This is a genomic window from Leifsonia tongyongensis (assembly GCF_010686705.1).
Classification (GTDB): Bacteria; Actinomycetota; Actinomycetes; order Actinomycetales; family Microbacteriaceae; genus Diaminobutyricibacter; species Diaminobutyricibacter tongyongensis.
Map to the genome: position 1 here is coordinate 108831 of NZ_JAAGWY010000001.1, position 112808 is coordinate 221638.

Sequence of the window (112808 nt, forward strand, 5' to 3'; positions counted from 1 at the left end):
CCTCCTGCGCGATATCGATGCCCTCTTCGCCCATCGCCTCCACGGCCACGGGGTTGAGTCCGGTCGCGGGTTCCGAGCCGCCGGAGAGGACGCGCACGCGGTCGCCCGCAATGCTGCGAAGGTAGCCCGCGGCCATCTGGGATCGGCCGGCGTTGTGCACGCAGACGAACAGCACGGTCGGGATGGCGGTGGTCACGATGTCCTCCATGGTCAGGATGGTCGGGTGGGCCGCCGCCACACGGGACGGCGGCCCGGGAAGGTCAGCAGCATCCGGGCTGGCAGGAGCCGTCCGGCAAGGGCTGACAGACCGTCGGGTCACAGCACTCGTTCACATTCAACCTCCTCCATCGATGTTTGTCGATGTAACGAGCATCCGACTAAACATTGACGGTTGTCAATATAAGAGTAAGACTTTCTGCGTGACCTCGATCGAACTGCTCCCCCTGCGCGACCTGCAGTCGTGCTGCGCGCCGATCACTCGGGATGTGGTGAGCGAAGAGAATGCGGCTTCACTCGCCCGCGCTCTCAAGGCGCTCGCCGACCCGGCCCGGTTGCGGATCGTGTCGATGATCGCCGCGCACGAGGACGGTGAGGCCTGCGTGTGCGATCTGACCGATCCGCTCGGTCTGTCGCAGCCGACAGTGTCACATCACCTGAAGGTGCTCACCGCAGCCGGCTTCCTCACAAGGTCGAAGCGCGGCACCTGGGCCTATTACCGGATCGCACCGGGGTCACTCGACGCCGTGTCGTCGTTCATCTCCGCGGTCTGAGGCCCGCTCCTCACCGGTAAGCGCTGTCAGGGCAGGGATGCCTCGTCCACAAGCGACGTCGTCGCGGCGACCGACTCGACGCGGCGCGCGCGCACCAGCCACACCACGTCGCGACCGAAGGATTCGGTGAGCAGCGCAAGTGCGATCGCCACGACCGCGATATCGATCCGCGGGAGCAGACCGGACATCGCGATCGTCAGCGCGACACCCTGCACGGCGGTCACCACCTTGCGCCAGTAGCGCGGCGGGAGCGGACGCCGAAGCCAGGGAAGGAACCAGCCGGCGACCACGAACGCGTAACGCATGAGACCGATCGAGAGCACCCAGGGGCCCATGATCTGTGCGACGTACATGCTCAGAACCAGCAGGAGGAACGCATCCACCTCCATGTCGTACCGGGCGCCGAGCTCGGTCGACGATCCCGTGCGTCGTGCGACCCACCCGTCGACCGCGTCCAGCAGAAGGGCCGGCACGGCCAGACTGACGAGCAGCGCGGCCGGGACCTCGGTCGTGAACGACGCGACGACCAACCCGGTGATCACACCGACGAGCGACGAGCGAACGGTCGTGACGATGTTCGCGGCTCCAAACCGGGTCGCGTGCCGTCGTTGCAGTCCGCGGAGGAGCAGTCCGTTGGAGACGAGCAGGTATGCGATCGCCGCCATCCATCCGGTAATCGGGAGCGGCGGCATCCCCCATTCCACCGGAAGCTCCCAGAGCACCGCGACGGCCGCCACGCCTGTGGCGGCCGAACCGATGGGTGCCAGTTGAACTCGTTTCACGTCTGCCTCGTGTCTTGATCAGGGGTCTCATCGTTAACACGCCGACCGCATCCCAATGGTTCACAAGGAGGAGGAGACGTGCTCGAAGCAACCGCATTCTGGGTCGACGAGCCCGGCGTCGGCGTTCTGCGCCGTGAACCGCTGCCGCGCATCGGAGAACAGGATGTGCTGGTGCGCACCCTGCACACCGGCGTGAGCCGCGGCACCGAGACCTCGGTGTTCACGGGCCGCGTGCCGGTCGGCGAGCGCGCGCGCATGCGTGCTCCCTTCCAGGAAGGCGAGTTCCCCGGTCCGGTGAAGTACGGCTATCTCAACGTCGGCGTGGTCGAGGAGGGCCCGGCGGAGCTGCTCGGGCAGCGGGTCTTCACTCTGTTTCCCCACCAGTCGGCTTTCGTCGTTCCAGCAGACGCCGTCGTTCCGATACCCGACGGCGTGCCGGAGCGACGCGCCGTGCTCGCGGGCGCGGTCGAGACGGCGGTCAACGTGCTGTGGGACGCCGCACCCCTCCTCGGAGATCGCGTCACCGTCGTCGGCGGCGGAATGATCGGATGCTCGATCGCCCGCCTGCTCCGCGGCATCGCCGGCGTCGAGGTGGTGCTGGTCGACATCGACCCGACGCGGCGTGACGTGGCCGACCGCCTGGGCGTCACGTTCGCTGAACCATCGAAGGCACCGCACGACCGTGACCTCGTGATCAACACGAGCGGGTCGGATGCGGGACTCCAGCTCGCACTCGAATCCGTCGTCACCGAGGGTGAGGTGATCGAGGCGAGCTGGTACGGGGACCGCCCGGCCACCCTGCAGCTCGGCGGCGACTTCCATTCGCGGCGGCTCACGATCCGCGCGAGCCAGGTGAGTGCAGTGGCCGCGCGACGCCGCGGAAGCCGGACGACCCGGGATCGGCTCGAACTGGCCCTGCGCTTCCTGCGCGACCCCGCCTTCGATGTCCTGCTGACCGCGGAATCGTCGTGGCGGGAGCTTCCCGAGGTGATGGCTCGTCTCGCCGACCGGTCGAACGCAGACCTCTGCCACACACTGACCTGGGAGGACTCGGAATGACATTCTCTGTGACGGTCCGCGACCACATGATGGTCGCCCACAGCTTCACGGGTAATGCCTTCGGCCCCGCGCAACGACTTCACGGAGCCACCTTCATCGTCGACGCGACGTTCGGTGCGGACGAACTGGATCAGGATGGCGTCGTCGTCGACATCGGGCGCGCCGCCGCCGCACTCGCGGAGATCACCGGGTCGCTCACCTACCGCAACCTCGATGACGACCCCGACTTCGCCGGGATGAACACGACGACCGAACGCCTCTGCCAGGTGATCGCCGATCGGCTGGCCGAACAGGCCGGCGCGGGGCGGCTCGGAAATGGGCAGCGGTTGACGTCGATCACGGTCACCCTCCACGAATCGCACATTGCATGGGCGAGCTATTCGAGGGCGCTGTGAGCGGACAGCAGAGAGCCCCCATCTGGTTCGTCGTGCCCGACACCATCGACGACCCTGCTCGAGTGAGCGGCGGCAACGTCTACGACCAGCACGTTCGCGACGGTCTGGCCCGGCAGGGCCGGAGGGTGGAGCTGATCCGCATCGCTGACGGCCAGGATCGGCAGGCGGCGGCGGCGCTGGCGCAGCTCCCGGACGGCGTTCTGGTGCTCATCGACGGCCTCATCGCCGAACGCGAGCCGACGGGACTGGCTGAGAATTCGACCCGGCTTCGCGTGGTCGTGCTCGCACACATGCCACCAGAGGATGGGAGCGCGTTCCGGCACGCCGAGCGGGTCATCGCGACCAGCCACTGGACGCGCTCGGAACTCATCGAACAGGATTTCGCAGACCCGCACCGGATCGTCGTCGCCACACCCGGGACAGACCCCGCGCCCGCGACGACCGCCTCCGAGACCGGTGCCCGGCTGCTCTGCGTCGCGGCGGTCGCGCCCCACAAAGGCCAGGATCTGCTCATCAGCGCTCTCGCCGGGCTTCCGGACGACGATCAGTGGACCTGCACGTTCGTCGGGTCGCTCGACGTCGCACCCGCGTTCGTCGCGGAACTCACAGCCGCGGTCGAGTCCGCCGGGCTCGCGAAACGAGTCACGTTCACCGGCGTGCTGACGGGCAGGCGCCTCGCGGACGAGTACGCGCAGGCCGACCTCCTGGTCGCGCCGTCGCGTGCCGAGAGCTACGGCATGGTCGTCACCGAGGCCTACGCACGGGGAATCCCGGTCGTCGCGTCCGGGGCGGGCGGCCTTCCCGAGGCGGTGGGGAGCGGCGGGGCAGGCATCATCGTCCTTGCAGAGGACGCGTGGGCGCTGGGCGTCGTCCTGCGCCAATGGCTGGCGAGCCCGGTCAGGCGTCACGAACTGAAGACGGCTGCTCTGGCCGCACGCGACGGACTCCAGCCGTGGAGCACGACGACCGCGATCATCGCGGCGACGCTCGATGACGTCGCCCTCACCGGAAGACGAGAGGTCATCGTATGAGCCAGGTTCTCGACGTCAGCAGCGACTGGCTCGAACTCCGCGAGACGGAGGATGCGCGGGCGCGCTCGCGGACGCTCGCCCTGGCTGCGGCCGCCATGCTGCCCACGCGCCCGATCGTCGTGCACGATCTGGGAAGCGGCACGGGCGCCATGATGCGCTGGCTCGCGCCTCTCCTTCCCGGCCCCCAGGAATGGGTGCTCCACGACTGGAACGCGAGCCTGGTCGAGCGCGCCGTTGATGGGGTGCGCCCCTGCGATCGCGGCAACCAGCCGATCGCCGTCAGGTCTCGTGTCGGAGAGCTCGCCGCGCTTACCGCCGCCGACCTGGAAGGTGCCTCGCTCGTCACAGCTTCGGCCCTGCTCGACGTCGTGACCGCCCGCGAGTTGCAGGCGATCGTCGAAGCGTGCGCCGAGGTGGGCTCCCCTGTCCTTCTCTCTCTCAGCGTGACAGGCCGGGTGGAACTGAACCCCGGCGATCCGCGCGACGAGGCCTACGAGCGGTCGTTCGATGCCCATCAGCAACGTGTGGCGGACGGTCGCAGGATGCTCGGACCGGACGGGCCGACGATGGCTCGCGCGCTTTTCCAGGTGGCCGGCTGGAATGTACGGGAGGTGCCGACGACCTGGCGTCTCGACGACTACGAACCCCGCCTGCTCCGTGAGTGGTTCGATGGATGGGTGGATGCGGCCGTCGAGCAGTCCCCCGACCTGAGTGCAGAATCCGCGGGGTATCGCGAGCTGCGTCGGTCGCAGATGGCCCACGCTGCGCTCTCCGCGGTCATCCATCACGTGGATCTGCTGGCGTGGCCGCGATGACCACAGGGTTCGCCGAGACCGGGACGCGCGAGCGTACCCGGACGCGCAGGCTCGCCTTCGCGCGGACGCGGTGGTTCCGCCTGACGACCCAGCTCGTGCTGGGCGGCGGCGTGCTCGTCGCGGTCGTCGCCCGAGTCGGCACTAAGCCGTTCGTCCATGGACTGCTCAGCCTCGACGCTCGGTCGATCGGCGGGGCCGTCCTGCTCTGTGCGGTCGCCACCGGGGCATCCGCGTGGCGCTGGCAGTTCATCGCAGGGCGTCTCGGCGTCGGGCTGCCGTGGACGACGGCGGTGGCACTGTACTACCGTTCCCAGTTCCTGAACAGTGTGCTGCCCGGCGGCGTGCTCGGCGACGCTGACCGTGCGGTGACGCACGGCCGGAGCGTCGACAGCATCGGTCGTGCATCCCGTGCCATCGTGATCGAGCGCAGCGTCGGGCAGGCGGTTCAAGTCGCACTCGCGCTCGTCGTGCTCGCGTTCTTCGGCAGGGAATTCGAAGGGATCGTGCTCGCCGTGGTCGGTGCGGGCCTGGCCGTGCTCGTCGTCCCCGGGATCACGGCGGCGGCGGCGAGCGCGCGCGTCCGAAGAGCGCTGCGGCACGAACGGGACGAGCTCCGCGCCGGCCTCGGAACAGCCGCAGGCTTCATCGGCGTCGCATTCGCCTCGGCCGTCGTCGTCGCGTGCCACGTCGCGATCCTCGCGATCGCGACGAACGCCGTGGGGGCGCACGTGCCGCCCGACCAGCTCGTGCCGGTCGCCCTGGTCGTCCTGCTCGCCGCATCCATCCCCTTCAACGTCGGCGGATGGGGTCCCCGCGAGGGCGCGGCGGGCTGGGCTTTCGCTGTCGCCGGCCTCGGCGCATCCGCCGGCGTCGCCGCGTCGACCTTGTACGGCGTACTCACTCTCATCTCGCTCGCCCCGGGCGCGATCGTATTCATGACCCATCGCAAGGAGGAATCATCGTGATCGATGGCCCATACGTCACCCTCAGCTGCGCGGTATCGCTCGATGGTTACCTCGACACGCCCAATCCGCCCCGGCTGGTGCTGTCGAATGCTGCGGACTTCGATCGCGTCGACGAGGTGCGCGCCCTGAACGACGCCATCCTCGTCGGGGCACGCACCGTGCGCCGTGACAACCCCCGGCTGCTCGTCCGGAGCGCCGACCGGCAGAGTCGACGGGAGGACGCCGGACGGCCGCGAACGCCGTGGAAGGTCACGGTGACCGCATCCGGCGATCTGGATCCGGGGGCGGCGTTCTTCACCGAAGGCGACGCAACGAAAGTCGTCTACTGTCCATCGTCCAAGGCCCGGCGCATCCGGCGGCGGCTCGGCGGCGCCGCGATCGTCGTCGGACTCAGCGAGGATGTGACGATGGGCGATCTCGTCGCCGACCTGGGAGACCGGGGGATCCGCCGGCTCATGGTGGAAGGCGGCGGTACGATCGCCACGCAATTCCTGTCCGCTGCCCTCGTCGACGAGCTCCAGCTGGTGGTGGCTCCGATCTTCGTGGGCGACCGGCGGGCGCCGCGTTTCGTCGGGGACGCCGGGTTCCCGTGGGCGAAGGACCGGCGAGCGACCCTCGCCGAGGTCCGGCAGCTCGGCGACGTCGTGCTGCTGCGCTACGCACTCTCCGACCGGTTCGTCCGGGATGCTCCTGAGAGCTCCGACCCTGCGGCGGTCCGTTCGATGGTGGTGGGGAGGCCATGACGAACATCCGCACTGTACGAGCGCGCATCGCGACCGGCCTCTCCATCGTCGTCCTCTTCCTCGCAGCACTCGCCCCCGGCCTGATCGATTCCGGATCGGCGCTGGCCCTCATCCGCGTTCCGCTGGAGGCGGTGCTCGCCCTCGCCGTGCTGGCGTTGCTGCCCTGGCGCACGGCGCGCGTGATCGTCGCCGGGCTCTGCGCACTGCTCTTCGTGTCCGCAACGCTCAATGCGGCACTGGACCGCGGATTCACGGTCACGGTCGGGCAGCCGTTCAACGTGGTCACCGGATGGCCCGAGCTGGTGGATGCGTACGGCGTGCTGAGCGATTCGACAGGCCCTGTCGCGGCGCCCGCCATCGTGGTCCTGGTCATTGCCGCGGCAGCAGGGTGCGTGGTCGCGGTCGCGGCCTCCCTCCTGCACCTGGCCGGTCTCATCCGGCGGCACCGTCGCCGTGCGCTGATCGGGTCGACCGCTGTCATCGCAGGATGGGTCGTCCTCGCACTCACGGGCGCCCAGCTGGTCCGGGGAGAGCCGATCGCCGCATCCGATACCGTCACGGCCGCGGTCGCGACGGCCGATCAGGTGAGTGCGGCGGAGCGGGACCAGGCGGCCATCCGGCGCGCGGGATCGAGCGACCAGTACGCCCAGCTGCCCGCATCCGATCTGCTCACCAAGCTGAAAGGCAAAGACGTCATCGTCGCGTTCATCGAAAGCTACGGCCAGGTGGCGGTGCAGAACACCTCGTACTCCGCCGGCGTGGATGCGGTGCTTCGCCAGGGCAACACCGACCTCGCCGCCCACGGCTACAGCGAGCGCAGCGCCTTCCTCACCTCGTCGACATTCGGCGGCATCAGCTGGCTCGCTCACTCGACGCTGCAGACAGGCCTGTGGATCGACTCGCAGCTGAAATACGACACCGTCACCAAAGGGAGCCGTTTCACCCTCAGCGACGCCTTCCGGAAAGCCGGCTGGCAGACGCTGAGCGATGTTCCGTCGGATACGAAACCGTGGCCTGTCGGTCGCTCGTTCTACCATTTCGGCACCGAACTCAACGCGCTGAACGTGGGCTACAAGGGCCCGGCGTTCAGTTATGCGCGCATCCCCGACCAGTACACATGGGCGTACCTCCAGCAGCACGAACTGGCGCAGCCGCACAAACCGCTGATGGCCGAGATCGACTTCGTCTCGTCGCACACACCGTGGACGCCGCTGCCCCATCTCGTGCCGTGGTCGTCTGTCGGCGACGGTTCGGTCTTCGATCCGCAGCCGGCGCAGGGTCTCTCGCCGAGCGTCGTCTGGCAGGACCCCCGCCACGTGCAACAGCTCTACGGCCAGTCGATCGAGTACACGATGAGCTCGCTCTTCTCGTTCCTGACCACGTTCGACGATCCCAACCTCGTCCTCGTGGTGCTCGGCGACCACCAGCCCGCCGCAGTGGTCAGCGGGACGGGTGCGAACCATAACGTGCCGATCAGCATCATCTCCAAGGATTCCCGGGTCATCGACCGGATCTCGTCGTGGAACTGGGAGCCGGGCATGCTCCCCTCGCCGAGCGCGCCGGTGTGGCGGATGGATGCGTTCCGCGACCACTTCCTGTCGGCCTACGGCCGCTGATACGTGGATGCGCGGCTCAGCCGGCGTGATACCAGTCGAGCACGCGCAGGGCACGGAGGGTGTTCCAGCGGCTGGGCCGACCGTCCCCTTGTTCGAGCTCGAAGTGCACGGCGCCCTGATGCGTGTTCTCGAGCAGCCACCGGCCGTCCGCGCCACGCTTCGACTCGACGAGCTGGATCGGCTCGGCCAGCCGTTCATCCGGCTTCACACCGGCTGCTCGCAGGTACTCCAGGCCGCGCAGCACGTCGTAGTGCCAGCGGACCGGGAACGAGAACTCGAGCCAGTGGTCGTTGACGATCTCGCCCGTCGTGAGCCGGCGCATCAGATGCCGGTCGAGCAGGTATTCGTGTGCTCGCTCGCGTGACGCCGTGATCTCGGCGGATGCGCCCACGCTGGTCTCGTATTGGAGGAGCCCTTCGAGCACCGAGATCGTGCTGTTGAACGAACTGCGGGCGGACCCGAACTCGGCTTCGCAATTCCAGCCGCCGTCGTCGAGGGATTCGGTGAGCAGACGATCGACGAGGGCGCTCACGTCCTCGCCGAAGTAGGCGCCGATCGCCACCGTCATGCCGTTGATGCACGGTTCCACCTCGCCGTCGAAGAATCGCGAGCCGTCGTACTCCCACCGGCTGTTCTCGCGGACGAGACCAACCGCCGCGCCAACCCGCTCGTCGTCAGGGTCGATGCCGAACTGGCGGAGCAGCTGCAGCGTGAACGCTGTCGCCGTCCACGGCTGGTTCTCCGGTTCGCGCGTCACGGGCGGAAAGTAGGTTCCGCCGGCCCACTGGCCGTCGGCATCCTGGAGCGCGAGCAGCCGCGCACCCCACCCTTCGTCGGCGATCCTCGCCCGCTCGGCGGCGACGCTCGCCTCGTCGGCATCGGTGAGATCCCTCATCGCCTGCCAGCGAATGGCGGGATCGGAGTCGAGGAGCCAGTCGACGGCCGTCATTCTCCGTAGTGTAGAACGCGCCTTCCACGGCCGCCAGAGAATGAGGAATACTCGGCTCCGCTCGGCTCCACCCGGCTCCTCGCCGCTGCGTACAGTGGTGACCATGCCGACCCCCGCCATCTGTCTCATCGTCGCAAGCACGCGCACCCGGCGATTCGCCGACATCCCGCTCACCTGGCTGCGCGAGGAGCTCGGCGCACGAAGTGACCTCTCACTCGACGTACTCGACCTGCGCGAGCATCCGCTGCCGTTCTTCGACGGGCCGGTTCCACCGTCCCGGAATCAACGAGCGTACGCGAGCGAGGCGGAGGCCACGGTCGGCCAGGCACTCGACGCCGCCGACGGGTACATCGTGCTGACGAACGAGTACAACCACGGCTATTCCGCCGCACTGAAGAACTTGTTCGACACGTTCTTCATCGAGTTCCGCCACAAGCCGATCGGTTTCATCGGCTACGGCAACGTCGGCGGAAGCCGCGCAATCGAACAACTGCGCCTGGTCGCCGCTGAACTCGACATGGCATCGGTGCGGACGTCTGCGCACATCTTCGGCCACCAGATGCGACGGCTGCGGGAGGATCCCACCGCGCACGCGGAGGTGTTCGCGGAGGTGAAGCCGCGGCTCGACGCCACGATGACCGACCTGCTGTGGTGGGCGAACGCCCTCGCATCGGCGCGGGACGCGGATGCGACCCCCACCGACTGAACGAGGCGCGCCGTTCCCGTTCTCCCCTCCGGGCTGCATGATTGAACTCAGGCCCGACCGAAGGAGGATGCCGTGAGCGGCGAACTGGTGCTGGTGACAGGTGGATCGGGATTCGTCGGCGCCCACTGCATCCTGAAGCTCCTCGACGCCGGCTATCGCGTTCGGACGACGGTGCGATCCCTGGAACGCGAACCGGATGTGCGGGCGATGCTGAAGGTCGGCGGCGCCGAACCGGGCGACGCCCTGTCCTTCGCCAGGGCCGACCTGCTCTCGGACGACGGCTGGCCCGAGGCGGTCGCCGGTTGCGACTTCGTTCTGCACGTGGCGTCTCCGTTCCCGGTGATGATGCCGCGGGACGAGAACGAGCTCATCCGGCCGGCTCGCGAGGGCGCCCTCCGGGCTCTTCGGGCGGCCCGGGATGGGGATGTCAAGCGGGTCGTGCTCACGTCGTCCTTCGCGGCGATCGGCTACGGCCCCGCGCATCCGGACGGCAGCCCGTTCACCGAAGCCGACTGGACGGACCCGGATGCCGACGTCACCGCGTATGTGAAGTCGAAGACCCTCGCCGAGCGTGCTGCGTGGGACTTCGTCGACCATGAGGGAGGCGGCCTCGAACTGGCCGTGGTGAACCCGGTCGGCATTTTCGGGCCCGTGCTCGGCAAGGATGTGTCGAGCTCCATCGAGCTGGTGCGGCGGATGATGAGCGGCAGCCTTCCCGCGGTTCCGCGGATGTTCTTCGGCGTGGTGGACGTGCGCGATGTCGCCGACCTGCACGTGCGAGCGATGACCGACCCCGCAGCGGCCGGTAACAGGTTCCTCGCCATCGCGGGTGAGCCGATGACGCTGCCCGAGATGGCGCACGTCCTCCGCGACCGCCTGGGGCCCGCCGCGCGCCGCGTGCCGAAACGCGTGATGCCGGACGGAGTGCTGAAGTCGATCGCGGTGGTCGTTCCGTCACTGCGACAGATCATCCCTGAGCTCGGGCGCGCCAAGCCGGCGACCCACGAGAAGGCCACGCGGATGCTCGGCTGGGACCCTCGCTCGAACGAGGACGCCCTCGCGGCCACCGGCGAAAGCCTGGTCAGGCTCGGGATCGTGCACTAGGAGCGCCAACTAATCCACGGCGAAGGCGCGCGCCAGCACCGCCACGAACCGGTCGAGCACCGACGGGTCGCCGGCCGACCGGGTCGGGTTCAGTTCGGCCACGGTGAGCACGCGGACGCTCTCGTCATGGCAGGCGGTCTCGAGTGACTCGGCCACCGCATCCAGTGACGGACCGGTGTTCCGCCCTCCGGTGTCCTCCGCGAGCGGGGCGTCGGTGAAGTCCAGGACGTCGACATCGAGGTGAACGACGAGGGGCCCGGGTGCGAGTCTCGCCAGCGCTCGCTGCGTTTCGCTGACCGGATGCAGGGCCAGCTCGTCGCCCGTGCGCCACACCAGGCGCAGCTCGGCCCGCGCCCGCTGCTCGCCCTCGGTCGTCGCATCCGGGTCGACGCCGAGGAGGTGGACGCGTTCGGGTGTGAGGAGGGGGATGTGAGCGAGCGCCGACTGCAGTCCGGGGAGGGATCCCGGAAGCCCCAGTGCATGGGCGAGCCCCATCCAGTCGAGAGCCCCATCGGAGGTCGTCGACGGCGTGTTCAGGTCGAAATGACGGTCGAGATAAAGGAGTCCGGGCTCGGCGAAACGCTCGGCAAGCGCGCTGACGGCTCCGAGCGCGATGGTGCAGTTGCCGCCGATCACGAGGGCGTCGGACCCGGCATCGAGAGCCGCACCCACCTGACGCGCGACGGCGTCGACGGACGCGATCACCTCACCGAGATTCTGGGCGCGTGGCCGGTCGCGGTCGGGCCGCCACACGTGGAGCGGGCCGTCCCCGTCGTCGGTCACGTCGCGGCCTGAGGCCCGGAGTGCCTCGATCAGCCCCCGCTCGCGCAGCACCCGCGGCGCCGACTCCTGCCCCGCCGCGTAACTACCGGCACTCGACGGAGCCCCGATCACTACCAGTCGCCTGGCCACGAGGCCATTCTGGCCTGATCGGTCACGCGGCGCTACGGCGGGCTCTGCTGGACATTGCCCGCCGGAAGCGATCGGACGAGACTGGGACGATCGGTACGGCACGCGACGAGACGAGGGAGCAGCCATGGGCGAGCACAAGCCGGGAGAGTTCGAATACCCCGACGAGGCCGGCTATCCGGACGGCACGGGGACACTCGACGAGGGCACGGCCGGAGCGCCCGACCTCACGGAGCTCGAAGAATTCGGCGCCGGAGACGAGGAGGACGTCGAGGACGTCTGAGACCGCGGGTCGGAAACCGGCTCAGAATCCGGAGGGGCGGATTCCCCACCGTGGCGACCATGACGCGCCCGGCTCCAGCCAGCGCACGCCGCGACCCGTGTTCAAAGCATTCGCCGGCGCAGTCATCGGCTCGACGGCGAGCGCCACATCGGAAGCCGTCTGTGTCGTGAAGCTTCGCTGGGTGAACACCTGCACGTAGGCGAAGTCCTCGTCGGTCCAGAGCGTTACAGCGCGACCGTCGGGGGCGGTCACGACGTGGTGAGCTCCGCCATCCGCCATCGCCACGTCGGCGAAGCCGTCGTCGAGTTCGAGGTCGGCGACCCGGCGTCCGGCACGCAGGTCGAAGCGCGTTCCTTCCACAGCCGACTCGCCGACCACGTTCAGCCGATCGTCGACGTCGAGGTGCGTGGCCGCATCCACGGTGACGACCAGGTCGCCGGTCGGCACTCCGCCGATCTTCAGGTAGGGATGCGCACCGATCGCGACCGGCGCAGGTGACGCACCCGCGTTGGTCACCGTGTGCGTGACGGTGAGCCCTTCGGGCGTGAGATCGTACCGCACCGAGGTGGCGAGCTGGAACGGGTACCCGAGCTCGGGAAACACGTCGGCATGCAGGGTCACTGTCGCCGCATCCTGCTCGACCACAACGTAGGGGCGATAGCGCAGCAGCCCGTGGATGGCGTTGCTGCGGTCGGGTTCGGTGAGAGCGAGCCGCCTGGTCTGGCCGTCGTGCTCCCAGGTGCCGTCCTTGACGCGGTTGGGCCACGGCACGAGCACGATGCCGCAGCCGGAGGGCGGGGTCGCGTCGAGCGGGAACGGCTCGGTGAGGTCCACGCCGTCGACGCGGAACTCGCGGATCCCCGCCGCGACCTGGGTGATCGTCGCCGTGAGGTCATGGCCCCCCGCGCGGAGTGAGAGTTCGTACTGGTCGCCGGTGGGTGCGCGCATACTCACACCCTAGCGACGACGACCTCCAGCCCGGCCTCGCGGAGTGCATCGAGGGTGCGCGCATCCGCCGACTCGCCCGTGATCAGCTCGTCGACCTCGTCGATCGATGCGACGCGGCCCAGATGGGTGCGACCGATCTTGGCGCCGTCCGCGACCACGATCGCGCGCTCGGCGGCTTCGACCATCACTCGCTTGAGGTCGGCTTCGGGAAGATTGATGTTGGTGATTCCGTTCGCCGGATGCACGCCGTTGCAGCCGACGAAAGCGAGGTCGGCGTGCAGTTCCCTCAGCACCGTCAGCGCCATCGGTTCGACCAGCGAATGCTGAAGCGGCCGGAGCGTTCCACCCGTCACGATCACCTGGAACCGCGGGATGGCCTTCTCGAGTTCGAGCGCGATCGTCAGCCCGTTCGTGATCACGGTGACGTCGACGAGTTCCTCGCGGGCCACGAGCGCGGAGGCGATCGCCGCAGTCGTGCTGCCGACGTCGAGGATGAGGCTGCTGCCAGGTCGCACGATCGATGCAGCGCGTTGTGCGATCGCCATCTTCTCCGCAGCGGACGTGCCCACGGATTCCTCGAACGACGGCTCGCGGGGCTCTGCTGCACCACGAAGCACGGCACCACCGTGCACGCGGCGGATGGCCCGCTGCTCGTCGAGCAGGTCGAGGTCGTTGCGGACGGTCACCTCGGAGACCCGGAACGCCTCACCCAGGTCGGCGACGCGAGCGAAGCCGTCGCGCCCGATGAGTTCGAGCATCCGCTGACGCCGTGTCGAGGCGGGGAGGGATTCTCCGGATGCGGTGGCCATGCTGGTCATCGTGCTGCAGAAGCCTCGGCTTGTCAATGCGAAACACGGATGGCGTCGTACCTATGATTTCGATAGTCTGACTTTCGAAACCGAAACTTGAAAGGTCACCGCATGCCTTCGATCACCAAACGCGTGCATTCCCTTGCCGATGGCCGCGAGCTGATCTACTTCGACGACGCCGACACGATCCTCGCGCCGGACCGCGCACCCGACCTGCGGGCTCCCGAGCCGCGTCCCGCGACCGCCACCATGCGCCAGGACCCGCTGACCGGCGAATGGGTGTCCATCGCCGCGGCGCGACAGAACCGCGTCTTCCTTCCGCCGGCCGAACTCGACCCACTGGCGCCCGCGACGCCGACCAATCCGTCCGAGGTGCCGAGCAACTACGACGTCGCCGTGTTCGAGAACAAGTCGCCGTCGTTCGGGCCGGCGATCACCGACGCGGATGGGCCGCGGGGGCTCGACGACCTCGCGACCATCGGGATCGGACGCTCGCGCAGGTCGGTCGGCCGCTGCGAGGTCGTCTGCTTCAGCCCTGAGCACGAAGGGTCGTTCGGCAGCCTCACGCCGTCGAGGGCACGCACGGTCATCAAGGCGTGGGCGGATCGCACCGCCGCGCTCTCGGCGATGCCGAACGTGCAGCAGGTCTTCCCGTTCGAGAACCGCGGCGAGGCGATCGGCGTCACACTCCACCATCCGCACGGCCAGATCTACGCCTACCCGTACATCACCCCGCGCACCACGCGCCTCATCGCAGCGCTCGAACAATACGGCTCGACGCTCTTCGCCGACATCCTCGAGAGCGAGCGCGCATCGGAGCGCGTCGTGCTCGCCGGGCGGCACTGGACCGCTTTCGTCCCGTTCGCCGCGCGCTGGCCGATCGAGGTGCACCTGCTCCCGCACCGGCACGTGGCCGACTTCGCCGAGACCGTCGACGAGGAACGGGACGAACTCGCGACGCTCTACCTCCGGCTCCTCCGTGGAGTGGATGCGCTCTACGACACCCCGACGCCGTACATCGCGGCCTGGCACCAGGCGCCCGTCAACACGCATCGCGACGACATCCGGTTGATGCTGCAGCTCACCTCCCCGCGGCGGTCGGCGGATAAGCTGAAATTCCTCGCCGGCTCCGAGTCCGCGATGGGCGCGTGGATCGGCGACATCCCGCCGGAGCGCGCAGCCGACCTCGTGCGTGACGGAATCGCGCGTGCAGACCGCGACCACCCCGTACATCCCACCCCTGGAGAGGCAGCACGATGACCGACCTGCGAGATGACGTCCTCGACACCTTCGCCGAGGTGTTCGGCAGGCAGGCGGACGGCCTCTGGTCCGCTCCCGGCCGGGTCAACCTCATCGGAGAGCACACCGATTACAACGAAGGCTTCGTCCTGCCGCTCGCAATCAACCGGCGCACGATCGCTGCGGTCGCCGTTCGTGACGACACCCGTGCGCGCATCGGCAGCTCGTTCGCCGACGAACTCGTCGAGATCGATCTCGCGGAGGTGCACCCGGAGTCGCTCGGAGGCTGGGCCGCCTATCCGCTCGGCGTCGCCTGGGCCCTCGGCCGGCACGGCGCAGACCTCGCCGCGGTGCCGGGGTTCGACATCCTCATCGACTCGACCGTGCCGGTCGGGGCAGGGCTGTCGTCGTCGGCCGCGCTCGAGAGCTCGGTCGCCGTAGCACTGAACGACATCTGGCAGCTCGGCCTCACCCCGGCAGAGCTTGCCAGCGTGGGTCAGCTGGCCGAGAATGTCGCCGTCGGCGCGCCCACCGGCATCATGGACCAGTCCGCCTCGCTGCTCGGCCGCCGCGACTCCGCTGTGTTCTTGGACTGCCGCTCCCTCGACGCCGAAATCGTCCCACTCGGCTTCGAAGCCGCTGGTCTCGAACTCCTCGTCATCGACACCGGGGTGAGCCACGCCCACGCGACCGGCGGCTATGCGGCGCGCCGCGCATCCTGCGAGGCCGGAGCGCGGGCCCTCGGTGTCTCCTCCCTGCGCGATGTCGGTGTCGACGACCTGCCGCGTGCCCGCGAGGTGCTCGACGACGAGACGTTCCGTCGTGTGCGTCATGTCGTCACCGAGAACCAGCGGGTGCTCGACACGGTGCGTGCGCTCAGGGAGCTGGGACCGGCCTCGATCGGCGACCTGCTGGATGCCTCGCACCGTTCGATGCGCGACGACTTCGAGATCTCCGTGCCCGAACTCGACCTCGCTGTCGAGACGGCCCAGAACTCCGGTGCTGTCGGAGCACGGATGACCGGCGGCGGCTTCGGCGGCTCGGCGATCGCCCTCGTCCCGTCCGCGCACGTGTCGCGTGTCCTGGTCTCCATCGACGGCGCGTTCGCCGAGCACGGTTTCGCCCAGCCCGACATGTTCACGGTCACCGCTGCCGACGGCGCCGCGCGCGAGAAATGAGAGCGCGTTGAGCATCCCGCTCGAGATCACCCGGCTCAGTCCATCCACCATCCAGCTTCGGCAGCCGAAGGCGTCGCACTGGGAGGCCCCGTTCCTGTTCCTCCTCTTCGGCACCGACCGCGCCCTCCTGCTGGACACAGGAGCCACCGCTGACCCGGAGCGACTCCCACTCCGCGAGACGGTCGACGGTCTCATCGCCGACTGGCTCCGAACACACCCGAACAGCGAGTACGAGCTCGTCGTAGCCCACACCCATGCGCACGGCGACCACATCGCCGGCGACGGCCAATTCGCCGGGCGGCCGCACACCAGCGTGGTCGGCACGCGGGTCGAGGAGGTGATCGCCTTCTTCGGCCTGAGCGACTGGCCGGAGCATCCGGCCGTCCTTCCGCTCGGAGACCGCAACATCGATGTGATCCCCGGGCCGGGCCACGAACCGTCGGCCGTGGTCTTCTTCGATCGGGAATCGGGCACCCTCTTCACCGGCGACACCGTGTATCCCGGCCGGCTGTACATCCGGGATCGCGTCGCGTTCCGGGCGACGATCGACCGGCTGATCGCGTTCCGCGATGCGGCAGGCCCCGACCTGACGGTGCTGCGCGGGTGTCACGTCGAAATGACCTCGACCCCCGGCGTCGACTACCCGGTCGGAACGGTGGATCAGCCAGACGAGGTGCCGCTCGACCTGCCCCCGGAGATCCTCGACGACGTGCGGTTGGCGCTCGACGCCGCCATCGACCCCAGCGGAAAGGTCGTGCGCGACCGCTTCATCCTCAGCTACGAGGATTGAATCCCGTCTACCCTGATGGCATGACGGTTCACCCCGAGGCACGGCTCATCTCCCTCTCCGACGGACGCTCCCCCGAGGTCGCGGACACCGCCTGGGTCGCCCCCGGCGCTGTGCTCGCGGGCCAGGTCACCCTGCTCGACGGAGCGAGCGTCTGGTACAACGCCGTCCTGCGTGCGGAACACGAGGCGATCGTCATCGGTGCGGGTTCCAACCTCCAGGACACGGTCGCGTGCCATGTGGATCGCGGCTTTCCGCTCACGGTCGGCTCTGGGGTCTCGGTCGGCCACGGGGCGGTGCTCCACGGCTGCACGATCGGCGACGACGTGCTGGTCGGGATGAGCGCCACCGTCCTGAACGGCGCGGTGGTCGGTTCGGGGTCGCTCCTCGCCGCCGGAACGGTCGTGCTCGAGGGGGCCGAGATCCCGCCCGGGTCGCTCGTGGCCGGGGTGCCGGGGAAGGTCAGGCGCGAGCTCACCGAGGAGGAGCGGGCGGGCATCCGCGCGAACGCCGACGCCTACCGTCACCACGTCTCCGAGCACCGCAGCGCCTGACCCCACACCCACTCCGCTCGAGAGTAACTGTTCCCGCCGAGAGCGTCCGGCAGAGCAGTCCCTTTCGGCCGCAGCTGTGACACTCGGCGACCGCTCGCGTCAGGCGGGCGTCAACGCCAGCTCATAGCGCCAGGTGTCTCCGGCTGAACCCGTCCGCGGCATCCCGACGTCCCGCAGGGTGCGCTGGGAGGCGATGTTCTTCGACGACGTCTCGGCGATGACTCGGAGCGCCCCATTCGCGCGCGCAAGTGCGATCATCCCCCGGAGCGCCTCGGCCGCGTATCCTTTGCCCCGAGCATCCGGGATGAGGCCGTAGCCGACTTCGACGGTTCCGGATGCGTCGGGCGGCCCCGCGAACCGGATCCCGCCGATCGCGAGCCCGTCTTCGCGCCTGCGCAGCTGGTAGTACCCCCACGGCCGCTGGTCGCCGCCCGCGACGGTCGCGGCCAGGAACCCGCCGACGGCTTCGAGGTCTCCCTCGAACGGATACCCGGGAGCCCAGTCGTCGACCGGCGTGGGCACGCCTCCGAGGATGCGCTCCGCCTCGATCTCGTCGATCGGGTGCAGCACCAGTCGATTCGTCATCGTGTCGGCCACGTACGGCATGGTACGCCAGAGCGTGTCCGACACGCGTGCGTCCAGGTGAAGCGCGTGCGTCCAGGCGAAGCGCGTGCGTCAGTCGGGCGTTCGTCAGTCGGGTGTTGGTCAGTCGGGTGCGACGGGGCCCGGCTCGCCGCGGGTGATGCGGACCAGTTCGTCGAACGTCGTCGCGAAGACGGTGTGCGCGTGGCCCGCGGCCGCCCAGATCTCGGGATACCCCGCCAGGGCGGTGTCGACGATCGTCCGGATGGGCGCCGGGTGACCGACCGGAGCGACGCCGCCGATCGTCTGCCCGGTGGCCGCCTTGACCGTCTCCGCCTCGGCACGGCGGATCGTCCCGCCCAGACGGGCGCCGAGCCAAGCCGTGTCGACGCGGTGCGCGCCCGACGTCATGACGAGCAGGGGATCGCCGTCGATCGTGAAGACGAGTGAATTGGCGATCGCACCCACCTCGACACCCAGTTCTGCAGCCGCAGAGGCGGCCGTCGGCGTGGCCGATGCGAACCATCTCGTGCGCGGTTCGACACCGCTCGCCTTCAGGGCCTCCTCGACGCGGTCGACGGCGGGATGGGTCCGGTCGCTCACGGCGCGACCTCGAGGGCCCGCTCCGCGCTCTCGACCACATTCTGCAGGAGCAGAGCGCGCGTCATCGGGCCGACGCCACCCGGGTTAGGGGAGATCCACGATGCGACCTCCGCCACATCCGCCGCGACGTCGCCTGCGACCCGGCTCTTGCCGGTGTCGGGGTCGATCACGCGGCTCACACCCACGTCGAGCACGACGGCGCCGGGCTTCACGTTGTCGGCGGTGACCAGGTCGGGAACGCCTGCGGCGGAGACGATGACGTCGGCCAGCCGGAGGTGCGCGTCGAGGTCGACCGTACCGGTGTGGGTGAGGGTGACAGTGGCGTTGACGTCACGCCGGGTGAGCAGCGATCCGATCGCACGACCGACCGTCACGCCGCGGCCGATCACCACGACATGTTTGCCTTCGAGATCGATCCCGTGCCGCCGGATGAGCTCGATGACCCCACGCGGAGTGCACGGGAGCGGCGTCGTGATCGGCCGGCTGAGGTTGAGCACGAGCCGGCCGAGGTTCGTCGGGTGCAGCCCGTCAGCGTCTTTGGCGGGATCGACCAGTTCGAGGATCGCGTCCGTGTCGATGTGCGGCGGCAGCGGCAGCTGCACGATGAACCCGGTGCAGGACGGGTCGTCGTTGAGCTCTTCGACGACAGCCTCGAGTTCGGCCTGCGAGATCGTCGCGGGCAGATCGCGGCGGATGGACGCGATGCCGACCTCGGCGCAGTCGCGGTGCTTGCCTGCGACGTACCACTGGGAGCCGGGGTCGTCGCCGACAAGGATGGTTCCGAGCCCCGGCACCACGCCGTGCTCGCGCAGCCGATCCACCCGCAGGGTCAGCTCCGCTTTGATCTCGGAGGCAGTCGCCTTGCCGTCAAGAATCTGTGCAGTCATGCCGTTCCTTTCGCCTTTCGCGTCTCAGCCGCCGAGCACAGGGTTCTTCTCGAAAAGTCGGTCCCATATCCGGAACAACCCTGTGCTCGACGCACGATGAGGGATCAGGTGGGGGTCAGATGGACGACGGGAGCTCGACGGCGATCGACTCCTGGCCCGAGGGGCCGAGCCCGGGGTACAGCGGGAACTCGTCGGTCAGCTTCCGCACGCGGGCGCGCAGCGACTGCACGTCGGCCTCCGGCTTGAGCGCTGCGGCGATGATGTCGGCGACCTCGGTGAACTCGGCATCGCCGAACCCTCGCGTGGCGAGCGCCGGAGTACCGATGCGGAGCCCGGATGTGACCATCGGCGGGCGCGGGTCGAACGGCACGGCGTTGCGGTTGACGGTGATTCCCACCTCGTGCAGCACGTCCTCGGCCTGCTGGCCGTCGAGCGGCGAGTTGCGGAGGTCGGCGAGCACCAGGTGCACGTCCGTGCCACCGGTGAGCACATCGACGCCGCCCGACTTCGAGTCCTCGGCGATGAGACGATCGGCAAGGATCTGGGCGCCGCGGATGGTGCGCTCCTGACGGTCGCGGAACTCCGGCGTGGCCGCCAGCTTGAACGCGGTCGCCTTCGCTGCGATCACGTGCATGAGCGGGCCGCCCTGCTGGCCGGGGAAGACGTTCGAGTTGAGCTTCTTGGCGAGCTCCATGTCACGGCTGACGATGAACCCGGAGCGCGGGCCGCCGATGGTCTTGTGCACGGTCGAGCTGACTACATCCGCGAAGGGGACGGGCGAGGGGTGCACGCCTGCGGCGACGAGACCGGCGAAGTGCGCCATGTCGACCCAGAGCTTCGCGCCCACCTCGTCGGCGATCTCGCGGAACGCGGCGAAGTCGAGGTGCCGGGGGTACGCCGACCAGCCGGCGATGATGACCTGCGGCTTGTGCTCGATCGCCTTGTCGCGCACGACGTTCATGTCGACGAGGAACGACTCGGGGTCGACGCCGTAGGAGACCGCGTTGTAGAGCTTGCCCGAGAAGTTGAGCTTCATGCCGTGGGTGAGATGGCCGCCGTGGGCCAGTTCGAGCCCGAGGATGGTGTCGCCGGGAGTCGCGATGGCCGACAGGACGGCCGCGTTCGCGGTCGCACCGGAGTGCGGCTGCACGTTGGCGTACTCGGCGCCGAAAAGGCTCTTCGCCCGGTCGATCGCCAGCTGTTCGGCGATGTCGACGAACTCGCAGCCGCCGTAGTAGCGGCGGCCGGGGTATCCCTCGGCGTACTTGTTGGTGAGCACGCTGCCGGCCGATTCGAGGACGGCGCGCGGAACGAAGTTCTCGCTCGCGATCATCTCGAGGTAGTCGCGCTGGCGTCCGAGCTCCTGCTCGAGAACGGCGGCGATCTCGGGGTCGACCTCGGAGAGGGGCGCGGTGAACGTGGAAGATACTGCGTCGGACAAAGCTGGCTCCTTCATGACAGGGTTTGGACAGGTGTCATCCGTATCGACCCAGGCGCGCGGCCGAATCCGCCCATGAAATCAAGGCACACGTCGCTTCCCAATGGTGACCATTTGAACGCCAGTTGCGACCTCAGAAGCATAGCAGGACCCCCACGCGCTCTTGCCCTTATGTAAGGGGCCCTGCGATACTCGCGGAGATGTCGGCTTTCCGGGGTGGGGCGAGGCGACCGTCGAGGAAGGTAAATCCTGTGCCCCAGACCCCCGTCGTCTCCGTGATCCCGCGCCCGGTGTCCGTCGAGCAGTTCGGCGACGCACCGTTCACCCTCGCGCCGGATGCACGGATCAGCGTCGCCGGTCAGGGTGCGGATGCGGTGGCCGGCGTCCTCGCGGCCGCACTGGCAGGCGACTGCGGCCGGCATCCCGCGATCGTGCATGAGCCGCCCGGCTACGGCGACTTCGCGATCGTGATCGCCGAAGGCGAAGCACCGGAGGGGCACGCCGCGGAGGGTTACACCGTCACGGTCACCCCTGAAGGCGTCCGGATCGGCGCCGACACGGAGGCCGGCGCGTTCCTCGGGGTGCAGACCGTCCGCCAGCTGATCCCGCTGGAGTGCGGCACCGACCCGCTGTCGATCCCGCCGGTGAGCATCCGCGATCATCCCCGCTACGCCTACCGCGGCGCCATGCTCGACGTCGCCCGCCACTTCTTCACCGTCGACGAGGTCGAACGCTTCATCGACGCGATCGTGCCCCTCAAGCTGAACCACCTCCATCTCCATCTCACCGACGACCAGGGCTGGCGCATCGACATAGAGAGCTGGCCGGAGCTCGCCCGCCATGGCGGATCGACCGGCAGCGACGGGTCGCGGGGCGGCTTCTACACCCACGACGACTACCGCCGCCTCGTCGCGTACGCACAGGAACGCCACGTCACGCTCGTGCCCGAGATCGACATGCCGGGCCACACGAATGCCGCGCTCGCGTCGTACCCGCAACTGAACCCATCCGGTGTCGTGCCCGCGTTGTACACCGGCTCGAAGGTGGGGTTCAGCACCCTCGACGCCGACAGCATGGTCACGTACGAGTTCATCGACGACGTCATCCGCGAGGTGAGTGCACTCACGCCCGGGCCGTACCTGCACATCGGGGGCGACGAGTCGCTGGTCACGCCTCCCGAGGAGTTCCTGCGTTTCATCGCCCGCGCATCCGCCGTCGCCGCCTCGCACGGCAAGACGCTGATCGGCTGGCACGAGATGGGTGCGAGCGACCAGCTCCCGCCGGGAACGGTCGGCCAGTACTGGGACTTCCTGACGCCTCGCGGCGACGCAGCCGACGACGCGCTCTCGTTCGTACGCCAGGGCGGTTCGGTCATCATGTCACCGGCCGACGTCGCCTACCTCGACATCGTCTACGAGGAGGGCGACAGGCTCGGTCAGGAGTGGGCCGGAGGCCCGACGACCGTGCGCGACGCATACGTGTGGGATCCTGCCCGCATCGTGCCCGGGCTGGGCGACGCGCACATCCTCGGCGTCGAGGCTCCGGTGTGGACGGAGACACTCGCGACCATCGACGAAGTCGAATCGATGGTCTTCCCCCGCATCGCGGCCGTCGCCGAAGTCGCCTGGTCGGCGCCGCCCGCCGACACGGCAGAGGTCGCGTCGGTGCGCGACTTCGACGAGTTCGCGCAGCGGCTCGCCGACCTCGGCAAGCGCTGGGAGCTCGCCGGCACGGTCTTCCGGCGTGTGCCAGGCGTCCAGTGGCGGACCGCCGCCGGCGATTGGGCTGAAATGACCAGTGCGGCGATCGACGACTAGCGTTTTCTGCACAATCGCGCCAGCGGTGGCAAATCTCAGGGGTAGCCGAGGAACCAGAGCAAGACGATCGCTACGGGCTGCAGTGCGATCCCGACGCCGAACACGATGCTCCGCGCCCGGCGCGAATGGGTGAGCGCCGGGGCGCCGAGCAACGGCGAGAGCGGCAGCAGCAGGCGGAAGAGACTCTGCTGCGGGAGGAACACCGCGAACAGATAGAGACCGAGGCTGGCGGCGTAGGCGACGACCTCGGTGCCGAGCGCGCGAACGGATGGGCGGGTCAGCATCCATACGAACGCCACGATCACCGAGAACACCAGCAAAGCTCCGAAGACGCTCGCGTACTTCACGGTGAGCAGGAACCACGGAGTGAGGGGGATGAACGCCACGCGCCCCACGAATCCTGTCCACCAGGACAGCTCGGTCTGCAGATAGGCGCCGGGGAAGCCGGTGACGGCGGATGCGATGAGCGGCCACGCCAGGCCGGCCACGGCCGTGGACACGCCGGCCACCACCAGCGCCGCACGCTCCCGGCGAGGGAACGGTTCGGCGTCACCCGAGCGCCGCCGGCGAACGATCCTCACGAGAAAGACGATCGCCAGCATCAGGGGTATCGCGAGCGCCCCCGGCTTCGTGAACGCCGCCGCGACACCGAACGGGATGACCAGCCAGTATCGTCGTGCCATAGCCGCCCAGAGGCTGGCGAACATCAGGGCGAAGAACAGGCTCTCGGCGTACGCGATCTGGAGCACGAACGAGAGCGGGCCGAAGCAGAACAGGATGGTCGCCCACAGCCCCGAGGTCGCCCCGACCCGCGATGCGACCAACCGGTAGAGCACGAGGGCGGCCACGGCGCCGAATGCGACGGCGACGATCACGCCGGCCGGGTAGAACCCGAGCCCGGTGACCGCCATCACGCCGCGGGCGATCAGGGGGTAGAGCGGGAGGAACGCCCACGCGTTCTGTTCGACGTTGCCGTCGGTGTCGGTCGGGATCGAGGTCGGATACCCCTGCGTGGCGATCTGCTTGTAGTAGGAGGCGTCCCACGATCCGGAGAAGGTGAAGAAGTCGGGGTTGCTGCGCGGGCTTGCGAACGTCCAGTGCTCGGCGGTCGCCACCACGAAGAGAGTGGCCATGAAGAGTGTCGTGACGGCACGCGACGCGACGTAGACGCCGAGCACGACCACCCACCACGGATAGGAGCGACCGGCGATGCCGATCCGCCTCGTCGCAGCGGTGTCCGTGCGCTCCGGTACGAACACGTCCCGAAGTCCCATGCCTCAAGTATTCCCTCCGCGCCCTCGGCGCGCGCGCCGAGCACAAAAGGGATGAGACCAAACGAGTTATTATGATTACTAGACAGACCTAACGATCATTTGCAATCATTGAAACACCAGCACCATCGGAAAGGGGCCGACGCATGACGGAAGCAACCCATCACGTCGATCCGCATCCGCCAGGCGCACACATGGAGGCGGAGCTGAGCTCCCAGCCCGACACCTGGGCCCGCGCCGCCGACCTCCGCACCGAGCAGTCCCTCCTGCCCGCGCGCGGCGAACGGGTCGCCGTCATCGGCTGCGGAACCTCCTGGTTCATGGCGCAGTCGTACGCCGCCCTGCGCGAATCGGCTGGGCACGGCGTCACGGATGCGTTCGCCGCCTCCGAGGCTTTCGTCGATCGCGGCTACGACGCCGTCGTAGCCATCACCCGCTCCGGCGCCACCACCGAGGTCCTCGAACTCGTCGACGGCGTCCGTGGCACCACCCGGGCCATCGGGCTGGTGGGCGACCCGCGAACTCCCCTCGTCGACCTCGTCGACGACGTGATCACCCTCCCCTTCGCCGACGAAGTCTCGGTGGTCCAGACCCGCTTCGCCACGACCGCCCTCGCCCTGCTGCGCGCATCCCTCGGCGAGAACCTCGACGCCGCGATCGTCGACGCCGCCTATGCGGTCTCGGCCGAGCTCGACGAACTCCTCCTCATCGCCGACCAGTATTCGTTCCTCGGAACGGGCTGGACCGTGGGCATCGCACACGAGGCGGCCCTCAAGCTGCGGGAGGCCAGCCAGTCGTGGACGGAGTCGTACCCGGCGAAGGAGTACCGCCACGGCCCGATCGCGATCGCTGCTCCCGGCCGTGTCGCCTGGGTGTTCGGGACACCACCCGTTGGCCTGTACGACGAGATCGCGGCGACGGGCGCCCACTTCGAGCACCGCGCCATCGACGGCATGGCCGACCTGATCCGCGCCCAGCGCGTCGCCCTCGAACGGGGTCGCGCCTTCGGCCTCGATCCCGACACCCCTCGCAACCTGACGCGCTCCGTCATACTCGACTCGTGAACGATCCGTCATCCCCCGCCCCGCTCCGGATCAGCGGCCCCCTCGCGCCCGGCAGCGCAGTGCTCGGGCCGGGCAGCGCTGTTCTCGCGTTCGACGTCGGCGGCACCGACATGAAGGCCGCGCTCGTCGACGGCTCCGGCACGATCTCCGCGCTGGAGCGCATCCGGACGCCCCACGACGGCGAACGGACCGCCGATGCCGTCCTCGCGGCCGTCGCCGGGACGGCCGAACGCTTCGCCCTGGAGCACCCCGAGGTCGTTCCAGTGGCAGCGGGTCTCCTCGTCCCCGGCCATGTCGACGACGAGAGCGGCGTCGGAATCCTGTCCGAGAATCTCCATTGGCGGAATGTGCCTTTCCGCGACCGCCTCGAATCGCTGATCGACCTTCCCGTGGTCTTCAGCCACGACGTCCGCGGTGCGGGTGAGGCGGAGTACCGCCTGGGCGCCGCAGCAGGATTCTCCGATGTCGTCGTCATGGCGATCGGCACCGGCGTCGCGGGGGCGATCTTCATCGGCGGCACGCTCTACACCGGCGGCGGAATGGCCGGCGAGATGGGGCATTCCCGGGTCGCCGACGGTCCGGCGTGCGCCTGCGGTGGGATCGGGTGCCTCGAAGCCGTCGCCTCCGCCTCGGCGATCGCGCGCCGGTACAACGCCCGCACCGGGGCTTCCGTCGCCGGCGCGAAGGAGGTGCTGTCGCGTGCCCAGGCGGGCGATCCGGATGCAGTATGGGTGTGGGAGACCGCGCTCGACGCCCTCGCGCTCGACCTCTCGCACACCGTCGCACTGCTCGCTCCGGAGGCGATCGTGATCGCCGGGGGCCTGTCGCAGGCGGGGCCGGCACTGTTCGAGCCGCTCGCGCGCCGGCTGGACGACATCCTGACCTTTCACCGGCGCCCGCAGCTTCTCCGGGCCACCATCGGCGAGGACGCAGGTGTCATCGGCGCCGCGCTACGTGCCCGCGACCTCATCGCCTCCAGGGAGCTGACCACATGATCCTCACCGTCACCCCGAACCCGGCACTCGACGTCACCTACCGGGTCTCCGAGCTCGAGGTCGGAGAGAGCCACCGCGTCGACGCCCCCGTGACGCGCGCCGGCGGCAAAGGCGTCAACGTCGCGCGGGTCGTGACCCAGACCGGCGGCCACGCCCTGGTCCTCGCCACCGCGGGAGGCGCGACGGGTTCCCGCTTCGCGGCCGACCTCCTCGCGAGCGGACTCCCCCACGAACTCGTCCCTGTGGCGGCCGAGACGCGCACGAGCATCGCGATCGTCGACGAGGCGGATGCGAGCACGACGATGCTGAACGAGGCGGGCCGCCCCCTCACCGTGGAGGAGTGGGAGCATCTCGGCGAAGCGGCTGACCGGCTGAGCATCCCGGCCCAGTGCCTGGTCGCCTCCGGCAGTCTGCCGACTGACGCGCCGGAGGGCTTCTACGCTTCGCTGGTTGCGGTCGCCCGCGATCGCGGCATCCCGAGCATCATCGACACGAGCGGTCCCGGTCTCGTCCTCGCTGCCAGGGCCGGCGCGCACGTCCTGAAGCCGAACCGGCGCGAGCTCGCCGAGACCACCGGCGAGAGCGACCCACTCGACGGCGCAGCCCAGCTCATCGGTCTGGGCGCAGGTCTGGTCTTCGTCTCCCTCGGCGAGAAGGGGATGCTCGCCCTCAGCGCCTCCGACCCGTCGCGCCCGCTCCGCGCCCGGCTCGACTCCCCTCTCCGTGGCAACGCGACAGGAGCGGGTGACGCTGCCGTCGCCGCCATCGCGAGTTGCCTGGTCGAGGGCGAACGCGATCCTGCCGCCATGCTGTCCCGCGCTGTCGCCTGGTCGGCTGCGGCCGTCCTCGCTCCACTTGCCGGCGAACTCGCCCCCGGTTTCGCCGAACTCGAGCGCAGGCTCGTCCTCTCGCCCGCTTGACCCGTCACCTTCCAGGAGTCCCATGCCTCTCGTCCCCACCAAAGAGCTCGTCCTCGCCGCAGCGGCCAGGCGCACGGGCATCGGCGCGTTCAACGTCATCCACCTCGAGACGGCCGAAGCGCTGGTGAGCGCTGCAGAACAGGCGAACGCCCCGGTTATTCTCCAGATCTCTCAGAACTGCGTGACGTATCACGGCGGCCTCGAACCGATCGCACGGGCTGCGCTGGCCGCGGCGCACGGGTCGTCCGCCCACGTCGCCGTCCACCTCGACCACGCTGAGGATGAGAACCTGGCCCGCCTGGCTGTCGACCTCGGTTTCGGGTCCGTCATGTTCGACGGCTCGGCGCTCGACTACGAGTCGAACGTCGCCGCCACGGTGCGCGTGGTCGAGTACGCGCACGTGAACGACGCTTTCGTCGAAGCCGAGCTGGGCGCCATCGGCGGCAAGGACGGCGCGCACGCTCCCGGGGTGCGCACCGACCCGTTCGAGGCCCGCCGCTTCGTCGACGAGACCGGCGTCGACGCTCTCGCCGTCGCCGTCGGATCGTCGCACGCGATGACCGCGCGGACCGCCTCGATCGATCTCGATCTCGTCTCACGCATCCATGCGAGCGTGCAGGTCCCTCTCGTCTTGCACGGGTCCTCCGGCGTCGCGGATGAGACGATCCTCCAGGCGATCCGCGCCGGCATGACCAAGATCAACGTCTCCACGCACCTCAACGGCTTCTTCACCAGCGCGGTGCGCGCGTACCTGGCCGCGCATCCCGACGTCGTCGACTCGCGCAGGTACATCGGTGCGGGGCGCGACGCGCTCGCCGCCGAGGCGGCGCGCCTCATCACCGTCTTCTCGTCCGGCCCGCACGCCGGAACGCTCCAGGGAGCCACAGCGTGAACCGGGCCGACCGTCTGAATGCCGTGCTCGACCTTCTCGCCGAGACCGGGCAGGTCGAAGTGGACGACATCATCACGAAACTCGATGTCTCTGCCGCGACCGCGCGACGCGACCTGGACACCCTCGCCAGCCAGCAGCTCCTCACCCGCACGCGCGGCGGTGCGATCGGCCAGTCGGTGGCCTACGACCTCCCCCTCCGGTACAAGCGCGAGCAGCACGCCCCGGAGAAGCTGCGGATCGCGCAGGCTGCGAGCGCTCTCGTGGCCCGCGGCGCGGTGGTCGGCCTCTGCGGCGGAACGACGAGCACGGCTGTCGCGAGCGTGCTCGGGTCTCGCGCCGACCTCATGGAGCCGTCCCCGCACCCGAACCTGACCGTCGTCACCAACGCGATCAACATCGCGGCCCAGCTGGTGATGCGGCCCCAGATCAAGACGGTCGTCACCGGGGGTGTCATCCATTCGCGGTCGTATGAGCTCGTCGGGCCGTACAGCGACGTCGTGCTCGAGAAGATCACGATGGACATCGCGTTCATCGGCGTGAACGGTATCGACCCCGTCGTGGGGCCGACCGTGCACGACGAGGGAGAGGCCAGTGTGAATTCGCTGATGGCGCGACGGGCGACGCGCGCCGTGATCGTCGCGGACTCCAGCAAGATCGGGCGCACGGCGTTCGCGACCTTGGGCGGGCGCCGGCTGCTGAACACGCTCATCACCGACAGCGGGATCACCGACGAACAGTTGGACGCGTTCGCCGAGCACGGCTTCGACGTGATCGTCGCATGATGGACGACCGTTCGACGCTGATCCATTCGGCGCGCCTTGTCACCGACGGAGCCGTGGTCGAGGAGGGCTGGGTGCTTTTCGGCGGTTCGTCGATCGCGGCAACGGGCTTCGGTGACTCCTGGCGTGCGGTCGTGGCGGATGCGCATCCGGGGTCGATCGCCGTGGTCGATGCCGCCGGCGGGTGGCTCACCCCGGGATTCGTCGACATCCACGGCCACGGCGGCGGCGGCGCATCCTTCGATGACGGACCCGACGCGATCCGCACAGCGCTGGCGCTGCACAGCGCCCACGGGACAACGCGCTTCGTACTCTCGCTGGTCACCGCATCCATCGCGACGCTCGAGAGCGAACTCGCCGCTGTCGCCGCGCTCGCCCGAACCGACCCGCGGGTCATCGGCAGCCACCTGGAGGGCCCCTTCCTCGACCCGGGCCACAAGGGCGCACACGATCCGGCGCTGCTGGTGAATGCCGGGCGCGATGCTGTCGATCGGCTCCTGGCCGCTGCGGGCGGGTCACTCAAACAGATCACGCTCGCGCCGGAGCGCGAAGGCGGCATGGATGCGGTGCGCCGGTTCACCGAGGCCGGCGTCGCGGTCGCCGTCGGCCACACCGGGGCGGACTACGCGCAGACGCTGGCCGCATTCGACGCAGGGGCGAGCATCCTGACGCATGCCTTCAACGGCATGGACGGCATCCATCATCGCGCGCCCGGCCCTGTCGCCGCGGCAACGCGCACGCCGGGCGTCACCATCGAGCTCATCAATGACGGCATCCACGTGCATCCAGAGGTCGTGCGGCTCACTTTCGCCGGCGCCCCGGGCCGGGTCGCCCTGATCTCCGACGCCATGGCGGCAGCCGGCTCGACCGACGGCGACTACCTGCTCGGGGGGCTGGCCGTGACGGTGCGTGACGGCGTCGCACGGCTCACCGTCGGGGATTCGATCGCCGGCTCGACCCTGACCCTCGACGACGCATTGCGACGCGCGGTCGTCGAGGTGGGCATCGATGTGGGTACGGCGGTCCGTGCGCTGACGGAGACGCCGGCACGTGCCATCGGCCGCGGGAACGACCTCGGCCGGCTCGCTCCGGGTTACGCGGCAGATGCCGTGCTGCTGGACGACACCTTCGCCGTGCTCGCGGTGTGGTCCGACGGGCGCGTCATCCGCCCGACCGCCAGCACGAGCGCGAACGACACGACCAGGATGCCCACGTAGACCAGCGGAAGCTCCGTCACACCGCCAAGGTCGAAGATCCACGCCCCGACGAGGGCGCCACCGCCGATACCGATGTTGAACGCCGTCGTGTAGAGAGCGCTTGCGGTGTCGCGGAAGCTGGGCGACGAGGTGTGGAGCAGCCGGGTCTGCAGAAGCGGCGGCAGCGTGCCGAAGGCCAGGCCCCAGAGCACGAACGCGCCGATCGCGACGATCGGCTGGCCCGCGAAGATCGAGAGCACCGTGACCGACAGTGCGGTGACGATGATCGCCATGACGAGGCCCGCCTGCGGTCGTGGCCCGAGGACCGACCCGGCGAGCACAAGCCCGACGGCGCCGGCGATTCCGTAGGCGAACAGCAGAGCACTGACGTTGCCGGCCGGGACCCCCATCACATCGGTCATGAACGGCACGACGAAGGTATAGAAGCTGTAGTGCCCGATCATGGTCACGGCAGCGATGGCGCACACCATGACGACGGCCGGGATGGTCCGGTCGCGGGGCTTTCGCTCCGAGCCGCGCACGCGCTTGTGTGCGACGACCTCGTCGCGTTCCACCGCGGGCAGGAACTTCCACACCAGCAGGGCGCCGACGACCATGAGCCCGGCGAGGATGCCGAATGACAGCCGCCAGCCGAACGCGTGCCCGGCGAAGGTGCCGAGCGGCACGCCGAAGACGAACGCCAGGGTGCCGCCCCCGAGCGTGATCGAGACGGCCCGGCCGATCTGGTCTTTGGGAACGAGGTGGCCGGCATAGGCGCCGACGACGGCCCAGAACATCCCGTGCGCGATACCGCCGAGGATCCGGGATCCCACGACGAACCCGTAGTTCGGCGCGATCGCGGTCAGTGCGTTGCTGATCGCGAGCACCAGGAGGATGCCCACGATCATGCCGTGCCGAGGCAGCTTGCGGGTGAGGGCGCTGAGCGGGGTGCTCGTCGCGACGACCGTGAACGCGAAGACGGTGACGAGAAGCCCGATCTGCGCCTCTGACACCCCGAGGGATGCGCTCATGTCGGGAAGCAGGCCGGTCGGCATCATCTCGCTTGTGACCGAGAGGAAGACGGCCCCGGCGAGCACGATGAGACCCACCCAGGGGAAGGCTGCGGAGGTTCTGGACGGTGTTTTTTCGGTGACAGACATGACGTTACTGGCTCACGAATGGCGTTCCCCGCTCGATGCGGCGCTGCGTGTGCAGTTCGCCGGTGCGGGTCGACTGCGCGCCGATGTGCGCGCCCAGGGCCGGACGAGAATCGCCGACCGTCGTCTAGTTTAGCGGATGCGCCGACAGGAACGCATCGACGTCGCTCGCGGTCGGCGACGTGGCCGGGCCTCGCCGGCTCACCGCGAGGGCCGCGGAGGCGTTCGCACGGCGTGCGGCGGATGCGGGTGCCGAACCCTGCGCAAGGGCCGCGAGAAAGGCGCCGATGTGCGCATCCCCTGCCCCGTTCGTGTCGACAGCGGTCACCTCGAACCCCCCGATGCGCTCGACGGATCCGTCGCCCACGGCGAGGAGACAGCCGGATTCCCCCAGCCGCACCACGGCGCCGCCCCGTCGAGAGGGGGCCGCCGCTGCGAGCATCCGGGCAGCGTCCGCCGGGTCGGCACTCTCGTGTGCCCTGCTAAGGCCGGCTGCCGCCAGCGCCTCGGCTTCGTTGCCGCTCCACCAGTCGGCCCGTGCCCGCACCGCTGCGAGCGCATCCGGTTCGATCCGGTCGCCGAGTGGCCCCGGGTCGAACAGGACGACGCACGCCGGCGGAAGGGCGGCCAGCCACCCGGTGATGGCCGACCGGTTCGGCTCACGCAACAGACCGTAGCCGGAGACGTGGACGGCATCCGAAGCGGCGACGTCGATCGCGTCGAGCATCGCGGGGGCGAGAAGCGCCTCGGCGCCGACGGCGGTGATGAAGGTGCGCTCCCCGTCCGCGGCCGTCAGCGCGACATCCCACCCGGTGTCCACAGCGTCGACGGGCGGAAGCAGGACGTCGATTCCCTCGCGGGCGAGGGATGCCCGCACCAGCTCGCCGAACGGTCCCGAGCCGTGAGCGCCGCCGTACGCGCTCGCGAGGCCTTGACGCTGCGCCGCCGCCAGAACGTTGAAACTCCCGCCTGCCGCGAGGCCCGAGCTGGTCGCCACGACATCCCCTCCCGGCCCGGGAAGGGCGGGAATCGCAGCGAGAATGTCGACCACGACGTTCCCGACGCTGATGAGCCGCGAGAACATGCGGGTCATCTCAGTGCGAGTAGCGCCGCGGCCAGGTCGCGGAACTCGGTGGGACCGAAACCGTTGACCTCGAGCACGGTCTGGCGGGTATGGCGGGGAAACCCCTCGACACCGCGCACCGCTCCCCCGATCGCTCCGGCCATCGCGCCGATCGTGTCCGAGTCTCCTCCCAGCGACGCCGCCGTCAGACAGGCGAGCCACGGGTCGCCGTCGTGCAGGCCGAGCAGTCCGAACGCCGCCGGCACGGACTCCTGCGTAGCGAGCGACGTGCCGATCACCTCGTACAGGTCCCGCTCACCCCGGGCGATGTCGTCTGTGCCGGCGAGCTCGAGCGCTACGCCGATGCGCCTGGCGACGTCGCCTGCGGCAACCCAATGCCCGCGCAAGGCGCCCTCCCGGGCGGCATCGACGGCGACGTCGGCTGCCTGGGCGAACGTCGCTCCGTCGATCCCCGCACTGATCGCTGCGGCCACCGCCGACGCGCCAGCAATCGCAACGCCAGTGTTGTGAGTCACAGCACTGGCGGCCACCACCGCGTCGACCAGTCTCGGGATGCTGTCGAAGTCGTTCGCGATGCCCACCGCCGCGATCCGCATTGCGGCGCCGTTCGTCGACCCGAACCGCCCCGACTCGGTCACGGGCGTGCCTGCCAGCACGGCCTCGACGGCCGCCTTCGTCGACGGACCGAGCAGGTCGTGCGAGCCGCGCTCTCGCATTCCGCGCTCCCACTCGACCAGTTCGCCGGCGAACCGCCGGGGGTCGACGATGCCGTGCCGCGCGATCAGGTGCCGCGCGAGCAGGAGCGCCAGCTCGGTGTCGTCCGTGACCGAGCCTGCCCGCAGGCCGTGAGCGAGCGGATGCGCGGAGTCAGGCGCCTCGAACGTCGTGACCGCGCCCCATCGCTGGGCGACCGCCTGTCTGGAGAGCTGCTGGGTCGGCATCCCGAGGGCGTCGCCGATGGCCAGCCCGAAGAGCGCTCCTTCGGCTCGATCCTGGGCGCTGGTCACCCGGGCGCCCCCGAGAGCGAGGCCACGACGGTTGCGACGTCCGTGATCTCGACCAGCGGCGCGTAGAGTGCCATCGCATCCAGTGCGCGCTGGTGGTCGGCGTCGGAGAGCCCCGCGCACGCGTCGGCGGCGACACGGACATGGACCCCTGCATCCGCCGCCGCAAGGGCCGTGGAAAGGACGCAGCAATCGGTCGACACCCCGGCGAGCACCAGCTCGCGGCTGCCCCCGATCGCTCGGTCGAGCTCGGGGCCCCACTTGCCGAACGTCGTCGCCGAGACGACCGGGTGGTCCGCCACGCTGGGGCTCGGCACGAGGTCGTAGAGAGGGTCGTCCGGCGGCACCAGGGCGAAGGGCCACAGGTCGTAGTACGGGATCCAGGCGTCCTCCGGTGTCGCCGGAGCAACGAAGCGCGTATGCACGACCCGCCGTCCGAACGCAGGCGCGAGCTGTTCGATCCCGGCGGCGGCGTCGGCGAAGCGCGGCGTGAACCAGCCGCTCTCCGGCTCGCCGAAGATGCGCTGCATATCGATGACGGCCAGCCAGGGCTCCCGCGGGCCGCGCGCCGCGCTCATGCGCCGTCGACCGCCGACGCCCGTGCGGCATCCGGCGCTGCCGCGACTCCGGACGTGCCGGGATCCGTCGCCGTCGGGAGCTCCTCCTGGTGTCGTATCGTTCGGCGGCCGAAGATCACGATGCCCAGATAGCCCACCAGCAGTGCGACCAGCACACCGAGGTTAGCGAACGCCCAGTCGCCCTCCTTGCCGCCCAGCCCGAGAGGCCCGAGGAGGTAGCCCTGCCAGCCCAGCCAGTTCGCGTAGGTGTTCGTCACCAGCCCCCAGCCGAGGACCGTACCGATCACGACGAGCGAGATCGGCAGCCAGCGGACACTCCCGTACCGCCCGCGGCTGTCGTACAACTCCTTCTCGGCGTAGTCGCGCCTGCGCAGGCTGATGTCGGCGATGAACGCACCGCACCAGGCCGCGATCGGCACGCCGAGCGTGATGAGGAATCCCTGGAAGGGGCCGATGAAGTCCGTCGCGACGAACACGACATAGATCGCGCCGAGGGTCATAAGCACACCGTCGATACCCGCCGCGACGAAGCGCGGCACGCGCACACCCGCGCTGAGGAGCGCGAGCCCCGACGAGTAGATGTCGAGCACCGCGCCGCCCACGAGACCGAGGACCGCGACGATCACGAACGGAACGAGGAACCAGATGGGGAGGATGGACGCGAGCGCGCCGATCGGATCCTGCCCGATCGCGGTGCTGAGCTCTTTGGACGATCCGGCGAGCAGGATTCCGAAGATCAGCAGGATGACCGGAGCGAGCGACGAACCGAATGTCGTCCAGCCGACCACGCCGGAACTCCTCGCATTGCGCGGGAGGTAGCGCGAATAGTCGGCTGCGGCGTTCACCCAGCCGAGGCCGAAGCCGGTGAGGATGAACACGAATCCGCCGATGACGTGCGGCGCGTCCCCTGCCGGAATCGCGGCCACCTTATCGAGGTGCATGTCGCCGAGCACCAGGACGATGTAGACGACGGTCAGCACGCCGGTCACGATGGTGATCACCATCTGCATCCGCATGATCAGGTTGAACCCGATCACGCCTCCGGCGATGATGAGGGCCGCGACGACGATGAGCGCCACCACTTTCGTCGCGACGCCACCCGCCCAGCCGAGCTGGGTGAACACGGTCGCCGTCGCGAGTACGGCGAGCGCCGTCAGCACCGTCTCCCACCCGACCGTGAGCAGCCACGAGAGTATCGACGGCAGCCGGTTGCCGTTCACGCCGAAGACCGCACGGCTGAGCACCATCGTCGGCGCAGAGCCGCGCTTCCCGGCGAGCGCGATGAACCCGCAGAGCAGGAACGAGATGACGATCCCGACCACGCCGACGATCGTCGCCTGCCAGAAGGAGATGCCGAAGCCGAGCAGGAACGAACCGTAGCTCAGCCCGAACACCGACACATTCGCTGCGAACCACGGCCAGAAGAGATCGCGGGGACGCCCCTTGCGTTCGCTCTCGTGGATCGTATTGAGCCCGTTGAGTTCGATGGCGAAACCCGGGGTCGCTCCCGCCGAGTCAGGCCGGCCCTCATCCAGTGCGGTCATGATCGTCTCACCTCTCCCGCTGTGCCGGAACACGCGCGTGTCCCGATGAACGTGATCATATTGCCGTACGCGCCCCGGATCGAGAGCGGAGGCGGGCAAAGCCGGTACCCTGAGCGGGTGAGTTCTCCGTCTGCGACCACCGCTCCGGTGCCCAACCACTGGGTGCTGACCCTCATCTGCGCCGACCGCCCCGGCATCGTGCACGCGATCAGCGGGGCCATCGTCACCGCCAGGGGCAACATCACCGAGAGCCAGCAGTTCGCGAGTCTCGACACGGGACGGTTCTTCATGCGGCTGCAGGTCGAGTCGGATGCGACCCGTGAGGAGTTCGAGCAGGCTCTCGCTCCCGTCGTCGAGAGCTACGGGATGACCGCCCACCTCGACAACGTGGGTCGCCCGCTGCGCACCCTGGTCCTCGTCTCGACCGCCGCGCATTGCCTCAACGACCTGCTCTTCCGCCAGCGCGCCGGCCAGCTGCCGGTCGACATCCCCCTCGTCCTCTCGAACCACGGCACCTTGCGCGACCTCGCGGGCTTCTACGGCGTTCCCTTCGAATCGCTCCCGGTGACGGACCCTGCCGGCAAGGACGACTTCGAGGTGCGCATCCTCGAGGCCGTCGAGGAGCACGACATCGAACTCGTCGTGCTCGCCCGCTACATGCAGATCATCTCGCCGCAGCTGTGCGAGAAGCTCGCGGGCCGCGCCATCAACATCCACCACTCGTTCCTGCCCGGCTTCAAGGGGGCCAACCCGTACCGCCAGGCGCACGCCCGCGGCGTCAAGCTCATCGGCGCGACGGCGCATTTCGTGACGAGCGACCTCGACGAGGGGCCCATCATCGAACAGAACGTGGTGCGCGTCGACCATTCGCGCAGCGTCGCGGAGCTCGTGGCCATCGGCCAGGACGAAGAGAGTCGAACACTCACCCAGGCCGTCAAATGGTTCGCCGAATCGCGGGTGCTCCTCGACGGGGCCCGCACCATCATCTTCCGCTGAACTGCCCGTACATGCCCCGTCGGGAATCGGCACGCTCGCCGTACAATGGGGCGCGTGAGTGACGTGCGCCCAGACGTGAAGATCAGCCCCAACGACGTCCTGCGGTTCCTCCTGGAACTGTTCGCCGTCTTCTCCCTCGCATTCTGGGGCTTCGCCGCGTGGCCGCTCCCGTGGAACATCGTGGTCGGCATCCTGGCTCCCGCGCTCGCAATCGTGCTGTGGGCGCTGTTCCGGTCGCCGAAAGCCGTGTTCTCGATCGACCCGTTCGGCCGTGCCGTCGTCGAGATCGTCGTGATGGCGAGCGCCGCCCTCGCCTGGTGGAGCCTCGGCCAGCCCATCGTCGCAGGCGTGTTCGCCGTCGTCGCTACAGTGAGCGGCATCGTCAACGGTCGCAAGGAGTTCGCATGAGCCTGCTCGATGGCCTGCCGCAGCTGATCCACAGCGCACGCAAGCTCGACACCGACGGACTCGTCGACGACTTCTGGATGCTCACCGACGGCGACCGCATCGCCGTGACCGGCAAGGGGGCCGGCTGGCGCACCCACGCCGAGGGCGCCGACGTCGTCGACGCGGGCGGTCACTGGCTCACGCCGGGATTCATCGACCTCCATTGCCACGGTGGCGGAGGACATCCGTTCGACGACGGGCCGGAGGAGATCCTCGAAGGCCTCGCCACGCATCGCGCCCACGGCACGACCCGGTCGCTGGTCAGCCATGTCGCCAATCCACTGGCACAGCTGCGCGAAAGCCTTTCCGTCGTCGCCGACCTCACCGAGATCGATCCCCTCGTGCTCGGCTCGCATCTCGAAGGTCCGTTCCTGGCCGTCGAGCGCCGCGGCGCCCACGATGCGGCCTTCCTGCGCGACCCCGGTCCCGAGATGCTCGAAGAGCTCGTCGGCGCCGCGCGCGGCACGCTTCGCCAGTTCACGATCGCGCCCGAGCTGCCCAACGCGCTCGAATCGATCGGCGTTCTCCTCGAAGCCGGCGTGGTGGTGTCCATCGGCCACACGGCCGCCGACTACGAGCAGGCGAAGCGCGCGTTCGATGTCGGGGCGCGCATCCTGACCCACACGTTCAATGCCATGAACGGCATCCACCATCGCAACCCGGGGCCCATCATCGCGGCCTTCGAAGACGAGAACATCACACTCGAGCTGATCCTGGACGGGCTGCACGTGCATCCGCGTGTCGCCGAGCTGGTGTTCACAGCGGCGCCGGGCCGCGTCGCGCTCATCACCGATGCCATGGCGGCGGCGGGCGCGGCCGACGGCAACTACCGGCTCGGCTCGCTCAACGTGACCGTCGCCAACGGGCTCGCCGTGCTCTCGGGCACCTCGACGATCGCCGGCTCCACGCTCACCCTCGATGTCGCGCTGCGCAACGCCGTCACGCTCGTCGGGCTCGATCCGCGTGTCGCGGTCGAAGCCCTCACGCACACACCGGCACGCGCCCTGGGTCTCGACCACCGCTTCGGGCGCCTGCACACGGGCTATGCCGCCGACGCGGTGCTGCTCGACCACGAGTGGGCCGTGCGACGCGTCTGGGCGGCCGGCGCCGCCCTCTAGCCCACGGGCTTCGACGCCGAGCACAGAAACACGGATCACAGCGACGCCGAGCACAGGAAAGGGCACCCCAGCCGCGCCAGGTGGGATGCCCTTTCCTGTGGCCGACAGGGCTCAGAGGCGCTGCCAGGCGGGCTTGTTCTGCCAGGCGTAGCGGTAGTAGTCGAGATTGCGCAGGCCCGAGGCGGCAGCCGCATCGACCAGGACCGTCGTGTGCGGGTGCAGCTGGATCGCCGAACCCGGGTTGCTCGTCGACACCGGGCCCTCGACGGCACCGGCCACCGCCTCCGCCTTGCCTTCGCCGAAGGCGAGCAGGATCAGGTGACGCGCCCGGAGGATCGTCCCGAGGCCCTGCGTGATGCAGTGCACCGGCACGTCGTCTGCCGAGTCGAAGAAGCGCGCGTTGTCATTCCGCGTCTGCTCGGTGAGGGTCTTCACCCTGGTGAGCGACGCGAACGACGAGCCGGGCTCGTTGAAGCCGAGGTGCCCGTCCGTGCCGATCCCGAGGATCTGCACGTCGACGCCCCCGGCCGCCGCGATCGCCTTCTCGTAGTCGGCGCCGGCGTGCTCGATCCCCTCGAGTGAGCCGTTCGGCACGTGGATGCGCTCCGGGTCGAGACCGAGCGGCTCGACGACCTCGCGGGTGATGACGGAACGGTAGCTCTCGGGATGCCCGGCCGGGAGCCCCACGTATTCGTCGAGCGCGAACCCGCGCACGCGGGACACGTCGAGCCCCGTCGAGGCGATCTTGGTCGCAAGGGCACGGTAGAGAGCGAGCGGGGTCGACCCGGTCGCCAGCCCCAGAACCGCATCGGGAACCGACCGGATGAGCGCCACGATGCTGTCCGCGGCGAGCTCACCCGCCGCATCCTGGTCTTCGACGACGACGACTTCAGCCACTCACACCACTCCAACCAGGGCCGCGCCGACGGCGGCGGCGGGGAAACCTTCCGGGACCAGCCGAACCCTGCCGGGAAGCTCGAGCGACGCCAGGAACGGCGACGCCTCGCCCCACGACTCGAGGACGTCGTGCACGTCGGAGAGCAGCCGATCGCCGAGGTGGCTGAGGCCGCCCCCGATGACGACCGACTCGACGTCGGCCGTGAGCACCAGGACCCGCACCGCAGATGCGATGCCAGCAGCCAGCCTAGCCTTGATCGCTTTCGCCTCGGGGTCGCCGTCTGCCGCTGCTGCGAACAGCGATCGGACGGGGAGCGGATCGTCGGTGCGCCACTGGCGGGCCACTCCCGAACCCGAGGCGACCGTCTCCAGGCACCCGCGCTGACCGCAGGCGCAGAGCACGCCGTTCGGATCGACGGGTATGTGCCCGATCTCGCCAGCGATCCCCCGGGCACCGCGCCACAGTAGACCGTCGACGACGATGCCGGCGGCAAGACCGGTTCCCAGGTTCAGGTACGCCATCGAGCCTGTGAGGCCCATCAGGTGGTAGGCGCCGAGCGAGGCCGCTTTCACGTCGTTCTCGACGCGAACACCCACTCCGAGTCGTCCTGCGAGCTCCCCGCCGAGTTCGAGCCCGTCGAACCCGAGGTTCACCGCGTGGCGCACGCGACCGGACGAGCTGTCGACGAGACCCGGGATGCCGATGCCGATCGAGTCGAATCCCCCGGCGCTCACGCCGGTCAGCTCCGCGATCCGCGCGACGGCGCTCACTGCGGTCTCCACCACGGCGGACGACCCGAACCCGGTGGCGAGGCGGATGCGCTGGGTCAGCAGGCCGCCGTCGTCGATGGCGACCGCATCCGTCTTCGTCCCACCGATGTCGATCCCGAGTCTCACGACCCTGATCCGGTCAGATAGCGCAGGAGGGCCCGGCCGATCAGTCGGGAGGCACCGAAGGTGGCGATGTCGGCATAGCGCCGGTCGTCGGAGGGCCACCCCATGTCGACGACGAGCACGGAGTCGCGTTCCGCCCGCAGCCGGTCGATGGCCTCCCGCGCGAACGCGTGGCGATGGTTGTCCCTGCCGATCACGAGCACCGGCGACTGGGCCGCGAGGACCAGCTCGGGATCGTCGCCTTCCGTGAACACCACGAGCGGGTTGGCCGCGAACATCACGGCCGCGGGCGACTCGAGGTCCGTGTCGACTTCGGCGAACGGTCCCCACGGCGCGACTCCGATCGCAATGTTTGCCTCCGTGTCGATGCGGACGACCGAGCATCGCCCCGAATTGGTGCGCACCCACTTCTTCGCCGTGTCGGACACGTCGAACGCTGCGATGGCGCGCGCGAGCTCGAGCCGTGGTTCGTCTTCTGCGGTCACATAGTCCGGGATAGCGATCTCCGCCCGCTCCGCCGCCAGCTGGGCGGCGAGCCCGAGCACCCGGCCGGATGCTTGGGTGACGCGTGCAGCGTCGAGTCGCTGCGAACCGATCGCGTCGAGGATGCGCGCCTCGATGTCCGCAAGCTGCGCATCCGTGTTCTCCGTCCCGATGCACAGGAGGTCGCAGCCCGCGGCGAGAGCGAGCACAGCGGCCTCCGGGATGCCGACCTCGCCGCTCGCTCCCTTCATGTCGAGGGCATCGCTGACGATGACTCCCTCGAACCCGAGTTCCTCGCGCAGGAGACCCTGGAGCACGCGAGCGCTCATCGTGGCAGGGCTCTCCGGATCGATCTGCGGGAGCAGGATGTGCGACGTCATGATCGCGCGTGCGCCGGCCGCGATGACGGCTTCGAACGGCTTCAGTTCGCGCTGCCGCAGTTCGTCGAGGGTCAGGTCGACCACGGGCATCGCGAGGTGCGAATCCTGCGCCGTGTCCCCGTGACCGGGAAAATGTTTCGCGCAGACGGCAACGCCCGTCGACTGCAGGCCGCGCGTCCAGGCGGCACCGTGCTCGGCGACGACCTCGGGGGTCGACCCGAAGCTGCGCACCCCGATGACAGGGTTGTCCGCGTTCGAGTTGATGTCGACATCCGGCGCGAAGTTCAGGTTGCAGCCGGCGAGCCGCAGCTCCCAGCCGACCAGACGCCCCACGAATTCCGTGTACGACAGGTCGTCGAGGCGACCGAGCACAGCGTTGCCCGGGTACGGCGAGCCCGAGCTGTAGTAGAGCCGGGTGACGTCGCCGCCCTCTTCGTCGATCGCGATGATCGCGTTCGGGTTGGCTTCGTAGATCGCGTCGGCGAGGGTGCGCAGCTGCGCCCGCGACGCGATGTTCTGGCCGAAGATGCAGACCCCGGCGAGCCCGCCACGGAGGCGATCAGCCAGCCATTCGGGCAGCGTCGTCCCCACGAATCCGGGCAGCAGCGTCGCAGCGACCTGCCGTCGGAGTCGGTCGGTTCGTTCGGGAGAGACTGGGGTCGAGGTCGATTCGGCAACGGACGACCCGTTCACCCCTTCACCGCCCCGCTGACGAGCCCGCTGGTCATCCGGCCCTGAACGATCAGGAAGAAGATGATGACCGGCACGGCGACGAGGGTGGATGCGGCCATGACCTGGCCCCAGTCGATCGCGTGGCTGCTGCTCTGCTGGATGAACCCGCGGAGCCAGAGCGGGAGCGTCTGGCTGGCGTTGTCCGGCAGGATGACGAGCGCGACCGTGAATTCGTTCCACGCCTGGAGGAATGCGTAGACACCGGAGGCGACGAGCCCGGGGGCGAGGAGCGGGAACGTGATGCGCAGGAACGCCTGGGTTCGGCTCAGTCCATCCACCATCGCGGCCTCTTCGAGGTCGGCCGGGATGCCGGCGACGAATCCGCGCAGCATCCAGATCGTGAACGGCACGACCGCCGCGATGTACAGGATGCTCACGCCGACGACCGTGTTCAAGAGGTTCAGGCTGCTCATCATCTTGTACTGGGCGATGAAGAGACCTTCGGCCGGAAGCATCTGGATGAGGAGCACCGCGAGCACGAACGACGTGCGGCCGCGGAACTTGAACCGGCTGATCGCGAGTGCTGCCAGGAAGGCGAAGAACAGGCAGAAGACGACGGTGATCAGGGCGACCGCGAGGCTCATGCCGAGCGCCGGGAAGAACGTGCCACCGGAGAAGACCGCACCGAAGTTGTCGAGGTTGCCGCCGAACGGGAGGAACTGCGGCGTGGTGTTCTGCAGCACGACGTTCGACAGCAGGGACGAGTTCACCATCCAGTAGACCGGGAAGAGCCAGACCAGGGAGACGAGGACGCCCACGATGGCCAGAATGATTCGCGACGGCTTGAACCGGCGAGATCCTGAGCGGCGGCTGTGTTTGCTACCGACTTCCAGGATCGGGGCGCTGGGCGCCTCGATCGTCGATGCTGACGAGGTCATGACTTGTCCTCCTTGAGCAGGTTCCGCACGTAGAACCAGCTGAGGGCGATGGTGAGCGCGAGAACGAAGATCGACACGGCGCTCGCCATCGCGAAGTCGCTCGAACCGACGCCGAGTTGGTAGATGTAGGTGCCGAGCAGGTTGGTCTCGCTGGCGATGGAGCCCTTGTCCTGCAGCAGCTTGATCTGGGTGAACACCCTCAGGTCCCAGATGATCTGCAGGAGAAGCACGATCCCGAGCACCGGCCGGATCATCGGCAGGATGATGAAACGGAACCGCTGGAATCCGCGTGCGCCATCCATCTGGGCCGCCTCGAGCACCTCGCTCGACACCTGCGTCAGCCCGGCGTAGACGGAGAAGGCGACGAATGGCACGCTCGCCCACACGATGATGACCATCGCGACGAAGAAGAACGACAGAGGGTCCTGAAGCCAGTTGTGGTTGGTGAAGTCGAAGCCGGCAGCGGTCAGAAGCCAGTTGATGACTCCGCGGCGCCAGTCGAACAGCCAGTTCCAGACGGTCATCGCCGCGACGACGGGCATGGCCCACGCGAGCAGCAGGCTGATCTGGATGATGATCCGCACAACGGTGTTGACGGCGCTCATCAGCAGGGCCAGGAGCACGCCGATCACGACGGTGACGGATGCGGTCACCAGGCAGAACGCGATCGAGCGGGCCACGACGACCCAGGTGTAGGGATCCGAGAACAGCGTGATGTAGTTCTTGAACCAGACGAATGGGGCGGGCTGACCGAACTGCTGGGCCAGGCCGAAGCTTTGGGTCGAGGTGACGAGCTGCCAGACGAGCGGATACCCGAGGGCGAGCACGAGGATCGCGACGGAGGGGATCAGCAGCCAGTATGCGGTGAGGCTTCGCTTGCGGCGGCGCGGCGTCGACTGGGGCCGGACGGCCTTGCCGGTCACGGCGTTCTGTGTTGTCACGTCTGTCCTCCTTCCAGGTGTTTCGTGTTGTTTCAGGGTTTGGGAGCGCGGTCGGGCCCGCGCTCCCAAACTTACTGAGGGGGTTACTACTTGTTCAGCATCGGGGTGATCTTGGCGTCGTACTCCTGCGCCAGGGCCTTCAGGTCGGACGCGTCGCGGATCTTGGAGAAGAATTCCTCCATCACGTTGCCCGCCTCGACTGCTGCCCAGCCGGGTGCGGCGGGGGTCAGCTTGGAGTTGGACGCCGACGCGATGAGCGCCTTCGCGAATTGGTCGGTACCGAGCGAGTCGACGTACTGGTCGTTCGCCGGTCCGAGACCGTTCTTGCCGAGCATCTCCTGGTAGGTCTTGGAGAAGATGATCTTCAGGAGGGTCTTGGCGAGGCCGGGGTTCTTGCTCTTGGCCGAGATACCGATGTTGGAGCCACCGGCGAAGACCGGAGCCGGCTTGCCGTCGTTGCCCGGGAGCACGAAGGTTCCGAAGGTGTTGTCGTTCCACGTGCGAACGGTCTTGCCGTCCTTGGTGGAGGCGTCACCGATGGACCAGTGAGCCCAGCCCGGAGCCATGATGGTGGCAGCCGAGAGCGACGTCTTCGTGGTGCTGTTGTCAGCGTTGGTGCTCACGTCGTTGTCGTTCAGGTAGATGTACTGGTTGCTGTCCTTGGCGTCGTTCGGCGCCTTGGATGCGTTCTTGTACAGGTCCTGCAGCTGCTGGAGCCCCTTGAGCGACTTGTCCGATTCGAGGGTGGCAGTCCACTTGCCGCCCTTCTCGGTCGCGATGTCTCCGCCGTTGGCGAAGATCCACGAGATGCCGTCGCGCCAGTCCTGGCCACCCAGGTAGAAGCCCGAGAAGTCCTTGATGGCCTTCGGGTTCTTCTGCGCGATGGTGGCGACGTCCTGGTTGAACTCGTCGAGCGTGGTCGGCACCGTGACGCCGGCAGCGGACCAGACGTCCTTGCGGTAGAACGCGTAGCGCGAACCGAAGTAGTACGGCAACGTGTAGTTCTTGCCGCCGGCTTTGCCCGCGTCGACGAACGACTTCAGCAGGTGGGATCCACCCAGCTCCTTGTACATGTCGGAGATGTCGAGGAACGCACCGACGTTGGTGAACGTCGGGGACTGCGTGTTGCCCATCTCGGTCACGTCAGGGGTGTTGTTCGCGTCCGGAAGCGACGTGGTCAGCTTGGTGACGATGTCGCTCCAGTCCTGCTGCTGGATGTTGAGGGTCGCGCCGGTCTCCTTCTTGAATTCGTCCTTGAGGTAGGTGCGAAGGGTGTCCGGGGTGTCACCTCCGACGAGCCACAGCGTGACGGTCTTGCCCTTGCCGTCCGTGCTCGGTGCGCCTCCGGGAGCGGCGGAGCATCCTGCGAGCACGAGAGCGGAAGCTGTTGCCACAGCGGCGAGGCCAACAAGCTTTCTCTTCATTGCTTTTCCTTTCTTGGGTGGTCGATGTGTGCGTTTGCCACACCGTTGGTGCGAGGGGTCGGTTCTGGCTGGTTCTGTTTTCGTTGGGCGTTGCTGTGTTACGAGACCCCGAGTTGTCCTGAGAGGACGAGAACGGCCGCGCCGCGCAGGACGATGTCCTGCCCCTGCGTGGTCATCCGCAACGTGAGATTGCCGTGGAACTCGGCCATCGTCCTGTTGCGGAGCGTTTCGATGGTCGCCTGGGCGAGCGGGCCATCAAGCAGTTCGGTCGGGCCGCTCAACACGATCTCGGAGAGATTGAGAGCGCCGACGACGGGGGCGAGAGCGATGCCGAGGCGCTGCCCTGCCTCACGGAGAATCGGTCCGGCCGAGCCTCCCGCGGCTTCGGCTTCACGGATGCGCTGCTCGAGCAGCGGCACAGCCAGCCAGTGCTCGAGCACTTGGTCGCGGTTGTAGGTGGCTTCGAGGCCGAGGTCGGTGCCGACCATCACCTGGCCGATCTCGCCGGCCGCGAAGCGACTTCCGTAGACGAGCGCGCCAGCGACGAGGAGCCCGGCGCCGACACCGTGACCGATCGTCACGAGCATCATGTCGCCCGCGGCATCGCCGTAGCCGTGCTCGGCGAGGACCGCGACGTTCGCGTCGTTGGCCACGACGACCGGCAGTCCGGTACGTGTCTGCAGGATGTCCTGCAGGTGTTCGTCGACCCAGCCGAGGTTCGCTGCCGTGAGCACCGTGCCCGTGAGGTCGACGACACCGGGTGAGCCGACCCCGATGCCCAGGATGGGGGCGGTCGCGAGCGCGACCAGCTGGTCGGTTAGCGCCACCACTTTGGCGGTCGCCTCGTCGCCGGTGCTCGACGCCAGGGGAATCTCCGCGCGCTCGAGGATGCGTCCGTCGAGGTCGAGTACGGCGCCGCGGAAGGTCGTGTGCTCGCTCAGGTCGATGCCGATGATCTGGTACGCCGTGCGGTTGATGTCGAGAAGGACGGCGGGCTTGCCCGGCCGCGCGGACTCGCGCTGGCCCAGTTCGACGACGAGACCCTCTGTCAGGAGTTCTGCAACCAGGTCGGATATCGTGACCCGGGTGAGGCCGGTTTCGCGGGCGATGTCCGCCCGGCTGCGCTCTCCCGCACGGTAGAGAGTCTGAAGCACCAGCGAACGGTTGTGGCTGCGCGCGTGCTCGGGAAGGACCTTGGCTCTCGGACGAAGCGCCCGGCCCGGCGCCATGCCCGTGGCCAGTTGTGCCTGGGAGGTCTCCAGCGTGGCCATCCCTCGCTCCGATGCGGTCATGTTTGTTAGTAAAGCTTACGAACAAACTATTCGCAAGTCGTCGCCAGCGATTCGCGCAGTTTTTATCAATCCGTGATATTCGCCTTGAAGTGACCGGCGCAGTGTCCGCACCACCTCTCCCGCAGGTCATGGCGGTGCCCTGTCGGGCAGGCGGATGCGTCCGCCTTTGCGGGGTGTGCGGCTCGGGTCGAGGTGCGCCGGTGGGGTGAACCAGGGGATGTGTTCGCGGACCTGGATGTCCCAGCCGTCGTCATGCACCCGATGATGGTGGTGCGAGCAGAGCAGGATCCCGTTCTTCAGATCGGTCGGTCCGGTGTCTCTGTCCCACCAGCGGATGTGGTGCGCCTGCGTGTAAGAGGGTGGGTGTGGGCAGCCGGTCCAGGCGCAACCGCCGTCCCGTTCGGCCAGGGCGTGTTTCTGCGCCGGGCTAAACAGTCGCTGCTTCCGGCCCAGGTCGAGAACTTCACTGTCACGACCTAAGACCATCGGGATCAGGTTCGCGTCGGCGGCGAGCCGCCGGGCCGTAGCCGCGGAGACCGGTCTGGGCACTTCGTCGATCTCCGCGACACCCTTCCCGGAGCGCAGCTGGTCCAGGCCCACCCGGACGATCATCGTCACCGGCGGACTGTTGACACCGGACGTGCAGCCGGCTCGGTGCCGGAACACCTCGACCGCCCCATCCGACCGCAGTTGGGCCATACTCCGGGTCTCCGGCATCGCCGGCATCGCCGGTGTGTCAAGTTCGGGGTCTTCGAAGCGCACTCCATTCTTCACATCGTGAGGAGCAACGGGTTGGCTTCGGGTGGTGCGGAGGTCGCGGGAGACGTAGGCGGTGATCTGCGGCACCACATGCCCGGCGGATTCCGCGTCGAGGCGCCAGTCGATCCGGGTCATCCCATCCCGGGTGGTGGTGATCGTCAACGACCGCCGCCTGCGCTGGATCTGCTCACGTGGTTCGGTGCCGTCCTCATCCAGCCGGTCGCGGAGCTGGATCGCCAGCCGGCGCATCTTCTCCACGGTCAGGGCCAGCGCATGCTCGACCAGCAGCCGCTCGCCCGCGCTGCGTTGCTCGCGGGTGCAACCGTTTCCTGTCTTAGCCAGCTCCCGGATGATCACCGCCGCCTGCTCCACCGACACGTCAGCGTCAGAGGCAGCGCCGGCTTCCGGGTGGTCAGGGTCGGCGGGGTCACCGAGCAGTGCGGCAGCCAGTTCGGGGAACTCCGGGGGCAGTTCTTCGCCGGCGAGCGTGTGTTTCGGTGCGGTCGCCCGGGCCACCGCACACAACTGCCGGGCGTGCGGCAGGCTGGTCCGCCACAGTTCCGCCAGAAACGACCCGATATCGCGGTGCCCGCCGGCCCGCACCGGATCCGTGGCTGGGTCCAGGCTGACGGCCCGGTCCAGGGCGGCGATCCGCCGCAACGCCACCCGCTCCACCGCCGCGTGTACGGCGCCGATCGCCGCCAGGGAGCGGGCGTGCAGTTGCGCCTCACTCAGAGCGACATCACCTGCACCCACATCGCTGCCGGCCCCGTCGTCGCCTCGACCCACCGCATCCACCGCATCCGGATCCGTTTCGAGCGCGCGCAACGCGTCGAGCGCAGCAGCGACCGCGTCGAGATCGTCGGCGGCTGGGAAGGTCATGGTTCAACCCAATCAGCAGCCACCGACATTCGGGGCCGCGAATAAACAACCTTTGATCAGCAATTTCCCTGTGGATAGATTCCTAAAACTCCGAATTGTGGAGGACTCGACGAAACCCCCGGTCACGACCACAAGCCGCCGCCGAGCAGCGAGAGGAACACTCGCCCCCCCACATTCCCACTCCACAAAAAAGAACGAGCGCACGGGATCACCCGTGCGCTCGTTCCGTAACCCGGGACCCGGGACCGCGATCAGCCGAGGCGCGTCTGGAGGTTCTCGGCCAGCGACGCGAGGAACTCCTCGGTCGTCTGGTACGGCTGCTCCGGTCCGACGAGCAGAGCGAGATCCTTCGTCATCTTGCCCGACTCGACCGTCTTGATCACGACATCCTCGAGGGTGTGCGTGAAGTCGATCAGTTCCTGGTTGCCGTCGAGGTGACCACGGTGGGCGAGCCCGCGGGTCCACGCGTAGATCGAAGCGATCGGGTTCGTCGAGGTCGGCTTGCCGGCCTGGTGCTGGCGGTAGTGCCGCGTGACCGTGCCGTGGGCAGCCTCCGCTTCGACGACCTTGCCATCGGGCGTGGTGAGCACGCTGGTCATCAGGCCGAGCGAGCCGAAGCCCTGGGCGACGGTGTCGGACTGCACATCGCCGTCGTAGTTCTTGCACGCCCAGACGTAGCCGCCCTCCCACTTGAGGCTGGAGGCGACCATGTCGTCGATCAGGCGGTGCTCGTAGGTGAGTCCCGCATCCGCGAACTTCGCAGCGTACTCCGCATCGAAGACCTCCTGGAACAGGTCTTTGAAGCGGCCGTCGTACGCCTTCAGGATCGTGTTCTTGGTCGACAGGTACACCGGGTAGTGGCGATCGAGGCCGTAGTTGAACGACGCCCGGGCGAAGTCGCGGATCGACGCGTCCTGGTTGTACATGGCGAGCGCGACACCGGCACCCGGAGCCTGGTAGACCTCGAACGACTTGGCTTCGCCACCGTCGGACGGCTGGAAGCTGATCGAGAGGGTACCGGGGCCGTCGAACGTGAAGTCGGTGGCGCGGTACTGGTCGCCGAACGCGTGACGGCCGATGACGATCGGCTTGTTCCATCCGGGCACCAGGCGCGGGATGTTCGAGATGATGATCGGCTCGCGGAACACGACGCCGCCGAGGATGTTTCGGATGGTCCCGTTCGGGCTCTTCCACATCTTCTTGAGGCCGAACTCCTCGACGCGCGCCTCGTCCGGAGTGATGGTGGCGCACTTGACGCCGACACCGTGGCGCTGGATGGCGTGTGCGGCGTCGATCGTGATCTGGTCGTCGGTCTCGTCGCGCTTCTGGATCGACAGGTCGTAGTACTCGAGGTTCACGTCGAGGTACGGGTGGATGAGCGAATCTTTGATGGCCTGCCAGATGATGCGAGTCATCTCGTCGCCGTCGAGCTCGACGACGGTGCCTTCAACCTTGATCTTTGCCAATGGGTCTCCTCAAGTCTGTGCCGTGTTTTGGCCACGAACAGCTTACCCGAGCCGAGCAACTATCTTGACGTCAAGACAAATGTGCACATTTCTGTGGGCTCGCGATGAGCGAGGAATGCATCCGCTGTCAGCGGAATTGTCGACTATGCCCGGATCGGCCGCGCACGTTACCCTTTCGATATGGCTGAGTTAAGACTTGAAGAGCTGAGTGCGTCGAACATCGTTGCGGCCAACGCACTGAGCCTGAAGCCCGGACAGGAACAGTTCATCACCCCTGTGTCCTACTCGGCCGCAGCCGCAGTCAACGACCCGGCGACCACCTGGCAGCGCGTCGTGACCGACGGCGACGACGTCGTCGGATTCGTCATGGGCAGCTTCGATGCCAACGCCGAGCACGAAGAGTTCACGTCCATCCTGTGGCGGATCAATGTCGACGCCGACGACCAGGGCCGCGGGATCGGCACGTTCGCCGTGCAGGCCCTGGCCGACGAAGCCCGTGCGCGCGGGAAGGCGCGCCTCTTCGTGATCTGGGAGCAGGGCGAGCTCGGTCCGGAGGCCTTCTTCGTGCGCAGCGGTTTCAAGCCGATCGGCGAGACCCAGTACGGCGAGACCATCGGCGCGCTCGACCTCTGACCGACGACTGACAACCGACTTCCGAGCCGTCCGAGGTGCAACCCGACCCGTCCTTCGCCGAGCACGTGCTCTCGATCGTCGAGACGATTCCTCCTGGTCGCGTCATGACCTACGGTGATGTCGCCGCGAGTCTCGGCTCACGGGCGGCCCGCGTGGTCGGGCAGGTCATGGCCTACTACGGTGCGGATGTGCCGTGGTGGCGTGTCATCCGAGCGAGCGGACATCCGCCGATGGGTCACGAGCACATCGCCCTGGAGCACTATCGCGCAGAATCGACCCCTCTCATCGGAGTCGGCTCCGACAGCGGCTACCGCGTCGACCTTCGCGTGGCGCGCTGGCGGCCGTGAGCCGGGTCATCCCGTAGGTTGGGAGAATCCATACCGCAGGCTGATGTTTCCCGCAGCAGCTGCAACCAGACTGGAGTACCGACTCGTCCCTTCTTCAGGAGCCTCAGTGAAATCAGCCAGGATCGCGCTCGTCGCCGGTGCGAGCACGCTGCTCGTCGCCACCTTGGGCGGGTGCGCTGCATTCCAGTCGCTCACACCCAACGTCGCGTCCGACATCTTCGCGTCGAAGACCGACTTCACTCCCGCGGCGACGGCAGCCTTCGGCTCGCCCATCTGGCTTCCTGACGACGCGACGACGATCCGCGTGGACTACGACAAAAACGCCGGCGCCGCGATCCTGACGTACACGTCGAAGAAGCACTTCGCGCCCGGAACCTGCACGGCGAGCGCACCGGTGCCGAAGCCGCCCATTGCGGACTCGTGGTGGCCGGTCGACACCGTCCCCGCGAGCGCCGTCTCCTGCCCCGGCGGCTGGAGCGCGTTCCTGCTCGGCGACCAGGTCTACGCAGCCAAGGGCAAACCGGCGTCCTGAGCTGCGCATCCTGACCGACGCACCCCCGACGACTACGAATCGGTTACCGGCACCGGCGCCGGCGCGTGCGCCGGGATGGTGAACTCGATGATGGTGCCGAGGCCGGCGACGCTCTGCAGGTCGAAATGACCCGCGACCGCCTCGATCCGGTCCCGGACGCCGCCCAGCCCGCCGCCGGGCGTGACGACCGCTCCCCCACGGCCATCGTCTTTCACGACGACCGTGACGGCTCCCTCCGATCGCGTGGCGGTCACACTGCAGTTACGCGCATCTGCGTGCTTGGCCGCGTTGGTGAGGCATTCCGCGACGACGAAGTAGATCGTCTCCTCGACGACATCCGGCAGCCGCTCGTCGAAGGCGACGTCGATCTCCACAGGCACATGACTGCGCAGCGCGAGTTCCGCGAGGGCCGAGCGCAGGTCGCCATCCGTGAGAACGGTGGGGTGGATGCCCCGGGCGAGTTCGCGCAGTTCGCGCAGCGCTTCGGCGAGTTGCGCCGACGAACGCTCCAGATCCTCCACCACCTCGGTGTTCCCGGCATCCTGTGCTTTCGAGGTCGCGATCCGGAGCCCGATCGCCAGCGAGACCAGGAGCTGCTGCGATCCGTCGTGGAGATCCCTTTCGAGTCTCCGCCTGGCGTTGTACCCCTCCTCCACGATGCGGAGCCGGGATTCGCGCACCTCCTGGAGGGTGCGTTCCAGGCGCGCGCGGAGCCTGTCGTTGTCGACGGAGAGCAGCAGTGCCGACGAGACGGCGTCGAGAAGCCGTGTGTCCTCACTGAGCGCCACGTCGTGTTCGATGAGCGCGATCGGCCCGTCCTCCGATCCGATGGACAGCGTCGAGCGACCGGGGCGGGCGGTGGAGAGATCGTGCGGCATCGGCCTCCCGTCCGACGTCTCGTACTCGCCGGTGAGCTCGTCGAACCAGTACACCCGAAGGGAGGTGTCGCGCAGCGAATCGGCGAGGCTCGTCTCCCAGAGCCCTCGATCGACTTTGTCGCGCGCCACGATGACGAGGTCGGCGACCCGTGAGCGCAGACCCCGCGTGTACATGACGCCGGCGACGAAACTGATGGGCACGAGCGCGATCGAGGCGGGCGGGATGAATTCGAACGGCTCCGGAACCTGCAGTCCGAAGATGTAGCCGATCGCGTCCTGCACGGACGCGTACGCCCAGAGGAGCAGGGCGACCGGCATGATGAAGGCGACACGGCGGGCGGGCAGCGTGCTCCCGAACCAGCGGATGGCCAGGCGCACCGCAACGATCACGATGAGGGAGACACCGAGCACCCGCCATGCCGCCCCCAGCGCTCGATCGACGTCGGCGTTCGGGAAGACGGCGAAGAAGTTGGGGACGCATCCGCATTCGCTCGCCGCCGGAGCGTACACGAGCAAGACCCCGACGAACCGGATGGTGAACAGGCCGAGCGCCGCGATCACGACCACCCGATCGAATCGCGACACCAGCCGGCCGGACGGGTAGCAGAGCGCGAGGATGCCGACCAGCACCGCCCACAGGTCCGTCACGCCCGATACGACCGGCCAGATCCACCCGACCGACCGGGCGATCGGGCCCCAGGAACCCGCCGACCAGAAGATCGACGCGCCGACCATCAGCCAGCCCGGCGACGGCCGCGGGACGATCCGCCAGGCGATGACGGCGCACACCGCATAGACCAGGCCGACCACGACGAACGTCGTGTCCCAGCCCACTCCGTGAGGCCGGTCGCCGTAGTCGTCGATGATCAGGCCGGCGACCTGGCCGCCGACGTTGCTGGCGACGGCGATGGCGACCGCGATGCCGCGGACCCAGTGGCGTGCCATCCGGTCCTCCTCAGGCCCCGCGTCCGAGATAGCGCAGGACTGCCAGAACGCGCCGGTGGCCTTCGGCCGAGTCCTCCACGTCGAGCTTCGACATGATGTGACCGATGTGGGTCTCGACAGTTCGCAGGCTCAGATGCAGCGCGGATGCGATCCCCAGGTTCGAACGCCCCTCGGCCATCAGGGTCAGCACGTCTCGCTCGCGTTCCGAGAGCGAATCGAGCGCGTTGCTCGCCATCCGGCCGGCGACCAGCGCTGAGACGACCTCGCTGTCGACGACGGAGCCTCCGGACGCGACCGTACGAACAGCGCGAACGAGCGTATCGGCGTCGGCGACGCGGTCCTTGAGCAGGTAGCCGGTACCGTTTCCGACGCTCATGGCACGTATCGCGTACGCCGCGGTCGTGTACATCGACAAGAGAAGCACCCCTACGGACGAGCCGCGGCGCCGGAGCTCCTCGAGACAGCGCAGGCCTTCGTCGGTGTGCGTCGGCGGCATCCTGATGTCGAGCACGACAGCGTCGAGCGCCTCGTCCACTTCGGTGAGCGCGAGAAGCTCCTCGGCCGACCCGACCGAGGCCACGACGTCGATGCCCCCGGCGCGAAGAATCTGGCCGATGCCCTCACGCAGCAGCACGGCGTCATCCGCGATCGCCACCCTCACGACGTCGGCCACCCGGACCCCCTTCGCGGCACCACCATCGGCTACCCCAGAACGCTGCGTATCGCGTCGCCGGTGAGTTCACCTTTGCTGATGAACCCTTCTGCGCCGCTGTCCTCCACCCGTGTTCCATAATCGCGCAAAGCCCGGCTCGATGTGAGCACCACGGCGGCGCCCGACGCATGGAGAGCAGGAACGAGGTCGAAACCGATCGTATCGGGAAGTCCGATGTCGAGAAGCACGAAATCCGGGTTCAGCTGCCGGGCGAGCTCCAGACCTCCGACCCCGGTGGCCGCCGCCCCGACCACGGTGAATCTCTCGAGCTGGAGCAACTCGCTGGCCTGCTCACGGAATCGCGCGTGGTCGTCGACGATCACTACGCGCAGGTTCATTCCTCGATTCTCGTCACCGCCGCCGAGTCGTGCATCCGAGCTAGCACGCATCCGCAAAAGGGTGATCGCTCCGATGCCCGCCGATCTCGACAGGAGCAACATCGAATATGCGCCGACCAGAACCCGAGGGATCCCTGCGTGACCCGAACACGCAGGATCCCCTGGCCGGACGAAGAGCGGAGGGCGAATCCAGATGCACGCGGAGGCACGACGAACCGGCAGGTCCGGCGCGCACACGCGAACTGACACCGATGAGCTGGACGACCTCGTCGCCCGTTACGGAACACCGCTCCTCGTGCTCGACCCGAACAGGGCGCGTATGCGGTATCGCGAACTCCAGGCGGCATTTCCGTTCGTGCGATTCCACTACGACGCGAGCGCGCTCGCCCATCCTGCTGTCATCACGGCGATCGCCGAATGCGGCGGGTTCTTCGAGGTCTCCGAAGAGGGCGCGCTCGCGGCGGTCCTCGCGTCCAGGGTCGATCCCGTCCGCGTCGTCCACACGCATCCGGTGAAGCATCCGCAGGATCTCCTGTCGGCGTACAGCGTCGGCGTGCGGTTCTTCGTCGCCGACTCCCAGACCGAACTGGAGAAGTTCATCGGCTACCCCGACGACCTCGAACTGGTCCTCCGGCTCCGATTTCCCGACCCGCGTGAAAGCCGCATCCCCGCGATCGCGAGGGGCGTCGCCATCGACGAAGCTGCGAGCGCGGTGCGGTTCGCACACAGCCTGGGCATCCGGATCGCGGGCTTCAGCCTCTATCTCCGAGGCCGCGGGGGCGCCCAGCCGTACGCGGCCGCCATCGCGCGCACGCTCGGGCTGATGGTCGAGCTCGAGAACGCGACCGGCTGCCGGTTCGACGTCCTCGACCTCGGTACCGATTTTCCGGCCCCGGAGCACGGATCGGCGGTCGAGCTCGCTGAGGTCGCACGCGCCGTGCGCACGCTGCTGCTTCCGCTGAAGGATCGCCTGACGTTCCTGGCCGAGCCCGGCCGGCTCGTCGCATCCCGTTGCCTGACTCTGGTCAGCGACTCGTCGCGGACGTCGGTCGATTCCGCTGAAGCGAGCGAGTCGATCGATTCGGGCGTCAGCCTCGTCGTCGTCGACAGCCGGCCGGATGAGGGCGGCCACTTCTTCCGCGCTCTCGCCGACACGCGTCACCGCATCTTCCGCTCCGAAAGGCGGCATCTCCAGACCAGGGCGGCGGCGGGTTGACTCAACCCCACCCTCCGCACCCTCGCTGGCGGGGATACCTGGTCCCGGTAATCCCCGCCGGCTTCTGACGCAACCCGAGTTGCGCAGACGGAACGCCCTTCCCCGGCTTCGGGAAGGGCGTTCTGTCGTCCGGGCTCGTGCGGGTCAGACCAGCGAGTCGCGCCAGGCCGCGTGCAGCTGTGCGAAACGACCCGTACCGCCGATCAGGTCTTCGGGCGACCCGTCTTCGACGATCCGGCCGTGCTCCATCACCAGAACGCGGTCGGCGATCGCGACCGTCGACAACCGGTGCGCGATGATCACCGCGGTCCGGTCGGCGAGCAGTGTCTGCAGTGCCTGTTGCACGAGTCGTTCGCTCGGGATGTCGAGTGAGCTGGTGGCCTCGTCCAGGATCAGCACCGACGGATTCGCGAGGAACGCGCGCGCGAACGAGATCAGCTGGCGCTGACCGGCCGAGACGCGGCCGCCTCGCTTGTTCACATCGGTGTCGTACCCGTTCGGGAGACCGCGGATGAACTCGTCTGCGCCGACCGCTTCGGCCGCCCGCATGATCTCCTCCCGCGTCGCATCCGGCTTGCCGAGCGCGATGTTGTCGGCGACCGACCCGCTGAACAGGTAGGCCTCCTGGGTCACCATCACGATCGCTCGCCGCAGGTCCTTGGGGTGGAGGTCGCGCAGGTCGACGTCGTCGAGACGGACCGAACCGCTCGACGGGTCGTAGAACCGCGAGATGAGCTTCGCCAGGGTCGACTTGCCGGCGCCCGTCGAACCGACGAGGGCGATCGTCTGCCCTGCGGGGATGTCGAGCGTGAAGTCCGGCAGGATGACCCGATCCTTCTTGTACGCGAACTGCACGTCGTCGAAGAACACGTGCCCTCTCGACTCCCACAGGTCGACCGGCTGCACCGGATCGGGAACCGTCGGCTCCTCCTCGAGGACACCCGAGATCTTCTCGAGCGCCGCCGCCGCCGACTGGTAGGAGTTGTAGAACATCGCCATCTCCTCCATCGGGTCGAAGAAGCGCCGCGTGTAGAGCAGTGCCGCCAGGAGCGCACCGATCGCCAGCTGCCCTTCTGCCACCCGGAAGCCGCCGACGAGCAGCACGACGCCGACAGTCACGTTGCCGATCATCACAAGCCCGGGGTCGAAGATCCCGAACAGCTGGATGACGCGGGCGTTCACATCGCGGTAGTCCTCGACGAGTTCACCGAACTCGTCTTCGTTGCGCTTCTCCTTGCGGAACGCCTTGACCGCACGGATCCCGGTCATCGTCTCGACGAAGTGGACGATCAGCTTCGCCGAGGCGACCCGCGAGATGCGGAACAGCCTCTGCGACCGGCTCTGGAACCAGCGGGTGAGCAGGTACAGCGGGAGGAGCGAGCAGATCAGCACGACCCCGCTCACCCAGTCGAGCGTGAACAGCGCGATCGCGATGAACAGCATGTACAGGAAGCCCTGCACGAGCTGGTTGATCCCCGAATCCAGGAGCTCGCGGATCGAGTCCAGGTCGCTCGTCTGGCGGGAGATGATCCGGCCGGACGTGTACGACTCGTGGAACTCGAGGCTCAGCTTCTGGGTGTGGAGGAACACCCTCTTGCGCAGGTCGATCAGGATCGCCTGGCTGATGCGGGCGCTCAGCACGGTGTACCAGGCGATGAGGCCGGCACCGATCACACCGGTGATCAGGTAGGCCAGACCGGCCAGTGCGACCGGGTACCAGTTGTTGGCGATCAGCGCGGGCAGGCCATTGTCGATCCCGAACGCGATGATCGCGGGACCGGCGACCTGCGCAGCCGTGCTGACGACCACGACGATGGCGGTCAGCACCAGTCGCATACGCAGCGGATGCAGCAGCGAACCGAGCAGGCGCAGGGAGCGCTGCCGGATCTGGCGGCTTTCCGTCTTCGTGAAGTCGTTGCGCTCTTCGCCTTCGACTCCGACCAGGGTCGTCACAGGTTCACCTCCTGGAGGAGTTCTTCGGTTTCTTCATCCTCGAGGCTCGAGATGACGAATCGGTAGTGTTCGCTCGTGGCGAGCAGGTCGTGGTGCGTCCCGACGGCCGTGATGCGTCCGCCCTCGAGCAGCGCGACCCGGTCGGCGAGCATGACCGTCGAGGGACGGTGCGCGACGACGAGACCGGTCGTGGCTGCAAGAACGCGGCGCAATGCCGCCTCGACCAGAGCCTCGGTGTCGACGTCGAGCGCGGAGAGCGGGTCGTCGAGGACCAGGACGGACGGTCTGGCGGCGACCGCACGCGCCAGTGCAAGCCGCTGCCGCTGGCCTCCAGACAGGCTCAGGCCTTCCTCCCCGACCTTCGTCTCGGTACCGTCGGGCAGGTCGTAGACGAAGCCCGCCTGTGCGATCTCGAGCGCCTCGGCGAGCTGCGCATCCGCTTCCGCCGATCGTACGTCGATGTCGTCACGTCCGAGCAGCACGTTCTCACGCACGGACGCCGAGAACAGTGTCGCGTCCTCGAACGCCATCGCGATGTGCTTACGGAGGTCGTAGCGGGTGAGGTCACGGATGTCCACCCCGTCGATCCGGATGCTCCCGCCGGTCACGTCGTAGAGCCGTGTCGTGAGCGCGGTCAGTGTCGACTTGCCCGAGCCGGTCAGCCCGACGAGTGCCATGGTCTCGCCCGGCTCCACCCGAAGGTCGATACCGTCGAGCAGGTCGGGATACCGCTCGGGAGAATCCTGGTAGCGGAAATGGACGGCGTCGAAGACGAGCTCACCACGCGGCTGCGCGATCGACTTCGGGTGCTCAGGATCGGTGATGGTGTTCACCGTGTCCATGACGTCGAAGAACCGGTCGGCGGCGGTGCGGGTGTCGAGCGTCATCGACAGCAGGAAGCCGATCGACTCCACAGGGAACCGCAGCACGGTCGCCGTCGCGAAGAACGCCACCAGCTCGCCGACGGTCAGCTGGTTCTGCGAGACCAGCCAGACGCCTGCGACGAGGCAGAGTCCGAACGCGATGTCGGGGACGAGCAGCAGCCACAGCCAGATGCCGGCGATCGCTTTCGCCTTCTCGATCTCGGTGCCGCGAAGCTGTTCGGCCTGCGATTCGAAATTCTTCAGGGCGTGCTTGCCCCGGCCGAACGCTTTCAGGACGCGGATGCCGTGTACGGATTCCTCGACCGCCGTCGCGAGGTCGCCGGCCTGGTCCTGGCTGCGACGCGCGATGCTCGAGTATTTGCCCTCGAAGATGAACCCGTAGATCCAGAGCGGGATCGAGCACACCAGGAAGATCAGGCCGAGCACCCAGTTCCAGACGATGAGGATTCCGAAACCGACGACGATCGTGATCACGTTGACGACGAGGAGCACGAGACCGAACGAGATCCAGCGGCGGATGAGGTTCAGGTCACTCACCGCGCGCGACAGCAGCTGACCGCTCGGCCACCGGTCATGGAAGCCGACGGGCAGGTCCTGCAGCTGGGCGTAGAGGCCGTTACGCATCTTCGCTTCGACATGCGTCCCCGGGGTGAGCACGAACCAGCGCCGGAGCGAGATGAAGATCGCCTCGGCCGCGCCGAGCCCCACGACGAGCAGCGCCGCCGGCCACACCTGGGAGGCGTCGCCCGTCGAGAGCGGCCCGTCGACAAGCCAACGGAGGACTTGCGGGATGGCCAGGGCGACCAGGCTCGCGAGAAGCGCTGCGACCATCCCGAGCACGATGCGCGGCAGCGCCGACTTCGCGAACGGGAAGATGCGCATGAGCGTGCGGAACGTACTCATCGGTGGGGCTGATTCTTGAGGGGGGTGCTGGTGTCCAGCCGGTGCAGACATGGGAGACCGTTCTCTGTGATGTCGAAGTGGTGCTGTGCGAAGAGGTTTTCGGGTCGGCGAAGCGCGGCAGAGCGTGCTGAAGTCGCCGGACGAGGTGCGGTGCGGGGCAGGTCCGTCACGGACCCGGGTCGGTCGCCGGCCGGAGGCCGGGACCAGGGAAGCGGAGGCCTGGTGAGGCAGCTAACTCTGGAAGTCGAGTACCGCTTCGCGAACCGGGGGCTTGGACGGGAGCTGCCGGAGGGCGCCCGTGACAGCACCCTCGAACACGACCGTGGTCCGTGTGGTGGTTTCTGTCGTCATGGCGTCCTCCTGAGCCCGTATGTTGTTCACGTCGGTAGCCACATAGGGTCGTTTCCGACCCCGAGCAGCCTTACAGAATATAACCGCAAGGCTGCCGAGTGCAAGACCGGGTTTTCCCGGGGTTGGATCGGCCCCGGCCCGGGTCACCCCCGGACGCGGATGGACAGGCAGGTGACGCAGCCCTCGAGCTTCTCGAATTCGCTGATGTCGACGGTGATGACGTTGTAGCCGAGGTCGGCCACGAGGGCGGCGGACCGGGGCGCAGAAGAGGACATGAGCACCGTGTCGTCGGAGAGGACGACGACGGCCGTGCCGTGCGCCTCCGGCACTGCGAGGAATCGGCCGAAGACCGACGGGTCGTCGACGAGGGGCTCGTAGCCGATGACCGTACCGTCGGGGAGTGCGGTGACTGCGGACTTGAGGTGAAGCGCCTTCGTCACCGGCACGGCGACGACGGTGAAGCCGAGCGGAGTGACGATCGAGCGGAGCTGGCGGATGCCTTCCGCGTTGGTCCGGCCGCCCCGCCCGACGAAGACGATCGAGCCGACCTTGAGGACGTCGCCGCCGTCGAGGGTTCCGGGTTCCTGGATGCGTTCGATGACCAGCCCCTGCGCCTGCAACGCGGCCTCGGTGCCCGCGACCTCGTCGCGGCGCGAGTCCGCTCCAGGGCGTGCGATCACGGCCGTGTCGCCGAAGACGACGGCGGTGTCCTCGACGAAGACGGAGTCGGCGAAGGTGTCGGCCGGGGTGACCTCGACGGTCTGCCATCCTGCTGCCGCGAGCGCCGCGACATAGCCGTCCCACTGCTTGTCGGCGAGCTCCGCATTCACCGGCTCGCGGTCGATGTGCGTGGTGAGCCCCTCGACCAGGTTCGAGGCCGGGATGCGCACCAGGGCGATCCGCGACCCTGTCCGCGTGCGACCCGTGTAGTCGACGACCCGGTTGTAGAGCCAGCGGCCGAACGTCGGTGTGAGCACCGTGACCAGGACGACGAACAGCAGGTTGAGCCCGACGAGTGTGGCGAGCACATACCCGAAAAGGGTCGCGGAGAACGCATTGCCCGAACTCACCGTGAGGATCAGCGTGTTCAGGAGGGGCGCGATGACCCCGACCAGGACGCCGGCGATCAATGCGGTCCACCATCGGGAGAACGCATCGATCGCACCGGCGACCAGGAGCAGGACGAACGCGAAGACACTCGCCAGGGAGAAGTAGTCGCTGACCTGGACGATCATCGCCCACGACGGACCACTTGTGCTCGCCAGGTTTCCGACGGTGAAGGCCAGGATCATCGAGACGTGCACGATGAGCGCGATGGCGAAAGCGGAAATGGCGGATGCGACGAGCCTGCGGCCTAGCGAGTTGGTCATGAGGATCAACCCTAGCGGAGCGATTCTATGCGTTGGCTGGCTCGCGCAGGCGTGCGAGCGCGATGTCCTCAGCGGCCTCGAGGGTGGTGATCCCGCGCTCGCGGGCGACCATGAAGATGTTGGAGACGATGTCGCCGATCGCGTCCACCCGCTCACGCGTGGCCTCGGCCGACGGCTGGTCCTCGTTCATCATGGAGAGGAAGATGACGCCGCCCGCGTTGACCACGAAGTCGGGGGCCCAGACGATCCCCCGGGCACGCAGCCGCTCGGCACCACTGCGGGCGGCGAGCTGGTTGTTCGCCGGTCCGACGACGGCCTTCACGCGCAGCTCGTCGATCACCTTGTCGGTGAGGACTCCGCCGACGCCGGCGGGAACGAAGAGGTCGCCCTCGACGAGGTGCGCCGTCTCTGGCTCGACCCAGGTCGCGCCGAGCGACTCCGCAAGCGCGCGCTTGACCGGGTTCACATCGGTGACCGTCAGCACCGCGCCTTCGGAGGCGAGGCGCATCGCGAGGATCGAGCCGACGTGGCCGAGCCCGAGCACGGTGATGCGACGACCGGCCACCTCGCGGCTGCCGAATACTTCTTCCAGGGTCGCGAGCAGCCCCGCGTAGACGCCGGCGGCGGTCGCGTCGCTCGGCTCCCCCACGCCACCCTCGGACGACGGAAGTCCGCACACATAGCTCGTGCGCGTCGCGACCACGGCCATGTCCTCAGCGGAGGTTCCGACATCCTCAGCCGTCATGTACGCGCCGCCCAGGCTCTCGATCGCGTCGCCGAGGTCGAGCATCGCCGCGTGGCGCTCCTCGGCGCTGAGGACTGTTCCGCGGGGCAGGTAGATCACCGTCTTGCCGCCACCCCGGTTGAGGCCGGCGGCCGCATTCTTCATCGTCATCCCCTCGGCGAGGCGCAAGGAATCGTTGAACGCCTCGACCCAGTTGTCGTACGTCCAGACGCGGCAGCCGCCGAGTGCCTGACCGAGAACCGTCGAGTGCACCGCGATGCTGATGGTGAGACCGCTCCTCGCCCCCTTGACGACGAGCACGCGCTCGTGGGGCAGGTTCTCGCCGGTGGTGGCGGTCAGGTCAATGGGCATGGCGGACATCGATGTCTCCTCGTGGGATCGTGACTGTAGGGGCGGCCTGGTGGGCCGAATCCATTTTGTCACAGCGAATGCGGGGTGACCTCAGGGGTCGTCCTCGCGAGCGCAGCTCGCTCGGCGCTGGCGTCGCGGAAACGCTATGCGTTTCTTTTAGCTCCAGCGCGCAGAACGCAATGCGTTTCTTTCAGCTCCAGCGCGGATCAATGGAAGAAGTGCCGCTCCCCAGTGAAGTACATCGTCACCCCGGCCTCCTTCGCCGCGGCGATGACCTCCTCGTCGCGGATCGACCCCCCGGGCTGGACGATCGCCTTAACGCCGGCCTCGATCAGGATGGCCGGCCCGTCTGCGAACGGGAAGAACGCGTCGGATGCGGCGACCGAACCGGCCGCGCGGTCACCGGCTCGCGTCACGGCCAGGTTGCACGAGTCGACCCTGTTCACCTGGCCCATGCCGACGCCGACCGATGCGCCGTCGTGTGCGAGGAGGATCGCGTTCGACTTCACGGCCCGGCACGCCTTCCAGGCGAACTCGAGGTCGGACCGCGTCTGCGCATCCGCGTCCTCGCCCGCGACCAGCTGCCATCCGTCGGATGAGAACTCGTCGAACCGATCCGAATCCTGCACCAGCACGCCGCCCGAGATCTGGCGGAACTCGGTCAGCGATCGCGTGTAGTCGGCAGGCAGTTTCAGCAGGCGCAGGTTCTTCTTCGTCTGCAGCAGTTCGAGGGCCTCAGGCTCGAAATCAGGCGCGATCAGCACCTCGGTGAAGATGTCCTTCACCGCCTGAGCCATCGCCAGGCTCACCGTGCGGTTCGCGGCGATGACGCCGCCGTAGGCCGACACCGGGTCGCAAGCGTGGGCTTTGGCGTGCGCATCCGCCACGTCCGTTCCGACGGCGATGCCGCACGGGTTGGCGTGCTTGATGATCGCGACCGCCGGCTCGCTGAAGTCGTACGCACTGCGCAGCGCTGCATCGGCGTCCACGTAGTTGTTGTACGACATCTCCTTGCCGCCGAGCTGCGTGGCCTGGGCGATACCCCGGCCGGCCGGGTCGACGTAGAGCGCGGCCGACTGGTGTGCGTTCTCGCCATAGCGAAGGGTCTGCTTCAGTTCTGCCTCGACCGCGAAACGTTCGTGCCAGTCGTCGGTCGACGGGCTCTCGCCGGCGAACCAGGCGGCCACGGCAGCGTCGTAGGCGGCAGTGTGGGCGAATGCTTTGACGGCCAGTTGCCGGCGCAACTCGAAGGTGGTGCCCCCGGCCGCGATCGCTTCGAGGATGCGCGGGTAGTCGGCCGGTGAGACCACGATCGCCACGTTCGCGTGGTTCTTCGCGGAGGCGCGCACCATCGCGGGCCCCCCGATGTCGATCTGCTCGACGACGTCGTCCCCGGCAGCGCCCGATGCGACCGTCTCGACGAACGGGTACAGGTTCGAGACCACGAGTTCGAACGGCTTGATGCCCAGCTCCGCCAGCTCGGATTCGTGCGAAGCGAGACGGAGGTCGGCGAGGAGCCCCGAGTGGATGCCCGGGTGGAGGGTGCGGACCCGGCCGTCGAGATGCTCGGGGAACCCGGTGACGGTCGCCACATCGGTGACCGGGTGGCCCGCATCCCGGATCCTGCTCGCCGTGGTGCCGGTGGCGACGATCTCGATGCCCGCTTCGATGAGTGCGGCCGCGAGTTCGACGAGCCCGGTCTTGTCGCTGACCGAGACCAGCGCTCGTCGCACTGGAACGAGGTCGCGTTCACGGTAGAGGCTCGGGTCGTGACGGGGTCCGCTCATGCTCGTGCAAGCTCCTTGAGGTCGATGTATCCATTGGCGATGTCGAGCACGGCCTGGACCAGCAGGCGGCGCTCGACCGGCTTGATGCGGTCGTGCAGGCTCGCTTCGGTATCCCCCGGCAGGACGGCGACGCGTTCCTGGCTGATGATGGGGCCGGCATCCACACCGTTGTCGACGACTATGAGGCTGGCACCGGTCTCGGTCACGCCTGCGGCGAGAGCGTCGCGTACACCGTGTGCGCCCGGGAACTCGGGAAGGTAGGCGGGATGCGTGTTGATCAGTCGCGGGGAGAGGGCCGCGACCACACGGGGCGGGACCAGGCGCATGAACCCGGAGAGGATGACCAGGTCGGGCCCCCATTGCAGAATCTGCTCGAGCAGTGCATCCCCCCACTCCTCCCGGTTGTCGAACGACGAGAACGGAACGGTGAACGAGGGAATGCCGTATTCTTCGGCCCAGGCGAGACCGTCGGCGTCGCGGTCGGCTCCGATCGCCACCACCCGCGCGGGGAATTCGGCGTCTTCGGATGCCTCGAGCAGTGCGCGCAGGTTCGACCCGCCGCCGGAGATCAGGACTACGAGCGAAAGCACGTATTCAGCCTACCGGTCGGCGTTGAGCCACCGGGACGCCCCCTGACGGCCGTCAGCGCCGGATGCGTCCCCCGGCCAGCATGCCGATACCCGCGGCGACTGCGACCTCCGCCGCTGCCAGCAGCCCGACCATCCACGGATTCGGCCCGACCTCGTGAAGGCGCCCCGGGCCGAGCGCTCCCCCCGACCACCACGCGAGCAGGCCGAGCTCTATGCCGGCGACGCAGCCGACGCCGACGGCCGTGAGGACGACCCAGCCCGGACCGTGGACGGCCGCCGAACGGTTGACGTGCGAGCGCAGCAGCACGGCCGCGATAAAGCCGGCGAGCAGCGGGACGAGGAGACCGAGAAAACCGAACGCCAGGGATCCGGACGGCAGCACACCGAAGAGCGGGACCGACGGAATCGGGCCCAGCTGGGTGGCGACCGGCCCGACCGACGAACCCGTGCCGATCGCAAAGCCCGGCCCGATCAGCCACGCCGCCGTCCAGATGACGAGGTTGGGGATGAACGCGGCCTGGGCGATCGTCAGCGCAGCGCCACCGAGCGCCCCGCTCTGGAGCCGCTCGTAGAGTCCGACGATCGCACCGAAATCGACGACGATGAGGACGGTGAGCACGAGAGCAGCCCCGACCACGACCAGCGCGGCGGCAGCCGTCCCTCCACGTGCGGCGGCGGCGGCCCCGGATCGTAACGCGGGAGGCAGACCGTCCAAGCGCATCCGGAAAGCGGAGGCGAGTCGGCCGGGTCGGGCGACCGGAGCGGTCTCCGTCGCGGCGACCCGACGCATCCGCTCACGACGCACCAGCCCCGCACCGATACCGATCGCGATCCCGATCGCGTAGACGAACGGGGGAAGCAGGATGCCCTGCCACAGCGACGGGCGGACGACGGTGCTCCCACAGGTGAAGGTCACGATCGCCGACAGCGCCGCGAACACCGCGAGCGCTGTGACGACACCAGTGGCCCGGTAGGCGGTCTCGGAGGCGCGTAGCCCGGTTCGCACCCCGAACACGGCGGTGAACAGGGCGAAGCCGAGCGCTGCGATGGTGATCTGGAACGGAACCGCGGCGCCGGGCAGGCCCAATGTCGCCGCTGTCACCGGGTCGAGCGCAACCGTGAGGTTCACGCCGTGCCCGACGAGCCAGATGTCTCCCGCCGCACGCCAGAAGATGAACCAGTCGACAGCGAGGTGATACTGCGCCGCCCAGAGGATCGTGAGCGGCACCAGGGCGATCCCGAGGCCGACCGCTGCCACGATGACCGCCTCGAGGGCTGCGAGCAGGGCGACGGTTGTGCGATTCATCTCCGCTGGAGCCTACCCGGCGAACAGCGGGGCGCCCGGCAGACACTTCGCGTGGGCGGCGAGCTCACGGAAAGGCCCTGGAACGCCGCCAGCCCTCAGCCGGCGGTCACGATCGGAGTGTCCTCGTCGACCTCGCGCGGCACCGTCACGACCGGCCGCTGGAGCAGCTCCAGAATGGCGATCACCAGCACCGCGATCACGAGTGTCCAGATCGTGAGAGATGGCGTGATCGGCCGCACGAAGAGCACGATCGCCGACGCGATCACGGCCACCAGCACCCGTAGAAGCACCCGCTGCGCGTAGAGCCACTCGCCGAAACGACCGGTCGAGATGCCGTGCTCCTCTGAGAGCGTGCGCAGGCGCGCAGCCCCGGAGGCGTAGAAGCCGCGCAGCTTCCGCGGAACCTCGAAGGGGCCGGCGAACCAGCCGACGACGGCGACGACGATCGCCAGCACGAGCACGGCGACAGTCGTCTCCTGCATGGCCGCCACAACGGTATTGAACAGGGTGCGCGCAACGCTCGAGGGCAGCAGCGCAGGCGACGTGGATGAGATGAACACGATCCGGCCGATCGCGAACGCTGCAGCGACGACGATCATCGAAAGCGCGAGGGCGACGGCGGCCCAGATGAGGGCGACCGCCCGGCGGCGGGCGACGAGCACTCCGGCGGCGAGGAACGCGAGCGCCACCCACGGCAGCCAGGCGCCGGCCAGGAGGGCGACGTTGTAGGCCGCCTGGATGGTGGGGATCGCGTCGGACTGGGCGACGGTGATCGTGCGATCGATGGTCGGGATCTGCGACGCGAACGTGATCCCCTGGCTGACGAGCGTGGACTTGACCCGCTCGATGATCGGCGCGAGCTGGATTCCGATCGACCCGTCGGAGCCGATCGTGATCGCCGCCTTCGGATTGTTCTGCATCGTGGCGACGAGTTGCTCATGACTCAACCGGAGCGCGCTCGTCCAGACGTCCGCGAAGGCGGGCGAACTCACGAAATTGCCGACGGCAGTGTGGACGAGCGACTGGATGCCCTGCGCGGCCGGGCCCTTCAGCGCCTCGAGCGCCTTCGTTGCGGCCGGTCCTGTGCCGAGAGACGTGATGCCGTCGATCACGTCGTTCGTGAGCTGTTTGACATCCACCTGCTGGTTGATCACGTCGACGATCTGGTTCGTGATGTACGCCTGGACAGCGGGGTCCTTCGCGAGGGGGGCGTAGGTCGCGACGAACGTGTCGGAGTCGGTGAGGACGACCTTCGCCCACGAAGCCACGACCGCCACCGGCGCGAGGATGGCCCCGATCACGATCAGGACCGTCGCGAGAAGGGTCCAGCCCCAGCCGCGCCCCTTCTTCTTCACCTGGACCGGAGGAAGCGACTCGATCTGGACGGTCGTGACACCGTCTTCGCGCATCCGGAGCGCCGCGTTCTCCGCTTCGAGCTCCTCGATACGTCGCAACAGGTCTGCGCTGGTCGGTCGAGCCATGTCGAACCCCCTTCACCCCGTGATGCACACTGTAGCGCTGGGGGGTGTCGCGGGTCACGAAAAAAGCCCCGCGGATGTGTCCACAGGGCCTTTCTCGAAACAGTCGCGTCAGAGCGCGGCGTAGACCTCGCGCAGCAGGGCTGCGGTCTCGCTCGGGGTCTTGCCGACGCGGACGCCGGCGGCCTCGAGGGCCTCCTTCTTCGCCTGGGCGGTGCCCGCGGAACCGGAGACGATCGCGCCGGCGTGGCCCATCGTCTTGCCTTCCGGGGCGGTGAACCCGGCGACATAGCCGACGACCGGCTTGGTGACGTTCGCCTTGATGAAGTCTGCTGCCCGCTCCTCGGCGTCGCCTCCGATCTCACCGATCATGACGATCGCCTTGGTCTCGGGGTCGGCCTCGAACGCGGCGAGCGCATCGATGTGGGTGGTGCCGATGATCGGGTCGCCGCCGATGCCGATCGCGCTCGAGAAGCCGAGGTCACGGAGCTCGTACATCATCTGGTAGGTCAGGGTGCCCGACTTCGACACGAGGCCGATCGGGCCCTTGCCCGTGATGTTCGCCGGGGTGATTCCGACGAGCGACTCACCCGGGGTGATGATGCCAGGGCAGTTCGGGCCGATGATGCGGGTCTTGTTGCCCTTGACCTTCGTGTACGCCCAGAACTCTGCCGAGTCCTGCACCGGGATGCCCTCGGTGATGACCACGACGAGCGGGATCTCGGCGTCAATGGCCTCGACGACCGCATCTTTTGCGAACGCCGGCGGAACGAAGACGATCGACACGTCGGCGCCCGTCTTCTCGATCGCTTCGACCACGGTGCCGAAGACGGGCAGCTCGACGTCGCCGTGGGTGACCGTCGTCCCGGCCTTGCGGGCGTTGACGCCACCGACGACCTGGGTTCCGGCCTTCAGCATGAGGGCGGTGTGCTTGGTGCCCTCACCGCCGGTGATGCCCTGGACGATGACCTTGGAATCCTTGTTGAGGAAAATCGACATTACAAACCTTTCAAGTCCTTCGAAGCGCAGCTTCGGCGGCGCTGGCGTCGCCGAAGCGTTGCGCGAATCTTAAAGCTCCGGCGCGGAAGCCAACTCAGCAGCCATGTCGGCGCCTTCGTCCATCGTGAGAGCCAGGGTGACCAGCGGGTGGGCAGCCTCGGTCAGGATGCGGCGACCCTCGTCGACGCGGTTGCCGTCGAGGCGCACGACCAGCGGCTTGTTCGCCTCGTCGCCGAGGATCTCAAGCGCCTTGACGATCCCGTTCGCCACCGCGTCACAGGCGGTGATTCCGCCGAAGACGTTGACGAACACGCTCTTCACCTGCGGGTCGTTCAGGATCACGTCGAGGCCCGCTGCCATGACCTCGGCGGATGCGCCGCCACCGATGTCGAGGAAGTTCGCCGGCTTCGCGCCGCCGTGGTTCTCTCCCGCGTAGGCGACGACGTCGAGGGTGCTCATGACGAGTCCCGCGCCGTTGCCGATGATGCCGACCTGGCCGTCGAGCTTCACGTAGTTGAGGTCGCTGGCCTTCGCCTTCGCCTCCAGCGGGTCCGTGGCGGACTTGTCCTCGAGGGCGCTGTGGTACAGGTGACGGAAACCGGCGTTCTCGTCGAGGGTCACCTTGCCGTCGAGCGCGATGATGTCGCCCTCTTCGGTCAGGACGAGCGGGTTGACCTCGACCAACGTCGCGTCCTCACCCTTGTAGACCTCGTAGAGCTTGGCGAAGACGGCGGCCACCTTCTCCACCAGTTCTTCGGGGAAGCCTGCGGCCCGCGCGATGCCGACAGCCTTGTCGTGGTCGACGCCGACGATCGGGTCGACCTCGATGCGGGCGAGCGCCTCGGGCTTCTCCACCGCAAGCTGCTCGATCTCCATACCGCCCTCGACGCTGGTCAGCGAAAGGTAGGAGCGGTTGGCGCGGTCGAGGAGCACGGAGAAGTAGAACTCCTGCGCGATGCGGGCTCCGCCGGCGACCATCACGCGGTGGACGACGTGGCCCTTGATGTCGAGGCCGAGGATCGCCTTCGCGGCCGCTTCGGCCTCATCCGGGTTCTTCGCGACCTTGACGCCGCCGGCCTTGCCACGACCGCCGACCTTGACCTGGGCCTTGACGACCACCACGCCGCCGAGTTTCTCGGCCGCTGCGCGCACCTCCTCCGGAGTATCCGCGACGATGCCCGGAAGAACCGGGACCCCGTACTGTTCGAACAGGTCTCTGGCCTGGTACTCGTAAAGATCCACGGTTATCCAATCCGCTGGTGCCGGCGCGCGCTCGTGGCGCCGTCCGTTTCCGTATTTTCGGCGAACTCCGGCCGAGATAGCTCGACGCCGAGATAAATTCGCCACTGAGAACTCTATCCTCTCCCGCTGAACGCCGACGACCCGGTCTCCGATCGCCGTCTCCTCCACAAGACGTCCCCTGCGCGGACTGTCCACAGATCTCTCCGGGCCGCCTCCGGCCGGCCGCACGACGCCGGACGCTGGATCCATGTCAAAGCGAATCTCCATCCTCGTCACCGCTGTCGCGGTGGCTGGTTTCATGCTCTTCTCGATCGCCGTCAGCTCACTGAGTGCGCGGGCCCTGTCCGCGACAGGAGTGGCGGTGGGATATTGGTCCACCGACCACTTCTGGCTCGGTTCATACAGCCTCGACGACGGCACCCGCGGATTCTGTCTCGAAGCGGGAAAGACCTGGCCGGTCGGTCGCGAGACCGAACTCGTGGACGGCGCGAGCCTCGGCTGGTTCACACCGGACGACGCGGCGCGGCTGGCGTACATCTCGCGCAACTGGGCGATGTCCGACGACCGGGTCACGGCGGCGGGCGGCCAGCTCGCGACGTGGATCATCGCCGGACTCGGCGGCCACACACAGGAAGAACTGGCAGCGCGATCCGGGGCCGACGGTGACGCCGTTCTCGCCCGCGCACGCGCGATGGTCAGCGAGGCGACGCGCGAGGCGACACGATCGATTGCCGCGACGGCAGTGCTCGAGCTCTCGGAGAGCGGCCCGGGCAGACTCCGGGTCGAACTGTCCCCCGAGCGACTCGACGGCTTGCGGGCCAACCTCCCGGCAGGAGACTTCGTCGGCACAGTCGAACTGACCGGTGCGACCTTCACCGGAGGATCGACCTCGGCCCGGGTGCCGAACGGAACCGACGTCGAGGTGCTCCCCACGTCGACCGGGCCGACCACCGAGGTCTCTGCGACGGCACGGTTCGCCGACCTCCCGTTCGGCGGTCGCCTCCTCGTCGGCAGGTCGGGCGACGATGTGCAGGCTCTCCTGGTCTCGACGCCGGCGTCCGCCACAGCGTCAGCGACCGTCTCGAGCGTCGGCGTCTCGCCCCGTCCCATGCAGCCTGTCGTGCATACGCTGACGAGTCAGAAGACAGCCACGCCGGGCGCACATATCAGTGATCTGCTGACCGTCGACATCGACGCCGGTGAAGACCTCCTTCCGTCGTGGGGCGTCTTCGACAACGGCACGGGGATGGCGCCGATCGTGGTCACGGTGGAGAGCCGCCTGCTGGGGCCGTTCGACGCCCCCATCGAGCGATCGCCCGACATTCCGGCGAACGCTCCGGCGGTATGCACCGTCACGACGGAGGTCTCCGGCCCGGGCGAGTACCGCACGCCCGAGTGCGTGGTCGAGTATGCCGGCTACTACGTCTGGGTTGAGCGCATCGATCCGGAGGCGGTGCCCGCCGACCGCGGCGGCTCGCGGGTCCGCCCCTGGCAGTCCGAATTCGGCATCGCCTCCGAGGTGACCCTGGTTGAAGGCCCTGCAATGGCTTCAGTCGTGCTCGCCGACACGGGATCGCGCGCGGAGTTCGTGGCACCTGCCGTGGCCGCGCTCTGTGTCGCGCTGGGCGTGAACCTTGTCGCTCTCAGCCGCATTCGCCGGGCTCGACGAACTGCTCGCAGCATCCTCCGATGAATCCGCTGGCATGATGGACCGCACCACCGGAGGGAGGTGTGATGTGGGCAGGACACTCGGAGTACACGACATCGTCGCCGAAGCGGTGCTGGTCGCGGGCGGCGGCCGCGCGATCCTGCTCCAGATCGCCCACCCTGCGGTCGGTCGCGGCGTTGTCGACCACAGCGATTTCGCCGCGGATCCGCTCGGGCGCCTGCGTTCCACACTCACCTTCGTGTACGCGACGGTCTACGGATCCCCTGACGAGGTCGCTGCGGTCCAGAGGGCCGTCAACCGCGCACACGCCCCCGTCCGGGCCGCCAGTCCGTCGGGGGACGGGCCGGCGTACAACGCGTTCGATCCGCAACTGCAACTCTGGGTCGCCGCCACGCTCTACGACTCAGCAGTGACGACCTACGAGGGTGTCTTCGGCCCCCTCGACAGCGAATCCGCCGACCGCATCTACTCGGAGTACTCCGTGCTGGGCACGGTGCTTCAAGTGCCCCCGGGCCTCTGGCCGGCGGACAGGGGCGCATTCGCGGCATACTGGGCGGCGACGCTTCCGACTCTCAAGGTCACGCCGGGCACCCGCGCAGTCGCCCAGCAGGTCCTGCACGGGCGCAACCTGCCGCTGTGGCTGAGATCGGTGATGCCGCTCGGCCGGCTGGCGACAGCAGGCCTCCTGCCCGTGCCATTACGAGTCGAGTTCGGCCTGCCGTGGAACCGTCGCCGCCAGCGTCGGTTCGACCGGCTGATGCGGCTGACAGCGGTCGTCTACCCGCACCTCCCCGGCTGGCTTCGTCACCGCCCGCGCGATCTCCTCCTGCGGCGGTTGCGCAGGTCGATCACAGCTTCTCGATCGGCGCGATCTTGATCAGGAGTTTCTTGGTTCCGGCCTTCTCGAACTGAACGTGTGCAACGCGCTTCGTGCCCTCGCCCGTCACCGCCGTGACCCGCCCGTCGCCGAAGTCGGTGTGGCGGATGCGGTCACCGGCAGCCAACTCGAGATCGCCGTTGTCGCGCACCGTCGCCGTGATGCGGTTCGGCCACTCGGCCTTCGGGCGGTCGAGCGCCGCAGCTCCGAAGTTCCGCTGCCCGGTCTCCTCCCCCCACCGCGAACCAGGACGCCGGGCGTTCAAAGCCCTCGGCTGGGTCCCGCCGCGACTCGTCGCCGAACCGGGCGACTGCTTCCAGTCGATCAGGTCGGCCGGGATCTCCTGAAGGTACCGGCTCGGCATCGCCACCGCCGTCTCGCCGAACTGCGCCCTGGTCATGGCCAAGGAGAGGAACAGACGCTTCTTCGCCCGCGTGATCCCGACGTAGAAGAGCCGGCGTTCCTCGGCCGGCCCGCCCGGTTCGCCGGCCGACATGCGGTGCGGAAGCAGGTCTTCCTCGACGCCGGTGAGGAAGACCGCGTCGTACTCGAGCCCCTTCGCCGTGTGCAGGGTCATGAGTGAGACCGTTCCGCTGGAGTCGTCGATCTCGTCGGCCGCCGCCACCAGCGACACCTCGGTGAGGAAGTCGATGAGCCCACCGTCGGGATTGTTGCGGGCGAACTCCTTCGTCACGGCCACGAGTTCTTCGACGTTCTCGGCTCTCGCTTCGTCTTGAGGGTCGCGGCTGGAGCGGAGCGCCTCGAGATAGCCGCTCTGGTCGAGCAGGAACGTCAGCACGTCCGCGACCGGAGACGCGCCCGCGGGCGCGGTCGGGTCGGCCTTCGCAGCCGCCTCGTCGAGCAGCGCCGAGAGCTGCAGGATCGCGTTGGTGACCTTCGGCCCGAGCCCGAGCGACCCGGCGTCACGCATCGCTTCACGGAAGGTGATGCCGTTGTCACCCGCGTAGCTGCCCAGCTGTGTCTCGGTGGCCGGACCGATCCCCCGCTTCGGTGTGTTCAGGATGCGGCGTAGCGCGAGCATGTCGTCCGGGTTCGCAACGGCGATGAGGTACGCCATCGAGTCCTTGATCTCTGCCCGCTCGTAGAACTTGGTGCCACCCATGATCCGATAAGGCAGAGCCGACCGGATGAAGATCTCTTCCAGCGCTCGCGTCTGGGCGTTCGTGCGATAGAACACGGCGATGTCGCGGTAGTCCATGCCGTTGGCGTGAAGTTTCTCGATCTCATCAGCGACGAACTGCGCCTCGTCATGCCCGGAGTAGCCGGTGAACCCGACGATCTTCTCGCCGTCGCCGACCGCGGTCCAGAGTTTCTTGTCCTTGCGGTCGAAGTTGTTCGCGATGACAGCGTTGGCGGCGCTGAGGATGTTCTGGGTGGATCGGTAGTTCTGTTCGAGCAGCACGACCTTCGCTCCGGGGAAGTCCCGCTCGAACTCCACGATGTTACGGATGTCCGCACCGCGAAACGCGTAGATCGACTGGTCGGAGTCGCCGACCACCGTCAGCGAGGCGCCCGGGACCACGCCCACCGCATCCTGCAGCGCCCGAACGTGGAGACCCTGCTGCTCCAGGTCGTCGGCGATGGCCGGAGCGATCGGCATCGTGAGTTCCCGGATGAGCGAGTACTGCGCATGGTTGGTGTCCTGGTACTCGTCGACCAGGATGTGGCGGAAGCGGCGCTGATAGAGGGCCGCCACGCGAGGGAACGCCCGGAAGAGGAAGACGGTCTCGCTGATCAGGTCGTCGAAGTCGAACGCGTTCGCCGATCGGAGCGCCTTCGTGTACTGCCGGAAGATCTCGAGGAACATCACCTCCTGCGGATCGCTCAGATTCGCCGACCGCGCGTAGGTCTCGACATCGGAGAGTTCGTTCTTGAGCTTGGAGATCTTGCCTGACACCCCGGCGACCGTGAATCCGAGCGTGTCGGCATCGAGATCTTTGACGATTCGCTTGATGAGCGCGCGGGTGTCGCCGGAATCGTAGATCGTGAAGTTCGCGGTCTTGCCGATCGACTCGGCCTCGCGGCGCAGGATCCGGACGCACGCCGAGTGGAACGTCGAGATCCACATGCCGTCCGCTGTGTTGCCGAGCAGCGCCTGGACCCGCTCGCGCATCTCGGTCGCGGCCTTGTTCGTGAAGGTGATCGCAAGGATCTGGCTCGGCCACGCTTCGCGCCGGTCGATGAGGCTGGCGATGCGTCGCGTGAGCACGCTCGTCTTGCCAGAGCCCGCCCCCGCGACGATCAGCAGAGCCGACCCGCGGTACTCCACGGCCTGCCGCTGTTGCGGGTTCAGGCCGGCGAGGAGGGCGTCGTCTGCCGAAGGCGCGGACCGCCCGTCGAGGATGATGGGGGCAGCGGATGCGGGGGAAGGATCCGAATCGAAAAGGCTCGTCATGTCGTCAACGATTTTAGTCGCCGCCACCGTCACCGACCGCCGTCAGCTCCCGTCGCGGATCGCCACGGCGAGGTCGGGCTGGTCGGCGAAGACGCCGTCGACGCCCGACCGCATGATCAGGGAGAAGTCCGTGCGCCAGTCGCCCCAGGCCGAGTCCGATTCGCCCCGGCGGAAGGTCTGCGGGAGGAAGTGGTTCTCGGGCCGCAGAGTCCAGCAGAAGACCCGCAGTCCAGCGGAGTGCGCGGTGTCGACGAGCTCCGACGTCGGGTCGCCGCCGAGGTCGAGCTCTTCAGCGGTGAGCACCAGCGAATGGTCGACGCTGATCCCGTCGACCCGGTTGGCAGCATCCGCGGCGCCGAGCGCATACAGGCCGACAGCAGTGATGTCCTGGTCGTATCCCGCCGCCCCCGACCCAAGGGCCGCGACCCGGTCGGCCGGCGCACCCGTCGATTCGACGAGGTAGAACCGGCGCCCGCGGTAGCCGCGCTGATAGAGCTTCGCGAGCACGGTCCTCTCGAAGCTCTCGACGATGAGCTCGGGATTGTCGCCCCATCCGGTCTCTGCCAGCTCGCGGTCGAAGAGGTCGTCGAGCGGCAGCCCGATCGACTCGAAGTAGGTCGCATGCTTGAGCTCGGCGACGATGCCGAGGAGACGTGCAGCATCGTCGGACGCCCGGTCGACGATGTCGACGAGATCGCGGAACCGCAGGATCGGATAGCGGCCGTCGAAGCTCGCGCTCGTCTGGCGCAGCGACGGCACGCGCTCGGTGGCCCGGAGCCCCGACAGTTCCGCCCAGGTGAAATCCTCGGTGAACCAGCCGGTGATCTCGACCCCGTCGATCTCCTTCGTCGCGCGCCGGTCGGCGAATTCCGGATGCGCGGCCACGTCGGTCGTCCCCGAGATCTCGTTCTCGTGCCGCAGCACCAGCACTCCGTCACGCGTGGCGACCAGATCGGGCTCCACCGCATCCGCCCCGAGGGCGAACGCCAGTTCGTACGCCGCCCTCGTGTGCTCGGGCCGGTACCCGGACGCACCCCTGTGCCCGACCACGAGCGGGGATGAATGCGCATGCATGGACAGATAATAGCCGCGCGATCTGGCGGCCCCTCTGCTCATCCGAGTGCCAGAATCGTTTCGTGTCCGACACCGTCCCCCTGCACGAGCGCTGGCGCGAACCAGCGTCCCTGCTTCCCCTGCACTGGGGCGCCTACCGTCCGCGCCTGGTCCTCGGCCTCGCAGGCATCATGCTCGGCACCGCATGCGTCCAGCTGACGAGCGCATACAGTCTCGTCTTCCTGCTCGTCGGGTCCCTTCTCCAGCCGGCGGGCTGGGCCGTTCTCCCTGCTCCGATCGGCCGGAGGGTCGCCGTCGTGGTCCCCGTGCTCGGCTTCACGTGGCTGATGCTCGGCGGTGCATCCTTCGCCTGGTGCTTCGTTGTTCCGCTCGCAGCGTGGCTCCTCGTCCGCCTCCGTCCCGCGATCAGCTACGTGGTGCTGATCCTGCCGGTCGCATGCGGCGTCGTCCTTTCGGCTGCGATCGCCGACTACAGCGGCACCTGGATCTCCTTCACCGTCAGCAGCCTCGTCGCGATCGCCGCCGCCTGGATCGCGCGCGCGATCGCGGTCGCCTGGTCGAAACGCGCCCCGCGGGCCCCGAGATCAAAGCAATCTGTCAGCCGGAATGAGGGCGAACTCGACTAGATTGACTACACAGCCGTTCAGCGGCATTCCCGGTCCAAGGTGAGTAGAGGAACCATGGCACTCGACAATCCCGCATTCTCGCGGAACCCCGCGTTCGCTTCCAATGCGAAGACGACAACGCCGCCCGCGGCCCCGAGCGCTGAGACGCTTCAGCAGCTCTATGAGGCCCCATCGGCCGGGTCGCACGACACCGGCCGGATGACGGTCGAAGACACCATCGTCAAGACGGCGATCAGTTTCGTGCTCCTCGTCGCCGGTGGCGCAGTCGGCTGGGCCTTCCCCGTGCTGTGGGTGCCCGCCATGATCGTCGGCCTCGCGCTCGCGCTCGTCAACATCTTCAAGAAGAAGCCATCAGCTCCGTGGGTGCTTTCGTACGCCGTCGTGGAGGGTGTGTTCGTCGGCGCGGTCTCCGGCGTCTTCGAGCAGCAGTGGCCGGGGATCGTCGTCCAGGCCGTCCTTGCCACCGTTGCCGTGATCGCCGTCACCCTGGCGCTCTTCGCGAGCGGCAAGATCCGCGCATCCGCTCGCGCGACCAAGGTCTTCCTGATCGCGATGGTCGGGTACCTGCTCTTCTCGGTCATCAACCTCGTGTTGGTGTGGACCGGCGCGAACACCAACCCGTTCGGTCTGAGCGGCTCGGTCACGATCTTCGGCATCCCGCTCGGGCTGGTCCTCGGTGTGCTCGTCGTCATCATGGCCGCCTACTCACTCGTGATCGACTTCGACTACATCAAGCGCGGCACCGCCAACCGGCTGCCCCGGGAGTACGGCTGGAGCGGCGCCTTCGGCATCATGGTGACCGTCGTCTGGCTGTATCTCGAGATCCTGCGTATGTTCGCGATTGCGCGAAACTAAAAGCACAGCCGCGATTGCGCGAAACTAAAAGCACAGCCGCGATTGCGCGAAACTAAAAGCACAGCCGCGATTGCGCGGAACCGGCAACCCGATCGAAAAGAAGGCCGGCGCGGATTCGTTCCGTGCCGGCCTTCTTTTCGCCTACTCCCACTCGATTGTGCCCGGGGGCTTCGAGGTGACGTCGAGGACGACCCGGTTGACGCCGGCGACTTCGTTCGTGATGCGGTTGGAGATCTTCGCGAGAACGTCGTAGGGCAGTCGCGTCCAGTCGGCCGTCATCGCGTCTTCGCTGCTGACGGGACGCAGCACGATCGGATGCCCGTAGGTGCGCCCGTCGCCCTGCACGCCCACCGACCGCACATCGGCCAGCAGTACGACGGGGCACTGCCAGATCTCGTTGTCGAGGCCGGCCGCTGTGAGCTCGGCGCGCACGATGGCGTCGGCGTCTCGCAGCAGGTCCAGGCGCTCGGAGGTGACTTCGCCGACGATGCGGATCCCGAGCCCAGGTCCGGGGAAGGGCTGGCGCCCGACGATGACTTCCGGCAGACCGAGTTCGCGGCCGATGGCCCGCACCTCGTCCTTGAAGAGGGTACGCAGGGGTTCGACCAGTTCGAACTGCAGGTCTTCGGGCAGTCCGCCGACGTTGTGGTGGCTCTTGATGTTCGCCGTGCCGGTGCCGCCGCCCGACTCGACCACGTCGGGGTACAGCGTGCCCTGCACGAGGAACCGGATCGGGTCGCCGTCCGCCGCAGCTTCGGCGACCAGGTCGGCCTGGGCCTGCTCGAAGGTCCGGATGAATTCGCGCCCGATGATCTTGCGCTTGGTCTCGGGGTCGCTCACGCCGGCGAGCGCGTCGAGGAACTGGCGCTCGGCGTCGATCGTCACGAGACGAACGCCCGTGGCCGCTACGTAGTCTTCTTCGACCTGCCGGCGTTCGTCTTTGCGCAGGAGACCGTGGTCGACGAACACGCAGACGAGCTGATCGCCGACCGCCTTGTGCACGAGCGCGGCCGCGACTGCCGAGTCGACGCCTCCTGACAGCGCGCAGATGACTTTGCCGCCACCCACCTGGGCGCGGATGGCCGCGACCTGGTCGGCGATCACGTTGCCACTGTTCCAGTCGGCGGGAATGCCGGCGGCACGGTGCAGGAAGTTCTCGAGCACCCGCTGACCGTAGGCCGAGTGCTTGACTTCGGGGTGCCACTGCACGCCGTAGAGCTTCTTCTCGTCGCTCGCGAAGGCGGCCACCGGCGTCGAGGCCGTGGACGCGAGGACCGCGAAGCCTTCGGGAGCCTTGGAGACGGAGTCACCATGGCTCATCCAGGCCGTCTGCGATTCGGGCTGCCCGTCGAGCAGGATTCCGGCGTCGCTCACGGTGACGTCGGTCGAGCCGTATTCACGCTGCCCGGTGTGCGCGACCTCTCCGCCGAGCGCCGTCGCCATCACCTGGAAGCCGTAGCAGATCCCGAGAACCGGGACGCCGAGCTCGAGGATCTCGCTGTCGAGTTGGGGAGCACCCTCTTCGTAGACGCTGGAAGGTCCACCGGAGAGCACGATTCCCGCCGGGCGCTTCGCCACGACCTCCGCCGCGGTGATCGTGTGCGGGACGATCTCGGAGTACACGTTCGCCTCGCGCACGCGGCGCGCGATCAGCTGTGCGTACTGGGCGCCGAAGTCGACGACGAGAACGGGACCTGTCGGGTGGGCACTGTCGGCACCGGTGAGCATGTCGCTGAATGCGGAATCGGTGCTAATGGGATGCCTCCACGAGATTCGCTTCTTCGGCCTCCCGGCCGGCCAGATAGGTTCGCACCTGCTTCGTGATGATCGCTTCGACGAAGAAGGACAGGAACGGGATGACGCCGCCGAGCGCGATCTGCACGAACTTGGCGAAGTTCCATCGCATCAGGCTCCACAACCGGAAGTCGGAGAAGAGGTACACGACGTAGAGCCAGCCGTGCGCGATCAGGATGCCGGTGCTGAGGTTGATTCCGGTGGCGACCGGCAGAGTGCCGCTCGGGTCCCACGGAACGAACGCGAGGACGCCATGGTCGCCGAACGCATAGAGCTCGTAGCGGAAGCCGTACTTGACGATCATCTCCGTCACCAGCAGGAGCAGCATGATTCCGGTGACGTAGGCGAAGACCTGATAGAACTTCAGCGCCCCGCGGATCTTCGGAAAGTCCTGGGGTTTGGGTGCGAGGGCCATGCGTCTAGTTTACGTTCCTGCTGCCTGCGCTCTCGCCGAGAGCCGGCCCCTCGGCCGAGAGCAGCTGCTCGCGCTCCTCGTCCTCTTTCTCCTTGGCATCCTTCACCAGGCGGTACCAGAAGAAGATGGCGAACCCGGCGAAGATGATCCACTCTGCGGCGTAGAAGACGTTGAGCCAGTTCAGGGTCGATTGCTGGATCGGCGGGGGCGAATCGATCTTGTCGAGCCCTGCCGGCGGCGTCTGCTCTACGACATACGCCTCGTAGACGTCCACCCCATCGACCCCGGTCCACAGGTTGTAGAGCGCGGCGACCGACATCGTCTTCATGACCGTCGGGTCGCCATGGGGATCGGGCAGTTCAGGCGCCTCGGTCGGCAGCAGTCGTCCGACGACCTCCTGCCCGGTCGTCAGCGGGTTCGACAGGCGCGCCACGACTGACTGCGCTGTCGCTTTGTCGGGCGCCCATCCCCGCGCGATCGCCAGGGCCACCGGAGTGCCCGATGAATCCGCGCCGGTGACGGTGAAATGGGCGACCACCCACCACCCGGCTTTTCCGTGGTTGAGCCGGCCTTCGAGCAACTGGTAGTCCGCGGGATTGAACCCCCCGGTGAAGCGGACGAGTTGTCCCGTCGCGACATCGGTGATCGGTCCTCCCGGCTTCGCCACCTGCTCGAGCGGCAGGACGGTCTCGCTGGGAGCATCGACGACCTTGCCCGACTCGATGGCCCGCTCGAGCTGCCACTGGCCGAGCCACGCGAACCCTGCTGCGAGCGCGAGTGCCAGCACGAGCGCGCCGATCCAGCGCGGACGCAGCATCATCTGGAACAGCGTCGTCTCGCCGCTGCCTGTCGTGTCGCTGATGGTCAATCCCGCTTTCGGTCCCCGGTGGTGTCGAGGTCGGCCGTTGCCGCCTCGACGAGCGCGATCTCCTCGTCGAGCATGGGATCGCGTATCGATTTCGACCGTTTTCTGGAACGGCCGGTCCGCAGAATCATCGCACCGATCTTCTCGGAGTTTGCTGCAAGCAGCGGGCCGATGATCGCCATGATGAGTACGTACAGCCCGGCGAACGGCTGGATGCGGGGATCGAGGCCCGCGCTCAGGGACAGCGTCGCGAGGATCAGCGCGAATTCGCCTCGGTTCTGCAGGATAGCCGTCGTGTTGATACCCGCCTGCGGGCCGAGCTTGTTGATCCACGCCACGAACTGCCCGGCGGCGATGTTCAGCACCAGCGTCATGACGACCGCCAGGATCACCGGCACGATCACCGAGGGGAACTGGGCGGGATTCAGTGCCAGACCGAAGTTGAGGAAGAAGAATGCTGCGAACACGTCTCGCAGCGGGATGGCGATGTGCTCGATCTTGTTGCGGTACTTCGTAGCTCCCAGCACCAGGCCGATCAGGAAGGCGCCGATCGCGTCGGTCACGCCGAGGAACTCTCCGATGCCCGCGAACAGCACGGCGAGACCGAAGAAGAGGATGGTGAAGAGCTCATCGTCTTTCGTCCGGAAGAATCGCGAGACCACCCGGCCGCCCCAGCGCGCGAGCGAGAACATCACGACGAGGAAGGTGAAGGCGATCGCCAGCTTCGCCACGATCGGCCAGAAGTCGTTCTCGCCGCTCAGCACGACCGAGACGATCGCGAGGTAGATGGCGATGAAGATGTCCTCGACCACCGTGACGCCCAGGATCATGGGCGTCTCGCGATTCGCCAGGCGACGGAGTTCGATGAGCAGTTTCGTGACGATCGCGCTCGACGACGTCGCAGTCATCCCGGCGATGACCAGCGCCTCACGGGTGCCCCAGCCCACCATGAATCCGAAGACGAGTCCGGCGCCCATGTTGATGACGACATAGGAGCCGCCCGAGATGATCAGTTTGCCGAAGTTGCCGAAGAACTCGTCCTGATCGAATTCGAGCCCCAGGTTGAAGAGCAGCAGGATCAGCCCGAAGATGGCGATCAGTTCGATGTAGTTGGAGTCGAAGTTGAGCGGGAACCAGCCGGTGTGCGGGCTGGCCAGCAGCCCGACGATCATGTAGACGGGTATCGCGGGGAGACCCACCAGCTTGCCGAGACGCCCCAGCACGTACGCAACAAGCAGGAGCAGGCCGAGAACGATGAGGTCTTCGCCGAGATGCATCGACTACCCTCCGGGCGGAGCGTCGACGGACTGTGCGGCGCGGACCGGCAGGTCACCTGACCGGAAGAAGGCGAACGCCTTCGCGACCTTCTCGGGCGATCCGGCAACGACGAGGGTGTCGCCCGGGAAGACCTTGAAGTCGGGCGCAGGAGCGGGGTTCGCGGATTCGCCTCGCACCACTGCGACGACGGTCAGCCCCACGATCCCTCGCTCGCCAGGGGTCCCGAGCTGCTGGCCCGCGATGTGGTCGTCGTAGTCGACCGTGAACCAGTCGATGCTGAGCCCGGGAATCTGGTCGAGCGCAGTGAGCGACTCGGTGATCTGGGTGCCGCCCAGCAGCTCAGCGAGCGTGTGCGCTTCGTCTTCATTGAGACGCAGGGAGACTTTCGTCACGTCTGCGGCGTCCTCGTCGTCCGAGAACGTGATCAGGTCGCTGTGGCCGGAACGGTGGGCGATGACGCCGACCTTGCCACCGTCGTCTGTAACGAAGGTGTGAAGCACACCGACCCCGGGCAGTTTGACCCGTCGAACGTCAACCATGGTCACGTCTCCAGAACTTGGGGGGCAGTATGTCAATCCTACCGGAGGCGTTGTGGGACCCACCCGTTCGGGCGGGTCCCACGACCTGGCTCCGCAGCCCCTCCAGCGGGCCGCCGGAGACTCAGGCGCTGACGATCTCGGGAGCCTCCAGCCGGATCGCTTCGGCCGACTCGTCGTCGGGCTGCAACTGGCTCGCGCGCTCGGCGGCGACCCGTTTCAGATACACCTGCACCTCGTGCTCCTCACGTTTCGCGTCCCAGCCGAGAACGGCGGCCATGAGGCTCGCGGCGACCGGCGCCGCCGAGACGCCTCGGTCCCAGGCCTCGATCGAGATGCGGGTGCGTCGTGCGAGGACGTCCTCCAGATGCAGTGCTCCTTCGTGCGAAGCCGCGTAGACGACCTCCGCTCCGATGTAGTCGTCTGCGCCGGGCAGTGGCTCGGCGAGTGACGGGTCGGACCGGATCAGGTCGAACAGATCGTCGGACAGTGTTCCGTAGCGGTTGAGGAGGTGCTCGATGCGGGCGATGTGGAGGCCCGTCTTCGCCGCGATCCTGCCGCGGGAGTTCCACGCCGCCTGGTAGCCCTCAGCGCCGACGAGCGCGATCTCCTGCGTCGTGCTCTCGGGGATCTTGCCGTCGAGGGCGTCGACCGCCGAGTCGATCGCATCCTTGGCCATGATCCGGTAGGTGGTCCACTTGCCGCCGGCGATCACGACCAGCCCCGGCACCGAGTGGGCGACGAGGTGCTCCCGGGAGAGTTTCGACGTCTCCTCCGACTCCCCGGCGAGGAGGGGTCTCAGCCCGGCGTACACGCCTTCGACGTCCTCTCGTGTGAGCGGGACGGCGACGACCGCGTTCACATGCTCGAGCAGGTAGTCGATGTCGGCGGCGGTCGCTGCGGGGTGCGCCTTGTCGAGATGCCAGTCGGTGTCGGTCGTGCCGATCAGCCAATGGCGCCCCCACGGGATCACGAAGAGCACGCTCTTCTCCGTGCGCAGCAGCAGTCCCATCTTGGACTGGAACCGGTCGCGCGGAACCACCAGGTGGATGCCCTTCGACGCACGCACTTTGAACTGGCCACGCTCACCCACCATGGCCTGCGTATCGTCGGTCCACACGCCGGTGGCGTTGACGACCTGCTTGGCCCGGATGTCGAAGCGCTCGTCGTTCTCGAGATCGTGCGCGCGCACTCCCACCACGCGCTCGCCCACCTTGATGAAGCCTTCGACGCGCACCCGGCTGGCCACGTGCGCGCCGTAATGCGCTGCGGTCCTGGCGAGGTTCGCGACGTAGCGGGCATCGTCGACCTGGGCGTCGTAATAGGTGATCCCGCCGACCAGCGCATCGCTCGCGAGGCTGGGGATCGCACGCATCACCTGGCGCTTCGACAGGTGGCGGTGGTGCGGGACTCCCGGCGGGCGCAGGCCCGTGTACGAGAAGATGTCGTAGAGCATCATGCCGGCGCCGACGTAGGCGCGCTCCACCACCCGCTTCTTCAGCGGGTACAGGAACCGAACGGGTTTGACCAGGTGGGGCGCGATGCGCTGCAGGAGGAGGCCGCGCTCGATGAGCGCCTCGCGCACGAGCCGGAAGTCGAGTTGCTCGAGATACCGGATCCCCCCATGGACGAGCTTGGACGACCGGCTCGACGTTCCGGATGCGAAGTCACGCGCCTCGACGAGCCCGACGCTCAGGCCGCGGGTGACCGCATCCACTGCGCTTCCGGTGCCGACGATCCCACCTCCGACGACGAGGATGTCGAGTTCCGTCTCTTTCAGGGCGCGGATCGCCTCCGCTCGCTCGGCCGGACCGAGCTTCGACGGGCTGGACACTGTCTGGCCGGACTGATCCTCCTTGACCATGTCATTCCCTTCCCCGGCCGGACGGCCGTGTATCTAGTGCGCGTGATACGGCGCGACGACGACTTCGACGCGCTGGAACTCCTTCAGGTCCGAGTATCCGGTGGTCGCCATGGACCGTCGGAGCGCTCCGACCAGATTCGCTGTGCCCTCGGCGACCGGTGCGGGGCCGTAGAGGATCTCCTCCAGCGGTGCGACCTGGCCGACCTCGACCCGGTTGCCGCGCGGAAGCTGTGAGTGGTACGCCTCGGTACCCCAGTGGAGGCCGCCACCGGGGGCGTCCGTCGCCCGCGCGAGCGCGGTGCCGAGCATGACCGCGTCTGCACCGCACGCGATCGCCTTCACGATGTCGCCTGAGGTGCCGAGCCCTCCGTCGGCGATGACGTGGACGTAGCGGCCGCCCGACTCGTCCATGTAGTCACGGCGTGCGCCGGCGACGTCTGCGACGGCGGTCGCCATCGGGGCGTGGATGCCGAGGGTCGCGCGGGTCGTCGACGCCGCACCCCCGCCGAAACCGACGAGCACGCCCGCAGCACCCGTGCGCATGAGGTGGAGTGCCGCCGTGTACGTGGCGGCTCCGCCGACGATGACGGGGACGTCGAGTTCGTAGATGAACTTCTTGAGGTTGAGCGGCTCGACGTTCTTCGAGACGTGTTCGGCCGACACGGTCGTCCCACGGATGACGAACAGGTCGACGCCCGCCTCGACGACGGTCTTGTAGAGCTCCTGCGTCCGCTGCGGCGACAACGCCCCCGCCACCGTGACCCCGCCGGCCCGGATCTCGGCGAGTCTGGCGGTGACAAGTTCGGGCTTGATCGGCTCCGAGTAGATCTGCTGCATCCGCGCAGTCGCCCTGTCGGCAGGAAGGGAGCGTACCTCGGCGAGGAGGGGCTCAGGGTCGTCGTAGCGCGTCCACACCCCTTCGAGGTCGAGTACGCCGAGGCCGCCGAGCTGGCCCATCATGATGGCGGTGGTCGGCGACACGACCGAGTCCATCGGCGCCGCCAGGAACGGGATGTCGAACTGGTAGGCGTCGATCGACCACGTCACGGAGACGTCTTCGGGGTCTCGGGTACGTCGGCTGGGCACCACCGCGACGTCGTCGAAGGCGTATACGCGGCGGGCACGCTTGGCGCGCCCGATCTCAATCTCCATGCTCACGGATTCAGTCTATGGCGCGCCCGCGATCGAGGGTCCGCCAATCCACAACCCTGACGCCCACGGCAGGGACGGGCATCCGCACACCGCTTTCGGATGCGCGCTGTCGGTCGCTCACGGCAGAGTGGAGGTATGCGGGTCGAAGCCGAATCACTGTCCGAACTGCGCCAGCGCACCAGCGAGAAGTGGCGCACGTTTCCTCCGGACGTGCTTCCACTCTTCGTGGCCGAGATGGACTATCCCCTCGCCGAACCCATCGCGGATGCGCTGATCGCGGCCGTGAAGCGGTCGGACACCGGCTACATCGGGCCGGGCGATGAACTCCAGCGCGCCTTCTGCTCGTTCGCAGGCCGCCACTGGGGATGGTCGGTGCAGCCCGGCCAGGTCACGACGACCACGGACGTCAGCGTTGTCATCGTCGAGGCGCTGCGCCTGGTGATACGTCCGGGCGACGGCGTCGTCATCAATCCGCCGGTCTATCCACCGTTCTTCGACCTCGTTCCCGAAGCGGGAGGGCGCATCGTCGAGGTGCCGCTGGTCGACGGCGGCGACCGTGGTCCCCGGCTGGATCTCGACGGAATCGAGAGGGCGTTCGCCGCTGGAGCCCGTGCCTTCCTGCTCTGCAACCCGCACAATCCTGTGGGGCTGGTCCACAGCGAAACCGATCTCCGGGCCGTGGCCGACCTGGCCGAGCGCTACGACGTCGCTGTGGTGAGCGACGAGATCCATGCCCCGCTGACGCATTCCGACGCGACGTTCACGCCGTTCCTCGCCGTATCGGAGTCAGCGCGCCGGCATGGCATCGCAGCCCACTCGGCGAGCAAGGCGTGGAACCTCGCTGGTCTCAAATGCGCCCTCATGGTGACCGCGCACGACATGATGGCTGCCCGCGTCGCGACTCTTCCGAAGGAGGTCGAGGTGCGCACGAGCCTCTTCGGGCGCATCGCGAGCACAGCGGCGTTCGAAAACGGCGAGGAGTGGCTGGCGGGGATGCTCGCGTCGGTGGAGTCGAACCGCGCCCGCCTCCGGCGTCTGCTCGGCGAACGCCTGCCAGGGGTCGTATGCCGGGAGCCGCATGCGAGCTACCTCGCATGGCTCGACTTCCGGGCACTGGGATGGGGCGACGATCCGAGCGCTCACGCCCTCGACGCCGCGAAGGTGGCGCTCGTGGCGGGAACGGACTTCGGAACGCCGGGTCGCGGGTTCGCCCGCCTCAATTTCGCCTGCTCCCCGGAGGTGCTCACTGAGGCGATCGAACGCCTCGCCTCAGTGACGGGTTCGAACGCGCGACCTGGCTACCGACGGTAGTTGGGAGCTTCGACGACCATCTGGATGTCGTGCGGGTGCGACTCCTTGAGCCCGGCCGCCGTGATCCGGACGAACTTGCCACGCTCCTTGAGCTCCGGGATCGTGCGTCCGCCCACGTAGAACATCGACTGGCGGAGGCCGCCGAGCAGCTGGTAAACGACGGACGAGACCGGACCCCGGTAAGGCACCTGGCCCTCGATGCCTTCGGCGATGAGCTGCTCGTCGCTGGGAACATCGGCCTGGAAGTAGCGGTCACGTGAGTACGAGGTCTTCTTGCCCCGCGTCTGCAGCGCGCCGAGTGACCCCATGCCTCGATAGTTCTTGAACTGTTTGCCGTTGACGAAGACGAGGTCGCCGGGGCTCTCATCGGTACCGGCGAGCAGCGAGCCGAGCATCACGGTCTCGGCTCCCGCGACGAGCGCCTTCGCGATGTCGCCCGAATACTGGAGGCCACCGTCGGCGATCACCGGCACACCCGCGATCCGGGCGGCGAGGGATGCCTCGTAGACGGCTGTGACCTGGGGCACGCCGACACCTGCGACCACGCGCGTCGTGCAGATGGAGCCCGGCCCGACACCGACCTTGATGGCGTCGGCGCCGGCGTCGATCAGCGCCTGGGCACCGCTGCGGGTCGCGACATTGCCGCCGATGATGTCAACGTGCGACGCAGCCCGCTCGCTCTTGAGCCGACGGACGATGTCGAGCACGCCCGCGCTGTCACCGTTCGCTGTGTCCACGACGATGACGTCGACACCGGCATCGATGAGCGTCATGGCGCGCTCCCACGCGTCGCCGAAGAAGCCGATCGCTGCGCCGACCCGCAGGCGGCCCTCGTCGTCCTTGGTCGCGTTCGGATACTTCTCGCTCTTGTCGAAGTCTTTGACGGTGATGAGTCCGCGCAGCCGTCCGGCCGGGTCGACGAGCGGGAGCTTCTCGATCTTGTGCTGGGCGAAGATCGCCACGGCGGAATCGGGGTCGATGCCTTCGGGCGCCGTGATCAGCGGCTGGCGGGTCATCACGTCGCGGACCAGCGTCGTGCTCTTCTCGAAGGGAGAGACGAACCGCATGTCACGGTTGGTGATGATGCCGACCAGGGTTCCGTCACCCTCGACCACGGGAAGTCCGCTCACACGGAACTGGCCGCACAGCGCATCCACTTCGGCGACCGTCGCATCGGGGGTCGTCGTCACCGGATTCGTGATCATGCCGGACTCCGACCGCTTGACCTTGTCGACGTGCGCCGCCTGGTCTTCGATCGAGAGGTTGCGATGGAGGATGCCGATGCCGCCCTGGCGAGCCATGGCGACGGCCATCCGCGACTCGGTGACCGTGTCCATCGCCGACGACAGCAGCGGCGCCGACACCGTGATCCGTTTGGTCAGACGAGAGGATGTATCCGCCTCACTCGGGATGACGTCGGTGTGCCCCGGGAGGAGCATCACGTCGTCGTAGGTCAGTCCGATGAAACCGAAAGGATCCGTCTGATCCATTTCACCCCTTATGCCGTCGTCCGCTGGTAATCCATGTTAACGGCTCGAAGCTGGGGAAATTCCCTTCTGCTACCTGAGGTCTTCCCTCGCGAGCGCAGCTCGCTCGGCGCTGGCTCCGCGGCGTCGCAGTGCGACGCTTTCAGCTCCGGAGCGCGCAGCAACAACCGCATCCACGGTCAGGATGACGAGGGCGAGCCAGACGATCCCGAAACCGATCCAGCGCTCGGGCGGCATCGCTTCATGCAGGATGACGACGCCGACGAGGAACTGGATGAACGGAGCGAAGTACTGGATGAAGCCCATGTAGATGAGCGGCAGGCGACGTGAGGCTGCCGCGAAGAACAGGAGCGGGACCGCAGTGATGACGCCGAGGCCGGCGAGCAGCACGGTGTGCCACACGCTGATCGTGCCGAAGGTCAGGCCGACCGTGGATGCCACGACGATGAGCTGCACGATCGCCACCGGTGTGAGCCACATCGTCTCGAGCGTCAGCCCGCCCACTGCGTCGACCTGTTTTCCCACGCGTTTCTTGATGAGCCCGTACAGCCCGAACGAGAACGCGAGTACCAGAGCGACCCAGGGAAGCGAACCGTATCCGACGGCGAGCACGATGACCGCGACGATGCTCACGCCGACAGCGACCCACTGCGCCGGGCGGAGTCGCTCGCGCTGCACGAGCACCCCGAGGAAGACGGTCACGATCGGGTTGATGAAGTACCCGAGGGCCGCCTCGACGACGTTGCCGTTCACGGCCGCGTAGACGTAGGTCTGCCAGTTGACGTAGATCAGCGCGCCTGCGACGCCCATGGTGAGCACGATCCGCCGGTTGCGGACGAGAGCGCCGAACGAGAGCCAGCGTCTCGTGGCGGTGAGGAGGATGGCGCAGAAGACCAGGGAGAACACGACGCGCCAGGCGACGATCTCGAATGCGTTCGCGGGCGCCAGCGCGATGAAGTAGATCGGGAGGAAACCCCAGAGGACGTAGGCCGAGATCGCATAGACGAGGCCGGAACGTCGGTGGCTGGTCAGCGGCCGGACCGGCTCGACGGCTTCCGGGTCTGCGTGGGAGGTCGACTCGAGCTCTGGGCTGGACACTCCTGCGATACTACGCCGAAATGGAGAAGGCCCGGACGCCGAAGCGTCCGGGCCTTCCCGGCGTGGGGTCGTCAGCGGACGACCACAGCGAGCACGTCGCGTGCGGAGAGGACGAGGTAGTCCTCACCGGCGAACTTGACCTCGGTTCCGCCGTACTTCGAGTAGATCACCTTGTCGCCGACGGCCACGTCGAGCGGGATGCGGTTGCCGTTGTCGTCGATGCGGCCGGGGCCCACTGCGACGACCTCGCCCTCCTGCGGCTTCTCCTTGGCGGTGTCGGGAATGACGAGACCTGAAGCAGTCGTCTGCTCAGCCTCGACCTGCTTGATAACGATGCGATCCTCGAGCGGCTTGATGGAGACCGACACGGTTGACCTCTTTCTTGAACTAAGACTGGAGTTAGCACACTCACACCGAGAGTGCTAAACCGAGTCTAGATGCTGGGTTAGCAGTCACGCAACGTGAGTGCCAAAGCGCCGACGTGCGTACGCTGGGTTCATGGAGAGGTCCGAACTCGTCGAACTGCTGTCGCCCGAAGGGCTCCGGCTGCTCGATTCGCTCCCTCCCTACCACTCGACCGGCGACGTCGTGCGGATGGTCAGCGACCTGCGCAAAGCAGGTCATCCACCCACCCTTGTCGCGGCCGTGCTCACACAGGCCCGGCTCCGCTCGAAGGCGGCGGCGAAGTTCGGCCGGTTCGCCGACCGGATGCTCTTCACCGAAGCCGGGCTGGAACAGGCCACTCGGCTCTCGGTCGCAGCCCTGCACGCGGGGCGGTTTGCCGCAGCCGGGCTCTCGCGGGTCGTCGACCTCGGCTGCGGCATCGGCGGGGACGCCATGGCGATGGCGGCCATCGACCTCCAGGTGACGGCTGTCGACGCCGATGAGATCACTGCCGCGATCGCAAGCTACAACCTGGCGCCGTTCTCCAACGCATCCGTTCTGAATCAGGACGCAGAGAAGACCGACCTCCGCGGCGCGGACGGAATCTATCTCGATCCGGCGCGGCGCACCGCCGGCCACGGCCAGACCACGCGGTTCACCGATCCCGACGACTATTCGCCGTCGCTGAACTTCGCATTCGAGCTCGCAACGGGACGCTCGGTCGGCGTGAAGCTCGGCCCCGGCTTCGACCGCGACCTCATCCCGTCGACGGCCGAGGCCCAGTGGATCTCGGTCGACGGCCACCTCGTCGAGATGGGGCTCTGGTTCGGCGCACTGGCCCGGCCGCACATCCGCCGCTCGGCTCTCGTGATCGACGCGGGCGGGTCGTACGAACTCACCGCGGCCGAGGACAGTGAGGATGTCGAAGCCGGTGAGCTCGGCGACTTCATCTACGAGCCCGACGGCGCCGTCATCCGCGCTCGCCTGATCGGCGACCTCGCGCGGTCGCTCGGCGCGCGCATGCTCAGCGACGGGATCGCGTACCTGACGTCCAGCACGCTCGTCGCCACGCCGTTCGCCTCGGCTTTCCGCGTCCTCGAGACGCTCCCCTTCGCCGAACGCGATCTCAGGCGCGCCCTGCGCGAGCGGGAGATCGGAACTCTCGAGATCAAGAAACGCGGCGTGGATGTCGACCCCGCCGCCCTGCGCAAGCGTCTGTCGTTGAGCGGCCGGGAGAGCGCAACCCTCGTGCTCACCCGCATCGCAGGACGTCACGCCGCGCTGCTTGTCGACCGCGTCGGCTGAACCTGTCTGACAGCTGCCGGGGCGTGGCGAAGGGCCGGACGCATCGCGCGGTCCGGCCCCTCGATTGCCGCTAGTAGTTGAAGTTGGAGTTGTTCATGACGCCGATCCACACGACGGCGAGGATGATCCCGCCGATGATCGAGATGGCGATGCCGACGAACCCGGTGATCAGGCCGGTGAGCCAGAACCCCCTGGCGGCCGGCTCTTTGTTGCGACCCAGGAAGCCGAGCACGATCGCCGCGATCGAGAAGACGAAGCCCCAACCGAAGCTGACGATCCCCAGGATGCCGGTGATCATGGAGATGATGCTCAGGACGGGCGACTTGGCCGCGGGAGCCGGCGCACCATACGGCTGGGCGTACGGTGCCGCAGGCTGGCCGTAACCGGGAGCCGCCTGGCCGTAACCGGCGGCGGGCTGGCCGTAAGCGGGCGGCGGAGGCGGCGGGACGGCGCCAGGCTGGGCAGGCTGATACGCAGGTGGTGCCGGCTGGTAGGCGGGCGGGGCCGGCTCGGCTGCCGGAGCCGGAGGAGTCGACGGTGTTGGTGTCACGGGCGGGTTGCCTTCCGGCGCGGCCGGGGGCACGGCGGGCGGAACGTTCGGTTCCGCCGGTTCGCCTGGGGTGTTCGGATCGGTCATGAGCCGATCTCCTTTCGATTGGGGCGGCGCGCCGGCCGGCGCGATCCACTCATGGGCCTGGCTCCTCGATAGCTGAACAAACGCTGTATGCAGCCATGGTGACAGCCCGCGGACGAAGGTGTCAACGCATGTCTCAGCGTGCGACCTGGATCTCCGTCACGGGGAGCGTGGAGTCCGCACCGAACGACAGGGTGGAAGGCTCATGGCCCGCCATGATGAGCTGGGCGCCGAGCGCTGCGATCATGGCGCCGTTGTCCGTGCAGAGCGACAGCGCCGGGATGCGCAGCGCGACGCCTGCACGCGCCGATCGCTCGGTGGCGACCTCCCTGACCCGGGCGTTCGCGACTACGCCGCCGCCCAGCAGGAGGCGCGGAACCCCGAAATCTTCGCAGGCGGCGAGCGCCTTGGTGATCAGGACGTCGACGACCGCCTCGCGGAAGCTCGCGGCGACATCGGAGACCGGGACCTCTTCGCCCGCATCCTGCCGCTGCTCGACCCACCGGGCGACGGCCGTCTTCAGCCCGGAGAAGGAGAAGTCGTACCGATGCTTCTCCATATCCTTGGGCTGGGTGAGCCCACGGGGGAAGCGGATCGCCTTCGGATCACCGAACGCTGCGACCCGGTCGATCTGCGGACCGCCCGGGTACGGAAGGCCGAGCACGCGCGCGACCTTGTCGAACGCCTCGCCTGCCGCGTCGTCGATCGTCTCACCGAGAAGCTGGACATCGGAGACCAGGTCGCGGACGAGCAGGAGCGACGTGTGGCCGCCGGAGACCAGCAGCGCGATCGTCGGAAGCTCGACCGCGTGCCCGGGGCCACCCGAGGCATCCAGCAGGTCGGCGCCGACATGCCCGACAAGGTGGTTGACGGCGTAGATCGGTTTGCCGAGAGACACGGCGAGCGCCTTCGCAGCGCCGACGCCGACCATGAGCGCACCCGCAAGACCCGGGCCGCTGGTCACGGCGATCGCATCCAGTTCATCGAGCGCGATGTCGGCGTCGGCCACCGCCGCCCGCAGGGCCGGGGTCAGCGCCTCGAGGTGCGCGCGGGCCGCGACCTCGGGGACGACTCCCCCGTACCGGGCGTGCTCGTCCATCGACGACGCGATCGTGTTGGAGAGAAGGCGCGTGCCCCGCACGATGCCGATCCCGGTCTCGTCGCACGACGTCTCGATGCCCAGGACGAGCGGCTCTGCGCGGTTCACCGCGATTCTCCTTCGACGACTGCCGGATCGCCTGCCCACTCGGTGCGGGCGGGCGCGACATCGACGCGCATGACGATGGCATCCACGTCGTCCGGCTGGTAGTAGTGCGGCCTGACGCCGATCTCCTCGAATCCGAGCATCCGGTACAGCGCCTGCGCACCGGGGTTGTCGGCTCGCACCTCGAGGAACACCGCCGTGATGCCACGACGACGTGCCTCACCGAGCAGCGTCAGCATGAGCGCCCGCCCCAGCCCTTGACGCCGGGCGCCGGGCGCCACGGCGATGGTCTGGATGTCGCCGTCTGTCGAGCCGGCCGGCGCGAGCAACCCGGCATAGCCTTCGATCGCGTCGGGGCTGGCTGCGCTGTCAGGGCCGGCTTCAGTGTCAGGGCCGGCCACACGGAATGCCACGAGATAGTAGGTGTGGTCGCCGGTGATCTCGGCGCGCATGGAACGCTCCGACCAGGCGTCGTTCACGAAGGTCGCGTGCTCGAGAGCCATGATCGCCGGGACGTCCGCCTCCGAGGCCCTGCGGAACTGCCATGACTCGGTCACGCGCTCACCCGCTTCGGGCCGTTCGAGAGCGTCACATCCGGCGAGCGCAGGTACAACGGCTCATCGACGGCGAACGGACGCTTGTGAAGGTAGAGGAGTTCGGCGAGCATCCCGAGTGCGCCCGCCGACACGGTGGCGGCGTCGAAGCGGGCGAGCGATGCGTGCGGAAGCTGATCCGGCTTGGCGAGCCCCGGCCCGTCCTCCCGGATCGGCAGGCCCAGTTCGTCGACGCCGACATACGCCGACCAATAGAGTTCGCGGCGGCGGGCGTCGGTGATGACCAGCAATCCGCCCTCATGTCCTGCCCGATACCGTTCGAACGCGATCGCGTCGTGGCTGACGATGGGCACGACGGGCCTGCCCACCCCGAAGGCGAAGGCGCGAGCCGCTGCGATGCCGACGCGCAGACCCGTGAACGGCCCCGGCCCCATTCCGGCCGCCACTCCCGACAGGGCGTCGACGGGAACGCCCGCATCGGCCAGCACGGCGGCGATCTGGTCGCCCACCACCTCCGCGTGGCGCATCGTGTCGCGTTCGCTGCGCTCGGCGAGGATGCCCCCATCGCGGTCGACGACGGCGACGCTCGTGCCCGCGGAGGTGTCAATCGCAAGGAGCATGAGTCCAGCCTAGGCTGATCCGGCGGCGCCCCATCGCGGGCCGTAACCGCGAACAGTCACAACGCGCGGTTCATCGCTCTCGAGTTCGGTGGTGTCCGCCGAGCCGGCGCCCGCGGGCCCTGCGGAATCGCGTGCCGCAGCCCCCGTCGGGCGCTCGATGTCCACCTCGAGCCAGGACTCGGCGACGCCGTCGAGCATCCCGCTCCCCCACTCGACCACGACGACCGACCGGGCGAAATCGATGTCGAGATCGTCGAGTTCCAGCGCGCTGGACAGGCGGTACGCATCCACGTGCACGAGCGGGGAACCGCCGACGAGGCTCGGATGCGTGCGTGCGAGCACGAAAGTCGGACTCGTGACCGGTCCCCTGACATCCAGGCCCTCACCGAGCCCGCGCGTGAGAGTGGTCTTGCCCGCGCCGAGCGGCCCGCTCAGCACGACCAGGTCGCCCGGGCCGACGATGCGCGCGAGCTCCACGCCCAGGGCGTGCATCTCCGCCGCGGTCTCGACCACCGTCTCGGAAGGAACTCTGAGCCCGCTCACGTCCCCTCTTTCACCTCACCGACGAACGTGCGCTGCACGCGGGGACCGATACGGGTCACAATCTCGTAGTTGATGGTGCCCGCGGCCTCCGCCCAGTCGTCAGCGCTGGGGAAACCGATGGCCGGATCACCGAACAGGACGACCTCGTCGCCGACACTGACCGGCTCGTCGTCGACATCGACGACGAACTGGTCCATCGCGACCCGTCCGCTGACCGGGAAGACACGGCCCGCGATGCTCACTGTCGCTCGGTTCGACGCATGGCGGGGAATGCCTTCGGCATAGCCGAGCGGCACCAGGGCGAGAGTGGTCTCGCGGGGGGTCCGGTAGGTGTAGTCGTACGAGACGCCCTTGCCCGGGGGCACCCGGCGAACGGCAGCGACGCGACCGCGCAGGGTCATGACCGGCGAGATCCCGAGGTCCGCGCTGGTCCTGTCGGTGAAGGGCGACAGGCCGTAGATCCCGATCCCGAGCCGCACCAGGTTGAAGCGTGAATCCGGGATGCGGAGCGCTGCCGCGGACGCTGCGATGTGCCGCAACTCCGGGTGCAGTCCTGCGTCGGCGGCCAGTTCGAGTCCGCGACGATAGAGCGCGATCGCCGCGGCGTCGTCGTCGGCTGACGCGTTCGAGAGGTGACTGAAGACACCGCGCACGACGATGTCGCCCTCGTGCTCCAGCTCGCGTGCCCGGGCGAACGTCTCCGCCCACTCATGCTCCGGGATGCCGTTGCGACTGAGCCCGGTCTCGAGCTTCAGCTGCACCAGCGCCTGGCCGTGGAGCCGGCCCTGGGCGACGAGCTGGCGACGAGCCGCGGCGACCGCCTCGAGCTGAGCGATCGAGGAGAGGCCCAGGTCGATGCCCGCCTCGATCGCGGGTGCGAAGTCGGTGTCCGGATCGTGCAGCCACGCCAGGATGGGAGCGGCGATGCCGGCATCCCTGAGCTCCATGGCCTCGGTCAGGTCGGCGACTCCGAGCCAGTCGGCGCCGCCTGCCAGGGCCGCGCGGGCGCACTCGGCGGCCCCGTGCCCGTAAGCGTTCGCCTTCACCACCGCCATGACATGTTCGGTCCCGATCACCTGGCGAAGGTGGGCGACATTGCGCGCGAGCGCTCCGAGGTCGATCACGGCCTCGCGGAAGACGGCCTCACTCATACTCGGCCCTCAGCGACCACGAACGCGCAGGCGACGCCGGCGTCATGCGTCATGGAGAGGTGGAACGACCCGATGCCGCGCCGCTCGGCGATGGCGGCGGCCGTCCCGTTCAGCACGAATTCGGGGTTCCCTTCGGCGTCCGAGACGATCTCCATGTCATGCCAGCGAACGCCCTCCGTGTCGCCGAGCGCCTTCATGAGCGCCTCCTTCGCGGCGAATCGTGCCGCAAGCGAATGCACAGGCAGGTCGCGCTCGTTCGCCGTGAACAGGCGCTCCACGAGCCGGGCTGTCCGGCCGACCGCCCGGGTGAACCGGGCCAGGTCGACGACGTCGACTCCGATTCCGACGATCACGTTTTGGCAGCTATTCGACCGTGACGGACTTGGCCAGGTTGCGCGGCTGGTCGACGTCGAGCCCCTTCGCGCTGGACAGCTCCATCGCGAAGATCTGCAGCGGGATGACCGCCAGCAGCGGCTCGAACAGCGGCGCCGCGAGCGGAATCGGGATCACCTCGTCTGCGAACGGCAGCACGGCCGCGTCACCCTGTTCGGCGATCGCGATGACGCGGGCGCCGCGGGCGCGGATCTCCTGGATGTTCGAGACGACCTTCTTGTGCATCTCGTCCGAACCACGCGGGCTCGGCACGACGACGAACACCGGCTGACCCGGCTCGATGAGCGCGATCGGCCCGTGCTTCAGCTCACCGGCCGCGAAGCCCTCCGCGTGGATGTACGCGAGCTCCTTCAGCTTGAGCGCACCCTCCATGGCGATCGGGAATCCGACATGGCGACCGAGGAAGAGCACGGCACGCGTGTCGGCCATCCACTTCGCGAGCTGCGCGATGCTGTCGTGGGACTCGAGCACTTTGGAGAGCTTCGCCGGGATGGCGGCGAGCTCGTCGAGCTGCCGAGCCTGCTCGGGCACCGAAAGCGTCCCGCGAACGCGGGCGAGGTGCAGCCCGAAGAGGTAGAGCGCAGTGATCTGGGCGACGAATGCTTTCGTCGAGGCGACCGCGACCTCGGGACCGGCGTGCGTGTAGATCACGGCGTCGGATTCGCGCGGGATCGTGGCGCCCTGGGTGTTGCAGACGGAGATCACCGTCGCGCCGGCCTCGCGGGCGAACTTGACAGCCATGAGCGTGTCCATCGTCTCGCCGGACTGGCTGATCGAGATCACGAGTGTCTTCGGCGTGATCACCGGGTCGCGGTAGCGGAACTCGTGGCTCAGCTCGACCTGTACGGGCACGCGGGCCCACTGCTCGATGGCATAGCTGCCGACCTGGCCGGCGTATGCCGCGGTACCGCACGCGATGATCGTGATGCGGTCGATCCCGGCGAGCACATCGTCGCCGAGGGCTTCGAGTTCGGGGATGACGACCTGGCCGTCGTGATGACGGGCGCGCATGGTGTTGGCGACCGCATCCGGCTCTTCGCTGATCTCCTTCGCCATGAAGCTCGACCAGCCGCCCTTCTCCGACGCCGAAGCATCCCAGGCGACCTCGAACGGCTCGACCTCGACCCGTTCGCCGTCGAAATCGGTGACGGTGACCGAGTCGGGAGTGATTGTCACGATCTGGTCCTGGCCGATCGCGACGGCGTTGCGCGTGTGCTCGACGAAGGCGGCCACATCGGAGCCGAGGAAGTTCTCGCCCTCGCCGAGACCGATGACGAGTGGTGAGTTGCGGCGGGCGCCGACGACGACGCCGGGCTCATCCTGGTGAAGGGCGAGCAGTGTGAACGCGCCTTCGAGGCGGCTGACGACGAGACGGAACGCATCCTGAAGGCTGCCGGTCGCGCGGTATTCGCGGCCGAGCAGAACGGCGGCGACCTCGGTGTCGGTCTCGCTCGTGAAGGCGAATCCCTCGGCGAGCAGTTCGTCTTTCAGTGCAGCGAAGTTCTCGATGATCCCGTTGTGGATGACGGCCAGGCGTCCGTCATCTCCAAGATGCGGATGCGCGTTCCGGTCGGTCGGCCCGCCGTGCGTCGCCCACCGCGTGTGCCCGATGCCGGTCGAGCCATTACCGATCGGGTTGACCTTGAGATCGTCGGTCAGCACCGACAGCTTGCCGGCCCGCTTGGCCGTATGAAGGTCACCGTTGTCGTCGATGATCGCGACACCCGCGGAGTCGTAGCCCCGATATTCGAGTCGCTTCAATCCACCGAGGAGGACCTCGAGACTCCTGTCAGTACCGACGTACCCCACGATTCCACACATGCACCCGATTTTAGCCTGACCCAAACCTCTAAACTGGTCGCCTATGGCTGAAACAGGCGCAGGCACAGGTAACGGCCAGACATCCCCCTTCGTGGAACTCGACCGCGCCGACTGGGCTGAGCTTGCCGAATCGACCACGCTCCCCCTGAAGGAGACCGAGATCGTGCAGCTGCGCGGCCTCGGGGATCCGCTCGACATGCGCGAGGTCGAAGAGGTCTACCTGCCCCTCAGCCGTCTTCTCAATCTGTATGTCGCCGGCACCAAGCAGTTGCATCGCGTGACCAACGAATTCCTCGGGGAGCGGGCGCAGAGCACGCCCTTCGTGATCGGTGTCGCGGGCTCGGTCGCCGTGGGCAAGTCGACGATCGCCCGGCTTCTGCGTGAGCTGCTGTCGCGCTGGGACGACACGCCCCGGGTCGAACTGGTGACCACCGACGGCTTCCTGTTGCCCAACGCCGAACTCGAGCGCCGCGGGCTCATGGAACGCAAAGGCTTTCCGGAGTCGTACGACCGCCGCGCACTCCTCCGGTTCGTGACCGAGGTGAAAAGCGGCGCCGCCGAAGTCCGCGCTCCGTTCTATTCGCACCTCAGTTACGACATCGTGCCCGGCGCGCAGATCGTGGTACGGCGGCCAGACGTGCTGATCGTGGAAGGCCTGAACGTGCTCCAGCCCGCGGGCGGAGGCAACCGGCTCGCCGTCAGCGACCTCTTCGACTTCAGCGTCTACGTCGACGCCCGCACCCGGGACATCGCGAACTGGTACGAGGACCGCTTCCTGAAACTCCAGCGCGGAGCCTTCGCGAACCCCAAGTCGTACTTCCACCGGTACTCGTCGCTCACCGAAGAGGAGGCGAGGGCGCGAGCGAGCATGATCTGGGCGAGCATCAACGAGCCGAACCTTCTGCAGAACATCCGTCCCACGCGGTCGCGGGCGAAGCTCGTGCTGCGCAAGGATGCCGACCACACGGTCAGCTCGGTGCTGCTGCGCAAGCTCTGATGAGGCTCAGCCCTCATCCGCCTCCGTATCAACCCCTTCGACGGTTCGCGATCCTGCGAATCGGTCGCGAACTCGCAGGACAACGGGTTTGACGAGTGCCGTCACCGCCCAGAACCCCAAAAGGATCGGCAGCAATATCAACGCACCGAGAATTGCACCTGTGAGATCCAACCGCGAATCCTTTCTCATACCAAACGTCATTTCACATGAAACATATCGGCGCAGCCCCGCTTACCTCAAGTCCACGGGCTGGCCAAGCCGGAACGCGCGGCTTCACCATGAACCTGAAGCGCTCGTCGAACTCGCACGAGGCCGCGAGCATGCGTGCCAGTCGCGCGTCTGAGCACTGCGGTGGCTGCGGAGGTGAAGAAGCCCGGCCAGGTCGCCTCGATCGTGTTCCGCATAGCCATCCAGCTCGGCTCGTCGAGTGATCTTTGCGCAAGCGGTAACAGTCGCTTCACCTGGTACAGCAGGTGAAGGGCATGCTCATCGAGGCCGAGTCCGGACAACCGTCCTTCAGCGACGATTCCCCACCCTTCCAACAATTCCCGGTCGAGCCGCGCTTCCTGAGGTCGAATCGGCATGAGGGCTCGGTAGTCGCACGCGTGCCCGGCCACTTCGTGCGCAACAGCAAGAAGAAGACGAGACGCAGCGAACGGGTCACGAGCGCTCAGCATCCGGTAGTGCGGCGAAACGAGGATGACTGTTCGGCACACGGGTGGCAGGGGAACGAACATGGCCTGGTCGACGAACCGGTCCAGCGACGGCGGCGCCTCGATCGCTGCTACCGGATCCGGAACGCCCAGCGCACGCGAAATCCGTGACGCCAGGCGAGAGAGATCGGTGTCGCCGAGTCCCCACTTTCTGGTCAGGCGCATCCCGAGTGCCTGAAGATCGCCGCCCGTCACCTCTGCCGCCTCCGCAATTGCGGCCAGGAGATCGTTTGTTTCGCCCTCGACAAGGGTCACCTCCTGAGGGCGGGAGCGCCCACGAGCGGGTGGCCGATCCGACTCCCGGAGCCACGTCTCCGAGGCGATGGCGCCGCCGATTGCGAGGCGGTCGAGGACCGATGAGCCGGAGCCGAGGCTTCGTCTGTCGAGCCATGCGGCGAGAGGGCGGAGCATCTCCGTCGCGATCCGAAAGCCACTTCGGCGGGTGATTTCGGCATAGGCGACAAGACTTCGTGCGATGAACTCGCGCTCGGACGGCGTGGAGGCGTCTAGATCCGACGGGAGTGATCCACCATGCACCCACCACTCACCGAACGTCAGCTCATCGACGAGGGGGTTGCGCACTGGACTCCGCCCGCTCGAGGCAGACTCTGACCTGCTGTTGGCTGATGAGCGCACGGCACAGCCAATATCCGGCGAGGCCGGCGAAAGCGCCCGGCGCGTGAAAGAGCAGGCACCCGATCAGAGCCACAGGAATCTGCACCCCCCACACGGCGATCGTGTTGCTGACGAAATCGAACCCGGTTCGTTTGGCGACGCGAAGGATCGTCACGTTGGCGTAGGCCCAGCCAGCGATCGGAGTGAGGGCGGCAACGCAGAAGATCAGCACCGCAGCGACATGCTGCACTGCCGGATCCGGGCTGGCGAGCGCGGCGATCGGCCACGCGAGTATCGCAACGAGAGCACCGAGGCCAAGTCCCACACCGACGAACACCCGTCTGATATCACTCGGTGCCGAAACAAGGGCCCGAACGCCGATGCCCTCGCGTCCGACAATATAGAGACCAGCAGACGAGAGCGACGACACCAGCACGAAGACGAGAACGTGAACGTTGGTCGCGACTCGCGCTCCGGCCAGGCCGGCGGTGCCTCCGAGCGCCAGTATCAGCGTGAAGACGATGTTCCCGCCGTAGTCCAGCGCGGCAGACCCGACCGCGGGGAACGTGAGCCTCCCCCAGCCGTCGAATTCCTGCTCGACGATCTGCTTGGGGACGATCGCTGTTGCGCCAGAGGTCTCCTGCCTGATCCGCACGGCGAGCCACGGGAGCACTGCGAACGCGCCGATCGAGCTCGCGATTCCGTCCCCGAGTGCACCGAGCCGTGGGAAGGGCTCGATCCCGTAGACGAGCACGAAGTCGAAGAGCAGGTTTCCCCCCGACGTCACCAGGAACACGGTCACGGGTGTCTTCAGTCTCCCCCATCCGACAAGCGTGATCACCAGTGCCGCGCTCACTGTCTCCGCGACGACGCTCGGTGATCTGCCCAGCAGGTACGCACCAGCCGCCTCGAGGCTCGGGTTATGAGTTCCGGTACCGAGTTGCTGGAGCGCAAGCGATCCGGTCATGAGGGCGACAAACGCTCCGCAAATCCATGGCGCGAGCCCGCGCATGACTCGTCGCAGCCCCTCAATGCTCCGTGCGCTCTTATCCTTGCCGACAATTCTCGGAGCGAGGATCCTGTAGGCGAGCAAGCCACCGAGCAGGGCGTTGATCGGCAGCTCGTACAGGGTCGCACCGAGCGCGACGCCGGCAAGAGCGTCAGTCGAGAAATGGCCGATGACCAGAGTATCGGTGAGCCCGACGACCACCCCGCCGAGAGAACTCAACGCCATCGGCGCCGCAAAGCGAACGAGTTGCTTAGCCCCGATCATGCGTCGGTTCTGCGCTGGGCCCGGAGAACGAGATCGCGTGTACGACCTCATGTTCGAGGCCTGCGCCCAGTCCGAGGAATTCGTTTGCGACGACATCGTCTATGGCTGGGGTCATGTGGGGAACGATGTAGCGTGCGGCAAGGGACCAGAGCAGTTCGTTGGCGACTTTGGCGGTGTCTATCCACAGGCCACGAAGCGCCCGCGCATGACGATACCTCCATTGATGCCGCTTGACGTCGGACACGTAGACGACCGAAGCGGCCGCCGTCGCCGTTGCAGGCTGACCCACGATCACGGTTCGCATGATCGAGCGGAAGTCGCCCTCCTTGAGAAGGCCCATGGCGTGCGCGTTCACGTCGTATCGGTACAGCCCCGAGGCAATCCCGCTCACCTCATAGACGACCAGATAGACATCCAGCGAGGGGCCGAAGTTCGTCATGGCGTTGCCGGAATCGGCAGCGATCTCGGGCGAACGGAAGGCAGCCAGCTTGCGTGTCGCTTCCCAGAGGACAGCGCTGAGGTCGGTCAGCCTGAGCTCTGTTCGTTCAGGAACAAGCGTGGTCCTTCGCCGACGCAGTATGTCTGCTCTGGTCGCCCGCGGGGGCACCGGTCTCGCAAGAGTCGTCCAGGACAGATCGACCGGGACCTCTTCCGTCGGTATGGGGTGTGCCCGACTGTACCGGTCCAGAACCCGCGCGTGGACGGCGCGGTAGTCCGGCGTCGTGTCGTGATAATGCTGATCGAGGGTAGCGAGATAGAACGGAAGGGCATCGCTCCAACCGTTCGCATCCCATGCTTCATATGCGGCGAGATCATGCTGGCCAGAGGGAACCGACTCGGCGATGCGTCCGGCGAGGACGGACCGGGCAAGTGCGAGAGGCTCCGCGCGGAATGATCGGTTTGCACTCAGACTGCGCACTTCGACCTGCGGATCGCTGCCGCGCTCCCACGCACGAAAACGGATTCTGTTCATGAGTTCAACCTCGATTTCCCTATGCGCTTCTCTGGCGACTCCGCCTCGGCGGCCAACCCGATCGAAACGAGATAGGAAGGACTTTCGACGGCCAAGCCGTCGCTCCCGATCAGGCCTGCGAGATATGAATCCACGAATCCCTGATGACCGTGCGCGACGAGACCGTCCGAGTCACCCAGGGCTTCGACGAGCCCTCCGAGATGGCCTGCGTCGTAGTACAGGGTTCGCAGCGTTCTGGGTTCCCGGTAGCGGTACATGTTGCGTTCGAAGTGCGAAGTGATCACGAAGATCGCGCGAGTGGGCGCCGGAAGACGGAATGCTCCCGGTAGCCCGTCTCGAAGGTCCCGGTCGTCCGGGGGCAATGCGCCTACCCGACCGAGCGTCTGTTCGAGCGTCGCGACATGATAGACACCGCGCGACAGTCCTTCAACGGATAATGCAAGCAGATAGAGCTCGGATGGGTGCCGCGACCCGCCCGACGGACTTGTGCGATGGATGTAGTCCGCGCCCGGCGTTCGTGACCGCATTGTTTCGATCGGTAATGCCGCCACCGACGCGATGTCGAGGAGTCGGTCGACCAGACCGCGGTCGTCCGGTGATGACAGGCGATCCAACGATTCCTGGATTCCTGGGAGGGGTCGTACGTCGATGCCCTTCTGGGGCAGCGCTCGCACCACGTCCGGCCAAGCGGCAGCATATTCACGCATGCGCTCCTTGTCGACTTCCTGTCCGCGCTTGGAGTAGTCCTCGAATGGATAGCTCCACGTCGAAAGCAGATAGTCATATGCTTCTGCCCACCCGAACGCCGCCCAGTCGGAGAGAGGATCGTTCTGCGGTCCATCGCACTCCGAAAGAACGCCGAGCAATGTGAGCGCCAGGATTCTCGATGAAATGACATCGTGATCTCCGTGAGGCCGGAGCGCCGCTCGGACATCGTGCGGCTCAGAGGGCTGCATGAATGCGATCACCACAGCCGCAGTCGGCGCGTCGACAGCCCAGGATCGTCGCTGTTCGAGATTGCGAATCTCCCATCCGCTGCGCTCGTCATAGAACACGCGGACAGCTTGAGAGGTTGATAACACAGGTTCGACCGATTCTCGAAGGCGGGGCCCGGAGGATGATCCTCCGGGCCCCGCGAATTACTCAGCAAACGATGTTGCCCTGCTGAATGAGAGCAGGAGCCGGCTCAGTAATCTCTTCGAGCACGAGCTCGGCGCTGTTGTTTTCAGTCATTTCAACCCCCGTTCCCAGTTAGAATGACGATCTGATATCACGCGTCATTTCATATGAGACTGTACAGGAAAATGTGTTTGTACCTCAAGTTCATATGCACGATAGACAAAAAAGGACCCCACCTCGAAGGGTGGGGTCTTGACCGGAGCGAACGCGCACTCGTTTCGTCCGAGCGCACTCAGTGGTACTAGTGCGACGGGACGAAACGAGTGCGACGAGTCGGAAGTAGTGCGGGTGAGTCGGGCCGCGCGCTCAGCGCGTGAGCCCGCGGGGCGGCCGCGCGGCCGCTACAGACTCAGGCGCTCCCGCACGACGTCGGCGAGCTCGTGGGCCAGGCGGTCGGCGGTGTGCTGGTCGGCCGCCTCGACCATGACGCGCACGAGCGGCTCGGTGCCCGACGGGCGCAGCAGCACGCGGCCAGTGGAGCCCAGCTCCGCTTCAGCCGAGCGGACCGCCTCGGCGAGCACGTCGTCGGTGTGCACCCCGTGGTGGTCGACGTTCTTCACATTGACCATGATCTGCGGGTACACGGTCATGGCGGTGGCGAGCTCCGCGAGCGACTTGTGCTGACGAGCCATCTCGCTCAGCAGGTGGAGGCCGGTCAGGATGCCGTCACCGGTCGTCGCGAACTCGCTCATGATGACGTGGCCGGACTGCTCGCCGCCCAGCGAGAACTTGTGCTCGTTCATCTCTTCGAGCACGTACCGGTCGCCGACGCGGGTCTCCACGACGGTGATGCCGGCTTCGCGCATGGCGATCTTGAGGCCCAGGTTGCTCATCACCGTGGCGACGAGCGTGTGGTCGCGCAGCGCGTTGCGCTCGGCCATGCCCAGCGCGAGGATCGCCATGATCTGGTCGCCGTCGACGATCCTGCCGTTGGCGTCGACTGCGAGGCACCGGTCGGCGTCGCCGTCGTGGGCGATGCCGACGTCAGCACCGGCTGCGACGACCGCCTCGGCGAGCTTGTCGAGGTGGGTCGAACCGACTCCGTCGTTGATGTTGATGCCATCGGGCTCGTCGCCGATGACGGTGACGCGTGCTCCTGCGTCGTGGAAGACCTCGGGCGACACTCCGGCCGCAGCACCGTTCGCGCAGTCGAGGACGACGTGGATGCCGTCGAGACGGTGCGGGAGGCTGCCGAGGAGGTGGACGACGTAGCGGTCTTCGGCATCCGCGAAGCGTCGGATGCGGCCGACACCCGCGCCAGTCGGTGCGAGCTTCGGCCCCTTCGTCATCGCGGCTTCGATGCGGTCCTCGACGATGTCGGGCAGCTTGGTGCCGCCGCGCGCGAAGATCTTGATGCCGTTGTCGGGCGCGGGGTTGTGCGAGGCCGACACCATGACACCGAAGTCGGCGTCGCTGTCCGCGATGAGGAACGCGAGCGCCGGCGTCGGGATGACGCCGGCATCGCGCACGTCGATGCCCGAGCTCGCGAGGCCGGCCATCACCGCAGCAGAGATGAACTCGCCCGAGACGCGCGGGTCACGCGCAACGATGGCGACAGGGCGCTTGCCCGCCGCACGACGGGCCTCAGCGCTGCGGCCTTGCGTCAGGACTGCAGCAGCAGCCTGGGCAAGACCGAGCGCGAGGTCGGCCGTGAGATCTCCGTTCGCGAGACCGCGAACACCGTCCGTTCCGAAAAGGCGTGGCATGAACCGCAGCCTAAGCGTCCGCGACGCTTAGCGCTTGGAGAACTGGGGCGCCTTGCGAGCCTTCTTGAGACCAGCCTTCTTGCGCTCCTTGACGCGAGCGTCACGGCTGAGGAAGCCGGCCTTCTTGAGGGTCGGGCGGTTGTTCTCCTGGTCGATCTCATTCAGGGCGCGCGCGATGCCAAGGCGCAGGGCGCCGGCCTGGCCGGAGGGGCCACCGCCGGTGATGCGGGCGATCACGTCGTAGCTGCCCAGGAGGTCCAGAACCTTGAACGGGTCGTTGATGAGCTGCTGGTGGAGCTTGTTCGGGAAGTAATCCGCGAACGCACGGCCGTTGACCGTGATGGTGCCGGAGCCGGGGACGAGACGCACGCGGGCGATGGCCTGCTTGCGACGGCCCACAGCTGCGCCGGGAACGTTCAGGACAGCGCGGGGGGCCTTGGGGGCCGACTCCGCGGGAGTCTCGGTCGAGTAGCTCTCGACGTTCTCGGCAGCTGCCGAGTCGATGGTGTCTGCGATCTTCGCCACGATGGTGTGAATCCTTTGTCTTAGAGTCGAAAAGTCTGTCGCCGGGCGCTTACTGCGCGACCTGGCCGAGGGTGTACGGCTTCGGCTGCTGGGCCGCGTGCGGGTGCTCGCTGCCCGTGTAGACCTTCAGCTTGCGGAGCTGCGCGCGACCGATCGAGTTCTTCGGAAGCATTCCACGGATCGCCTTCTCGACGGCGCGGACGGGGTTCTTCTCGAGCAGCTCGGCGTAGGTGACCGCCGTGAGACCGCCCGGGTAGCCCGAGTGGCGGTATGCCTTCTTCTGCGCAGCCTTGGCGCCGGTGAGGGCGACCTTCTCTGCGTTGATGATGATCACGAAGTCGCCGCTGTCCATGTGCGGTGCGAACGTCGGCTTGTGCTTGCCGCGCAGGAGCGTGGCGGCGTGGCTGGCGAGACGGCCGAGGACGACGTCGGTGGCGTCGATGACGACCCAGTCGCGCTGGATCTCATTGGCCTTGGGGGTGTAAGTGCGCGTCACAGTAGTGGCTGCTTTCTTGTCGGAGTTGGGTGTTCGTGAATCCCGCTCCGTTGGGAGTTCGCACACACTCGGACAAGTGCAGTGGAACGCCGCAGGTGGAGGGCTCAACTTCGGATGCCGTGCGCAGGGGCGCGGACACCAAACAGCAACTCTATTTCATCGGGTACGCAAGCGTCAAACCGGGTGACGGTCACCCGCGCTCGCCCGCTTCTACTCCATCTGCTCCGACCGCTCCGCCAGCTCCGGATGGAGCGACCTGAGCGCGCGCGTCTGCTCGGCCCGCTCCGCGAGTTCCGAGTCGCCCGGATACCCGACCTCGACCAGCGTGAGGCCTCGCGCCGGCATGACCTTGAACGCGCTCGACCTCATGCCGAGGTCGCGCAGCAGCACCGCATCCGTCACCGCGAGCTTTCCCTCGCCGACACCCACGCACGCACCGACGAGTGCACGCACCATGCTGTGGCAGAACGCATCCGCCTGCACATCGCCGACGAGCACGCCGTCGTCGTCGCGCCTCCAGCCGAACGTCTGGAGCGTGCGGATGGTCGTGGCGCCTTCGCGTGGCCGGCAGTAGGCGGCGAAGTCGTGGAGACCCACAAGGCTCGACGCGGCCGCATCCATCGCATCGACGTCGAGCACCACCGGAACCCAGGTCGTGCGGTGACGCTGCAGCGGATCCCGTGACGACAGCTGATCGGCGATGCGGTACCGGTACCGACGCCACATCGCTGAGAAGCGTGCATCGAACCCTGCCGGTGCGAGCGTGCAGCGCGACACGACGATGTCAGGAACCGGACCGAGGATGCCGTTCAAGCGGCGGGCGAGCGCGGCCCCGGCATCCGTGGTCCGCGGCGTCTTCCCGCGAGCGCGGAGGAGGCTCGCGATCTGGTCGCCGGTGAGGTCCAGATGTGCCACCTGGCCGGCAGCGTGCACCCCCGCGTCCGTCCGGCCGGCCACCGTCAGTGTCGGCGCCGGGCCGTGTCGTCGGAAGATCGTCGCCAGGGCTGCCTCGAGCTCGCCCTGCACGGTACGTAACCCCGGCTGTCGCGTCCAGCCGTTGAAATCGCTGCCCTGGTAGGCGATATCCAGCCGGAACCGGGTCGTCGCCTCGTCTTCCACGACCGCAAGTCTAGAGTCAGCTGGGCTCGGTGTCGTCGGGGCTTGTTATCGTTAAGCCCGCTTTGACACTCACTATCACCGCTTCCGCACCGTTCACGCCGCTGCCCGAAACCGCCGACGCACGCGTCCGCGGCACGCAGCCGACCCGGTTCGCCGGCCTCGACGGCCTCCGTGCTCTCGCCGTGCTGGGCGTGGTCCTTTACCACCTCTTCCCGGGGTTCCTGCCGGGCGGCTTCATCGGCGTCGACGTCTTCTTCGTCATCAGCGGCTTCCTCATCACGAGCCTGCTGGTGCGGGAGCGCACCTCGAGCGGGCGCGTCGACCTGCGGCAGTTCTGGATCAGGCGAGGCCGCCGGCTCGTACCTGCCCTGGTCGCCGTGACGCTCGCCTGCGCGACGGCGGCCGCCTTTGTCGGCGAGTCCGTGCTGACCGGCATCGGCAGGCAGCTTCTCGGGGCCGCGACGTTCAGCAGCAACTGGCTCGACATCGCTTCGGACAGCAGCTATTTCTCCCGGGACACTCCTGAGCTCTTCCGCAACCTCTGGTCCCTCGCGGTCGAAGAGCAGTTCTACGTCGTGTGGCCCCTTCTGCTGCTCGCGGTGCTCGTGATCAGGCACTGGGGTGTCCGCGTTGCGCTCGTCTCGGCGATCGCCATCGCGTCCGCCCTGGAGATGGCCGTGCTTTACACGTCCGGCGGCGACGCGACCCGGGTGTATTTCGGCTCGGACACACACAGCTTCGGCCTCGCGGTGGGCGCCGTGCTCGCCCTGGTCGTCGGCCGGATGAAGCCGGTCGACCTCGATGCGGGCGAGTCGGGCATGCAGTGGTTCGTCCGCCGTCTCCTGCCCGGCGTCGGCGTCGCGGCCCTCGTCGCCCTTGCGGGTGCCGCCTGGCTGCTGCACGACGACAGCGCCGTGACCTACCGCGGAGGTCTCGCAGTCGTCAGCGTTCTTGCTGCGCTCGCCATCTGGGCGGCCGTCTCGCCAGGATCCCGCCTCGGCCGCTCCCTGGACGCGGCGCCGCTGACATTCGTCGGGCTCCGCTCGTACGGCATCTACCTCTGGCACTGGCCGGTGTTCGTCCTCGTGACGGGCGTCGTCGCGCTTCCGGGCATATCCGGGCCGACGTGGGAGACGGGGATGCTGGCGCTGGGAATCACGGCGGTCGCCGCACTGCTGTCTTTCCGGTTCATCGAGACCCCCATCCGCCGTCTGGGTGTGCGCGAGGCCCTCCGACGCATCGTGCTCCAGACCGGCGCGTCGAAGCGGGCGCGCGGCGTCGCCATCGGAGCGGTCGCACTCACTGCCGCGTTGGTCGCCGGCACGGTCACCGCCGTGGCCATCGCGCCGCAGCGGACGGATGCACAGGCCTTCATCGAACGCGGACAGCACGCACTCGCGAAACCGGGGCCAGACGCAGCCGGCCCCGAACATCCGCCGACGCCACGCGGGGCACCCGATCCGCATCCGGTCGCGACCGGCGACCAAATCATGGCGATCGGCGACTCGGTGATGCTCGCCTCGGCGCCCTCCCTCCAGGAGGCCTTCCCGGGCATCCGGATCGACGCAGTGGTCTCCCGCCAGATGCGGGCGGCACCGGCCATCGTCCAGGCGGCGAAGGATGCGGGAGACCTGCGCCCGGTCGTCCTCATCGGCCTCGGAACGAACGGGTCGATCGCCGAATCCACGCTCGACGAACTGCAGCGGATCGCCGGGCCCGGACATCAGTTCGTCTTCGTCACCGTGCAGGCGCCGCGAGGCTGGACCGACGGCGTGAACGCGCAACTCGACTCCTTCGCGGGAGCCCACCAGAAATCGGTCGCGCTCGCGGAATGGAAGAGCGCCATCGCGCCCCACCTCGACCTGCTCGCCGACGACCACATCCACCCGGGCGATCGAGGCGGACGCATCTACGCCCACGTGGTCGACGACGCCCTCCATCGCCTCGCGGAACGGTCGCCGCTCAAGCCGTACACCGTCTGGGGGCGGGGCGGCCCGCGCCCTCAGTGACCCCGGCGTGACGCGAGCGGGTCAGTACTGCCTGATCAGGCAGGTCTCCGAGTTCGTCTGGACGAACCCCATCCGCGCGTAGAGACCGAGGGCACCGGTCGGGTTCTCCGCATCGACGTCCAGCGTGACCTTCTGGCAGCCCTCCGCGGCGCACGCCTGGAGGGTGCGTGAGAGAAGGGCCGGCGCGATGCGCCTGCCGCGATGTGCGCGTGTCGTGCCCACCATCCCGATGTAGGCGCCGGTGAACCCCTGCGACGCCCAGTCGTCCTCGTTCACCTGGCACAGGACGAATCCAGCGACCTCTTCCCCCGCTTCGGTGTTAGCGACGGCCAGGAACGAGATGTCCGGCCGGAAGGTACCGGCCAGCCACGCCTGCCACTGCTCCTCGCTCATCGGCTGGCTGCCCCAGTGGTCGCGGAACGAATCCGTGCGGGCCAGCAGCGTCTGCCGGGCGAGCGCTTCGGTATACGGGACGATCCTGACCTCGTCAGCCGGATCGACGAGCTCGATCGGTTCGCCGAGTTCACGCTCGAGGGAGGCGAAATACCGCGCGGGTTCGAAACCGGCGCGCAGGAACAGGTGTTCGCTCTGGGGTGCGCGGGCATCCGCATAGGTCAGGATCCACGCCGGAAGGTCTTTGTCCGACGCACCCAGCTGCTGCTCGGCGCGCGTCCGCTGCCAGGTGAGCAGTTCGCGCCCGATCCCCCGACCACGGAACTCCGGATGCACGCCACCGTTCAGAAACGACCGCACGATGGTCTCCTGCACGGGCGGCATGACCACCACGCCGACCGCGACAGGGACGCCGCCCGCCGTGAACCCGAGGATCGAATCGACGGAGAGCTCGACGAACGAATACCCGAACTCCTCCTCGACCTCCTCACGAGTGGTCAGGTAGTTCGGATGATCTGCGGCATCGACCTCCTGCAGCAGCCGCCACACCGAATCAACATCGTCGATGGTCGCCGGACGCCACGTGGCGATGAGCGGATGCGCGGGCCGGTAGGTCGGCGGAACGGTCATCCGGTCGCGAACGGGCTTCATCCGTCCACCCTAGCGAGAGCAGTGGTGGGCGGCCCGAACGACGAAGGTCCCCATCGTCGTTGAACGATGGGGACCTTCGAAATGCGTCAGAAGGACGTCAGGCCTTCTCGGCCTCGGCCTCGGAGGTGGTCTCCTCAGCGTCGGCAGCCTCGGCGTCGGCAGTGGCCTCCTCGACGACCTCGGCCTCAGCGACCACGGTCTCGTCGGCTGCGGTCTCCTCGACCGGAGCCTCCTCGACCTTCGGGGTCTTCGGAGCGGCCTTGGTCGACGACTTGGTCGACTTCACCTTCGGGCTGACGGGCTCGAGGACGAGCTCGATCTGCGCCATGGGGGCGTTGTCGCCCTTGCGGAAGCCGAGCTTCGTGATGCGGGTGTAACCGCCCTCACGCTCGGCGACGAGCGGCGCGATCTCCGTGAAGAGCTCGTGGACGACAGCCTTGTCGCCGATCACGGCGAGCACGCGGCGGCGTGCGTGCAGGTCGCCGCGCTTGGCGAACGTGATCAGGCGCTCAGCGAGCGGACGAAGGCGCTTGGCCTTGGTCTCGGTCGTCTTGATGCTCTTGTGGGTGAACAGGGCAGCAGCCAGGTTGGCGAGCAGCAGGCGCTCGTGAGCCGGACCGCCACCGAGACGGGGGCCCTTTGTTGGCTTAGGCATTATCGGTTATCTCCAGTGTTGAAAGTCGAAAGGCGTAGTCGAGACGACAGGCCTTAGATGTTCTCGTCGTCTTCGTAGCCGCTGTAGAAGTGGGCGCCGTCGAACCCGGGAACCGAGTCCTTGAGCGAAAGGCCCATCTCAACGAGCTTGTCCTTGACCTCATCCACCGACTTCTGACCGAAGTTGCGGATGTTCATGAGCTGGGTCTCCGACAGCGAAACGAGCTCGCTGACGGTGTTGATGCCCTCACGCTTGAGGCAGTTGTACGAGCGGACGGACAGGTCCAGGTCCTCGATCGGCATCGATAGTTCGGAGCTGAGCACCTGGTCGACCGGAGCCGGCCCGATCTCGATGCCCTCTGCCGCGCTGTTGAGCTCACGGGCCAGACCGAACAGCTCGGTCAGCGTGCGACCGGCCGACGCGATGGCGTCACGGGGGCTGATCGCGGGCTTGGTCTCGACGTCGACGACCAGGCGGTCGAAGTCGGTGCGCTCACCGGCACGCGTCGCCTCGACGCGGTAGGTGACCTTGAGCACGGGCGAGTAGATCGAGTCGATCGGGATCTGGCCCGCTTCGCTGTACTCGTTGCGGTTCTGGGTTGCCGAAACGTAGCCGCGACCACGCTCGATGGTCAGTTCGACCTCGAACTTCGCCTTGTCGTTGAGCGTCGCGATGACGAGCTCGGGGTTGTGGATCTCCACGCCCGCGGGAGCCGAGATGTCGGCCGCGGTGACCTGGCCGGCGCCGGTCTTGCGCAGGTAGGCCGTGATGGGCTCGTCGTGCTCGCTGGAGACGACGAGACCCTTGATGTTGAGGATGATCTCGGTGACGTCTTCCTTCACACCGGGAACGGTGCTGAACTCGTGCAGCACACCGTCGATACGGATGCTGGTGACAGCAGCGCCCGGGATCGAAGAGAGGAGTGTGCGGCGAAGCGAGTTGCCGAGGGTGTAACCGAAGCCCGGCTCGAGAGGCTCGATGACGAACCGCGAACGGAACTCCGAGATGTTTTCTTCGGCGAGCGTGGGACGCTGTGCAATGAGCACTGTTGTTTCCTTTCGGCTAAGTGTCCGCTATATGACACTTGCGTTGGATCGCGCGCAGAGGACGACGTCGGCATCGCCGGCGCCGCCCCTGCTTACGCGAAAATGAATACTGCTTAGACGCGACGACGCTTGGGCGGGCGGCAACCGTTGTGCGCCTGCGGCGTCACGTCGTTGATCGAGCCCACTTCGAGGCCTGCGGCCTGAAGCGAACGGATCGCGGTCTCACGACCCGAGCCCGGTCCCTTGACGAAGACGTCGACCTTCTTCATACCGTGCTCCTGCGCCTGACGCGCAGCCGACTCGGCGGCGAGCTGTGCGGCGAACGGGGTCGACTTGCGCGAACCCTTGAAGCCGACACCACCCGAGGATGCCCAGCTGATGACCGCACCGGTGGTGTCGGTGATCGAGACGATGGTGTTGTTGAACGTGCTCTTGATGTGGGCCTGGCCCACAGCGATGTTCTTCTTTTCTTTCTTGCGCGGCTTCCGTGCGGCCGTCTTGGGTGCTGCCATGATTTCTCCTGAATCCTAAAGGCGCGTGACTCGCCGGCCGGGGCCTAGCGAGCCTTCTTCTTGCCGGCGACGGTGCGCTTCGGACCCTTACGGGTACGCGCATTTGTCTTGGTACGCTGCCCGCGGACCGGGAGGCCCTTGCGGTGGCGGATGCCCTCGTAGCTGCCGATCTCGACCTTGCGGCGGATGTCGGCGGCGACCTCGCGGCGAAGGTCACCTTCAACCTTGTAGTTGCCTTCGATGTAGTCGCGAAGGGCGACGAGCTGGTCGTCGGTCAGATCCTTGACGCGGATGTTCCCGTCGATTTCGGTGTCGGCGAGGGTCTTGAGCGCCCTCGTACGGCCAACACCATAGATGTAAGTCAGTGCTACTTCCACGCGCTTTTCGCGTGGAATGTCAACGCCGGCTAGACGTGCCATTGTGGCTTCTCCTGTGAGTGATGGAGGTCTGAAACAGCTCCGGTGCCCCGGCCTCCAACCGAGGGTGTCCCCTGCTCACGCAGGTTCTGGTGCTGCTTATTCGTTATTGAGTTATGCCGTTGCGAGAAACCGGGGATCAGCCCTGGCGCTGTTTGTGACGCGGGTTCTCGCAGATGACCATGACCCGGCCGTTGCGACGGATGACCTTGCACTTGTCGCAGATCTTCTTGACGGAGGGGTTGACCTTCATAGTTCTTGTACCTTTTGTTCGCTGTCCTCGTACCTCGCCCGGGGCTACCCGTGGGTGAGGCCGTTACTTACAGCAGCCGTTACTTGTAGCGGTAGACGATACGGCCGCGGGTCAGGTCGTAAGGACTCAGCTCCACGATCACGCGGTCCTCCGGGAGGATGCGGATGTAGTGCTGACGCATCTTGCCCGAGATGTGGGCAAGCACTTTGTGCCCGTTGGTCAGCTCAACGCGGAACATCGCGTTGGGCAGAGCTTCGACCACGGATCCTTCGATCTCGATGACGCCGTCTTTTTTGGCCATAGCCTCACTGTCGCTAAAAGTATTGATTGCTGGTCGTGCGGTGGATTGTGGTGCTCCACGACCCGTCTGGCGGATTCTGCGGGCACACGAAAACGTGTGCAAAACACCAAGGATCAATCTTATGCGATTCCCTCGCTTTTCGCGAATCGCGGAGTATCATCCGCGTTCGCCCTCCGAGATCGGCTCGCCGCAGCCGGGGTATGGCTGAGCGAGCTAGGCGATCGGCGTCGGGGTGATGCCGAACGGCTTCAGACCGGCCGCTCCGCCATCGGCCGCGGTGAGCACCCAGATCCCGTCGGCGTGGACCGCGACGCTGTGCTCCCAGTGGGCTGCAGCAGACCCGTCCTCGGTCGCGACGGTCCAACCGTCGTCGCGAACAAACGTCTCGGGGCTGCCGAGCACGACCATGGGCTCGATCGCGACGACCAGTCCGGGACGGACCTCCGGC

At 67.6% G+C, this 112808-nt stretch carries 110 protein-coding genes, 1 pseudogene and 1 riboswitch (2 of these 112 cut by a window edge); of the genes and pseudogenes, 37 read left to right on the forward strand and 74 right to left on the reverse strand.

The window, feature by feature from the left end:
• Positions 1–208: the 5' end (the start) of an arsenate reductase ArsC gene (locus G3T36_RS00595; RefSeq protein ID WP_163288984.1), read on the reverse strand. 230 nt of this gene lie to the left of the window's left edge; the window shows 208 of its 438 coding nt (coding positions 1–208); the start codon lies at positions 206–208; its stop codon lies beyond the left edge, outside the window.
• A 211-nt stretch (positions 209–419) separates the two neighbouring features.
• On the opposite strand from G3T36_RS00595, the gene G3T36_RS00600 reads away from it, so the two are divergent.
• Complete coding sequence (locus G3T36_RS00600; protein WP_163287501.1) at positions 420–770, forward strand: metalloregulator ArsR/SmtB family transcription factor; 351 nt, start codon at positions 420–422, stop codon at positions 768–770.
• A 26-nt stretch (positions 771–796) separates the two neighbouring features.
• On the opposite strand, the gene G3T36_RS00605 is transcribed toward G3T36_RS00600, so the two are convergent.
• Positions 797–1552, reverse strand: a complete 756-nt coding sequence (locus tag G3T36_RS00605; protein WP_338031404.1) for a CDP-alcohol phosphatidyltransferase family protein — start codon at positions 1550–1552, stop codon at positions 797–799.
• A gap of 78 nt (positions 1553–1630) precedes the next feature.
• Between G3T36_RS00605 and G3T36_RS00610 the strand changes: the two genes are divergently transcribed.
• From G3T36_RS00610 to G3T36_RS00640, 7 genes are read left to right on the forward strand one after another with little or no spacing between them, the layout of a single operon-like run.
• Positions 1631–2611 (forward strand): MDR/zinc-dependent alcohol dehydrogenase-like family protein, encoded by a 981-nt coding sequence (locus G3T36_RS00610; protein ID WP_163287502.1) that lies wholly within the window; start codon positions 1631–1633, stop codon positions 2609–2611.
• Positions 2608–3006, forward strand: a complete 399-nt coding sequence (locus G3T36_RS00615) for a 6-pyruvoyl trahydropterin synthase family protein (protein WP_163287503.1) — start codon at positions 2608–2610, stop codon at positions 3004–3006. Before G3T36_RS00610 ends, G3T36_RS00615 begins: the two co-directional genes overlap by 4 nt.
• Positions 3003–4037: a glycosyltransferase gene (locus tag G3T36_RS00620; RefSeq protein ID WP_163287504.1), complete on the forward strand. Its 1035-nt coding sequence runs from the start codon at positions 3003–3005 to the stop codon at positions 4035–4037. Before G3T36_RS00615 ends, G3T36_RS00620 begins: the two co-directional genes overlap by 4 nt.
• Positions 4034–4852: an SAM-dependent methyltransferase gene (locus tag G3T36_RS00625; protein WP_163287505.1), complete on the forward strand. Its 819-nt coding sequence runs from the start codon at positions 4034–4036 to the stop codon at positions 4850–4852. Before G3T36_RS00620 ends, G3T36_RS00625 begins: the two co-directional genes overlap by 4 nt.
• Positions 4849–5817: a lysylphosphatidylglycerol synthase transmembrane domain-containing protein gene (locus G3T36_RS19625; protein ID WP_240148277.1), complete on the forward strand. Its 969-nt coding sequence runs from the start codon at positions 4849–4851 to the stop codon at positions 5815–5817. The genes G3T36_RS00625 and G3T36_RS19625 overlap by 4 nt, the downstream gene beginning before the upstream one ends.
• On the forward strand, positions 5814–6560 hold the full coding sequence (locus G3T36_RS00635) for a dihydrofolate reductase family protein (RefSeq protein ID WP_163287507.1): 747 nt from the start codon (positions 5814–5816) through the stop codon (positions 6558–6560). Before G3T36_RS19625 ends, G3T36_RS00635 begins: the two co-directional genes overlap by 4 nt.
• On the forward strand, positions 6557–8176 hold the full coding sequence (locus G3T36_RS00640; RefSeq protein ID WP_163287508.1) for an alkaline phosphatase family protein: 1620 nt from the start codon (positions 6557–6559) through the stop codon (positions 8174–8176). The genes G3T36_RS00635 and G3T36_RS00640 overlap by 4 nt, the downstream gene beginning before the upstream one ends.
• Positions 8177–8192: 16 nt before the next feature.
• Here the strand turns inward: G3T36_RS00640 and G3T36_RS00645 are convergent, their stop codons facing one another.
• Positions 8193–9125: a prenyltransferase/squalene oxidase repeat-containing protein gene (locus G3T36_RS00645; protein WP_163287509.1), complete on the reverse strand. Its 933-nt coding sequence runs from the start codon at positions 9123–9125 to the stop codon at positions 8193–8195.
• A 103-nt stretch (positions 9126–9228) separates the two neighbouring features.
• Between G3T36_RS00645 and G3T36_RS00650 the strand changes: the two genes are divergently transcribed.
• Both G3T36_RS00650 and G3T36_RS00655 read left to right on the forward strand, forming a co-directional pair.
• A complete protein-coding gene (locus tag G3T36_RS00650; protein WP_163287510.1) occupies positions 9229–9831 on the forward strand; it encodes an NADPH-dependent FMN reductase in 603 nt (200 codons plus the stop codon).
• Positions 9832–9903: 72 nt separating this feature from the next.
• Positions 9904–10935, forward strand: a complete 1032-nt coding sequence (locus G3T36_RS00655; RefSeq protein ID WP_163287511.1) for an NAD-dependent epimerase/dehydratase family protein — start codon at positions 9904–9906, stop codon at positions 10933–10935.
• 9 nt (positions 10936–10944) lie between these two features.
• Here G3T36_RS00655 and G3T36_RS00660 read toward each other — a convergent pair whose 3' ends face one another.
• Positions 10945–11847, reverse strand: a complete 903-nt coding sequence (locus G3T36_RS00660) for an arginase family protein (protein ID WP_163287512.1) — start codon at positions 11845–11847, stop codon at positions 10945–10947.
• A gap of 124 nt (positions 11848–11971) precedes the next feature.
• Between G3T36_RS00660 and G3T36_RS00665 the strand changes: the two genes are divergently transcribed.
• A complete protein-coding gene (locus G3T36_RS00665; RefSeq protein WP_163287513.1) occupies positions 11972–12127 on the forward strand; it encodes a hypothetical protein in 156 nt (51 codons plus the stop codon).
• Positions 12128–12148: 21 nt separating this feature from the next.
• Here the strand turns inward: G3T36_RS00665 and G3T36_RS00670 are convergent, their stop codons facing one another.
• Entirely contained in the window at positions 12149–13075 is a 927-nt protein-coding gene (locus tag G3T36_RS00670) for an aldose 1-epimerase family protein (protein WP_163287514.1), read from the reverse strand.
• Between the two features lie 2 nt (positions 13076–13077).
• Complete coding sequence (locus G3T36_RS00675; RefSeq protein WP_338031405.1) at positions 13078–13893, reverse strand: DeoR/GlpR family DNA-binding transcription regulator; 816 nt, start codon at positions 13891–13893, stop codon at positions 13078–13080.
• Between the two features lie 102 nt (positions 13894–13995).
• Here G3T36_RS00675 and galT point away from each other — a divergent pair, with 102 nt between their 5' ends.
• Genes galT through G3T36_RS00695 form a run of 4 tightly spaced genes read left to right on the forward strand, consistent with a single transcriptional unit; the run spans position 13996 to position 17642 of the window.
• The gene (gene galT, locus G3T36_RS00680; protein ID WP_163287515.1) at positions 13996–15144 is read left to right on the forward strand and encodes a galactose-1-phosphate uridylyltransferase; all 1149 of its coding nucleotides are present in this window, start codon (positions 13996–13998) and stop codon (positions 15142–15144) included.
• Positions 15141–16301, forward strand: coding sequence for a galactokinase (gene galK, locus G3T36_RS00685; protein WP_163287516.1), 1161 nt, complete (start codon positions 15141–15143; stop codon positions 16299–16301). Before galT ends, galK begins: the two co-directional genes overlap by 4 nt.
• 7 nt (positions 16302–16308) lie before the next feature.
• On the forward strand, positions 16309–17091 hold the full coding sequence (locus G3T36_RS00690) for an MBL fold metallo-hydrolase (protein ID WP_193570835.1): 783 nt from the start codon (positions 16309–16311) through the stop codon (positions 17089–17091).
• Positions 17092–17111: 20 nt separating this feature from the next.
• Positions 17112–17642 carry a gamma carbonic anhydrase family protein gene (locus tag G3T36_RS00695; protein ID WP_163287517.1) on the forward strand — a complete coding sequence of 177 codons (531 nt, stop codon included), beginning with the start codon at positions 17112–17114 and terminating at the stop codon, positions 17640–17642.
• A gap of 99 nt (positions 17643–17741) precedes the next feature.
• Here G3T36_RS00695 and G3T36_RS00700 read toward each other — a convergent pair whose 3' ends face one another.
• From G3T36_RS00700 to glyA, 4 genes are all read right to left on the reverse strand, one after another.
• A complete protein-coding gene (locus tag G3T36_RS00700) occupies positions 17742–18239 on the reverse strand; it encodes a GNAT family N-acetyltransferase (RefSeq protein ID WP_163287518.1) in 498 nt (165 codons plus the stop codon).
• 108 nt (positions 18240–18347) lie between these two features.
• On the reverse strand, positions 18348–18827 hold the full coding sequence (locus G3T36_RS00705) for a YbaK/EbsC family protein (protein WP_163287519.1): 480 nt from the start codon (positions 18825–18827) through the stop codon (positions 18348–18350).
• Positions 18824–19714 (reverse strand): bifunctional methylenetetrahydrofolate dehydrogenase/methenyltetrahydrofolate cyclohydrolase, encoded by an 891-nt coding sequence (locus tag G3T36_RS00710; protein ID WP_163287520.1) that lies wholly within the window; start codon positions 19712–19714, stop codon positions 18824–18826. The genes G3T36_RS00705 and G3T36_RS00710 overlap by 4 nt, the downstream gene beginning before the upstream one ends.
• Positions 19715–19829: 115 nt before the next feature.
• Positions 19830–21170: a serine hydroxymethyltransferase gene (gene glyA, locus G3T36_RS00715; protein WP_163287521.1), complete on the reverse strand. Its 1341-nt coding sequence runs from the start codon at positions 21168–21170 to the stop codon at positions 19830–19832.
• A gap of 24 nt (positions 21171–21194) precedes the next feature.
• Positions 21195–21291: riboswitch (ZMP/ZTP riboswitch) on the reverse strand.
• Between the two features lie 112 nt (positions 21292–21403).
• Here glyA and G3T36_RS00720 point away from each other — a divergent pair.
• The gene (locus tag G3T36_RS00720; protein WP_338031406.1) at positions 21404–22969 is read left to right on the forward strand and encodes a beta-N-acetylhexosaminidase; all 1566 of its coding nucleotides are present in this window, start codon (positions 21404–21406) and stop codon (positions 22967–22969) included.
• Positions 22970–23004: 35 nt separating this feature from the next.
• Here the strand turns inward: G3T36_RS00720 and G3T36_RS00725 are convergent, their stop codons facing one another.
• On the reverse strand, positions 23005–24243 hold the full coding sequence (locus G3T36_RS00725) for a class-II aminoacyl-tRNA synthetase family protein (RefSeq protein WP_163287523.1): 1239 nt from the start codon (positions 24241–24243) through the stop codon (positions 23005–23007).
• Between the two features lie 143 nt (positions 24244–24386).
• On the opposite strand from G3T36_RS00725, the gene G3T36_RS00730 reads away from it, so the two are divergent.
• Genes G3T36_RS00730 through nagA (G3T36_RS00755) form a run of 6 tightly spaced genes read left to right on the forward strand, consistent with a single transcriptional unit; the run spans position 24387 to position 30107 of the window.
• A complete protein-coding gene (locus G3T36_RS00730) occupies positions 24387–25304 on the forward strand; it encodes an SIS domain-containing protein (protein WP_163287524.1) in 918 nt (305 codons plus the stop codon).
• Positions 25301–26299 carry an ROK family protein gene (locus G3T36_RS00735; protein WP_338031407.1) on the forward strand — a complete coding sequence of 333 codons (999 nt, stop codon included), beginning with the start codon at positions 25301–25303 and terminating at the stop codon, positions 26297–26299. Before G3T36_RS00730 ends, G3T36_RS00735 begins: the two co-directional genes overlap by 4 nt.
• Positions 26296–27219 carry a 1-phosphofructokinase family hexose kinase gene (locus G3T36_RS00740; protein WP_163287525.1) on the forward strand — a complete coding sequence of 308 codons (924 nt, stop codon included), beginning with the start codon at positions 26296–26298 and terminating at the stop codon, positions 27217–27219. The genes G3T36_RS00735 and G3T36_RS00740 overlap by 4 nt, the downstream gene beginning before the upstream one ends.
• A 22-nt stretch (positions 27220–27241) precedes the next feature.
• Complete coding sequence (locus G3T36_RS00745; RefSeq protein WP_163287526.1) at positions 27242–28111, forward strand: class II fructose-bisphosphate aldolase; 870 nt, start codon at positions 27242–27244, stop codon at positions 28109–28111.
• Complete coding sequence (locus tag G3T36_RS00750) at positions 28108–28893, forward strand: DeoR family transcriptional regulator (protein WP_163287527.1); 786 nt, start codon at positions 28108–28110, stop codon at positions 28891–28893. Before G3T36_RS00745 ends, G3T36_RS00750 begins: the two co-directional genes overlap by 4 nt.
• Positions 28893–30107: an N-acetylglucosamine-6-phosphate deacetylase gene (nagA, locus tag G3T36_RS00755; protein WP_163287528.1), complete on the forward strand. Its 1215-nt coding sequence runs from the start codon at positions 28893–28895 to the stop codon at positions 30105–30107. Before G3T36_RS00750 ends, nagA (G3T36_RS00755) begins: the two co-directional genes overlap by 1 nt.
• Here the strand turns inward: nagA (G3T36_RS00755) and G3T36_RS00760 are convergent.
• The 5 genes and pseudogenes from G3T36_RS00760 to G3T36_RS00780 form a co-directional block, all read right to left on the reverse strand.
• Positions 30095–31246 (reverse strand): annotated as a pseudogene (locus G3T36_RS00760) (MFS transporter); the annotation flags it as partial. The gene nagA (G3T36_RS00755) and the pseudogene G3T36_RS00760 sit on opposite strands and share 13 nt — an antisense overlap.
• 124 nt (positions 31247–31370) lie before the next feature.
• A complete protein-coding gene (locus G3T36_RS00765) occupies positions 31371–32336 on the reverse strand; it encodes a PfkB family carbohydrate kinase (RefSeq protein WP_240148213.1) in 966 nt (321 codons plus the stop codon).
• Positions 32333–33334 (reverse strand): ADP-ribosylglycohydrolase family protein, encoded by a 1002-nt coding sequence (locus tag G3T36_RS00770; RefSeq protein WP_205244976.1) that lies wholly within the window; start codon positions 33332–33334, stop codon positions 32333–32335. Before G3T36_RS00770 ends, G3T36_RS00765 begins: the two co-directional genes overlap by 4 nt.
• A complete protein-coding gene (locus G3T36_RS00775; RefSeq protein WP_205244977.1) occupies positions 33331–33909 on the reverse strand; it encodes a cysteine hydrolase family protein in 579 nt (192 codons plus the stop codon). Before G3T36_RS00775 ends, G3T36_RS00770 begins: the two co-directional genes overlap by 4 nt.
• Complete coding sequence (locus G3T36_RS00780) at positions 33906–35453, reverse strand: purine-cytosine permease family protein (protein WP_163287529.1); 1548 nt, start codon at positions 35451–35453, stop codon at positions 33906–33908. The genes G3T36_RS00775 and G3T36_RS00780 overlap by 4 nt, the downstream gene beginning before the upstream one ends.
• Positions 35454–35570: 117 nt before the next feature.
• Here G3T36_RS00780 and purU point away from each other — a divergent pair, with 117 nt between their 5' ends.
• Genes purU through nagA (G3T36_RS00795) form a run of 3 tightly spaced genes read left to right on the forward strand, consistent with a single transcriptional unit; the run spans position 35571 to position 38014 of the window.
• Positions 35571–36449 carry a formyltetrahydrofolate deformylase gene (gene purU / locus G3T36_RS00785; protein WP_338031408.1) on the forward strand — a complete coding sequence of 293 codons (879 nt, stop codon included), beginning with the start codon at positions 35571–35573 and terminating at the stop codon, positions 36447–36449.
• Positions 36450–36494: 45 nt separating this feature from the next.
• The gene (locus G3T36_RS00790; protein ID WP_163287531.1) at positions 36495–36857 is read left to right on the forward strand and encodes a YrdB family protein; all 363 of its coding nucleotides are present in this window, start codon (positions 36495–36497) and stop codon (positions 36855–36857) included.
• Entirely contained in the window at positions 36854–38014 is a 1161-nt protein-coding gene (nagA, locus tag G3T36_RS00795) for an N-acetylglucosamine-6-phosphate deacetylase (protein WP_163287532.1), read from the forward strand. Before G3T36_RS00790 ends, nagA (G3T36_RS00795) begins: the two co-directional genes overlap by 4 nt.
• Before the next feature lie 111 nt (positions 38015–38125).
• Here the strand turns inward: nagA (G3T36_RS00795) and G3T36_RS00800 are convergent, their stop codons facing one another.
• The 9 genes from G3T36_RS00800 to G3T36_RS00840 form a co-directional block, all read right to left on the reverse strand.
• Positions 38126–38911, reverse strand: coding sequence for a glucosamine-6-phosphate deaminase (locus G3T36_RS00800; RefSeq protein ID WP_163287533.1), 786 nt, complete (start codon positions 38909–38911; stop codon positions 38126–38128).
• Positions 38912–39808, reverse strand: a complete 897-nt coding sequence (locus tag G3T36_RS00805) for an ROK family protein (protein ID WP_163287534.1) — start codon at positions 39806–39808, stop codon at positions 38912–38914.
• The gene (gene nagZ, locus G3T36_RS00810) at positions 39805–41361 is read right to left on the reverse strand and encodes a beta-N-acetylhexosaminidase (protein ID WP_163287535.1); all 1557 of its coding nucleotides are present in this window, start codon (positions 41359–41361) and stop codon (positions 39805–39807) included. The genes G3T36_RS00805 and nagZ overlap by 4 nt, the downstream gene beginning before the upstream one ends.
• Positions 41358–42278 (reverse strand): carbohydrate ABC transporter permease, encoded by a 921-nt coding sequence (locus G3T36_RS00815; protein ID WP_163287536.1) that lies wholly within the window; start codon positions 42276–42278, stop codon positions 41358–41360. Before G3T36_RS00815 ends, nagZ begins: the two co-directional genes overlap by 4 nt.
• Positions 42275–43219 carry an ABC transporter permease subunit gene (locus tag G3T36_RS00820; protein ID WP_163287537.1) on the reverse strand — a complete coding sequence of 315 codons (945 nt, stop codon included), beginning with the start codon at positions 43217–43219 and terminating at the stop codon, positions 42275–42277. The genes G3T36_RS00815 and G3T36_RS00820 overlap by 4 nt, the downstream gene beginning before the upstream one ends.
• Positions 43220–43305: 86 nt before the next feature.
• Positions 43306–44643: an extracellular solute-binding protein gene (locus G3T36_RS00825; protein ID WP_163287538.1), complete on the reverse strand. Its 1338-nt coding sequence runs from the start codon at positions 44641–44643 to the stop codon at positions 43306–43308.
• Between the two features lie 98 nt (positions 44644–44741).
• Positions 44742–45935 (reverse strand): ROK family transcriptional regulator, encoded by a 1194-nt coding sequence (locus tag G3T36_RS00830; RefSeq protein ID WP_420811025.1) that lies wholly within the window; start codon positions 45933–45935, stop codon positions 44742–44744.
• A 126-nt stretch (positions 45936–46061) separates the two neighbouring features.
• Positions 46062–47576 (reverse strand): HNH endonuclease signature motif containing protein, encoded by a 1515-nt coding sequence (locus tag G3T36_RS00835; RefSeq protein WP_163287539.1) that lies wholly within the window; start codon positions 47574–47576, stop codon positions 46062–46064.
• 251 nt (positions 47577–47827) lie between these two features.
• The gene (locus G3T36_RS00840) at positions 47828–49042 is read right to left on the reverse strand and encodes an NADP-dependent isocitrate dehydrogenase (RefSeq protein WP_163287540.1); all 1215 of its coding nucleotides are present in this window, start codon (positions 49040–49042) and stop codon (positions 47828–47830) included.
• 180 nt (positions 49043–49222) lie between these two features.
• On the opposite strand from G3T36_RS00840, the gene G3T36_RS00845 reads away from it, so the two are divergent.
• From G3T36_RS00845 to G3T36_RS00855, 3 genes are all read left to right on the forward strand, one after another.
• A complete protein-coding gene (locus G3T36_RS00845; RefSeq protein WP_163287541.1) occupies positions 49223–49675 on the forward strand; it encodes a GNAT family N-acetyltransferase in 453 nt (150 codons plus the stop codon).
• Between the two features lie 35 nt (positions 49676–49710).
• Positions 49711–50022, forward strand: coding sequence for an MGMT family protein (locus G3T36_RS00850; protein ID WP_163287542.1), 312 nt, complete (start codon positions 49711–49713; stop codon positions 50020–50022).
• A 106-nt stretch (positions 50023–50128) separates the two neighbouring features.
• Positions 50129–50554, forward strand: a complete 426-nt coding sequence (locus tag G3T36_RS00855; protein ID WP_338031411.1) for a hypothetical protein — start codon at positions 50129–50131, stop codon at positions 50552–50554.
• Positions 50555–50586: 32 nt separating this feature from the next.
• Here the strand turns inward: G3T36_RS00855 and G3T36_RS00860 are convergent, their stop codons facing one another.
• Genes G3T36_RS00860 through G3T36_RS00870 form a run of 3 tightly spaced genes read right to left on the reverse strand, consistent with a single transcriptional unit; the run spans position 50587 to position 53427 of the window.
• Positions 50587–52377 (reverse strand): sensor histidine kinase, encoded by a 1791-nt coding sequence (locus G3T36_RS00860; RefSeq protein ID WP_163287543.1) that lies wholly within the window; start codon positions 52375–52377, stop codon positions 50587–50589.
• A gap of 10 nt (positions 52378–52387) precedes the next feature.
• Entirely contained in the window at positions 52388–53050 is a 663-nt protein-coding gene (locus G3T36_RS00865; RefSeq protein WP_338031412.1) for a response regulator transcription factor, read from the reverse strand.
• A 29-nt stretch (positions 53051–53079) separates the two neighbouring features.
• Positions 53080–53427, reverse strand: a complete 348-nt coding sequence (locus tag G3T36_RS00870) for a response regulator (protein ID WP_163287544.1) — start codon at positions 53425–53427, stop codon at positions 53080–53082.
• Positions 53428–53620: 193 nt separating this feature from the next.
• Between G3T36_RS00870 and G3T36_RS00875 the strand changes: the two genes are divergently transcribed.
• A complete protein-coding gene (locus G3T36_RS00875; RefSeq protein WP_163287545.1) occupies positions 53621–54643 on the forward strand; it encodes a type III PLP-dependent enzyme domain-containing protein in 1023 nt (340 codons plus the stop codon).
• A 144-nt stretch (positions 54644–54787) separates the two neighbouring features.
• Here G3T36_RS00875 and G3T36_RS00880 read toward each other — a convergent pair whose 3' ends face one another.
• The 10 genes from G3T36_RS00880 to sucC form a co-directional block, all read right to left on the reverse strand.
• Positions 54788–56596 (reverse strand): ABC transporter transmembrane domain-containing protein, encoded by a 1809-nt coding sequence (locus G3T36_RS00880; protein WP_163287546.1) that lies wholly within the window; start codon positions 56594–56596, stop codon positions 54788–54790.
• Positions 56593–58383 carry an ABC transporter ATP-binding protein gene (locus tag G3T36_RS00885; RefSeq protein ID WP_240148214.1) on the reverse strand — a complete coding sequence of 597 codons (1791 nt, stop codon included), beginning with the start codon at positions 58381–58383 and terminating at the stop codon, positions 56593–56595. The genes G3T36_RS00880 and G3T36_RS00885 overlap by 4 nt, the downstream gene beginning before the upstream one ends.
• A 494-nt stretch (positions 58384–58877) precedes the next feature.
• Positions 58878–60104 carry a dimethylargininase gene (gene ddaH, locus G3T36_RS19920; protein ID WP_163287548.1) on the reverse strand — a complete coding sequence of 409 codons (1227 nt, stop codon included), beginning with the start codon at positions 60102–60104 and terminating at the stop codon, positions 58878–58880.
• 25 nt (positions 60105–60129) lie between these two features.
• Positions 60130–61209: a Glu/Leu/Phe/Val dehydrogenase family protein gene (locus G3T36_RS00895; RefSeq protein ID WP_240148215.1), complete on the reverse strand. Its 1080-nt coding sequence runs from the start codon at positions 61207–61209 to the stop codon at positions 60130–60132.
• 197 nt (positions 61210–61406) lie between these two features.
• The gene (gene purH / locus G3T36_RS00900) at positions 61407–62987 is read right to left on the reverse strand and encodes a bifunctional phosphoribosylaminoimidazolecarboxamide formyltransferase/IMP cyclohydrolase (RefSeq protein ID WP_163287549.1); all 1581 of its coding nucleotides are present in this window, start codon (positions 62985–62987) and stop codon (positions 61407–61409) included.
• A complete protein-coding gene (gene purN / locus G3T36_RS00905) occupies positions 62984–63577 on the reverse strand; it encodes a phosphoribosylglycinamide formyltransferase (RefSeq protein WP_163287550.1) in 594 nt (197 codons plus the stop codon). Before purN ends, purH begins: the two co-directional genes overlap by 4 nt.
• Before the next feature lie 52 nt (positions 63578–63629).
• The gene (locus tag G3T36_RS00910; RefSeq protein WP_163287551.1) at positions 63630–64883 is read right to left on the reverse strand and encodes a cell division protein PerM; all 1254 of its coding nucleotides are present in this window, start codon (positions 64881–64883) and stop codon (positions 63630–63632) included.
• A gap of 95 nt (positions 64884–64978) precedes the next feature.
• On the reverse strand, positions 64979–66364 hold the full coding sequence (locus G3T36_RS00915; protein WP_163287552.1) for a hypothetical protein: 1386 nt from the start codon (positions 66362–66364) through the stop codon (positions 64979–64981).
• 108 nt (positions 66365–66472) lie between these two features.
• Positions 66473–67360 (reverse strand): succinate--CoA ligase subunit alpha, encoded by an 888-nt coding sequence (gene sucD, locus G3T36_RS00920; protein WP_163287553.1) that lies wholly within the window; start codon positions 67358–67360, stop codon positions 66473–66475.
• Positions 67361–67429: 69 nt separating this feature from the next.
• Complete coding sequence (gene sucC, locus G3T36_RS00925; RefSeq protein ID WP_163287554.1) at positions 67430–68602, reverse strand: ADP-forming succinate--CoA ligase subunit beta; 1173 nt, start codon at positions 68600–68602, stop codon at positions 67430–67432.
• A gap of 247 nt (positions 68603–68849) precedes the next feature.
• Between sucC and G3T36_RS00930 the strand changes: the two genes are divergently transcribed.
• Positions 68850–70295, forward strand: coding sequence for a hypothetical protein (locus tag G3T36_RS00930; protein WP_163287555.1), 1446 nt, complete (start codon positions 68850–68852; stop codon positions 70293–70295).
• A gap of 43 nt (positions 70296–70338) precedes the next feature.
• Positions 70339–71148: an oxygenase MpaB family protein gene (locus G3T36_RS00935; RefSeq protein WP_338031413.1), complete on the forward strand. Its 810-nt coding sequence runs from the start codon at positions 70339–70341 to the stop codon at positions 71146–71148.
• Here G3T36_RS00935 and G3T36_RS00940 read toward each other — a convergent pair.
• A complete protein-coding gene (locus G3T36_RS00940) occupies positions 71120–73564 on the reverse strand; it encodes an ATP-dependent helicase (protein WP_163287556.1) in 2445 nt (814 codons plus the stop codon). The genes G3T36_RS00935 and G3T36_RS00940 overlap by 29 nt on opposite strands.
• A gap of 42 nt (positions 73565–73606) precedes the next feature.
• Positions 73607–74638, reverse strand: coding sequence for a glycerophosphodiester phosphodiesterase family protein (locus G3T36_RS00945; protein WP_163287557.1), 1032 nt, complete (start codon positions 74636–74638; stop codon positions 73607–73609).
• A gap of 62 nt (positions 74639–74700) precedes the next feature.
• Between G3T36_RS00945 and G3T36_RS00950 the strand changes: the two genes are divergently transcribed.
• Both G3T36_RS00950 and G3T36_RS00955 read left to right on the forward strand, forming a co-directional pair.
• Positions 74701–75264 (forward strand): hypothetical protein, encoded by a 564-nt coding sequence (locus tag G3T36_RS00950; protein WP_193570836.1) that lies wholly within the window; start codon positions 74701–74703, stop codon positions 75262–75264.
• Positions 75265–75318: 54 nt separating this feature from the next.
• Complete coding sequence (locus G3T36_RS00955) at positions 75319–76119, forward strand: Bax inhibitor-1/YccA family protein (RefSeq protein ID WP_163287558.1); 801 nt, start codon at positions 75319–75321, stop codon at positions 76117–76119.
• Between the two features lie 141 nt (positions 76120–76260).
• Here the strand turns inward: G3T36_RS00955 and guaA are convergent, their stop codons facing one another.
• The 7 genes from guaA to G3T36_RS00990 all read right to left on the reverse strand — a co-directional run bounded on the left by guaA (position 76261) and on the right by G3T36_RS00990 (position 84023).
• Entirely contained in the window at positions 76261–77847 is a 1587-nt protein-coding gene (guaA, locus tag G3T36_RS00960) for a glutamine-hydrolyzing GMP synthase (protein ID WP_163287559.1), read from the reverse strand.
• Positions 77848–77869: 22 nt separating this feature from the next.
• Complete coding sequence (locus tag G3T36_RS00965; RefSeq protein ID WP_163287560.1) at positions 77870–78328, reverse strand: DUF3817 domain-containing protein; 459 nt, start codon at positions 78326–78328, stop codon at positions 77870–77872.
• 4 nt (positions 78329–78332) lie between these two features.
• Complete coding sequence (locus tag G3T36_RS00970; protein WP_240148216.1) at positions 78333–79196, reverse strand: SURF1 family cytochrome oxidase biogenesis protein; 864 nt, start codon at positions 79194–79196, stop codon at positions 78333–78335.
• A complete protein-coding gene (locus G3T36_RS00975; RefSeq protein ID WP_163287561.1) occupies positions 79193–80470 on the reverse strand; it encodes a cation:proton antiporter in 1278 nt (425 codons plus the stop codon). Before G3T36_RS00975 ends, G3T36_RS00970 begins: the two co-directional genes overlap by 4 nt.
• 3 nt (positions 80471–80473) lie before the next feature.
• On the reverse strand, positions 80474–81010 hold the full coding sequence (locus G3T36_RS00980; protein ID WP_163287562.1) for a cation:proton antiporter regulatory subunit: 537 nt from the start codon (positions 81008–81010) through the stop codon (positions 80474–80476).
• Positions 81011–81131: 121 nt separating this feature from the next.
• Complete coding sequence (locus G3T36_RS00985; protein WP_193570837.1) at positions 81132–82871, reverse strand: glycerol-3-phosphate dehydrogenase/oxidase; 1740 nt, start codon at positions 82869–82871, stop codon at positions 81132–81134.
• 33 nt (positions 82872–82904) lie between these two features.
• A complete protein-coding gene (locus G3T36_RS00990; protein ID WP_163288999.1) occupies positions 82905–84023 on the reverse strand; it encodes a GuaB3 family IMP dehydrogenase-related protein in 1119 nt (372 codons plus the stop codon).
• A gap of 135 nt (positions 84024–84158) precedes the next feature.
• Between G3T36_RS00990 and G3T36_RS00995 the strand changes: the two genes are divergently transcribed.
• Positions 84159–85334: a MalY/PatB family protein gene (locus G3T36_RS00995; RefSeq protein WP_163287563.1), complete on the forward strand. Its 1176-nt coding sequence runs from the start codon at positions 84159–84161 to the stop codon at positions 85332–85334.
• Here G3T36_RS00995 and guaB read toward each other — a convergent pair.
• The 3 genes from guaB to groES form a co-directional block, all read right to left on the reverse strand.
• On the reverse strand, positions 85322–86824 hold the full coding sequence (guaB, locus tag G3T36_RS01000; protein ID WP_163287564.1) for an IMP dehydrogenase: 1503 nt from the start codon (positions 86822–86824) through the stop codon (positions 85322–85324). The two genes, G3T36_RS00995 and guaB, sit on opposite strands and share 13 nt — an antisense overlap.
• A 69-nt stretch (positions 86825–86893) precedes the next feature.
• Complete coding sequence (gene rarD, locus G3T36_RS01005; protein WP_163289000.1) at positions 86894–87853, reverse strand: EamA family transporter RarD; 960 nt, start codon at positions 87851–87853, stop codon at positions 86894–86896.
• Between the two features lie 137 nt (positions 87854–87990).
• A complete protein-coding gene (gene groES / locus G3T36_RS01010) occupies positions 87991–88287 on the reverse strand; it encodes a co-chaperone GroES (protein ID WP_163287565.1) in 297 nt (98 codons plus the stop codon).
• Positions 88288–88417: 130 nt separating this feature from the next.
• Between groES and G3T36_RS01015 the strand changes: the two genes are divergently transcribed.
• Entirely contained in the window at positions 88418–89608 is a 1191-nt protein-coding gene (locus tag G3T36_RS01015) for a class I SAM-dependent methyltransferase (RefSeq protein ID WP_163287566.1), read from the forward strand.
• Between the two features lie 70 nt (positions 89609–89678).
• Here the strand turns inward: G3T36_RS01015 and G3T36_RS01020 are convergent, their stop codons facing one another.
• The 8 genes from G3T36_RS01020 to glmS all read right to left on the reverse strand — a co-directional run bounded on the left by G3T36_RS01020 (position 89679) and on the right by glmS (position 96528).
• Positions 89679–90245 carry a DUF4190 domain-containing protein gene (locus G3T36_RS01020; protein ID WP_163287567.1) on the reverse strand — a complete coding sequence of 189 codons (567 nt, stop codon included), beginning with the start codon at positions 90243–90245 and terminating at the stop codon, positions 89679–89681.
• 133 nt (positions 90246–90378) lie between these two features.
• Positions 90379–91455 carry a tRNA (adenosine(37)-N6)-threonylcarbamoyltransferase complex transferase subunit TsaD gene (gene tsaD / locus G3T36_RS01025; RefSeq protein WP_163289001.1) on the reverse strand — a complete coding sequence of 359 codons (1077 nt, stop codon included), beginning with the start codon at positions 91453–91455 and terminating at the stop codon, positions 90379–90381.
• Entirely contained in the window at positions 91446–92003 is a 558-nt protein-coding gene (locus G3T36_RS01030) for a GNAT family N-acetyltransferase (protein ID WP_338031415.1), read from the reverse strand. Before G3T36_RS01030 ends, tsaD begins: the two co-directional genes overlap by 10 nt.
• A complete protein-coding gene (gene tsaB / locus G3T36_RS01035; protein ID WP_163287568.1) occupies positions 92000–92620 on the reverse strand; it encodes a tRNA (adenosine(37)-N6)-threonylcarbamoyltransferase complex dimerization subunit type 1 TsaB in 621 nt (206 codons plus the stop codon). Before tsaB ends, G3T36_RS01030 begins: the two co-directional genes overlap by 4 nt.
• Before the next feature lie 9 nt (positions 92621–92629).
• Positions 92630–93112 carry a tRNA (adenosine(37)-N6)-threonylcarbamoyltransferase complex ATPase subunit type 1 TsaE gene (gene tsaE / locus G3T36_RS01040; protein WP_163289003.1) on the reverse strand — a complete coding sequence of 161 codons (483 nt, stop codon included), beginning with the start codon at positions 93110–93112 and terminating at the stop codon, positions 92630–92632.
• A gap of 47 nt (positions 93113–93159) precedes the next feature.
• On the reverse strand, positions 93160–94314 hold the full coding sequence (gene alr, locus G3T36_RS01045) for an alanine racemase (protein ID WP_163287569.1): 1155 nt from the start codon (positions 94312–94314) through the stop codon (positions 93160–93162).
• The gene (locus G3T36_RS01050) at positions 94311–94667 is read right to left on the reverse strand and encodes a holo-ACP synthase (protein WP_163287570.1); all 357 of its coding nucleotides are present in this window, start codon (positions 94665–94667) and stop codon (positions 94311–94313) included. Before G3T36_RS01050 ends, alr begins: the two co-directional genes overlap by 4 nt.
• Positions 94668–94677: 10 nt before the next feature.
• Entirely contained in the window at positions 94678–96528 is a 1851-nt protein-coding gene (glmS, locus tag G3T36_RS01055; protein WP_163287571.1) for a glutamine--fructose-6-phosphate transaminase (isomerizing), read from the reverse strand.
• Between the two features lie 43 nt (positions 96529–96571).
• On the opposite strand from glmS, the gene coaA reads away from it, so the two are divergent.
• Positions 96572–97525, forward strand: coding sequence for a type I pantothenate kinase (gene coaA, locus G3T36_RS01060; protein WP_163287572.1), 954 nt, complete (start codon positions 96572–96574; stop codon positions 97523–97525).
• A gap of 236 nt (positions 97526–97761) precedes the next feature.
• Here coaA and G3T36_RS01065 read toward each other — a convergent pair whose 3' ends face one another.
• The 8 genes from G3T36_RS01065 to truA form a co-directional block, all read right to left on the reverse strand.
• Complete coding sequence (locus G3T36_RS01065) at positions 97762–98649, reverse strand: hypothetical protein (protein ID WP_163287573.1); 888 nt, start codon at positions 98647–98649, stop codon at positions 97762–97764.
• A gap of 148 nt (positions 98650–98797) precedes the next feature.
• On the reverse strand, positions 98798–100126 hold the full coding sequence (locus G3T36_RS01070; protein WP_205244981.1) for an MATE family efflux transporter: 1329 nt from the start codon (positions 100124–100126) through the stop codon (positions 98798–98800).
• Positions 100113–101099 (reverse strand): nitroreductase family protein, encoded by a 987-nt coding sequence (locus G3T36_RS01075; protein ID WP_163287575.1) that lies wholly within the window; start codon positions 101097–101099, stop codon positions 100113–100115. Before G3T36_RS01075 ends, G3T36_RS01070 begins: the two co-directional genes overlap by 14 nt.
• Positions 101096–102154 (reverse strand): SagB/ThcOx family dehydrogenase, encoded by a 1059-nt coding sequence (locus G3T36_RS01080; protein ID WP_163287576.1) that lies wholly within the window; start codon positions 102152–102154, stop codon positions 101096–101098. The genes G3T36_RS01075 and G3T36_RS01080 overlap by 4 nt, the downstream gene beginning before the upstream one ends.
• Positions 102155–102619: 465 nt before the next feature.
• Complete coding sequence (gene glmM / locus G3T36_RS01085) at positions 102620–103984, reverse strand: phosphoglucosamine mutase (RefSeq protein ID WP_163287577.1); 1365 nt, start codon at positions 103982–103984, stop codon at positions 102620–102622.
• A gap of 27 nt (positions 103985–104011) precedes the next feature.
• Positions 104012–104509, reverse strand: coding sequence for a 30S ribosomal protein S9 (rpsI, locus tag G3T36_RS01090; protein WP_163287578.1), 498 nt, complete (start codon positions 104507–104509; stop codon positions 104012–104014).
• 49 nt (positions 104510–104558) lie between these two features.
• On the reverse strand, positions 104559–105005 hold the full coding sequence (gene rplM / locus G3T36_RS01095) for a 50S ribosomal protein L13 (protein WP_163287579.1): 447 nt from the start codon (positions 105003–105005) through the stop codon (positions 104559–104561).
• Positions 105006–105215: 210 nt separating this feature from the next.
• Complete coding sequence (truA, locus tag G3T36_RS01100; protein WP_163287580.1) at positions 105216–106124, reverse strand: tRNA pseudouridine(38-40) synthase TruA; 909 nt, start codon at positions 106122–106124, stop codon at positions 105216–105218.
• Positions 106125–106186: 62 nt separating this feature from the next.
• On the opposite strand from truA, the gene G3T36_RS01105 reads away from it, so the two are divergent.
• Positions 106187–108133: an acyltransferase family protein gene (locus G3T36_RS01105; RefSeq protein ID WP_163287581.1), complete on the forward strand. Its 1947-nt coding sequence runs from the start codon at positions 106187–106189 to the stop codon at positions 108131–108133.
• A 21-nt stretch (positions 108134–108154) separates the two neighbouring features.
• Here G3T36_RS01105 and G3T36_RS01110 read toward each other — a convergent pair whose 3' ends face one another.
• From G3T36_RS01110 to map, 8 genes are all read right to left on the reverse strand, one after another.
• Positions 108155–109177 (reverse strand): GNAT family N-acetyltransferase, encoded by a 1023-nt coding sequence (locus G3T36_RS01110; protein WP_163287582.1) that lies wholly within the window; start codon positions 109175–109177, stop codon positions 108155–108157.
• 97 nt (positions 109178–109274) lie between these two features.
• On the reverse strand, positions 109275–109832 hold the full coding sequence (gene rplQ, locus G3T36_RS01115; RefSeq protein WP_163287583.1) for a 50S ribosomal protein L17: 558 nt from the start codon (positions 109830–109832) through the stop codon (positions 109275–109277).
• 53 nt (positions 109833–109885) lie between these two features.
• The gene (locus G3T36_RS01120; RefSeq protein WP_163287584.1) at positions 109886–110878 is read right to left on the reverse strand and encodes a DNA-directed RNA polymerase subunit alpha; all 993 of its coding nucleotides are present in this window, start codon (positions 110876–110878) and stop codon (positions 109886–109888) included.
• Between the two features lie 113 nt (positions 110879–110991).
• Positions 110992–111390 (reverse strand): 30S ribosomal protein S11, encoded by a 399-nt coding sequence (rpsK, locus tag G3T36_RS01125; RefSeq protein ID WP_163287585.1) that lies wholly within the window; start codon positions 111388–111390, stop codon positions 110992–110994.
• Positions 111391–111434: 44 nt separating this feature from the next.
• Positions 111435–111809: a 30S ribosomal protein S13 gene (gene rpsM / locus G3T36_RS01130; protein ID WP_163287586.1), complete on the reverse strand. Its 375-nt coding sequence runs from the start codon at positions 111807–111809 to the stop codon at positions 111435–111437.
• Between the two features lie 136 nt (positions 111810–111945).
• Positions 111946–112059 carry a 50S ribosomal protein L36 gene (rpmJ, locus tag G3T36_RS01135; RefSeq protein ID WP_011186712.1) on the reverse strand — a complete coding sequence of 38 codons (114 nt, stop codon included), beginning with the start codon at positions 112057–112059 and terminating at the stop codon, positions 111946–111948.
• A gap of 79 nt (positions 112060–112138) precedes the next feature.
• Entirely contained in the window at positions 112139–112360 is a 222-nt protein-coding gene (infA, locus tag G3T36_RS01140) for a translation initiation factor IF-1 (protein ID WP_021759551.1), read from the reverse strand.
• A 213-nt stretch (positions 112361–112573) separates the two neighbouring features.
• Positions 112574–112808, reverse strand: partial view of a type I methionyl aminopeptidase gene (gene map, locus G3T36_RS01145; RefSeq protein ID WP_163287587.1) — the 3' end only. The gene runs 596 nt beyond the window's last position; only the last 235 of its 831 coding nucleotides appear in the window; its start codon lies off the right edge, out of view — the gene reads right to left on this strand; it ends in the stop codon at positions 112574–112576.

What these genes read in the sequence shown, in the direction of transcription:
- G3T36_RS00615 (WP_163287503.1), top strand. Translation starts at nt 2,608, where the DNA reads ATGACATTCTCTGTGACGGTCCGCGACCACATGATGGTCGCCCACAGC.
- G3T36_RS00625 (WP_163287505.1), top strand. Translation starts at nt 4,034, where the DNA reads ATGAGCCAGGTTCTCGACGTCAGCAGCGACTGGCTCGAACTCCGCGAG.
- G3T36_RS19625 (WP_240148277.1), top strand. Translation starts at nt 4,849, where the DNA reads ATGACCACAGGGTTCGCCGAGACCGGGACGCGCGAGCGTACCCGGACG.
- G3T36_RS00640 (WP_163287508.1), top strand. Translation starts at nt 6,557, where the DNA reads ATGACGAACATCCGCACTGTACGAGCGCGCATCGCGACCGGCCTCTCC.
- G3T36_RS00645 (WP_163287509.1), bottom strand. Translation starts at nt 9,125, where the DNA reads ATGACGGCCGTCGACTGGCTCCTCGACTCCGATCCCGCCATTCGCTGG.
- G3T36_RS00650 (WP_163287510.1), top strand. Translation starts at nt 9,229, where the DNA reads ATGCCGACCCCCGCCATCTGTCTCATCGTCGCAAGCACGCGCACCCGG.
- G3T36_RS00665 (WP_163287513.1), top strand. Translation starts at nt 11,972, where the DNA reads ATGGGCGAGCACAAGCCGGGAGAGTTCGAATACCCCGACGAGGCCGGC.
- G3T36_RS00670 (WP_163287514.1), bottom strand. Translation starts at nt 13,075, where the DNA reads ATGCGCGCACCCACCGGCGACCAGTACGAACTCTCACTCCGCGCGGGG.
- G3T36_RS00675 (WP_338031405.1), bottom strand. Translation starts at nt 13,893, where the DNA reads ATGACCAGCATGGCCACCGCATCCGGAGAATCCCTCCCCGCCTCGACA.
- galT (WP_163287515.1), top strand. Translation starts at nt 13,996, where the DNA reads ATGCCTTCGATCACCAAACGCGTGCATTCCCTTGCCGATGGCCGCGAG.
- galK (WP_163287516.1), top strand. Translation starts at nt 15,141, where the DNA reads ATGACCGACCTGCGAGATGACGTCCTCGACACCTTCGCCGAGGTGTTC.
- G3T36_RS00695 (WP_163287517.1), top strand. Translation starts at nt 17,112, where the DNA reads ATGACGGTTCACCCCGAGGCACGGCTCATCTCCCTCTCCGACGGACGC.
- G3T36_RS00710 (WP_163287520.1), bottom strand. Translation starts at nt 19,714, where the DNA reads ATGACTGCACAGATTCTTGACGGCAAGGCGACTGCCTCCGAGATCAAA.
- glyA (WP_163287521.1), bottom strand. Translation starts at nt 21,170, where the DNA reads ATGAAGGAGCCAGCTTTGTCCGACGCAGTATCTTCCACGTTCACCGCG.
- G3T36_RS00725 (WP_163287523.1), bottom strand. Translation starts at nt 24,243, where the DNA reads ATGGGACTTCGGGACGTGTTCGTACCGGAGCGCACGGACACCGCTGCG.
- G3T36_RS00730 (WP_163287524.1), top strand. Translation starts at nt 24,387, where the DNA reads ATGACGGAAGCAACCCATCACGTCGATCCGCATCCGCCAGGCGCACAC.
- G3T36_RS00740 (WP_163287525.1), top strand. Translation starts at nt 26,296, where the DNA reads ATGATCCTCACCGTCACCCCGAACCCGGCACTCGACGTCACCTACCGG.
- G3T36_RS00745 (WP_163287526.1), top strand. Translation starts at nt 27,242, where the DNA reads ATGCCTCTCGTCCCCACCAAAGAGCTCGTCCTCGCCGCAGCGGCCAGG.
- nagA (WP_163287528.1), top strand. Translation starts at nt 28,893, where the DNA reads ATGGACGACCGTTCGACGCTGATCCATTCGGCGCGCCTTGTCACCGAC.
- G3T36_RS00765 (WP_240148213.1), bottom strand. Translation starts at nt 32,336, where the DNA reads ATGACCCGCATGTTCTCGCGGCTCATCAGCGTCGGGAACGTCGTGGTC.
- G3T36_RS00775 (WP_205244977.1), bottom strand. Translation starts at nt 33,909, where the DNA reads ATGAGCGCGGCGCGCGGCCCGCGGGAGCCCTGGCTGGCCGTCATCGAT.
- G3T36_RS00780 (WP_163287529.1), bottom strand. Translation starts at nt 35,453, where the DNA reads ATGACCGCACTGGATGAGGGCCGGCCTGACTCGGCGGGAGCGACCCCG.
- G3T36_RS00790 (WP_163287531.1), top strand. Translation starts at nt 36,495, where the DNA reads ATGGGGCGCGTGAGTGACGTGCGCCCAGACGTGAAGATCAGCCCCAAC.
- nagA (WP_163287532.1), top strand. Translation starts at nt 36,854, where the DNA reads ATGAGCCTGCTCGATGGCCTGCCGCAGCTGATCCACAGCGCACGCAAG.
- G3T36_RS00815 (WP_163287536.1), bottom strand. Translation starts at nt 42,278, where the DNA reads ATGACCTCGTCAGCATCGACGATCGAGGCGCCCAGCGCCCCGATCCTG.
- G3T36_RS00825 (WP_163287538.1), bottom strand. Translation starts at nt 44,643, where the DNA reads ATGAAGAGAAAGCTTGTTGGCCTCGCCGCTGTGGCAACAGCTTCCGCT.
- G3T36_RS00830 (WP_420811025.1), bottom strand. Translation starts at nt 45,935, where the DNA reads ATGACCGCATCGGAGCGAGGGATGGCCACGCTGGAGACCTCCCAGGCA.
- G3T36_RS00835 (WP_163287539.1), bottom strand. Translation starts at nt 47,576, where the DNA reads ATGACCTTCCCAGCCGCCGACGATCTCGACGCGGTCGCTGCTGCGCTC.
- G3T36_RS00845 (WP_163287541.1), top strand. Translation starts at nt 49,223, where the DNA reads ATGGCTGAGTTAAGACTTGAAGAGCTGAGTGCGTCGAACATCGTTGCG.
- G3T36_RS00860 (WP_163287543.1), bottom strand. Translation starts at nt 52,377, where the DNA reads ATGGCACGCCACTGGGTCCGCGGCATCGCGGTCGCCATCGCCGTCGCC.
- G3T36_RS00870 (WP_163287544.1), bottom strand. Translation starts at nt 53,427, where the DNA reads ATGAACCTGCGCGTAGTGATCGTCGACGACCACGCGCGATTCCGTGAG.
- G3T36_RS00875 (WP_163287545.1), top strand. Translation starts at nt 53,621, where the DNA reads ATGCACGCGGAGGCACGACGAACCGGCAGGTCCGGCGCGCACACGCGA.
- G3T36_RS00885 (WP_240148214.1), bottom strand. Translation starts at nt 58,383, where the DNA reads ATGAGTACGTTCCGCACGCTCATGCGCATCTTCCCGTTCGCGAAGTCG.
- ddaH (WP_163287548.1), bottom strand. Translation starts at nt 60,104, where the DNA reads ATGACCAACTCGCTAGGCCGCAGGCTCGTCGCATCCGCCATTTCCGCT.
- G3T36_RS00895 (WP_240148215.1), bottom strand. Translation starts at nt 61,209, where the DNA reads ATGTCCGCCATGCCCATTGACCTGACCGCCACCACCGGCGAGAACCTG.
- purH (WP_163287549.1), bottom strand. Translation starts at nt 62,987, where the DNA reads ATGAGCGGACCCCGTCACGACCCGAGCCTCTACCGTGAACGCGACCTC.
- G3T36_RS00910 (WP_163287551.1), bottom strand. Translation starts at nt 64,883, where the DNA reads ATGAATCGCACAACCGTCGCCCTGCTCGCAGCCCTCGAGGCGGTCATC.
- G3T36_RS00915 (WP_163287552.1), bottom strand. Translation starts at nt 66,364, where the DNA reads ATGGCTCGACCGACCAGCGCAGACCTGTTGCGACGTATCGAGGAGCTC.
- sucD (WP_163287553.1), bottom strand. Translation starts at nt 67,360, where the DNA reads ATGTCGATTTTCCTCAACAAGGATTCCAAGGTCATCGTCCAGGGCATC.
- G3T36_RS00930 (WP_163287555.1), top strand. Translation starts at nt 68,850, where the DNA reads ATGTCAAAGCGAATCTCCATCCTCGTCACCGCTGTCGCGGTGGCTGGT.
- G3T36_RS00940 (WP_163287556.1), bottom strand. Translation starts at nt 73,564, where the DNA reads ATGACGAGCCTTTTCGATTCGGATCCTTCCCCCGCATCCGCTGCCCCC.
- G3T36_RS00945 (WP_163287557.1), bottom strand. Translation starts at nt 74,638, where the DNA reads ATGCATGCGCATTCATCCCCGCTCGTGGTCGGGCACAGGGGTGCGTCC.
- G3T36_RS00955 (WP_163287558.1), top strand. Translation starts at nt 75,319, where the DNA reads ATGGCACTCGACAATCCCGCATTCTCGCGGAACCCCGCGTTCGCTTCC.
- guaA (WP_163287559.1), bottom strand. Translation starts at nt 77,847, where the DNA reads ATGCTCACCGGTGCCGACAGTGCCCACCCGACAGGTCCCGTTCTCGTC.
- G3T36_RS00965 (WP_163287560.1), bottom strand. Translation starts at nt 78,328, where the DNA reads ATGGCCCTCGCACCCAAACCCCAGGACTTTCCGAAGATCCGCGGGGCG.
- G3T36_RS00975 (WP_163287561.1), bottom strand. Translation starts at nt 80,470, where the DNA reads ATGCATCTCGGCGAAGACCTCATCGTTCTCGGCCTGCTCCTGCTTGTT.
- G3T36_RS00980 (WP_163287562.1), bottom strand. Translation starts at nt 81,010, where the DNA reads ATGGTTGACGTTCGACGGGTCAAACTGCCCGGGGTCGGTGTGCTTCAC.
- G3T36_RS00985 (WP_193570837.1), bottom strand. Translation starts at nt 82,871, where the DNA reads ATGGTCAAGGAGGATCAGTCCGGCCAGACAGTGTCCAGCCCGTCGAAG.
- G3T36_RS00990 (WP_163288999.1), bottom strand. Translation starts at nt 84,023, where the DNA reads ATGGAGATTGAGATCGGGCGCGCCAAGCGTGCCCGCCGCGTATACGCC.
- G3T36_RS00995 (WP_163287563.1), top strand. Translation starts at nt 84,159, where the DNA reads ATGCGGGTCGAAGCCGAATCACTGTCCGAACTGCGCCAGCGCACCAGC.
- guaB (WP_163287564.1), bottom strand. Translation starts at nt 86,824, where the DNA reads ATGGATCAGACGGATCCTTTCGGTTTCATCGGACTGACCTACGACGAC.
- G3T36_RS01015 (WP_163287566.1), top strand. Translation starts at nt 88,418, where the DNA reads ATGGAGAGGTCCGAACTCGTCGAACTGCTGTCGCCCGAAGGGCTCCGG.
- G3T36_RS01020 (WP_163287567.1), bottom strand. Translation starts at nt 90,245, where the DNA reads ATGACCGATCCGAACACCCCAGGCGAACCGGCGGAACCGAACGTTCCG.
- tsaB (WP_163287568.1), bottom strand. Translation starts at nt 92,620, where the DNA reads ATGCTCCTTGCGATTGACACCTCCGCGGGCACGAGCGTCGCCGTCGTC.
- tsaE (WP_163289003.1), bottom strand. Translation starts at nt 93,112, where the DNA reads ATGCACGCCCTGGGCGTGGAGCTCGCGCGCATCGTCGGCCCGGGCGAC.
- alr (WP_163287569.1), bottom strand. Translation starts at nt 94,314, where the DNA reads ATGAGTGAGGCCGTCTTCCGCGAGGCCGTGATCGACCTCGGAGCGCTC.
- glmS (WP_163287571.1), bottom strand. Translation starts at nt 96,528, where the DNA reads ATGTGTGGAATCGTGGGGTACGTCGGTACTGACAGGAGTCTCGAGGTC.
- coaA (WP_163287572.1), top strand. Translation starts at nt 96,572, where the DNA reads ATGGCTGAAACAGGCGCAGGCACAGGTAACGGCCAGACATCCCCCTTC.
- G3T36_RS01065 (WP_163287573.1), bottom strand. Translation starts at nt 98,649, where the DNA reads ATGCTCCGCCCTCTCGCCGCATGGCTCGACAGACGAAGCCTCGGCTCC.
- G3T36_RS01070 (WP_205244981.1), bottom strand. Translation starts at nt 100,126, where the DNA reads ATGATCGGGGCTAAGCAACTCGTTCGCTTTGCGGCGCCGATGGCGTTG.
- G3T36_RS01075 (WP_163287575.1), bottom strand. Translation starts at nt 101,099, where the DNA reads ATGAACAGAATCCGTTTTCGTGCGTGGGAGCGCGGCAGCGATCCGCAG.
- glmM (WP_163287577.1), bottom strand. Translation starts at nt 103,984, where the DNA reads ATGCCACGCCTTTTCGGAACGGACGGTGTTCGCGGTCTCGCGAACGGA.
- G3T36_RS01110 (WP_163287582.1), bottom strand. Translation starts at nt 109,177, where the DNA reads ATGAAGCCCGTTCGCGACCGGATGACCGTTCCGCCGACCTACCGGCCC.
- rplQ (WP_163287583.1), bottom strand. Translation starts at nt 109,832, where the DNA reads ATGCCTAAGCCAACAAAGGGCCCCCGTCTCGGTGGCGGTCCGGCTCAC.
- rpsK (WP_163287585.1), bottom strand. Translation starts at nt 111,390, where the DNA reads ATGGCAGCACCCAAGACGGCCGCACGGAAGCCGCGCAAGAAAGAAAAG.
- rpsM (WP_163287586.1), bottom strand. Translation starts at nt 111,809, where the DNA reads ATGGCACGTCTAGCCGGCGTTGACATTCCACGCGAAAAGCGCGTGGAA.
- rpmJ (WP_011186712.1), bottom strand. Translation starts at nt 112,059, where the DNA reads ATGAAGGTCAACCCCTCCGTCAAGAAGATCTGCGACAAGTGCAAGGTC.
- infA (WP_021759551.1), bottom strand. Translation starts at nt 112,360, where the DNA reads ATGGCCAAAAAAGACGGCGTCATCGAGATCGAAGGATCCGTGGTCGAA.